Here is a 111,507-nt window from a genome sequence, read left to right as displayed (position 1 = left end):
CTGGCATCCTTGGCCGGCTCGGATGGACGGCCTACCAGGCGCCGAATATGCTGGAGTTTGTCCGCAGGGACATAGAGGAAGGCGTTCGGCTCAATCGCTTCAAGCGCATGCCGATCGCCCTGGGCTTCAATATCGTTGCCGGAGCCGCAATGAGCGCAATGCAGAGCATGCTTGAGACCGAATGTCGCGAAGATTTTTCGGAGCTCGCCGCTGCCGTGGCATTGCGCGCCCTGGGCGTGGAGGAATCAGCGGCCGATGCGATATCCAGGTCGCCGCTGCATGCGAGTGAAGCGCTATTCGATGGCTTGCTCGCGAAAACGATCAGCGATATGCCATAGCGCTGGCTGCTAGTTGGAGGGCTCGGCCTTGGCGGCGAGCTTCTCCTGGGCCTTTTCGAGCAAGGATTCCGGCGGAGCCACCAGCTTTGGCAAAGGCGGGGAGGTCAACCGTACCGCACTCGCTGCAGGCACGCCGAGCGACTGCAACACCGCCCGGACAATCCGTTCCGGATAATCCTTGGCTGTTCTTCCCTTGGCCATGCGGTGAACGGCGATCAACCCGGCGCCGGCCACCATGTCCAACGCCACATCGGCCGCAACCTCGTCAAACGTGCCTCTCTTCAGGCCTTCCTTGATATCCGAGGGCAGGTATTCGTAGACGGCAGCACCCTTGCTGCCGACCAAAAGCAGGCCCGTACCGGAAAGAAACTGCGCCACGACAGGATAGGAGCGCGCAAGGTGCAGGTATAAGCGTATCCCCGTTGCAACCCGCAACGCCGGGTCTTCGATATCGCCGACCACGCTCTCAATCATTTGCACCATGTCGTGACTGAGCGCGTCGCCGACAGCCGCCAGCAGATCCTCGTTAGTACGGAAATAGTTGTAGAAGGAACCTTGCGAGACGCCAGCAGACGCGATGACTTCCGGGATCACGCTGGCCCCCACACCCCTTTGCCCAAAAACGATCATCGCGCTTTCAATGAGACGTTTGCGCATCCGTTCACGACGTTCTGCGGCAACGCGAGGGCGATGGTCTTTGGGATCAGGAGCGGCAGGCATCTTCAGTTAGAGGACCTTATGTGACGAGGCGATTATATCAATACGCCGCTTCAACGCCGCCAGCATGGCGTACGCCATGCTGGCGGCAGCGGGCGCCGGCGCTCTTCTTATAACATACAACATGTCATGATGACATCTAAGTCATTATGTGGAAGAATACGGAACTCATCAAAGATCCCGATGCGCACACGCGCTACTTGCCTCACGCAACGAGGCCCAATCATTTTCCCGAGGACATCAGTGCATCAGAACCACGCGTCGCTGCCAGTGGCCATGCAGGATCCGGACAAGCTGGTGGCATGCGAACATTGCGACGCACTCCATACACGAGCGGCGCTGAAACAGGACGAACGTGCCACGTGCCTGCGCTGCGGCGGCGCGCTGTATCGCGACAGTTCGCGAGCCTATCGCCGCTTGCTGCCGCTCGTGGTGACTGCCTTGATCCTGCTTCTGGTTTCGAACGCGTACCCGATTGTCGCCATGGACCTCAAGGGCTCGCGCATGGAGACCACGCTATGGAGCGCGGTACAGGCACTCTACGCGGACGATATGGCGCCGGTGGCGATGCTCGTGTTCGCCACGACCATCCTGTTTCCGCTCGCCGAACTGCTGATGATGTGCTACCTGCTCGTGTCGATGGCGCAGAACCGCACGCCACCCGGGTTCGAGCGCATCTTGCGCGGCATTTGCCGGACGCGGCCGTGGGGCATGATCGAAGTCTTCATGATCGGCGTGCTGGTTACGCTCGTGAAGCTGTCGACCATAGCGCAAGTGATGCCTGGTGTCGCGCTCTGGTCGTTCGGCGCCCTGGTGGTTGTACTGGCCGTCATCCTGTCGTTCGACCCGCGTGAACTCTGGCACCACCTCGATGTGCACGATGCAGATGACGTACCGGCCCGCTCGCGGGATGCCGCGCCATGACCGAGCCTCTGTCGCCCCTCCCCACCGCCACCTCGCGCGGACTGCTGTCGTGCCACACGTGCGACCGGCTCAGTCCGATGACGCTCGAGGCGGAACCGTGTCCGCGCTGCGGCACCGTACTGCATCATCGCAAGCCGGCCAGCCTGGCGCGCGCCTGGGCCTTCCTGCTGGCTGCCTACCTGCTGTATATCCCGGCCAATCTGTTGCCGATCATGGTGACGCAGTCAATTTTCGGCACGCAGCGCGACACCATCATGTCCGGCGTGATCTATCTGTGGTTGTCCGGCTCATACATGCTGGCAATCGTGGTGCTGATCGCCAGCATCGTCGTCCCGTTGCTGAAGATGATGATCCTCACCTTGTTGCTGCTATCGGTGCGCCGCGGATCGACCTGGCGCCTCCGCGAGCAGAGCAGCCTCTACACCCTGGTCGAAGTCATCGGCCGGTGGTCCATGCTCGACATCTTTGTGGTGGCACTGCTGGCATCGCTGGTGCGTGCCGGGGCGCTGGCCACCATTGCGCCCGGTGCCGGAGCCCTGGCCTTTGCCTCGGTTGTCGTACTGACCATGCTCGCGTCACTGAGCTTTGATCCCCGTCTGCTGTGGGATGCGCTCGAGACCTCTCCTTCCTCCACCGAATTTCAGCACTCCGAAAATGCCCGAACACATTAACCATCCTCCCCCAAACGGTATTCCACCGCCAGGACGCAAGCCCCGCGCGCGCTGGCTACCTTCCCTCGTCTGGGTAGTCCCGATCGTTGCCGCTGTGGTCGGACTCTCGCTGCTCGTCAGCACGCTTGCGTCGCGCGGGCCCGAGATCACCGTCACATTCCGCACCGCGGAGGGCCTGACGCCAGGCAAGACCGCCGTGCGCTACAAGGACGTCGATATCGGACTGGTCAAGACGGCACGTCTGGCAGCGGACCGTTCGCATGTGATCGCGACGATTGCTCTCACCAAGGACGCCAGGAACTTCGCAGTGGCCGACACACGGTTCTGGGTGGTACGGCCCCGCTTTGCCGTGAGCGGCGTGTCGGGACTGGAGACGCTGCTATCGGGCGCATATATCGGCGTGGATGCCGGCAAGTCGGCCGAGACGAAGCACAGCTTCACCGGGCTCGAAAATCCGCCGGTCATCACCACCGACGCTACCGGCAGGCAGTTCGTGCTGCGTGCGCAGGACCTGGGCTCGCTCGACATCGGCTCACCGGTCTACTATCGTCGCGTGCGGGTCGGCCACGTGGTGGCGTACCAGCTCGAACCGAATGGCCGCGATATCTCGCTGCGGGTATTCGTCAACAAGCCCTATGACAAGCTCGTTTCCGCCGACACACGCTTCTGGCACGCCAGCGGTGTCGACCTCAAGCTCGACGCGAACGGACTGAAATTGTCCACGCAGTCGCTGGCCACCGTGATGCTTGGCGGGGTGGCCTTCCAGGCCCCGGACCACTCCACCGCGCAGGCCCCGGCCGCCGAGAACACCGAGTACCTGCTGGCGGCGGACCAGTCCGAAGCCATGAAGGAACCGGACGAGCTCGCCCCCGCGCTGGCAGTACTCAACTTCGATCAGTCCGTGCGCGGCCTGTCGCCCGGTGCGCCGGTCGATTTCCGCGGCGTGACCGTCGGGCAGGTGCGCTCGATCGGTATCGAATACCAGCGTGACAAGAAGGCCTTCCGCATGCCCGTGGTCGTGGAGCTCTATCCGTCTCGCATGGGTCTGCGCGAGAAGGACGTGGCTGACGACGCGCGCAAGCGCGCCATTGTGCATAGCATGGTACAGCGCGGCATGCGTGCGCAGATGCGCACCGGCAACCTGCTGACCGGCCAGATGTATGTGGCACTCGATTTCTTTCCGAAAGCGTCCTCGCCGGTTAACCTGGACCTGAACGCGTCGGTGCCTGAGCTCCCCACCACACCGGGCACCTTCGACGAGTTGCAGGCCAAGCTTGGCGACATCGTCACCAAGATCGGCAAGGTGCCGTTCGACCAGATCGGACAGGACGCGCGCACGGCGATGGTGTCGATGAACAAGATGCTCGTCAAGGCGGACAAGCTCGTGGCACAGGTCAACGGCGATGTGGCTCCGCAGGTGGTCGCTGCCCTGCAGGATATGCGCCGCACGCTCGATACGGCCAATGGCGCGCTGGCGCCCGACGCATCACTGCAACAGGATACGCGCAGGATGATGCAGGAACTCACGCAAACAGCCGTCTCGCTGCGCATGCTCACCGATTATCTCGAGCGGCATCCCGAAGCGCTCCTGCAAGGCAAGAGGGAAGAGAAATGATGAAACGTCTAACGATGCTCCTTACGCTGGCCGCCGCGGCCACGACCCTGATAAACGGCTGCGCGTCGCCCGAGGCGCGCTACTACACGCTGGCGGCCAGTCCCTCCGACGCCGCGCCGGCCGGTACCGCGCGAGCCGGCCGTAGCGGCGACCCGTTATGGATCGAAGTCACGCCGGTGCGCGTGCCGGAGCGCCTGAACCGTATTCAGCTGGTGGTGCGTGACGGCAATGGGGGCCTCAAGCTTTCCGACACCTCTCGCTGGACGTCGCCATTACCCAACGAACTGCGCGATGCGCTGTCGCAGCAGCTGCAGGCGAGCCTCGATGCGGTGGATGTCTACCAGCGCGGCCTGTCGGCGACGCAGCCGGCATTCCGTGTGACGACCGATGTGGTAGCCCTCGACGCCGACGTGGGCAAGCGGGCAGCGGCGACCATCGCCTGGACCGTGCGGCGGCTGCCGGACGGCAAGGTCCTGAGCGGCCGCACCGAAACGGAGGTGCCCGCGCCCGGGCAGGTGGAGGGCGTGGTGAAAGCATATCGGCAGATCCTCGCGACAACCGCGGCCGATATAGCAGTTGGCGTGCAATCGCTAAACCGCTAGACGTGACGTTCGCACCCGGCGCCACCGCGCCACATCTCGACGCAGCCGGTTCCGGCCGACCGACGGTGGACGCCTGCCAGCCAAGGGGCCACTCTTTTCCTGGTGCATACTCCAAGGTTCTGAGTGTCAGGCAACTGGAATGACGGACGATCGAACTACGGGGAATGAGTGGCCGGACCTGTCGGCTGAACGGGGCGTTGCGCAATATCAGCGGCTGGCCTCGTTGCTGAGGCACCGGATCGCAAAGGGCGAGTATCCGCTCGGCATGCTGCTGCCGCCGATAACGCAGCTCGCCGCTGACCTGGGCGTGGCCGTCGTTACCGTCCGGCAGGCGTATGAGCTGCTTTCCAAGGAAGGCCTGATTCGTAGCCAGCGAGGCATCGGGACCCACGTGGCTGCCCTGCCCGCCGCCACCGGCGACCTCGAGCTGGCGATCAACGATCCGTTCGCAGCGCCGGAGGCGCTCGCCTTCGAAGTACTTGAAGTCCGGCGCCGCACCAAGGTGCCGCAGGAACTGCTCGGCCCGGGCGACCGGTCGGACGGCGAGTACGTCTGTGTCCGCAAGCTACACACCTATTCCGGCGAGCCGTTCTGCTACGCGGAGATCTATGTGTTGACCCTGGTTTTCGACGCATTGCCCAAGGACACCGCCAGGAACAAAAAGCTTCTCGCCGCGCTGCTCGATGAACTGGGCTCGCGGGGCAAACGCGTGCGACAACGGTTGACCGTGATGCCGGCGGATTTTCCCCTGTGCGACATGCTGAAAATCCCGTTCGCCACCCCCGTCGCGAAGATGTCGCGACGTCTTCTTGATAACAAAGGCAACGTACTCTACGCCGGCGTTACATGGTATCGGGGTGACCGCTACGTCTCCGAAATTGACATCCCCGCGTCCGCATTGAAGGCGGTGCCTGCCATTACCGAACCTCGCCGCGCCACTGGCGAGCGCAAGCAAGGCTAAAAACCCGGGTCGTTCAGCCCCTAGGGTAAACAAGGGGCAGAAAAATCCTTCCTCAGCCCCTAAACTTCCAACATTAGAACTTTAGAAGTATCAAATTGGCATGCAAGCCCGTTAGCCAGGCTTCGCCGTTGCTCTGGACGCTTCTGTTCCTCCGGCGCGTTGCCGCCATACCGAGTTTCCCGCCGGACCGGCATGCCTCTTCTGTCTCGTCAAAGGACGGCTTCCTTCCACTGATTCACATCCTCAAACAAACGGAGACAACTCATGACTGCAAGAGTACTTACACAGCCCACGACGTCCACCGGCGCCAAGCTGCCGCTGCCCGCCCTGCCGCAGGACAAGCTCCTGACCGTCAATATCGAGCAGATCCCGCTGATCAAGGATGTCTTTCCGGGCATCCACATCAGGCCGCTGCGCATGGACCCGGAGCGCGGTGAGTGGGTCATCATGGCCATCGTGGAACCCGGTTGTTCCCTGCCGATTCACTACCACACCGGAACGGCGCAGGTGTGGACGATCCAGGGCTGCTGGAAGTATCGCGAGTACCCCGACCAGCCGCAGACGGCCGGCTCCTACCTGTACGAACCCGGCGGCTCGGTGCACACCTTCTACACCCCCGAGGACAACACCGAGGACACGATCACCATCGCCTGGATCGAAGGCGCGCAGGTGAGCTTCAACGAGGACGGTACGTTCCACTCGCTCAATGACGCACTCTCGATCCAGTACGCGATCCAGGCTCTCGCGGCTGCGCGCGGCATCGGACCGGTGCCCTACGTCCGCGGTAACGGCACCGACGTTATCGAGGGATAAGAAGCGACTGACACCAAGGCAGGCCGCTCGCCGGCCTGCGCGGTGCCGTTCCTCTGCTCCTTACAGGCCAGCGTGTACGACACCGATCAGATCAATCAGTGACGATCCATCAATCCGCGAGATTGAGAGAGTGCAAGATGAGAATGATCAAAGCCGAGAGGATGTCGATACTGCCGATGCTGTTGCTGCTCGTTTTGCTGGCGACGCCGCTAGCCACAAGAGCGTGGGAACGCGGCAAGGTCGAAACCTTCGCCAAGTTGCCCGCTGGTGAGGCGCATCCCGAGGGGATCACCGTGGACCGCGAGGGCAATGTCTACGTCGTCACGGTAGCGGCGAACAAGCCCAGGACGAGCGAGGGCACGCTACTTGTGTTCGATCCGCGGGGCAAGCACCTGCGCACTGTCACCATCAAGGGCTCGAGCAGATTGTTACTTGACCTCGGCTTCCATCCCCGGACAGGCCAGTTGCTCGTCGTCGACTACAAGGGCGCGAAGGTCCTGAGCGTCGACCCCAGGACGGGTGCCTCGTCCGTGTTCATGACGGTCACCGGCAAGAGCCCCGGCCTCGACGGGTTGACGTTCGACCCCGCCGGAAACGTCTACGTGACCGACGCCCACCAGGGCATCATCTGGAAGGTCGGACCCGATGGCGGCGAAGGGACGGCCTGGGTCACCAGCGCGCTGCTGAAGCCCACGCGGATACCACCGACCATCGGCGCCAATGGCCTGGCGTTCAACAACAAGAAGACGGCATTGTTCGTTGCCAATACGGCGAACGACATCGTTGTCAGGATACCGGTGAGCGGCCCGACGCTCGAGCCCGGCACCCCTGAAGTCTTCGTCAACCGGATCGGCGGCGGACCCGACGGCCTGATCATCGACGAGCACGACAACCTCTGGATCGCGTGCAACCAGTCCAACGAGATTCTCGTGCTCGAGCCGACGCAGGGCCGGGTCATTGCCAAGCTCGGCGATTTCGGCGGCATCGATCGCAACGGGGCGCCGATCGGCTTCCTCTGGTCGAACAGCCTCGTCTTCCATGGCGACGACATTCTGGTCACCAACCTCTCACTCGATGTCGAGACGGCCATTTCGCAGCTCAGTGACGAGCTTGGCCTGGCGCATCTTGTGGGCAGGAATCTGCGCACCATCGATGGGCCGTGGGCGCGCCAGGTGAAGACCCACACCATCTCGAAAATCAAGAAGCCGATACCAGAACGTCTTGCGCTCGACCGCGGTCCACGCTAACCAGATCCTGGTCGCTGACCGCACGACACCGGTCGACGAATACTTGCAGCCGATGATGGTGGACGAACTCAACTGAGTTAATCCAGCCGGAGCCCGACCGATGACCGATGCGTTGTTGCAAGCCCGATGTCGCGGCCGATCGGCACGGAACGGCGGCCTTCCGGCCAGCCGTCATACATTGCCCCAACGGGATGAAAAGGATATGAAGAAAGAGGAGACAACGGGGCCGCTGGCCGGCGTGAAAGTCGTCGACATCACGTCAGTATTCATGGGGCCTTCTGCCACCCAGATGCTGGCTGACCTGGGCGCCGACGTGATCAAGGTCGAGCCTCCGGGCGGAGACAGTACGCGCGGCATCGGTCCCTGCGGCGATGAGAAGATGGGCCCGCTATTCCTGGGCCTGAACCGCAACAAGCGCAGCATCGTGCTTGACCTGAAAGCGCCCGCGGGGCGTGAGGCCCTGCTTTGCCTGGTACGGGATGCCGACGTGCTGGCCTACAACGTGCGCCCGCAGGCAATGCAGCGGCTGGGGCTGGACTATGAAACGCTGTCGGCCATCAATCCGCGCCTGGTCTATGTCGGCATGTTCGGCTTTTCGCAGCGGGGACGCTACGCGCCCCAGGCTGCCTTCGATGACCTGATCCAGGCCGCAACCGGCCTGCCGCTGGCCGTTTCGCTAGGCAGCGGCGACAGTCCCCGGTATCTGCCCATCACCATCGCGGATCGCTCGGTGGGGCTCTATGCTTTCGGTGTGATCTGCGCCGCCCTGTATTCGCGCATGAGCACTGGCAAGGGCCAGCGCGTTGACGTCCCCATGTTCGAGACGATGGTTCCCTATGTGATGGGAGACCACCTGTATGGCGAGACCTTCGTCCCGCCGAAGGGCGGCTTCGGCTATCCGCGACTGCTCTCGCCCGAGCGGCGGCCATACAAGACGAAGGATGGACATGTCTGCTGCCTGATCTATCACGATCATCACTGGCGGGCCTTCCTCCGGGTCATTGGCAAGCCGGAGTTGTACGACACCGATCCGCGCTTCGCCAATATCAACACCCGCACCGTCCACATCACCGACCTGTATGCCATGGTCAGCGACGAAATGGCCAGGCGCAGCACCGAGGAATGGCGCACCCTGCTCAAGGAGGCCGATGTTCCGGTCTTTCCGATGCACACGTTCGAGTCGCTGCTGGACGATCCGCATTTGCAGGACATCGGCTTCTTCAGCGAATCGGACCACCCGGCCGTCGGGCGTATCCGGGAGATGGCGGTGCCCAGCGAATGGCATGGCACCCCACCGGCCAGCCGGCGCCATGCACCCGGCCTGGGTGAGCACAGCCGCGAGGTACTGCGTGAGGCCGGCTACGACGACGCCGCCATCGATGCGCTGCACGCGTCCGGCATCTTGGGGGACTGGCCGAAAGCGCGCCACGCCAAAGGAGAAACCAGCCATGAGTGAAGAATTGCTGAGCGAGGTCCGGGGCGCAGTGCTCTACCTGACCATCAACCGCCCGGAGCGCCGCAATGCCATCACGCCGGGCGTAGTGCAGGGACTTCGCGACGGCATCCTGCGCGCCGATCGTGATGCCGACATCCGCGCTGTGGTCATTACCGGAGCGGGCGAGCAGGCGTTCTGCGCCGGCGCCGATCTGCAGACCGGCAGATCCTTTGCCTTCGATTACGCCGAGCCCTACCTGGGGATGGCGGACCTCTTCCGCTGCGCCAGACAGTCGACGGTACCGCTGATCGCCCGTGTCAACGGCGCCTGCATGGCGGGCGGCATGGGGCTGTTGGCGATGTGCGATCTGGCGATCGCCAGCGAAGGCGCCCGCTTCGGCCTGCCGGAGGTCAAGCTGGGCTTGTTCCCGGCACAGGTCCTGAGCGTGCTGCAGCACCTGGTGCCACGCCGCACGCTCACCGAATTGTGCCTGTGCGGCGAGCCGCTGTCCGCGAGGGAAGCGCTGGCCGCAGGACTCGTCAACGATGTCAGCGACGATCTCGACGCCAGTCTGGACTTGCTGCTGGCCCGCCTGCTGAACAATTCGCCCGCCGCCATTCGTCGGGGGCTGTACACGCTCAAGCATATGGAAAACATGTCGTTCGAGCAGTCCATGGCGTTCACGGAAAGCCAGATCGGGCTGTTCGCACTGACCGAGGACGCGCGCGAAGGCCAGGTCGCATTCCGCGAGAAGCGCGAGCCCTTGTGGACTGGCAGATAGGGAGATGGGAATGGACGTGAAAACGGTACGCATTGGCGGGGCTTCCGGGTTCTGGGGCGACAGCAGCGTTGGCGCGCCACAGCTTGTGCGCCACGGCGATATCGATTACCTGGTGTTCGACTACCTGGCCGAACTGACCATGTCGATTCTCGCCGCCGCCCGATTGCGCAAGCCGGAACTGGGTTACGCCACCGATTTCGTGACGGTGACAATGAAGCACCTGCTCGGAGAGATTGCCGCGCGCGGGATCCGCGTGGTCAGCAATGCCGGTGGCATGAACCCGCACGGGTGTGCGCAGGCCATTGCCGCGCTGGCCGCGGAACAGGGCCTGACGCTGCGCATCGCCGTGGTGGAAGGCGATGACGTGATGCCCCTGCTTCCACAGCTGCGCGAAGCCGGTGTGCAGGACATGCAGAAAGGCCGACCCCTGCCGGAGAAGGTGGTCAGCGCCAACGCGTACCTGGGGGCCTTGCCGATCAAACAGGCGCTGGACCAGGGCGCCCAGATCGTCATCACCGGGCGCTGCGTGGACAGTGCCGTGACGCTCGGCGTGCTGATGCACGAGTTCGGTTGGCAAGCCGACGACTATGACCGCCTGGCGCAAGGCAGTCTGGCCGGCCACATCATCGAGTGCGGGTGCCAGGCCACGGGCGGCTTGCATACCGACTGGGAAAGCGTCCCGGACTGGCACGACATCGGCTATCCGGTGGTCGAGTGCCGTGCCGACGGCACCTTCCTGGTCGGCAAGCCCCCCGCCACGGGGGGACTGGTCAATACCGCCACGGTCGGCGAGCAGGTGTTGTACGAGATCGGCGACCCGGCCACCTATCTGCTGCCAGACGTCACCTGCGATTTCACGCAGGTAACCCTTCGGCAGGCCGCAGCGGACCTGGTGGAAGTCAGCGGCGCGCGCGGGCGGGCCCCGGGCAATGCCTACAAGGTCTGTGCCACCTATGTCGACGGCTATCGCTGCAATGCCCAGCTTTCCATCGTCGGCATCGACGCGGTGGCCAAGGCGGAACGCACGGCGCAGGCGATCCTTGCCCGCACGCGCAAGCTGTTCGGGGAGAACGGGTGGGGAGACTACAGCCGCACCCACGTTGAGGTGCTGGGAGCGGAGTCCTGCTTTGGGCCACATGCTGCCGTCCGTCACACCCGCGAGGCGGTGATGCGGCTGGCGGTTATGCATCCCGAGAAGGCGGCGCTGGAATTGTTCGCGCGGGAAATTGCCGCGGCGGGGACCAGTTGGGCGCCGGGCACGACGGGCTCGGCTGGCGGGCGTTCCAGTCCCTCGCCATCGATCCGCCAGTATGCATTCCTGCTCGACAAGGGCACCTTGATCCCGGCGGTGGTGATAGACGGCGTACGCAGCGGCGTCACTGTTCCTTCGGGCGGTCAGGCGGTACCCGTCGCCCCGGTGGCGTCTTCACTCGCGGAAGCGCCGGCCACGGGCCCGGCAGAAGGCGACACCGTCGAAGTTCCGCTGATCCGGCTTGCCTATGGCCGTAGCGGCGACAAGGGGGATACCTCGAACATCGGACTGATCGCCCGCCGGCCGGCGTACCTGCCCGTGCTGCGGGCGGAAGTGACGGTGGCGCGCGTGGCGGAGTGGCTTGGGTACCTTGTGAAAGGGCCGGTGACCTGCTACGACCTGCCTGGCTTCGACGCCATGAACTTTGTCTGCGAGTCGGCACTGGATGGCGGTGGCATGGCGTCGCTGCGCAATGATCCGCTCGGCAAGGGAATGGCGCAGATTCTGCTTACCATGCCCGTGCACGTGCCGCGGGAGTTGTTGTCATGACCAGTAATGCGACCAGCGCTGCGGCCAACGAGAGCGTCATCCTCGCCGACGACGGCACCGGCGGCGTGACGCGATATCGACAACTGGCCAGCGTCATCCGGCACAAGATCGTGTCAGGCGAGTACCCGGTGGGCATGCAGCTACCAACCGTGGACAGCCTCGCCCAAAGCTACGGGATCGCCAAGGTCACCGTGCGCCAGGCCTTTGCCGCGCTGACGGAAGAGGGGCTAATCAGCAGCCAGCGCGGTCGTGGCACCCACGTCATGAAGCAGCCGCCAGCACCCGGAGAAGGCCTGCGCTCCGCCATCAATGACGAATCGGCCCATGGCAGCGAACTGGAAATCCGCATCCTCGAACTGCGCGAGGGCGTGGCGCTGCGGCCGGGGCTGGCCCGCCGCGGCACGCCGCTGGACAGTTATGTCATGGTCCGCAAACTGCATTTGCATGGCGGCACGCCATTCTGCCTGATCGAGGTGTATGTGGCCTCGTCAGTCTTTGCCCGCTTTCCCCGCGGTGGCGAAAGACACCACAAGCTCGGTCACCTGCTGCGCCAGGTCGAAGGTGACCGCCTTGGCATGATGCAGCAGAGCATGACAGTGGAGCCGGCCGACTACATCCTGGCGCGCGACCTCGCCTATGGCTTCGGGGCGCCTATTGCCAGGATCGTCCGGTCGACGCTGGACGTCGACGGCAATGTACTGCTGGCAGGGGAGTTCTGGTATCGCGGCGACCGGTTCATCCTGGACGTGGAAATGCCCGCCAAGCTGACCGAGCACTACCCCGCGCTCGCCATCCCCGACAGCCGTCGCTGAGCGCGACAGATTTCACCATTCAAGCGAGGAGACATCCGAATGACATCATCCTATGTACGGCGGGCCGCTGACGTGCCCGCGTACGCACCGGCCAACCATACGGGAACGGCGAACCAGCGCATCATCGGCAAGGAGACTGTCGGCGCGCGCCGGCTCGAGGTCCTGCTGGGCACGATTTCGCGGGGCCACGGCGCGTTGCCGCATGCACACCCGAATCTTGAGCAGGCGTCGTTCCTGCTCGCCGGCGAGGGTCTTGGCGAACTACCGGGAAAGCAGCGCATCTTGCGCGCGGGGGACTGGAGCTTCAACGCGGCCGGCGTCTTCCATCGCTTCGAGGTCATCAGCGACGACCCGGTACAGGTGATAGTGGTCTACGCGCCGCCGTACAGCGAAAACCCGAACGCAGCGGTGACCGCGGCCGGCCCGGACGACCCACGCCTTCAGACCGGTGCCGCCGATGTCCGCGACGTTCCTGCCAGCACCGAACCGATCGCGCTGCCGCACTACCGTGGCGCGCTCGTCAGGCCGGTCATCACACGCGAGACCGTCGATTCCCGCTTTCTCGACATCTATATGGTCGAACTTGATCCCGATGGCGGCGCCGAGCCGCACAGGCTTGGCGAGACCGAGCAGGTGCTCTTCGTGCGTGGCGGCACGCTCCGCGGGCACATCGAAGAGGAGCGCTTCGCGGCCGGGACCGGGGAGTGGGTCTACGTTCCCGACGGTGCGGAACTCAGCCTCGAATCGTCGGACGGGACGTGTGAGCTCATTGTCATTCGCGCACACGATCCGCTGTCCTGACGCACGCTCGGCCAAGTCAATCCATCAGATCCCGAGATGCGGGAGGAGACAAGATGATCCAGCGATTTTCCCGGCGGCGCATGCTCGCCCTGCTGTCCGGACTGGCCGCTGCTTCCGCGGCCCCGCAATGGGTGTGGGCTGCGGGCCCGAACGAGTATCCGGACAAACCGGTCCGTGTCGTGGTGCCGTTCCCTGCAGGCAGTGGCACGGACAACATCGCGCGCTACATCGCGCGGATCATCACTGCCCAGACCGGACAGTCCGTCGTCGTGGAAAACCGCCCCGGTGCCAACGGCTTCATCGCGGCCACGGCGGTCGCGACCGCGCCCGGCGATGGCTACACGATGCTCATCACGACAAATACCACCCACGCGGCCAATGCGTCCCTGTTCAAAAAGCTGCCCTATGATCCCATCAAGGACTACGCGCCGGTGTCGTTGATCGCCAGAAGCGGATTGGTCCTGGTGGTGCCATCCGACAGCCCGGTGCAGAAGGTGTCAGAACTGACCACGCTGGCGAAAAGCCGGCAAGGCAAGTTGACCTTCGCCAGCGGCAGTTCCTCCACCCGGGTCGCCAGTGAGCTCTACAAGATGATGAGCGGCGCACCGGCACTGCATGTGCCTTACAAGGGCGTGCCGCAGGGCCTGACCGACTTGATGGGCCATCAGGTCGACTTCATGATTTCCGACATCAATCCGGCCCTGCCCCTGATCCAGAACGGCAAGCTGCGCGCAGTCGCCGTAACCACGTCCAGGCGCCATCCCCTGCTCGCCAATGTTCCGACCATGGCGGAAAGCGGCCTGCCAGGGTACGAGATGACGGCCTGGGTTGCTGCCTTCTTTCCTGCCACCACGCCGAAACCGGTCGTCGCGCGCATGAGCCAGCTGATTCGGCATGGGTTGACGAGCCCGGCGGCTACCGAATACTTCAGCCGGACAGGAGGCCAACCCTCCCCATCGACGCCAGAAGAACTGGCAGCGTTCGTGCACAGCGAGACCGTCAAATGGGCTGAGGTGATCAAAGCCGCCGGCATCCAGCCGGAATGACCTGCGCCGCCGTCGGAGGCCGGGAATACTCGGCCGGCCCCCTGGCGGTAGTCAGAACATCCGGATCAGTCGGATCTGGGTGAAGTTTCCGTGCTTGGCATTGCGCGACGGCGCCACGAAGAGGATTTAACTCGTTGATTTTTAAGGAGTATGACAACGGAAATCGCCTCTCTTCAGCACCAAAAAGAATTCAGGGCATCGCCCACGCAAACCCGGACAGCCCTCACGCTCTCCGGGTTTTTTGTTGCCTGATCTCCGAAGCGCGGCCCAGGCCAGCGCAAGCGGATCTTCTTCCGTCTCGATAAGCTCCCATCCTCGCGGCATCTAGCGCATGGCGTCTGCCCACGGCGCGCATGAGGCCACCGCAGACGCGTCGGCCATGGCGTTCCGGCAAACGGGGAGAGGCAGGCTACCGCCCCAACCGCCGCGCCCACCAATACCGGAACGGATGGTCGAAGTCGGGATAGAGCACCGGCTGGCTGAAGCAGCCAGCGTGCTTCATCAGGAGGTAGGCGACAAGCATGGTCGCCCAAAAAGCAAACAGGTCCACGATGCACGGCCACCCTTGTTTGCCAGGTGGCCGTTTTCATTATAGGGAGCGCTGCCGCTGCGGGGCCGATACCGCACTCCGCACTTACCCTAACGCCAGGTGCGTCAGTACACTTCCGGCACGAACATCTGTTGCGGCACCGGATGCCGCACATAGTCCTCATGCCGCTCGCGCGCCGGCAGCACGATCGTGGGTGCGTCCACGTCCTGGTAAGGCACCAGGCTGAGCAGGTGGTGGATGCAGTTCAGCCGTGCGCGCTTCTTGTCGTCGGCCTGCACCACCCACCACGGCGCCTCGGGGATGTGGGTGCGCTCGAGCATGATCTCCTTGGCCTTGGTGTAGTCCTCCCAGCGCCGCTGCGATTCCAGGTCCATCGGGCTGAGCTTCCATTGCTTGAGTGGATCGTGGATACGGCTGAGGAAGCGCAGGCGCTGTTCGTCGTGCGTGATCGAGAACCAGTACTTGACGACCTGGATGCCGGAGCGCACCAGCATCTTCTCGAACTCTGGCACCGAGCGGAAGAATTCTTCGTACTGCTCGTCGTTGCAGAACCCCATCACGCGCTCGACGCCGGCGCGGTTGTACCAGCTGCGGTCGAACAGCACGATCTCGCCTGCCGCGGGCAGGTGCGCCGCATAGCGCTGGAAGTACCACTGGGTGCGTTCGCGGTCGTTGGGCGCGGGCAGCGCGGCCACGCGGCATACGCGCGGGTTCAGCCGCTGCGTGATGCGCTTGATCACGCCGCCCTTGCCGGCGGCGTCACGCCCTTCGAACAGGATCACCAGCTTGTGGCCGGTAGCCGCGACCCAGCTCTGCAGCCTGACCAGCTCGCCCTGCAGCCGGAACAGCTCGCGGAAATAGTGGCGGCGGCTGTCCTGCTCGGCCCCTTCGGGCAGATGTACCGGGTCGCCGAAGGCTTCGCTGGCTTCGCGGTCGTCCAGCTCCAGTTCGATCTCTTCGTCGTAGTAGTCGGCCACTTCATTGTGGATGCGCCGTACCAGCTCTGCCTCGCCCGGTCTCATCTGCCCCTCCTGTCGGATACATCGCGGTCGCGCCGATGCTGGCACGCCAGTGTTGCAGCCGCGTGAACGCCTGCGCGCGCTATGCCGCCGGGTTGATGTTGTGGTTGTGGCGGAACAGGTTGCCCGGGTCGTAGCGGCGCTTGACCTCGACCAGCCGTGCGAAGTTGGGACCATAGGCGGCGCCGATGCGGTCGGTTTCTTCCTGCGTCAGGAAATTGACGTAGACGCTGCCCAGCGCGAACGGCGCCGCGGCGCGGAATACTTCGCGGGCCCAGCCGATGCAAGCGTCGTCCTCGGCCGGCGTGTCCCAGCGCCCGTGCAGGTTCATGATGAACTGCGCGTCGCGGTTGGCATAGGCGGTGGCGTCCGGCGCCACGCGGTTGGTCTGGCCGCCCATCGCGCCGACGAACACCTCGCATTGCGGCGACGGCAGCTTGCCGATCTGCTCGACCAGCATCGCGATCAGGCCGTCGTCGAGCCCGGCGAAGTTGTGCGATTTCCAGTAGTTGCGCGCTCCCGGCGTCAGCAAGGGATCGAAGGCCTGCTGCCATGCCGTGAACGGCATCGGTCCGACATGCTCGCCATAAGGCGTGCCCAGTTTGCGCAGCGGCTCGACCAGCGCGGCGCCATGCTCCGGCGGGCCGATATAGCAGATCGCCAGCGCCACGATCGGCTTGCCATGCGCCTCCGGTGGCAGGAACGGCAGCGGTGGGGCCTGGCGCAACACCGCCCATACCGTCAATTCATCCGGCATCGACTTGAACTGCTCGCGAAAGGCCGGCAGCACGGTGGGACCCTGCTCGAGGGGGTAGATGATCAGGCCGCCATAGACCTCGGGGCCGACGGGGTGCAGCCGGAACTCGAACATTGTGACCACGCCGAAATTGCCGCCGCCGCCGCGCAGTGCCCAGAACAGGTCGGGGTGCTCGTCGGCGCTGGCGCGCAGCAGCTTGCCGTCGGCAGTGACCACCTGCGCCGAGACCAGGTTGTCGACGGTGGTGCCGAACTTGCGGCTGAGCCAGCCGAAGCCGCCGCCAAGGGTCAGACCCGCGACGCCGGTGGTCGAGTTGATGCCCAGCGGCGTGGCCAGCCCGAAGGCCTGCGCCTCATGGTCGAAGTCGCGCAGCGTGGCGCCGGGCTCTACCCAGGCACGCTGTGCCCGCGGGTCAATGCGCACCGAGCGCATCGCCGTCAGGTCGAGCACCATGCCGCCGTCGCAGATCGCCAGCCCGCCGATATTGTGGCCGCCGCCGCGTATTGCCAGCAGCACACCGTGCTCGCGCGCAAAGTTGACCGCGGCGATCACGTCGGCGACGCCGGCGGCCTGCACGATCAGTTGCGGCCGGCGGTCGATCATTGCGTTCCAGATGCGGCGGGCATCATCGTAAGCGGCGTCGGCGGGCTGCAGCAGCCGTCCGCGCATTTGCGCCTTTAGTGATTCGATATGTTCTTGCGATAACTGGCCCATGATCAGCCTCCCGATGCGGGTTTGGAAACATCGGACGACGCGCGGCTGCCGGGGTGCAGGAAGATGGCCACGAGGACCGATGACTTCACCATTTAAGGCAGGCCCCCGGCGAATGTAAACGCGGCGTGCAGCGCGCCCCGCTCAAGTGCCGCAACGCGATCATGGCGCCGTGCCCGCCTATCATGGAAGCAACGCCGGCACGGTGCAAACGGGCGCCGGCCGGCTGCGCAAATGGACACAACCAGCCACCCTCCCCTGTTCCTGTGCGGCGATGTGATGACCGGGCGCGGCATCGACCAGATCCTGGCGCATCCCAGCCAGCCGCTGCTCCACGAGTCGTATGTGCATTCGGCGCTCGACTATGTGCGCCTGGCCGAGCGCAAGGCGGGCCCGATCGCTCATCCGGTGGCGCCCGCGTATCCGTGGGGCGATGCGCTTGCCGAACTCGACAGTCGCGGCGCATGGCCGCGCATTGCCAACCTGGAGACGGCGATCACCACCAGCGACGACGCATGGCCCGGCAAGGCCGTGCATTACCGCATGCATCCGGACAATGTCGATTGCCTGCAGGCGGCAGGCATCGACTGCGTGTCACTGGCCAACAACCATGTGCTCGACTGGGGACGCGCTGGCCTGGCCGATACGCTGGCGGCGCTTGATGCCGCGCGTATCGCGCATGCCGGTGCCGGCCCCGATGAGGACAGCGCGATGCGGCCGGCGTGGCTGCCGCGGCCGGGCGGCGGGCGCGTCGCGGTATTTGCCTTCGCCATGCATAACTGCGGCACGCCCGCTGCATGGCGCGCCACCGCCGGCCACTCCGGCGTGAACCTGCTGGATGACTGGTCCGCCGCCTCGTGCGACCGCATTGCCGCGTGGATTGGCAGGGACAAGCGTGCCGGCGACCTCGTGGTGGCATCGATCCACTGGGGTGGCAACTGGGGCTACGACATCGACCCGGCGCAACGCGCCTTCGCGCACGGGCTGGTGGAGCGGGCCGGCGTGGATATCGTGCATGGGCATTCCTCGCACCATCCGCTCGGCATCGAGCTGCATGCGGGCAAGCCCATCCTTTATGGCTGCGGCGACTTCATCAACGACTACGAGGGCATCGGCGGCTACGACGACTACCGGCCGGACCTGGCGCTGATGGTATTCGTCCGCTTCGATGCGGCAGGCAACGCAGACCTGCGGCTGGTGCCGCTGCGGCGCAGCCATTTCCGGCTCGAATATGCGGGCGAAGTCGACATCGCCTGGCTGCTGGCGATGTTCGCCTATGAAGGACGCACGCTCGGCACGCGGGTCGAGCGCAGCGGGCTGCACGAACTGCGCCTGTCGGCGGCATGAGATCGCACCATGAGGCCGGCGCCATAAAAAAGCCCGCCGGCACGGCGGGCTCTTGCGGCACGTACCGCCAGGCTGCGGTGCGGCGCTAGTGGCGGTGAATCATATGGTCGAACCATGTGCGTACCGACTGCTCCTGCTGCTGCAGCAGCGTCGGATTCTTTTCGCGCATGATCCAGATGGCAAAGGCGGCACAGGCCACCAGGGCGATCAGCGCCAGTGCCGTGATCAGTGCGGCAGTCATAGCAACCTCCTGTAGAAGACTGGTTGCACCTTCAGTGTAGGTCGGATCGCGCGCGATGCAGGGGACGTGCAAAAGCAGGAAGGCCAGCCGCATTGGCTGGCCTTCCGGTATCTCAAGTGCCACGTGAGTCGGTTCCGTGTAACGCTTCCACAGTTTGCTGGTCCGCTTCTGCATTCACTGCCCGAGACTAGCTCTCTCGCCCATCCTGCGGCACCCCAGGACATACCTGCAGGATAGTACAAATTCGGGCGCGGGGAAGCGCGCGCGCTGATGCGGGCGCAGGTCACGCTCAGGTCACGCTCACGTCACCGCAATACGGTCGTCGACGAGGCGGATCTGGCCACCGGGCTTGTCTTCCACCACCTTGAGCACGCGGCTGCCCACCTGCAGCGTGACGCCGCCATGGATGCGCCGTGCCGCGTCGATGACGGCACCGGCTGCGGGCTGCATCTGCTGGCCCAGTTCGGCCAGGCGGCCTTCCAGCTCGAACAGGTCACGCGAGAGCTTGAACAGCGTGGCACGCGCCTTCTCGCGCAGGTCGCCGACGGCCTTCTCCGGATGCCTGGCAAAGAACGCCACCAGCTGCCTGACCTTGTTCTGCTCGTCCAGCAGCCGCCGGCGGTCTGCCTCGAGCGCGGCGCGTTGCGCGTCGGCATAGGGATTCAGTCCCACCTGCACGCTGGTGGCGCTGCCGGCAGGACTGCCGAGCACCGCGGCGTGCACCGCCAGCATGGCGCGCGTGCGCCCGCCGCTGATGCTGCCCTGCACGCCGGGGCCCCCGACCACGATGCGCGCGCCCGCGGCAACATCGCTCTGGCGGATGCCGCTGTCGACGTTCACCTCGGTGCCGGCCTCGACCACGGCGTTCTCGATGAAGCGGGCCTTGACCGCGCCCTTGCAGCGCACGCTGGCGCGGCTGATGCCGCCGTCGGCATGGCCGGTCTCGGACTTGCCGATGATGCCGCCCTTGACCACGACATTGCCGCCGGCGTCGATGTCGGCGGCTTCGATGGTGCCTTCGACCAGCACGTCGCCGCTGACGCGCACCGACATGCCGGTACGGATATCGCCCGCCACCCGCAGCGTGCCGTCAAATGCGACGTTGCCCGAATGCAGGTCGACCGCCTCCACCTGCACCACCGGGCTGACGGCGATGCCATGCACGCCGGCTACTGGGGCGCCGGCGATCACGGCAACCAGCAGGTCGGGGTCGTCGGGATCGGCGGCGGCGCCGGTCAGGCCCTCGGCAAAGGGCGGATCGTCCATCGGATCGGCGGCAATGGGCTTGCCGAACACGTCCACGCCATCATGGCCGGGCACCGCCGGGATGCGGCGCATCAGCGGCATGCCGGGACTGACCAGCAGCAGGTTGCCGAGGTCGCGCAGGTCGACGCGCGAATCGTCCTCATCGGCCTGCACTGGCTTGCGCGGCTGCAGCAGGTTGACGAAGCGTGCCGGCTCGCCCTGGCGCGGCGCCACGCCGGCGGCGATGGTGCGCAGCTCGCAGCGGCCTTCGGCCAGCGCGGCGTCGAGCGCCAGCGCCTGGATCGGCGCCACCACGCCGCGCTCGGCGACGGCGCGGCGGATCTCGTCCTCCGTGACCGGGCGGCCGCCTTCGGCGGGCATCAGCGTGAGCCGCGCGGCCAGGCCGTCGTCCGTGATATCGAGCTCGAACGCGCCATCGACCAGCACACCGATGGCGGCGTCGATCTCATGCTCGGCGCGCTGGCACTGCTGCAGGAACTGCGCGACCGCGCGTGCATCCAGCCTCGCGCCGGCCCAGCCGTGGCTGTCCAGGCACTGCCTCAGGCTGGCGTGATCCGGCGCCAGCCTGCCTGGCTCCGGTGTGTAGCGTGCATGCACCTGCTCGCCTGGCTCGGTCAGCTCCAGGCGCAATCCCGACTCGTGCATCATGAGTCCCCTGACGTTGGTTGCGGAGCTGCATGGCGCTCGGCCACGGCGGCCTGCCCGCGCTGGCGGACAGCGCGTGCCCGGACGGCTGGCGCTCCACTTGTTATCGATCCAAGACCATCGGCAGCGGGAGTACGAAACTTGAGCGGGCAACGGCCCCCGCCGAGGAGGGGTGGGCCAGGCCATCAGCGGATGGCATCGCCGGACTTTTCGGTAAACTGTCGGCATTTCCGGGACGCGCCGCGTCCCGCAGCCTGTGCAGTCCCCATGTCAAATACCCACGAAATCCGCCCCGGCCAGTCCCTCGAGCTGCTCAAGGAACTCCATATCCTGACGCGCGACGGCAAGATGAACCAGGACAGCCGGCGCAAGCTAAAGCAGGTCTACCACCTGTTCCAGTTCATCGAGCCGCTGCTGCAGCAGGTCAAGGATGAGCGCGGCCGTGTCACGCTGGTCGACCATGGCGCCGGCAAGTCGTACCTCGGCTTCATCCTGTACGACCTGTTCTTCAAGGCCTTGAAGGACGATTCCCATATCTACGGCATCGAGACGCGCGAGGAACTGGTGAAGACCTCGCAGGCGCTGGCAGCGCGGCTGGGCTTTCCCGGGATGTCGTTCCTGAACCTGTCGGTGGCGGACTCGATCACCTCGCCACAGTTGCCGCCGACCGTCGACGTGGTCACCGCGCTGCATGCGTGCAATACCGCCACCGACGACGCCATCCGCTTCGCGCTGGCCAAGCGCGCGCAGCACATCGTGCTGGTGCCCTGTTGCCAGGCCGAAGTGGCCAGCGTGCTGCGCAAGCACAAGGGCAAGCTGCTGGCGGGCAATCCGCTGACCGAGATCTGGCGCCACCCGCTGCATACGCGCGAATTCGGCAGCCAGGTGACCAATGTGCTGCGCTGCCTGCAGCTGGAGGCGCATGGCTACCAGGTCAGCGTGACCGAGCTGGTGGGCTGGGAGCACTCGATGAAGAACGAGCTGATCATCGCCCAGTACAAGGACCTGCCGCGCCGGCGCCCGGCCGAGCGGCTGCAGAACGTGCTGGAAACGCTGGGACTGGAAGAGATGAACGAGCGCTTCTTCACCGCCCCGGTTTCGGACAAGCCGGCCGAGCCAGCGTAAGTCAGTCTTTCGGGGGCGGGTTCTTGCCGGTGGCTTTGTCTTCGGCTTTGTCTTCGGCTTCGTCCTCGCCCGCCATCACGCGGCGCCAGCCCGCATGCCCCAGGCGGCGCATGGTTGCCTGGTTGCGCTCGTAGATATCCGCCGCATCCGGGAAGGCCGCCGCCGCGCGCGCGATGCTGTCCTCGCGCAGCAAGTGCAGGATCGGATACGGTGCGCGGTTGGTGTAGTTCTCGATGTCGTCAGGCTCGCTATCGGCGAACTGGTACTGCGGATGGAAGCTGGCGATCTGCAGCGTGCCTTCCAGGCCCAGGCTGCCGAGCAGGCGGTCGGCGAAGTACAGCAGGTCGTTGTAGTCGAGGAAATCGGCCACCGCGTGGGGCAGGATCAGCAGCGTGGTGTCGATCTCCGCCGGATCCGTCTCATCGAGCAGGCGCAACTCGCGCTCGAGTTCATCCAGCACATCCGGCGCTTCGGTCGCCGTGCTGACCACGTAGCGTACCTGCTCCTTCACATAGACGCTCTTGGCAAAGGGGCACAGGTTGAGCCCGATCACCGCGCGCTCAAGCCAGTGGCGGGTGGCGGCGATGACAGCGTCTGCGGAAGTGGCGGCGGAGGGCATGATGGGGATACCGGGCAAACCGTCATTCTAGCGCTGCCGCAGGCTCTATAATCCGCGGCGGAAACACTGCTGTCCTTGCCGAGCGCCCCATGTCCCCTGCCACGCCTCCCGCTGCCACCGTCAACCCACCAGATGTCGCCATCATCGGCGGAGGACCGGCCGGGCTGATGGCTGCCGAAGTGCTGGTGGCGCAAGGCGCCAGCGTGGCGGTCTATGACGCGATGCCGTCGGTCGGGCGCAAGTTCCTGATGGCCGGCAAGGGCGGCATGAACCTCACGCATGCCGAGCCGGAACCGGCCTTCCTCGGCCGCTATGGCGCCCGTGCCGCGCAGATCGCGCCGATGCTTGCGGACTTCGGCCCGCAGGCGCTGCGCGAGTGGGTGCACGGGCTTGGCATCGACACCTTCGTCGGCAGCTCGGGCCGCGTTTTCCCGACCGACATGAAGGCCGCGCCGATGCTGCGCGCATGGCTGCACCGGTTGCGCGAGGCCGGCGTGCAGTTCCATATGCGGCATCGCTGGCTGGGTTGGGAGGACCGGGATCAGGGAGCGCTGCACATGCTGCGCTTCGCCACGCCGCATGGCGAAGTGCCGGTGCCCGCGCGTGCCGTGGTGCTGGCGCTCGGCGGCGCAAGCTGGGCGCGGCTGGGATCGGATGGTGCGTGGGTGCCGCGGCTGGCTGACCGTGGCGTCGATATCGCGCCGCTGCGGCCGGCTAACTGCGGTTTCGATGTGGCATGGAGCGAATCGTTTGCCGACCGTTTCGCCGGCACGCCGGTCAAGCCGGTGGCGATCGCACTGACCGATCGCGATGGCAACGCGCACTATCGCCAGGGCGAGTTCGTCATCAGCGCTACGGGCATCGAAGGCAGCCTGGTCTATGCGTTATCGGCGCCGATGCGCGACCGGCTCGAAGCCGATGGCAGCGCGGTGATCCACCTCGACCTGCTGCCCTCGCACACCGCGGAACAGGTCGGCAACGAAGTGAACCATCCGCGCGGCTCGCGTTCGCTGTCGAGCCACCTGCAGAGCCGGCTCGGCATCACCGGCGTCAAGGCCGGGCTGCTGCGCGAATGCCTGACGAAAGATGCGATGCAGGATCCCGGCACGCTGGCCGTATCGCTCAAGGCGCTGCCGGTGCGCCTGCTGCGCCCGCGTCCGATTGACGAGGTCATCAGCAGCGCCGGCGGCGTGCGTTTCGAAGCGATGGATGAACGGCTGATGCTGCGCGCCCTGCCGGGCGTCTTCTGCGCGGGCGAAATGCTGGACTGGGAAGCGCCCACCGGCGGCTACCTGCTGACGGCATGCTTCGCCAGCGGACGCACCGCGGCGCTTGGCGCCGCGGCGTATCTGAGGCAAACCTAAGCCTGCTTGCCGCCGACGATGCTGAGCGCCACCGCCTCGGCCACCTCGATGCCATCGATCGCGGCCGAGTAGATGCCGCCGGCATAGCCAGCGCCCTCGCCCGCCGGGTACAGGCCCCTGACGTTGATGCTCTGGTAGTCGTCGTTGTTACGGCGGATGCGCAGCGGCGACGAGGTGCGCGTCTCCACGCCGGTCAGCACCGCGTCATGCAGCGCGAAGCCGGGCAGCTTCTTGTCGATCTCCGGAATGCCTTCGCGGATCGCCTCGATCACGTAGTCGGGCAATGACGTGCTCAGGTCGGTCGGCGTCACGCCCGGCTTGTACGAAGGCTCGACCGAGCCCAGCGACGTCGACGCACGGCCGGCGATAAAGTCGCCCACCAGCTGTCCCGGCGCGTTGTAGTTGCTGCCGCCCAGCTCGAACGCGCGCTCTTCCCACTTGCGCTGGAACTCGATGCCGGCCAGCGGGCCGCCCGGATAGTCTTCCGGCGTGATGCCGACCACGATGCCGGCGTTGGCATTGCGCTCGGCGCGCTTGTACTGGCTCATGCCGTTGGTCACCACGCGCCCCGGCTCCGACGCCGCCGCCACCACCGTGCCGCCCGGGCACATGCAGAAGCTGTACACCGAACGCCCGTTGCTGCAGTGGTGCACCACCTTGTAGTCGGCCGCGCCCAGCAGCTTGTTGCCGGCGAACTTGCCGAAGCGGCTGCGGTTGATCAGGCCCTGCGGATGCTCGATGCGGAAGCCCAGCGAGAACGGCTTGGCCTCCATGAACACGCCGCGGTCGTGCAGCATCTGGAAGGTATCGCGCGCGCTGTGGCCGACCGCCATGATGACGTGGTCGGCTTCCAGGTACTCGCCATTCGACAGCTTCAGGCCGCGCACCTTGCCGCCGTCGATGTCGATATCGTCGACGCGCGTTTCGAAGCGGATCTCGCCGCCCAGCTCGATGATCTCGGCGCGCATCTTCTCGACCATGCTGACCAGGCGGAAAGTGCCGATATGCGGGCGCGCCTTGTACAGGATGTCTTCCGGCGCGCCGGCGCGCACGAACTCGTTCAGCACCTTGCGCCCGTAGTGCTTCGGGTCCTTGATCTGGCTGTACAGCTTGCCATCCGAGAACGTGCCCGCGCCGCCTTCGCCGAACTGCACGTTCGACTCCGGGTTGAGCACGCTCTTGCGCCACAGGCCGAACGTGTCCTTGGTGCGCTCGCGCACTTCCTTGCCGCGCTCCAGCACGATCGGGCGGAAGCCGGATTGCGCCAGGATCAGGCCGGCGAGCAGCCCGCACGGGCCCATGCCGATCACCACCGGCCGCAGCGCGGGCCCGCCCTGCGGGGCGCGCGCGACGAAGTGGTACTCCATATCGGGCGTCACGCTCCAGTTGGGCTTGCCGGCCATGCGCTTGCGCGCCGCGGCTTCGTCGCTGACTTCGAGATCGATGATGTAGGTCAGCTTGATGTCGGAGCGCTTGCGCGCATCGTGGGCGCGGCGGAATACGGTATAGCCGATCAGGCCGTCTCCCTTGACACCGATCTGCGCGGCGCTGGTACGCACGGCGGCGTCCAGGTCGGCTTCGGTATGGTCGAGCGGGAGTTTGACTTCACTTAGACGTAGCATGGGGAACCCGGGAACTGCGGCCGGGGGGTTGGGCACACCAATGTGCCAGGTCCGGCCGGAGCGCAATTTTATAGTTTTTCGGGCGCCGGGTCGGCAATCGATTGCGGCTGGTGCCGCGATGGCCACGGCACGCGGCGCTTGCGGCACTCCAGCAGCGCCGCCAGCCGGGAGAACAGGCCAGGCGGCACCGCGATGGTAAAGACGGCGTCGCAGCCCGCCGCCACCTGCACCCAGCCTCGCGCCGGCATGGTCAGGGACTCGCCCGCACGCAGGCGCCGGCGCGGAATGTGGCAGGTTTCGGCCAGCCATTGCGGCGGCCCGCTGATCTCGACCTGCCCTGCGCCGGCATGCATCACCGTACCCGCGGGCACATGCAGATGCAGGCATTGCCCGGCGGACAGGCGCGTGGCTGACACCTGCGGGACGGCTGCTGAAGTGTCGATCGATACGCTTGGCATGGCTTGGCTCCGGTAACAGGCACAGGACTCCAGCCTATCGACCGCCTCTCGCGCGCGGCAGGCACACCCCCGTGCGACCTCGACCGTAACAGCAAGGCAAAACCGGGGCTGTTACGATACAGAGGCCCCGCATCTGTATCTGTACCCCGATGGCCTTCCGCGCCACCATGCCGCCATGGAATCCACCCCGCTCTACCGCCAGGTTGCCGGCCACTACCGCCGCGCCATCGAAGCCGGCACCCTGACCGCCGGCGACCGCATGCCCTCCGTGCGCGCGCTGATGGGACTGCACGGCGTCAGCCTGTCCACGGCGCTGCAGGCCTGCCGCCAGCTGGAGAGCGACGGCCTGCTCGAAGCCCGCCCGCGCGCCGGCTATTTTGTTTCGGCGCCCCAGCGCGCGCCGCTCGCGCCGCTGACCGAGCCCGACGCAGCGCTGCCCGATCCCGCGCAGTACGTCGGCATCCACCAGCGCATTTCGGGGCTGCTGGCGCGCAGCCAGCACCAGCATGTCCATACCAACCTGGGCGGCGCCTACTGCGCGCCCTCGCTGTATCCCGCCGATGTGCTGCGCAGCGCCGCGGCGCGCGCCCTGCGCCGGCATCCGATGCTGTTCGCCGAGGCGGTCGAGCCGGAGGGCCATGCGCCGCTGCGCGGCGCCATCGCGCGCCAGGCGCTGCACGCGCGGATGCAGCTGGCGCCGGAGGAGATCGTCATCACGCACGGCTGTACCGAGGCGCTCAACCTGGCGCTGCGCGCGGTGGCCGGCCCGGGCGACGTGATCGCGGTGGAATCGCCCACCTACTACGGGCTGCTGCAGATCCTCGAAAGCCTCGGCATGCGCGCGCTGGAAATCCCGTGCAGCCCGCAGACCGGGATGTCGCTCGAAGCGCTCGAACTGGCGGCACAGCACTACGACAATATCCGCGCGGTGGCGGTGGTGCCCAACCTGCAGAACCCGCTCGGCTGCATCATGCCCGACGCGCACAAGGCGCGGCTGGTGCAGTGGTGCGAGGCGCGCGGCATCGCGCTGATCGAGGACGACTGCTTCTCCGCCACCGCCGACGGCGATACGCAGCCGGCGGCGGCCAAGGCCTGGGATAGCAGCGGCAACGTGATCCACTGCGCTTCGCTGCACAAGGTGCTGGCGCCGGGCATGCGGCTCGGCTGGATCGCCGCCGGCAAATGGCAGCCGCGCGTGGAAATGCTCAAGTTCGGGCTGTCGCGGCCCAACGAGATGCTGTCGCAGATGGCGGCGGCGGACTTCCTCGCCAGCGGCGCGCACGAACGGCACCTGCGCCGCCTGCGCACGCGGCTGCAGCTGCAGCGCGAATGGTTCGCCCAGGCGGTGGCGGCCAGCTTCCCGGCCGGCACGCGGCTGGGCTCGCCGCGCGGCGGCATGCACCTGTGGGTGGAGATGCCCGCGCAGGTCTCGTCCGAGGCGGTTTTCGACCAGGCGCTGCAGGCCGGCATCCGCGTCATGCCCGGGGTGATGTTCTCCAACGCCGGGCGCTTCGACCATTGCCTGCGCATCAACTGCGGCACGCCGCGCTCGGCGCAGATCGAGCGCGCGCTGGCCACACTCGCCGGCGTGGTCCAGAAGCTGGCGGGCTGAGCATCCGCTGCCGCTACGCATTTTTGCGGCACCGGCCCGATCCGCCCTTCCCGATCGACCGGCTTTTTTGCGCCGGTTTGTCCCCATTTGCCGCCGCCTCGCCTATCCTAGTGCGCTGGCGCGGCGGCCATGGCCCGGCTGGTCCCCCGTAACTTGCGAGCTCCGCCGCCAGACGGGAACAAGAACAAAGGAGAGTGGCCTTGAGCAGTCCATCCGCGGCATCGCGCAACCGCCCTGCCGGCACCGAGCCGGGCAACGGCTTCGACGATTACCAGACACTGTTCCAGCTCGCCCCGGTGTCACTGTGGCTGGAAGACTTCAGCGACGTGCGGGTGCACTTCGAACAGTTGCGACGCGACGGGGTCACCGACCTGCGCGCCTACCTGCGCGCCAATCCGCACCAGGTGGCGCAATGCTCGTCGCTGATCCGCGTGATCGACGTCAACCAGCGCACGCTCGACCTGTTCCGCGCGGCCGACCTCGATGACCTCGTCGCCAATCTCGAGACGGTCTTCCGCGACGACATGTTCGACCAGCATGTGGAGGAACTCGGCCAGCTCTGGGACGGCGGCAACCGCTTTGCCAGCCAGACCGTCAACTACACGCTGGACGGCGAACGCCTCGACATCCGGCTCGAAGCCACGGTGATGCCCGGCCATGAAGGCAGCTGGGAGCGCGTACTGCTGTCGATCGAGGACATCACCGCGCGCGTGCGCACCGAACGCGAGCTGCGCCGCAGCGAGCAATACGCCGTTGGCCTGTTCGAACACTCGCCGGTATCGCTGTGGGTGGAAGACTTCAGCGCGGTCAAGATGCTGCTCGATGAAGTGCGCGCAGCCGGCATCACCGACTTCCGCACTTTCCTCAACGTGCATCCGGACTTCGTCTCGCGCTGCATGCAGGAGATCCGCGTGCTCGACGTCAACCGGCAGACGCTGCTGATGTTTGGCGCCGAGTCCAAGGAGATCCTGCTGTCGCGCCTCGGCGACGTGTTCCGCGACGACATGCGCATCCACTTTGCCGAGCAGCTGATCGACCTCTGGCACGAGAAGCTGTGGCAGCAGCGCGAAGTCATCAACTACGCGCTCGATGGCCGCCAGGTCGACGTCTTCATGCAGTGGTCGGTCTTCCCCGGCTGCGAGGCCGACTGGGACCAGGTGCTGGTGTCGCTGACCGACATCACCGCGCGCAAGAAGGCCGAGGCCTATGTCGAATTCCTGGGCAAGCACGACGTGCTGACCAAGCTCTACAATCGCGCCTACTATGAAGACGAACTGGCTCGGCTCGGCCGCAAGGGACCATGGCCGGTCAGCGTGGTGGCGGTGGATTTGAACGGACTGAAGGTGGTCAACGACCAGTTCGGCCACGGGGACGGCGACGGCCTGCTGCGCCGCACCGGCGAGGTGCTGAAGAAAGCGGTGGGCGAGCAGGCCTGCGTGGCGCGCATCGGCGGCGACGAATTCATGGTGCTGCTGCCCGGCCGCGACGAGCGCGGCGCCGCCACGGTGGTCGAGCAGATCGAGAAGGTGGTCGAGCTGAACAACACCTTCTATCCCGGCGTGCGCCTGAGCTTCTCTATCGGCCACGCCACCTGCGTGCAGGGCGAGCGCCTGACCGACTCGGTCAAGGTGGCCGACAGCCGCATGTACGAAGCCAAGCGCGCGCACTACGAGGCGCTGGGCAACGAGCGCCGCCGCGAGAACTGAAGCAGCCCAAGCAAAAGAGCCGGCTTGCGCCGGCTCTTTTGCTGATGACATCGCGTACTACAGGAAGATGACCAGGGCCACGCCGCCCACGATCAGGCCGAACTTGGCCACGTAGTACAGCTGGCGGTTCCACGCCTTGAAGCGGCGGCGATATTGCCCGCCCAGCCAGACAAAGCGGAACAGCTTGTTGATCATGCCGGTCTGGTCGTGCTCGTCATTGGGCGAGCTGGCCGCGGTCATGACCTTGCGGCCCATCCAGTGGTTGAACCTGGCGGCCCAGCCATAGCGCATCGGCCGCTCGATATCGCAGAACAGGATCAGCCGGTTGGCGTCGCTGCGGTTCTCGGCCCAGTGCAGGTAGGTTTCGTCGAACACCACGCCCTCGCCGTCGCGCCAGCTGTGGCGCTCGCCGTCGACCTCGATGAAGCAGCGGTCATCGTTGGGCGTGGCCAGGCCCAGGTGGTAGCGCAGCGAGCCCGCGAACGGGTCGCGGTGCGGATTGAGCTTGCCGCCCGGGGGCAGCTCGGCGAACATCGCGGCCTTCACGCTCGGCAGCTCGCGCAGCAGCGCCACGGTCTTGGGGCACAGCACTTCGGCGGACGGGTGCTGGGCCTCGTACCACTTCAGGTAGAAACGCTTCCAGCCGTACTTGAAGAAGGAATTGAAGCCGGCGTCGTCGTTCTTGTCCGCGGCCTTGATCTTGCGCATCGCGGCCAGCGCCAGGCCTTCGTCGCGGATCTCCGGCCACGCGGCGCGCAGCTTCTCCAGGTCGGGGAAATTTTTGACCGGAATATACGGCGTGCGCGGCACGCCCGAGAACGCGTACATAAAGCAGTTGATCGGCGCGACCAGCGCCGAATGGTCCAGCAGCTGGCGCCAGATCTTCAGCCTTACCTTGCCGCGGAAGTGCACATACAGGATGGCACCGAGGTAGCCCGCGACGATTATCCACTTGATCACCCGAAATCCTCCTGGTTGGCCGCCCTGGCACGCACGATGACGGGCGCAGCGGGCAGTTGGGCGAAAACCGGCATTTTACCGAAATGGCCGCCACAGCGCAGCCAGTGGCGGCTGCGGCACATCGCAACGGAGCGGCTGTCAGGACTCGCGATCCGGGCCGCCGCGCGACTGGCGCGCGATCCGATCGATCAGCGCCTGGGCATCTTCGGGCATGCCCTGCAGCGTCAGCAGGCGGGCGTTAAGCACCAGGTTTTCCAGCACCAGCTTGGCGGTCGAGGCCCACATCGTGGCCAGCAGCGCTTCCATCGGCATGCCGGAGGCTTCCAGCTGCTCGGAGCGCTCGGCGATCAGCCGGCATGCCAGCTGGCGCAGGGCGCGGTCATCGAACGGCAGGTCGGCGTAGTCGATCGGGTCTTCCTTCTCGACCTCGGCCATCAATTGCAGCAGGGTGTCTTCTGTCATGGGCAGACTCCTGGCACAGCATGAACGCGATGGGCATCGCCAGTCACGCGGCGACGAACTACGTGCCATCGCGCTCGACCTGATCGGCGTAGCCATTGCCATAGCCTACCATCGCATGGCCTGTCGGGCCACGATGCCTGCCCGCCACCCGCGTGGGATTGTGCCTTCCGCTCGGCGCCACAGACGCGAGCAAATGCAGCGCGCCGGGGCCTGTGGACCGGCCGCGACGGCGAGCGTGGCGCTATGTTCAGAGCGCCGGCGGCTGGCGGCGGAAGCCGACGCCGAAGCGGTTCCACGCATTGATCATCGAGATCAGCAGCGTCAGGTCGGCAATTTCCTTTTCCGAGAACTGCTCGCGCACCGCGTTGTAGTCGGCGTCGGGCGCCTGGCTTTGCGGCAGCAGCGTCAGCGCCTCGGTCCAGGCCAGCGCGGCACGCTCGCGCGCGCTGAACCAGCTCACTTCGCGCCATGCCGGCAGCAGGCTCAGGCGGCGATCGCTCTCGCCGTGCTTGCGCGCGTCGGTCACATGCATATCCAGGCAGAAGGCACAGCCGTTGATCTGCGAGGCACGGATCTTCACCAGTTCCTTCAGGCTGTTTTCCAGCCCGCAGCGGGCAATGTAGATCTCTACGCCGACCATGGCCTTGTAGGCATCAGGGGCCACGTCTTGCCAGTTCATACGTTCTTCCATGTCGATTCTCCAGGGATCCGGTTGAGTGATTGGCGGGCGCTGGCCCGCTGGACTCAAAGATAGCCGCCGCGATTGGCTCCGTACACTGCCAATTTCCGGCAAAATCGGTAGACCAATTCCACGCAACGACCATGGAGCTCCATCTCGCGCTGGACCACGCCGGCGACCTGACCGCGCAGATCGTCCACCAGATCCGCGACGCCATCCAGTCCGGGCGCCTGGAGGCCGGCGCACGCATGCCGCCCACGCGGCTGCTCGGCACGCAGCTGGGCGTCGCGCGCAAGACCGTGACCACGGCCTACGAGCGGCTGGTGGCGGAGGGCTGGCTGCACGCCCGCGTCGGCGATGGCACCTATGTCGCCGAGGGACTGGCGCGCAAGCCGGTGCGCATCGCCGCCGCGCCGGTGCTGCCGCCGGCAGTTCTGCGCTGGATGGCGGCCGAGGCGCCCTTCCTCGGGCCGGCCGGTGGCGCGCGCTACGCCTTCCAGCCAGGCCAGGCCGACACCGCGCGCTTTCCGCACGAAGCCTGGTCGCGCTGCGTGCGCGCGGCACTCGCGGCGGAGCGGCAACGCGCGCCCGGGCCCGCGGATCCCAGTGGCGAGATGCCGTTGCGGCAGGCCATTGCCACTCATATCGCCTTCACCCGCGGCGTGCAAGGCGCTCCCACCGATATCCTGGTCACCGCCGGCGCGCAGCAGGGCATCGACCTGGCCGCGCGGCTGCTGCTTGGGCCGGGCGCCGTGGTAGCCATGGAGAATCCCGGCTACCCGATGGCCCGCGCGTTGTTCCAGGGGCTGGGCGCGCGCGTGGTGCCGGTACCGGTGGACGGCGAAGGTCTGGTGGTGGAGGCGCTGCCCGGCGAGGCGACGCTGGTCTTCGTCACGCCGTCGCACCAGTCGCCGCTGGGCGTGCCGATGAGCCTGGCGCGGCGGCAGGCGCTGCTCGACTGGGCCGCGCGCCGCCACGCGGTGATCCTGGAGGACGACTACGACAGCGAGTTCCGCTATGGCGGGCAGGCGCTGGACGCACTGCAGACGCTGGACCGCCACGGCCGCGTGGTGTACCTGGGGACGTTTTCCAAGACGCTGCTGGCCAACCTGCGCTGCGGCTATCTGGTGGTGCCGCCATGGCTGATGCCGGCGGCACGCAAGGTCAAGCACCTGATGGACTGGTACACCCCGACGCTGATCCAGCAGGCGCTGGCGCGCTTCATGTCGGAGGGACACCTGCTGCGCCATATCCGGCGCTCTCACGCGCGCCATGCGCAGCGGCGCGCGCGGCTGCTGGCGCGGCTGCACGGCGACCTGTCACCGTGGCTCGAGGCCCTGCCGGCAATGGCCGGGTTTCACCTGGCGGCGCGGCTGCGCGTGCCAATGGCTTCCGACGCGCTGGTGGCGATGGCACGGCTCGCGGACCTGGAACTGGCCACCCTCGACCCCTTCTACGCCACGCCGCCACCGACCTGCGCCGGCCTGCTGCTCGGCTTCGGCGCCATCGACCTGCTCGACATCGATCCGGCGCTCGACCGGCTGGCAATGGTACTCTCTGCCTTGGCCCCCGAGCCGGCGCGCGTCGTGTGACGCTGCCGCCATCCAGCAAAAGTGCCGGCGTCAGGGTACGCACCGAATGCGTAGTAGCGCACGCGCAGTCATACTGGCGTTCGCAAGCTTCCGTTGAACAAATCGGACCGGAAGCAGTCTTATTCGCACTTCCAACCACACCAGAGTCGCGTTCATGACCAAGCGTTTGTTGTCCGCCATGCGTCAGTACGCATGGTTTTCAGGGGTGAAGCATCATGTCGTGCAGGGCGTTGAAGCCCTGGCGGAGTTGCTCAAGTCCCCTTCCGCCGCGGCGCGTGCCGTCGCGGCCGTGATCGCCGAAACCGAACACGGCGTGCAGGTCTGGGTCTCGTATCTCGGCAAGCCGCTGGACCCGCACACCAACTACGTGCTGTGGCCGAACCGCGCCCTGCGGCCGGCACGGCGCCGCATCCAGCCCTCCCCCATCGAGCAGTTGCAGATGCGGCGACGGCGCGACGAATAGCCCGAACAGCCGCGCCCTCCGCTACATCGACGCAGCGCCCCGCCGGTATCCCGGCGCCGGGCGCTGGCGGCGCTCAGGCGTCCGCCCAGCGGCGCAGCAGGTTGTGATAGACGCCGGTCAGGCCGATAACGGCTTCATGCGACTGGCCGAGTTCCTGCGCGGTCTGGCGGATGCGCCCGTCCATCTCGAACAGCAGCGCACGCTGGCCGTCGTCGCGCACCATGCTCTGGATCCAGAAGAACGACGACACCCGCGCGCCGCGCGTGACCGGCGTCACGTGGTGGATGCTGGTGGCCGGGTACAGCACCATATGCCCGGCGGGCAGCTTCACGCGCTGCTGGCCGTAGGTGTCCTCGATCACCAGCTCGCCACCGTCGTAATGGTCCGGTTCGGTCAGGAACAGCGTTGCCGACAGGTCGCTGCGGATGCGGAAGCTGGTGCCGCGCAGGTAGCGGATCGCGTTGTCGACATGGTTGGCAAAGGTGTGCCCGCCCTCGTAGCGGTTGAACAGCGGCGGATATACCTTCAGCGGCAGTGCCGCCGAGAAGAACAACGCGTTGTTGCCCAGCGCATCCTGGATCAGGTCGCCAACCCGGCGCGCCGCGGGCGAGCCTTCGGGCAGCTGCAGGTTGCGCTTGGCCAGCGCCGACTGGTAGCCCGAGGTTTCATTGCCATCGGTCCACGGCGCGGCGTCGATGATCTGCCGCACCTGCGCCACCTGGTCCTTGGAAAGTACGTCTGGAATCTGCAGCAACATGGTGGCGACAACCTCTGGGCAAGAATGGGGAAAGCGCGCACGCCGGACGGACGCGTCGTGAACGCGTATTGTATGTGAACCCTGATGTCGCTCGAACAAGAATCATTATTGTTTGAGCTTGCGCAGGCGCCGGTTCCACTACAATGGTTTTTGTGTTCCCGTCATCGCCAAGGAGAAGACATGTCCGAACCGCTACACGACGAAGCGCTGGTCAATCTCTACCTGGAACGCATTTCAGCCCTGTCGGTGAGCGCCTTCGATGGTGCCGATGTCGGCGCTGAGCTCGATGCCGTGATGCGCGAAGCGGTGGCCAAGTGCCAGGCAGCAGGCGGTCCGCAGGCACAAGGCACGCTGGCGGTGCTGGCCAAGCGATTGCGGGAGCGCGCCGATGCAGCCGAGCGCGAAGACCAGTCGCTGGTGCGCAATACCTTCCTGCAGGCGGCGCAACGATTGCCGGCCTGACGACGAGCAAGCACCGAGCGCGATCATCGCGGAGGTTCGCAGTTCAGTTCGGAGCTGGGAATGAATCAGGCCGGACGGCCTTGAGAACAACACCTTGAAGAATTGCGGCGGACACCGCGAAAGGTGTTGGTTGCGGGGGCAGGACTTGAACCTGCGACCTTCGGGTTATGAGCCCGACGAGCTGCCAACTGCTCCACCCCGCGTCTGAAGAAAAAAATTATGCAGCATTCGCGCGGATCTGGCAAGTCTTTTCTTGACCGGCTGTAAAAATCGTCAGCGTGCTCACACGCGATGCCTGGCGGTGTCACCACATCCAGCGTAGGAATGCCGGCCCGGATCAAAAATGATCCAGGTCAACGGCCACAGATCATGCCGTGATATATGCCATTGCGAACCGCGCAACGGCGCGCAAGTGGCGCGCGGGGGCATCACTCGGGCGGCGGCCCGAGCAGGCGGTCCACCAGCGCATAGCCAGCACCGAATGCCGCCACTTCCGCCGCATGGCGCGTAGCAAACTGTTGCGAGCCGCTCACCAGCACTTCGGTATCGCCCGCATCGGCGGGATCGACGCCTTCCTGGGCCACGCGCACTTCATAGCCCCATCGACCGATGCTGCCCTGGCCCTGCGGCGACACCTGGACGTAGACATCCATGTCGCGGTACTGCTCGACGCGCCAGTCGTTTTCCATGCCCATTGCTCCGGTTTGGCTTGTACTGCCCTTGAGTCGAGCCTAGGAGGCGGCAAGGACGCGCGCAAGCCGTGGCGCAGCAAAAACGCTGGCGGCGCGGGGACTACAAGCGATGCGAAAGACAGGGAGAGAGAGGCAGGAAAACAAAAAGGGCTTCCGTTTCCGGAAGCCCTTTTTTTACTGCATAGGTGGCGCGGCTGGCAGGATTCGAACCCACGACCCCTTGGTTCGTAGCCAAGTACTCTATCCAACTGAGCTACAGCCGCACTCGAGAAGAGAAATTATATCTGAGATTTCAGATTTGTGAACCCCCTTCTGCACTTTTTTCTCATCTTTTTGCGAGCGTGGGTCTGTCCGCAGCGTTTTTCTATAATGAGAACCCGAAGATGTGATCCGGACCATGAACAAGGCATTTGTCAAAGAGTCCTCTGGCGACGAGGACGACGACCTCCCCGAAGGCGCAACGCCGCTGCCACCCGGCACCAAGAACTACATCACCGCCGAAGGCTACCACCGCCTGCGCAATGAGCTGATGCAGCTGATCGACGTCGACCGGCCCGATGTGGTGCAGATCGTCTCGTGGGCGGCATCCAATGGCGACCGCTCCGAGAACGGCGACTATCTCTACGGCAAGAAGCGCCTGCGCGAGATCGACCGCCGCATCCGCTTCCTGACGCGCCGCCTGGACAAGGCCGAGGTGGTCGATCCCTCATTGCAGGGCGACAACGACCAGATCTTCTTCGGCGCCACCGTCACCTACGCCAACCGCGCCGGCGAAGAGACCACCATCACTATCGTGGGCATGGATGAAGTGGACCTGGACAGCAACTGCGTGAGCTGGATCTCGCCGATCGCCAAGGCACTGATCAAGGCGCGCGAAGGCGACACCGTGCCACTGCGCACGCCGGCCGGGATCGAGCAGATCGATATCCTGGAAGTGAGCTACCCGTCAAAGAAACAATAAGTGGGCATGTGCCCTGGCGCGGCGTGCGGCCGCAGACTGTACAAGTAGCACGGCAACAAGGCCGCACAACGACGCCAGGGCCGTCCTGAAACGCCCGCCTAGCCGTCGTTGCGGTCGCGGAAGATGCGGATGACGTCGGGGTTGCGGCGCAGCCCGCGCATCACGTTGGCCAGGTGCAGGCGGTTCTGCACCTGGATAATGAACTGCATGTAGGTGGCTTCCTGGTGGCTGCCGTCCTGCTGCTCCATCGCCACGTGCGCGACGTTGGCATCGGCGGCGGTCAGGTCCGCGGCGACGCGGGCGACGATGCCCTTGACGTTGCGCACCATCACTTTGATCGACACGTCGAAGGCACGCGTGGTTTTCTTGGCCCACATCACGTCGATCCAGTGCTCCGGATCCTTGCTGTGCAGGCGCTTGGCGATCTTGCAGTCCTGCACGTGGATCTGCAGCCCTTCGCCCTTGCCCAGGTAGCCCACGATCGAATCGCCGGGGATCGGACGGCAGCACGCCGAGAAGATTATCGACATGCCCTCGTCGCCGGTGATCGGCACCGCGGGCGCCTCTTCGCCGGCAAAGGTCTGCACCGCCGCCAGCAGCGCGCTGTCGACGTCGCCGGACAGCTCCTGCAGCAGGATCTCCATGCGCTTGGCCACCACCGCCGGCACGCGCCGGCCCAGCGCCAGGTCGGCGAAGATGTCTTCGCGCTGCTTGTTGCCGGTCCACTGGATCATGCGGTCCCACACCGACTGCGGCACCGCCTTCAGCTCGATGCCGAGCTGGCGCGCGGATTGTTCCAGCAACCGCTCGCCGAGCTGGATCGCTTCGTCCAGCTTGGTGGTCTTCAGGTAATGGCGAATCGCCGCGCGCGCCTTGCCGGTGCGCACGAACGACAGCCACGCCGGATTCGGCTTGGAGTACGGCGCCGTCACCACCTCGACGATATCGCCGCTCTTGAGTTCGGTGCGCAGCGGCAGCAGCTCGTTGTTGATCTTGACCGCGACGCACTGGTTGCCCAGGTCGCTGTGCACCGCGTAGGCAAAGTCCAGCGCGGTGGCGCCGCGCGGCAGCGCGCGGATATGGCCCTTGGGCGTGAACACGTAGACCGCATCCGGGAACAGGTCGATCTTGACGTGCTCGAGGAATTCCTGCGAATCGCCGGTCTGGCTCTGGATATCGAGCAGCGACTGCAGCCACTGGTGCGCCTGCTGCTGGATATCGTTGGCGTGGTCGGCCTGGTGCTTGTACATCCAGTGCGCGGCCACGCCGGCCTCGGCGATCTGGTGCATGTCGCGCGTGCGGATCTGGAACTCGACCGGCGTGCCGAACGGGCCCACCAGCGTGGTGTGCAGCGACTGGTAGCCGTTGATCTTGGGGATCGCGATGTAGTCCTTGAACTTGCCGGGCATCGGCTTGTACAGACCGTGCAGCGCGCCCATCGCCATGTAGCAGTGCATCTGCGTTTCCACCACCACGCGGAAACCATACACGTCGAGCACCTGCGAGAACGACAGCTGCTTGTCGTGCATCTTGCGGTAGATGCTGTACAGCGTTTTCTCGCGGCCGGACAGTTCGGCCACGATGCCGGCATCGGCCAGCCCCTTCTGCGCCGCCTCGAGAATGCGCTTGACCACCTCGCGCCGGTTGCCGCGCGCGGCCTTGACCGCTTTTTCAAGCGTGGCGTAACGGAACGGCGAGCCGACCTTGAACGACAGTTCCTGCAGTTCGCGGTAGATGGTGTTGAGACCGAGACGGTGCGCGATCGGCGCATAGATCTCCATGGTCTCCAGCGCGATGCGGCGGCGCTTCTCCGGCGGCACGAAGTCGAGCGTGCGCATGTTGTGCGTACGGTCGGCCAGCTTCACCAGGATCACGCGCACGTCGCGCGCCATCGCCAGCAGCATCTTGCGGAAGCTTTCCGCCTGCGCCTGCTCGCGGCTCTGGAATTCGAGCTTGTCCAGCTTGGTCAGGCCATCGACCAGTTCGGCGACCTTGGGGCCGAATTTCTCGGCCAGTTCGCTCTTGGTGATGCCCTGGTCTTCCATCACGTCGTGCAGCAGCGCCGCCATGATGGACTGCACATCCAGCTTCCAGTCCGCGCACAGCTCCGCCACCGCCACCGGATGTGTGATGTAGGGCTCGCCGCTCTGGCGGTACTGGCCCAGGTGGGCCTCGTCGGAAAACTGGAAGGCTTCGCGTACGCGCGCCAGGTCGGGCGCCTTCAGGTACGCGAGCTTTTCCATCAGCCGGGTGATGGAAATGACCTGCTGGCGCGGCGGTACCGCCGGCTGCGAGGTCGGCCCGAAGAAGTGCCGGTATGACTGCGCCAGCACTGCATCGATAAACAGGCTGTCCGCCACCGGAGGCGTCGCTTCCTGCACTGCGGCCAGCTCATCCTGCGGCGCGGGCGCCCTCGCCTTGCCCGGCGCCAGCGCGGGCGCGACGGCACGCTCCCCGACGACATCGTCGCCGAGCGGATCGGGAAGATTGGGAGCGCCGGTGCGCGCGTTCACGGAAGACTGGCCCGGGATGGTGCGCTTACGCGCCGTGGGCGGTGCCGCATCGCCGTGCGCGCCCGCCGCGGGCGTCGACGGAGAGGAAGGCTGGGAGGGCGGTTGCGGCGAAGGCATGGCGGCGGCCCCTGGAATCCGGCTGGAGAGCCTGGAAATATGCTGGCACGTTGCGAGGATGAGCCATGGGCCGGCCGCTCGATCGGGTCGATCAGGTCGGGACCTTCTTCAGCATCTCGATGCCGACCTGGCCCGACGCGATCTCGCGCAGTGCCACCACGGTCGGCTTGTCCTTGGCCTCGACCTTGGGCGTGTGGCCCTGCACCAGCTGGCGCGCACGGTACGTGGCCGCCAGGGCGAGCTCGAAACGATTCGGGATGTGTTTCAGACAATCTTCGACGGTAATACGCGCCATATCAAATCCACCTTGGGACAAAACCTTGTGTTGGGTTGCTATTTTACAGCACGCGGCGGAAAACGCCGGCGGCGCCTGCGCTCGCGTGCCTCGGCTCAGTGGATGCCGAGCTCGATGAACAGCTCCGCGTGCCGTGCCTTTTGCGACGAAAAGCGCAGACGGGTGGCCCGAACCACGTTGCGCAGCTCTTCCAGCGCATCGTCGAAGACCTCGTTGATGATGACGTAGTCCGACTCCGACGCATGCGACATCTCGCTGCCCGCCGCCAGCAGCCGGCGCACGATCACGTTGGGCTCGTCCTGGCCGCGCTTCTTCAGGCGCTCTTCCAGCGCGGTCAGCGACGGCGGCAGGATAAAGATCTCGACCGCGTTGGAGAAGCGCTGGTGCACCTGCTGCGCGCCCTGCCAGTCGATCTCGAGCAGCACGTCGTTGCCTTGCGCCATCTGCTGCTCGATCCACACGCGCGAGGTCGCGTAGTAGTTGCCATGGACCTCGGCCCACTCCAGGAAATCGCCGCGGTCGCGCGCGGCGCGGAAGGCGTCGACGGTGACGAAGTGGTATTCGCGACCGTCCTGCTCGCCCGGGCGCGGCGCGCGCGTGGTGTGCGAGATCGACAGCCGGATGGCCGGGTCCTGCGCCAGCAGCGCGTTGACCAGCGTCGACTTGCCGGCTCCCGACGGCGCCACCACCATGAACAGGTTGCCCGGGTAGACGGTGTCGATGGGAGGATGCGGCGCGGTTTGAGACGTTTGGCTCATGATGATGATTCGGTGACTTCGGGGTGATTCTGGTTTTTTACTGCGTTATTCGAGGTTCTGGACCTGCTCGCGCATCTGCTCGATCAGCAGCTTGAGCTCCATCGAGGCATCGGCCAGTTCCTTGGCGGCGGCCTTGGAACCGAGCGTGTTGGCCTCGCGATTGAGCTCCTGCATCATGAAGTCGAGTCGCTTGCCGACCTGCCCACCCTTCTTCAGGATATGGCGGGTCTCGTTCAGGTGTGCCTGCAGCCGCGACAGCTCTTCCGCGATGTCGATGCGGATGCCGTAGACGGTGGCTTCCTGGCGGATGCGCTCGGCAATCTCGTCGCGGCTCATCGACGGCATGCCGGTGGGCGCGGCCAGGTTGAACGCTTCCTGCAGGCGCTCGGTCAGCTTCTGCTGGTGGTGCGCGATCAGCTGCGGGATCGCCGGCGTCAGGCGCTCGACGATCGCCAGCATGGCATCGACGCGCTCCATCAGCGCCGCCTTGAGCGCCTCGCCCTCGCGGCGGCGCGCTTCCAGCAGCTGGTCCAGTGCCTCGCGCGCGGCGCCGGTCACGGCTTCGCGCAGCGCGTCCTGCGACAGCTCGGGCTCGACCAGCACGCCCGGCCAGCGCAGGATCTCGCCCATGCGCAGCGTGCCGGCGCTGGGGAAGGTGCCGGCCACGGTGGTCTCCAGCGCGCGGATCTGCGACAGCAGGCTGTCGTTGAGCGCCAGCGTGGCGCCGCCCGAATCGGTGCGCTGCAGGTTGATGCGGCATTCCAGCTTGCCGCGCGACAGCTCGGCCATCAGCATCTCGCGCAGCGCCGGCTCAAAGGCGCGGCACTCTTCCGGGGCCCGGAACAACAGGTCGAGGAAACGCGAATTGACAGTGCGGAATTCCACCGAAACGGAGGCGGTGCGACCGCTCGGCTCGCCCTGTGCGTTGGTCAGTGGCGCCTGGCGCGTCGCCAGGCCATAGCCTGTCATGCTGTGGATCATTGGATATTCTCGTGAGTGGAGGCGGCCCCGGGGGCGCTGGCGGCCCGCGGGCACCCTCCCCGAGCCTCCCGCAACCGGACCGGGAGCGCTCTCAACGTTGAAAGGAGGGCAACAATGCCCGTATTTGTGTTCTTTACAAGTGACCGATTAGCCCGGACAATCCGTTGGCAAATCTGCGGAGTCATCCGCGGAGGCAAATCCGGCCCCTATTCCCATGACAGAGTCCAAGGGCACGACACAACCGAAGAGTGCACCGCTGCCCGTCGGCACGCTGTTGTCCAACTATCGTATTGTAAAGAAGTTGGCCAGCGGGGGGTTCAGTTTCGTCTACCTGGCCACCGATGAAACCGGCGCGCCGGTCGCGATCAAGGAGTACCTGCCGTCGTCGCTGGCGCGGCGCAACCCGGGCGAACTGATCCCCGTGGTGCCCGAGGAAAACGCCGCGGCATTCCGCCTCGGCCTCAAGTACTTCTTTGAAGAAGGTCGCTCGCTGGCCCGCATTTCCCATCCGAGCGTGGTGCGCGTGGTGAATTTCTTCCGCGAGAACGCCACGGTCTACATGGTGATGAACTACGAGCTGGGCAAGACGCTGCAGGAGCACGTGCTGGCGGCCCGGCAGCAGGGCCGCGCCAAGGTGCTGCGCGAGCATTTCATGCGCAAGGTCTTCCACGACCTGATGAGCGGCCTGCGTGAAGTGCATATCCACAAGCTGCTGCACCTGGACATCAAGCCCGGCAACATCTACCTGCGCGAGGACGAGTCGCCGATCCTGCTGGATTTCGGCGCCGCGCGGCAGACGCTGACCATGGAAGCGGCGCGCTTCCAGCCGATGTACACGCCCGGCTTCGCCGCGCCCGAACTGTACGGCAAGCATTCCGACCTGGGGCCCTGGACCGATATCTACAGCCTGGGCGCCACGCTCTATGCCTGCATGGCCGGCATGCCGCCGCAGGAAGCCAACCAGCGCGAGAAGGAAGACCGCATGGGCGAGGCGCTGGTGCGGCTGCGCAGCAGCTATACCAACGGCCTGGTCGACCTGGTCGAATGGTGCCTGCGGCTGGTGCCGTCGGAGCGGCCGCAGAGCGTATTCAGGCTGCAGAAGGAACTGCGCGAGCAGACCAACGCGCTGAGCGGGCAGACGCTGCTGGCGCCGCCGCCGGCCCCCGTCGAGCGCCCTGCCCCCGCTTCGCGCTTCCTTACGCTGCTGCGCCGCCGCGACGAGCCGGCCTCCGGCGCGAGCGTAGAATAAATCACAAATCGCGCCCATCGGGGCGCGGTGACCTTACTGAATTTCCGAAGCCAACATGCGATTCTCTGTCTACCAGGAAAGCAGGAAAGGCGGCCGCCGCGTCAACCAGGACCGCATGGGCTATTGCTTCACGCGCGACGCGCTGCTGATGGTGCTGGCCGACGGGCTCGGCGGCCATGCGCACGGTGAAGTCGCAGCGCAGCAGGCGCTGCAGACGCTGGCGCGGCAGTTCCAGGCCCAGGCCCGCCCGGCGATACGAAACCCCGCGGAGTTCCTGCAGGACACTATCATGCTGGCGCATCGCGAGATCCACCGCTACGCGGAAGCCAATCGCATGGCCGACGTGCCGCGCACCACGGTGGTCTGCTGCCTGGTCCAGCACGGCCAGGTCTACTGGGCCCATGCCGGCGATTCGCGCTACTACCTGTTGCGCAAGGGCCGGCTGCTGACGCGCACGCGCGACCATTCCAAGATCGAGAACCTGCTGCAGCAGGAACGCGTGCTGCCGATGCACGTGGCCAACCACCCCGAGCGCAACAAGCTCTACAACTGCCTGGGCTCGCCCAACCTGCCGCTGATCGACCTGGGCGGCCCGGTGCGGCTGGAGCCCGGCGATGTCGCCCTGCTCTGCTCCGACGGCCTGTGGGGGCCGCTGGACGACCAGGCGCTGGTCGACAAGCTGTCGCGGCTGTCGGTGGTGCAGGCGGTGCCGGCGCTGATCGAGCAGGCGCTGCAGAACGCCGGCGAAGGTGCCGACAACACCACCGGCATCGCCATGATGTGGGAGCTGGACAACAACACCACCGGGCCGGATTCGGTGATGACCGATACGCTGCCGCTGAACGCGTTCACCACGTCGATCCTGGACCGCACCGGCACGGACAGCGACCTGCTGTCCGAGGAAGAGATCGAGCGCTCGATCGCCGAGATCCGCGCCGCCATCGACAAGACCAGCAACCTGATGCGCTGACCCGGTTCGCGGGCGGCCTTTGCCCTTCACCGCGCGCCGGTATGCAGCGCGCGCGGGCCGGCGGCGGTAGAATCGCGGTCTCTCCCCCGATTCCGACCCGAACATTCCATGCGACCCAGCGGCCGCGCAGCCGATGCGCTGCGTTCCATCAGCCTTACCCGCCACTACACCCGCCACGCCGAGGGCTCAGTCCTCTGTGCCTTTGGCGATACCAAGGTGCTGTGCACCGCCAGCGTGCTCGCCAAGGTGCCGCCGCACAAGAAAGGCAGCGGCGAAGGCTGGGTGACGGCCGAGTACGGCATGCTGCCCCGCGCCACCCACACGCGCTCGGACCGCGAGGCCGCGCGCGGCAAGCAGACCGGCCGCACGCAGGAAATCCAGCGCCTGATCGGCCGTGCCATGCGCTCGGTGTTCGACCTGGCGGCGCTGGGCGAATACACCATCCACCTCGACTGCGACGTGCTGCAGGCCGACGGCGGCACCCGCACCGCTGCCATCACCGGCGCCTTCGTCGCCGCGCACGACGCGGTCGCCACGATGCTGCGCGATGGCCTGATTGCCGCCAGCCCGATCCGCGACCACGTGGCCGCGGTCTCGGTCGGCATGGTCGACGGCGTGCCGGTGCTCGACCTCGACTACGCCGAGGACAGCAGCTGCGACACCGACATGAACGTGGTCATGACCGGCAGCGGCGGCTTTGTGGAGGTGCAGGGCACTGCCGAAGGCGCGCCATTCAGCCGCGCCGACCTCGACGCCATGACGCGCCTGGCCGAAGCCGGCATCGCCCGCCTGGTGCGGCACCAGCGCGAAGCGCTCGGCCTGGCCTGAAGCGGGATCCGACCATGCAACGACTGGTACTGGCCTCCAACAATCCCGGCAAGCTGCGCGAGTTCGGCACGCTGCTGGCACCGCTCGGCTTCGACGTGGTGCCGCAGGGCGAACTGGGCATCCCGGAGGCCGAGGAGCCCTTCGTCACCTTTGTCGAGAATGCCCTGGCCAAGGCACGCCACGCCAGCCGGCTGTCCGGGCTGCCCGCGCTGGCCGATGACTCCGGCATCAGTGCGCGCGCGCTCGGCGGCGCGCCGGGCGTATATTCGGCGCGCTATGCGCAGATGGCCGGCAAGCCCAGGTCGGATGCGGCCAACAACGCTTACCTGGTATCGCAACTGGCCGGCAAGCTGGACCGCCATGCGCACTACTACTGCGTGCTGGTGTTCGTGCGCCATGCCGAGGATCCCTGCCCGCTGATCGCCGAAGGCGTGTGGCATGGCGAGGTCGTCGACGCGCCCCGCGGCGCGGGCGGCTTTGGCTACGATCCGCATTTCCTGCTGCCGGGGCTGGGCAGGACTGCCGCCGAGCTGTCGGCGGAAGAGAAGAACGCCGTCAGCCACCGCGCGCAAGCTCTGCGCGCACTGGTGGCCAGGCTGCAAGCCGACGCCGCGCAGCGCAACGGCCGATGATCCCGATCGTACCGGCCGGCAGCGCGCCGTCCGCCGCCTCCCCCGTCGACAGCAAGCAGCTGTGGCTCAAGCCCGGGCAAATCAGCCTGCCGGGGTCGCCGCCGCTGTCGCTGTACGTGCATATCCCGTGGTGCGTGCGAAAGTGCCCGTATTGCGATTTCAATTCGCACGCGGCGCCGGGCGCCGACAACCACGAGATCCCGGAAGAGATCTACCTGGACGCATTGCGCGCGGACCTCGAGCAATCGCTGCCGCTGGTGTGGGGCCGCCCTGTCCATACCGTCTTTATCGGCGGCGGCACGCCCAGCCTGCTGTCGGCCGCTGGCATGGACCGGCTGCTGTCCGATATCCGCGCCTTGCTGCCGCTCGATGCCGACGCCGAGATCACGATGGAAGCCAACCCTGGCACCTTCGAGTCCGACAAGTTTGCCAGCTACCGCGCCAGCGGCATCAACCGGCTGTCGATCGGCATCCAGAGCTTCAACGACCGGCACCTGCAGGCGCTCGGGCGCATCCATGGCGGCGCCGAGGCGCGCAAGGCGATCGATATCGCGCAGGCGAGCTTCGACAACATCAACCTCGACGTGATGTACGCCCTGCCCGGGCAGACGCTGGAAGAATGCCGGCAGGACCTGGAGACCGCGCTGTCGTACGGCACCACGCACCTGTCGCTGTATCACCTGACGCTGGAGCCGAACACGCTGTTCGCCAAGTTCCCGCCCGCGCTGCCGGACGACGACAGCGCGTACGAAATGCAGGACCTGATCGAGGCACGCACGGCCGAGGCGGGCTATCGCCACTACGAGACCTCGGCCTATGCCAGGCCGCATCGCGAGGCGCGCCATAACCTCAACTACTGGCGTTTCGGCGATTACCTCGGCATCGGCGCGGGCGCGCACGGCAAGCTGTCGTTCCCGCACCGCATCCTGCGCCAGATGCGGCACAAGCATCCCGCTACCTACATGGAGCAGGCGCTTGCCGGCAATGCCGTGCAGGAGGCGCGCGATGTGAGCGCCGACGAGTTGCCGTTCGAGTTCATGCTCAATGCGTTGCGTCTGACCGATGGCGTGCCGGCATCGAGCTTCCACGACTACACCGGGCTGCCGCTGCACACCATCAGCAAGCAACTCGCCGAAGCCGAGAAGAAGGGACTGCTGGAAGCGGACCTGACCACCATCCGGCCGACGGAGCTGGGGCGGCGCTTCCTGAATGACCTGCAGGAGATGTTCCTGAAGGACTGAGTTGTGGACGCTGCGGCGTCCCGGTAAGTCTCAACGAGAAAGGCCACGCAAGCGCGTGGCCTTCTGCTTTCTGACCGCCGTCAGCGTCAGTACGGCGTCGCCATATCGTTGGCCACGCGTGCGCGCATGCCCACTTGCAGGTTGCCCAGGTTCGACTGGGTCACCGTCGCGACGCGGCCGTCGTCCAGGCGCACGTTGACGCGATACGCGGTCTGCGTATTGCTGCCCGCACGCTTCTCGATCTGGTTGCCCGCTACCGCGCCGACCACGGCACCGCCGATGGTGGCCGCGGTCTGCCCGCGCCCGCCGCCGATCTGATGGCCCAGCAGGCCGCCGGCGGCACCGCCGATGACCGTGCCCAGCAGGCCAGAGCTGCCTTGCGTGGAGGTGATCGGCTCGATCGATTCCACACGGCCGTAGTACACCGAGCCGGCAGGCGCCTGCGTGGTGTTGGGGGTCTGGTAGCCCGGGGGCGGCGCCGTGTTGTAGCCGGTATTGCTGTAACCGCCGTTGTACGGCGCAGCACAACCGGCCAGCACCGCCACCGCGGTAGCTGCCGGCAGGATCAGCCATTTCTTGCTTTGCATTCGCATTTTGAGTTCTCCTCTGTTGCCAGTCGAAGCAGGGATTGCAGCACACACCGGCAGCACACACCGGCGGCACACGCCGCGACCCCGTGCACTCCAATATGAGCAGCAGTCCCATGTGAAGGTTCCGCGGTGTCAGACAGACGCCGACAGCCGAGGCCAGCGGTGTGGCAGGAAGTTTACGCATGCCGCCTCGCCGCGCTGCAAGAGCACCCCGTTGCCCGCGTGGCCTTGTATAATGCGCGGCCTGACCTTCAGGTCGATGGCAACGCGGCGCCGAGGGACCCGCCCTTTCGCGCTACAATGCCCGCACTTTCCGGAAGCGTGGCCGAGTGGTTTAAGGCAGCAGTCTTGAAAACTGCCGATGGGGTGACCCATCCGTGAGTTCGAATCTCACCGCTTCCGCCAGACAGCAAGACGGCCCGCACCAGGCAACCGGTGCGGGCCCTTCTTATTTGGAAGTGGATTCGGGACTCTGCGTCAGCAACCGGTAGGCTTCCGCCTCAGAAATCTTCAGCCGGTACTTCTTAGCCAGCACGCGCGCAAAGGCGTGTGCCGAGTCCGGGTGACAGTACCGCAACTGCTCCCGGTACGCCTCCACTTCATAGCGCAGCCGCCAGCGTCGGCTGGCGAGATACAGCACGCCCATCAGCCCCCAGCTGCGCCAGAACTGGCGCACGTGGACCTTCTCGTGCTCGATCAGCGCGTCGCTGGCGCCGGGCCGCAGCAGGATCAGCGGCCCGGGCGTAAAGCCGTCAAACCCGCGCGGGATCAGCCAGCGGGTTTCGACGACGAGGCATAGCGGCGAGCGGCAGTAGCGGAGCATGTGTCAAGCATAGCCCGGATGCCCGCACTCTGCCGTGCGTTGCGCTCAGGCCGCCGCGCGCAGCGTCGCCGGCGCGGCAACCGCCGGCAGCGCCAGCGCCGACTGGCCGCGCGAGCGGCCGGAACTGAGGTAGCCCGCGATCGATTCCTGCGTCACTTCACCCAGGTAGTCGCCGTCCGCGCCCATCACCGGCAGCCAGCTGGTGTTGTGCTGGTACATGCGCGACAGCACGATGCGCAGGTGCTCGTCGAACGCAGCGGTGACCGCAAACGGGCGCATCACGTCGCTGCACACGCCCTTGCCCGGGCGCGCGTCGCGGCGCGTGACATAGCCCAGCGCGCGCTGCGCATCGTCCACCACCGGCAGGTGGCGCACGTCGGCATCATCCATCACGCCCAGCGCCTCGGCCAGCGGCATGTCGGGGCGGCAGCTCGGCGGCATGGTGGCGGCGTCGCCGGCGCGCACCAGCAGCAGGCGCTTGAGCGTATTGTCGTGGCCGACAAAGGCCTGCACGAACTCATCGGCCGGGTGCGCCAGCAGCGCGTCGGGGTGGTCGAACTGCACCAGCTTGCCGCGGCGGAACACCGCCACCTTGTCGGCCAGCTTGATCGCCTCGTCGATATCGTGCGAGACCATGATCACGGTCTTGCCGAGCTGGCGCTGCATCTGCAGGAATTCGTTCTGGATGCTCTCGCGGTTGATCGGGTCGACCGCTCCGAACGGCTCGTCCATCAGCAACACCGGCGCATCGGCCGCCAGCGCTCGGATCACGCCGATGCGCTGCTGCTGCCCGCCAGACAGCTCGCGCGGGTGGCGGTCGAGCATCAGGTTGGGATCGAGCTGCACCATCGCCATCAGCTCGCACGCGCGCTCGCGGCACTGCTTCTTGTCCCAGCCGAGCAGGCGCGGCACGACCATGATGTTCTCTTCGATGGTCATGTTGGGGAACAGGCCGATCTGCTGGATCACGTAGCCGATCTTGCGGCGCAGGGTCACGCCGTCGATGCCGCGCGTGTCCTCGCCCTCGATGCGCACCGTGCCGGAAGTGGGCTCGATCAGCCGGTTGATCATCTTCAGCGTGGTGGTCTTGCCGCAGCCCGACGGGCCCAGGAAGACGCAGATCTCGCCGCGCGGCACCGTCAGCGACACGGCGTCGACGGCACGCACTTCGGTGCCGTCTTTCTGCTGGAAGGACTTGGTGAGTTGGTCGAGTTCGATCATAGACGGATCCCCTTCGGCGTCAGCGCCCGCTGCAACCACTGCAGGAAAGCGTCCGCCACGATGGCAAGCAGGCTGACCAGGACCGCGCCCACGGCCAGCTTGCTCATGTTGCTCTGGCTGATCGCCTGCAGGATCAGCACCCCAAGGCCACCCGCGCCGATGATGGCGGCAATGGTGGCAACCCCGATATTCATCACCACGGCGGTACGCACGCCGCCGAGGATCACCGGCACCGCCAGCGGCAGGTCGACCAGCCGCATCCGTTGCCAGGTGGTCATGCCGATGCCGCGGCCCGCTTCCTGGATGCCGGGGTCGACATTGGCCAGCGCGGTGTAGGTGTTGCGCATGATGGGCAGCAGCGAGTACAGGAACACCGCCGTCACCGCCGGCACGTAGCCGAGCGCATGGCCGAAGCGCGCGAAGATCGGGATCATCAGTCCGAACAGCGCGATCGACGGCAGCGTCAGCACGATGGTGGCCAGCGCCAGCAGCGGCGTGGCCAGCGCGCGGAAGCGCGTGATCACGATGCCCAGCGGCACCCCGATCAGGATCGCCAGCCCTACCGCCGAGCCGACCAGCGCGAGATGCTCGCCGGTCATTTTCAGCAGCGTGGGCCAGCTGTGCTGCAGGTAACCAAATATGTCCATTCGCAGGTCCATGCGGCCCTCCTCAGATCAGTCCGTGGCTGCGCAGGAAGTCCTCCGCGACCTTGTCCACCGGCTGCTGGCCGATGTCCACCTTGTAGTTCATGTCGGTCATGCTCTGGTTGTCGAGCTTGGCAGCGAGTGCGTTGAGCAGGCCCGCCAGCTGCGGGTGCTTGTCGAGCACGGGCTTGCGCACCACCGGCACCGCGTTGTACGGCGGGAAGAAATGCAGGTCGTCTTCCAGCAGCACGAGGTCGAAGCCCTTGACGCGGCCATCGGTGGCATAGACCAGGCCCAGCTCGACCTGGTTGTTCTTCAGCGCGGTGTAGACCAGGCCGGGGTCGAGCTGGATCACGTCGCGGCGCGAGAACGGCAGCTTGTACAGGTCCTTGAGCGGCTCCAGGCCATCCGGGCGCGCTGCGAATTCCATGTCGACCGCGAACGGATGGGTGGCGTCGGCGCCGGCCTTGCGCATCTGCTCGGCAAACACCGACAGCGTAGTCACGCCTTTGCCGGCGCGTTCCTTCGGCATCGCCAGCGCGTAGGTGTTGTTGATGCCCGAGGCATCCAGCCACACCAGGCCGCGTGCGCCGTCCATCTGCCTGACGCGCTCATAGCTTTCCTTCGCGCCCAGCTTTTCCTGGACCTTGTTGAACACGATCAGCGCGGTGCCGGTGTAGTCCCAGACCACGTCGAGCTGGTTGCTCTCCATGGCCTGGCGCATCAGCGTGCTGCCCAGCCCGGCGGTCAACTCGGTGGTGAGGCCCTTGGCGCGCAGGTACTTAGACGTCATCGACGACAGCAGCAGCTGCTCGGTAAAGTTCTTGCCGCCCACGCGGATCGGTGCTGCGGCAGCATCGGCGGCGTGCGCATCGGGCGCCGCGGCCAGCGCCAGCCCTGCCGCGAACGCGGTAACAGCCGCCACCAGCATCGCGGCGCGCCGCGCGCGGCGGCGGATAAATTGCATTGGGTCTTTCATGTCGGCCCCTTTGTTCAGCGCACCAGCCCGCGGCGGCGCAGGTACACCTGGCCGGCAGCGGCGAACAACGCGTCCAGTGCCAGTGCCAGCAGCGCGGTGGCGGCCGCGCCCAGCAGCAGCAGCGACTGGTTGTTCAGGTAGATGCCCGGGAAGATCAGTTCGCCCAGGCTGTTGGCACCGATCAGGAACGACAGCGGCACCGTGCCGACGTTGATCACCAGCGCAATGCGGATGCCGGCCAGCATCACCGGCAGCGCGTTGGGCAGTTCCACGCGCACCAGCCGCTGCACCGGGGTCATGCCGATGCCGCGCGCCGCTTCCAGCAGCGTGGGCGAAACGTTGCGCAGCCCCTCGTAGGTGTTGCGCACGATCGGCAGCAGCGAAGCCAGCCACAGCGCCAGGATCGCCGGGCGCTCGCCGATGCCGAGCACTGCCAGCGCGAGTGCCAGCACCGCCAGCGACGGCACCGTGTTGCCGACGTTGAAGACCTGCATCAGCCGGTCGGCCCAGCGGCGCATGCACGGGCGGCTCAGCGCGATGCCGGCCGGGATGCCGGTGGCCAGCGCCAGCGTCATCGAGATCGCGACCAGGCGCAGGTGGTCGGCAACGTCGTAAATCAGGCGTTCCTGATATTTCCGAATCACATCGACGCCGATCCACGCGACCAGTGCGGCGATCGCGGCAAGCGTCAGTCCTGCCCAGGCGAAAGACCGGGCCGATTGCTTTGACATACTCTCCCCTCTTCCGGCCGGAAAAGAGCGCAAGACGCCACTTCCAGATCGCGGAAAACAATATGGGCTGGTGGTTGCGGAGATGGAGGCGCCACCCGCCCGGTTCAGATTGCATTGCCGCCATGACCGGCACGATTGCCGGCGGACGGTCTGTGGGCCTTCCGCGTTGGCGGGGAGCCCGATTGACGGGATGCCGGCATGCGGCCGGACATTCCCTGAAGCGGCGCAACCGGCGACGCTTCAAGCGTGGCGACCAGTTGGCCTGTGGCAGCGCAGGTATTGAGGTTTTTCGACGCGCCGCCGATCCATCGGCCGTTGACTGGCAAGGGCTGGCGCGGAATCGGCCACCTTGCAAATCACATCAACGGATGACAATGAGAGCGCTATTATAGCGATCTTCTTTTATTTTGTCATCTTTCCGCCTTCCGGCGCCAATTTTGCGGCAATTTTATGCTTTTGGGAGGCGTTCAGGGCACCGGTTTTCCCGGGCTTGCGGCGCCGGGTGCGCCGTTCCAATTTTGATAGCGACTCCTTCGCGCTATGCCTATGAGTAGAACAATCTGTTCCCTTCCCGCCCTCTACTCTTTCCCAGCCAAACCACTAAATTGACGGGGTAGCTGAAACGACGGGACCGCGCGGCACGATCGCAGCGCTTCCCTCCCACCGGAGAAAGACATGGACATCCGTACCCCCTTCACCACCGCTCCCGCCACCGCCGCGGAAAGCGTGCAACGCTCGCGCACCGTGGACCGCGTCGTGCGGGGCATCGCCACGTCCGACGGCGCCGGCGTCAAGCTGACCCGCGTGCTGACACAGAACCTGCAGCGCCGGCTGGACCCGTTCCTGATGCTCGATGCCTTCGGCACCGACAGCAAGGACGACTACATCGGCGGCTTCCCCGATCACCCGCACCGCGGCTTCGAGACCATCACCTACATGCTGGCCGGCCGCATGCGCCATCGCGACAGCGCCGGCAACGAAGGCCTGCTGCAGAACGGCGGCGCCCAGTGGATGGTGGCCGGCGCCGGCGTGGTGCACTCGGAAATGCCCGAGCAGGAAGACGGCCGCATGGAAGGCTTCCAGCTCTGGCTGAACCTGCCGGCCGCGGACAAGATGACCGCGCCGTGGTACCGCGACATGCCGTCGGCCGAGATTCCGACGGTGGCACTGGACAATGGGGGCACGGTTCGCGTGCTGGCCGGCGCCAGCCATGGCGTGGCCGGCGCGGTGGCGCGCCCGGTGACCGAGCCGCTCTACCTCGACGTGCACCTGCCGGCAGGCCAGGTGTTCACGCAGGCGCTGCCGGCCGGGCATAACGCCTTTGTGTACGTGTACCAGGGCGAGGTGTCGATCGGCGACGAGGGCGACGACGGCGACCGCGCGGTGGTCGAGGCCCAGCGCATGGGCGTACTGGACAACGCCGGCACGGCTGACGGCGTGGTGGTGCGGGCCAACGCCGACGCGCGCTTCCTGCTGATCGCCGGCAAGCCGCTGAACGAGCCGATTGCGCAGTACGGCCCGTTCGTGATGAACACGCAGGAGCAGATCTACCAGACGCTGGCGGATTTCCGGGATGGGCGATTCGCGACCATCGCGGCTGGGAACGGTGCCTGAGGACGGGCTCCAGGCCGTCACCGCGCCGCCGGCTTGCGCCCCTCTCCCGCCCGCGGGAGAGGGGCGCAAGGGGAGAAAACAATCTCAAAGGCCGCCGCCTCCGCCAGGAGGCCGCGGCTTTTTTTCGTGCCGCAACCGGCACGCGACTTGCAACCTGCCTGCAATCGTTGCAGGGACTGGACACTCGCTCGTTTCAAGCCTTCCATCCCCTGCTCACTTATATAATTCGTCACCTATATCGAGCATCACCAGTTCATGATGAATGCTGCAATGCGTCGCGGCGATCCTGCGCCACGCACTGCCGCGCTTTGACTCATCCGACGTTGCTGCCCTCACAACAACCCGAGCCGCCTCAGTGACATCACAAACCCCTCCCAGGCTGGCGCTTTCCCATATCAGCAAGCGCTATCCGGGCGTCGTCGCCAACGACGACGTCAGCCTTACCGTCGCACCCGGCGAGATCCACGCGGTCCTGGGCGAGAACGGCGCCGGCAAATCCACCCTGATGAAGATCATCTTCGGCGCCGTCCGGCCCGATGCCGGCGAGATGCACTTCAACGGGGCGCCGGTCACGATCAACAGCCCGCACGATGCCCGCAACCTGGGCATTGCCATGGTGTTCCAGCATTTCTCGCTGTTCGACACGCTGACCGTGACCGAGAACATTGCGCTCGGCCTGCCGGCCAGCCAGCAAGGCAACATGAAGCAGCTGGCCGAGCGCATCCGCGCCACCGCCGAACGCTACGGCCTGCCGCTGGAACCGAACCGCCACGTGCACACGCTGTCGGTCGGCGAGCGCCAGCGCGTGGAGATCGTGCGCGCGCTGCTGGCCAATCCGCAGCTGCTGATCCTGGACGAGCCCACTTCGGTGCTGACGCCGCAGGCGGTGGAGACGCTCTTCGTCACGCTGCGCCAGCTGGCCGGCGAAGGCACCAGCATCCTCTACATCAGCCACAAGCTCGACGAGATCCGCGCGCTGTGCCATCACGCCACCGTGATGCGCATGGGCAAGGTCACCGGCGTGTGCGATCCGCGGCAGGAAACCGCGGCGTCGCTGTCGCGGCTGATGATCGGCGGCGAACCGCCGCGCGAGGCGCGCGTGACTGCCTTCCGCGGTCCGGTGCAACTGAGCGTGCAGGAGCTGTCGCTGCCGCGCGCGCATGCCTTCGCCACCGAGCTGAGCCGGATTTCGCTCGACCTGCATGCGGGCGAGGTCGTCGGCATCGCCGGCGTCTCCGGCAACGGCCAGCAGGAGTTGTTGGCGGCGCTCTCGGGCGAGGACACGCGCGCGGCCAGCGCATCGGTGCAGATCGGCGGCAGGCCGGTGGGCAAGCTCGACGCGCGCCGGCGCCGCCGCGCCGGCCTCGCCTTCGTGCCGGAGGAACGCCTGGGCCGTGGCGCTGTGCCGGGCATGAGCCTGGCTACCAATGTCCTGTTGTCGCACCAGACGCGACCCTACGTGCGCAAGGGCATGATCTCGCCGAAGGCCGCCACCGGGCTGGCCACGGCGGTGATCGACCGCTTCCGCGTCAAGGCCAGCGGACCGGATGCGCTGGCGCGCAGCCTGTCCGGCGGCAACCTGCAGAAATTCATTGTCGGCCGCGAGATCGAAAGCGGCCCGAGGGTATTGATCGTGGCGCAACCGACCTGGGGCGTGGACGTGGGCGCCGCGGCGCAGATCCATAACGAGATCCTGGCGCTGAAGGCCACCGGCTGCGCCATCCTGGTGGTGTCGGAAGAACTCGACGAGCTGTTCGCGATCTGCGACCGGCTGCATGTTATCGCCAAGGGCCACCTGTCGCCGTCGGTGCCGACCGAAACTGCCACGCGCGAGCAGGTCGGCCTGTGGATGAGCGGCTTGTGGCAAGGCGGCCCCGCCAAGGCACACCCGGCGGAGGTGGCAAACCATGGCTGATGTGCGACGCCTCCTCCCCCGCTCCCCGCTAACGCTGGCACCGCGCGGGCTGCCGTCGCGCACCATGGCCTATGCCTCGCCGGTGGTTGCGCTGGCGCTGACGCTGCTGTTCGGCGCGCTGCTGTTCCTGGTGCTGGGCAAGGACCCGGTGGCCGCGCTCAAGGTCTTCCTGGCGGATCCGCTGCGCGACAAGCGCGCGATCGGCGAGGTGCTGCTGAAGACGGTGCCGCTGGTGCTGTGCGCGCTGGGGCTTTCGGTGTGCTACCGGGCCAATGTGTGGAACATCGGCGCCGACGGCCAGCTGATTGCCGGCGGCATCTGCGCCGGTGCCGTGGTGCTGTATTTCGACGTGCCGGGGCAGGCCCTGAACGGCACCGTGGTTCTGGTACTGGCCTCGCTCGCCGGCATCGCCGGCGGCATGGCGTGGGCTTCGCTCACGGCGCTGCTGAAAGACAGGTTCAACGCCAACGAGATCCTGGTCTCGCTGATGCTCACCTATATCGCGCAGCAGTTGCTGCTGTGGGTGGTCAACGGGCCGCTGAAGGATCCCAATGGCATGAACTTCCCGCAGTCCAAGGTGTTCTCGTCCGAGTTCCTGCTGCCCAACCTGATGTCGGGCTCGCGCCTGCACGCCGGCTTTGCGGTGATGCTGGTGCTGGTGGTGGTGATGACGGTGTTCGTGTTCCGCAGCTTTGCCGGCTATCGCCTGCAGGTCGGCGGTACCGCGCCGGCGGCGGCGCGCTACGCGGGCTTTTCGGCGCGCAGCGCGTTGTGGAGCGCGCTGCTGATCTCGGGCGCGACCGCGGGGCTGGCAGGCGCGTTTGAAGTGGTCGGACCGATCGGCCAGTTGCTGCCGTCGATCTCGCCGGGCTACGGCTTCACCGCGATCATCGTCGCGTTTATCGGCCGGCTGCACCCGGTCGGCACCGTCTTCGGCGGCATCATGATGTCGCTGTTCTATATCGGCGGCGAGATGGCGCAATCGCGCCTGGGCCTGCCGTCGGCCATAGGCTGGGTGTTCCAGGGCATGCTGCTGTTCTTCCTGCTGGCCTGCGACACGCTGATCGAAAGCCGCCTCCGCTGGCGCGCCACCACGGCCTGAGCGGAGCAAGAAAAAACATGGAACAACTCGCTCCCCTCATTGCCACCGCCATCAACGCCGGCACGCCGCTGCTGCTGGCGGCGCTGGGCCTGCTGATCAACGAACGCTCGGGCGTGCTCAACCTGGGCGCCGAAGGCATGATGCTGGTCGCCGCGGTGGCCGGCTTCATGGTCGGCTACCAGACCCAGTCGCCGATGCTCGGCTTTGCCGCCGGCGCGCTGGCCGGCATGCTGATGGCCACGCTGTTCTCGTGGCTGGCGCTGGTGCTGGCCACCAACCAGGTCGCCACCGGCCTGGCGCTGTCGATCTTCGGCACCGGGCTGTCGGCCTTCATGGGCCAGCGCTTCGTCGGCTTCGCCATGCCGGCGCAGGCCAAGGCCGTGCCGGGACTGGCCAACCTGCCTTTCTTCGGTCCGGCGTTCTTCCAGCATCACTGGATGGTCTATTTTAGCCTGCTGCTGTGCCTTGCCATCATGTGGTTCCTGTTCCGCACGCGCGCCGGCCTGACGCTGCGCGCGATCGGCGAGTCGCCGGAATCCGCGCACGCGCTGGGCTATCCCGTGCGCACCATCCGCTTCGGCGCGCTGCTGTTCGGCGGCGCCTGCTGCGGGCTGGCGGGCGCCTACCTGTCGCTGGTCTATACCCCGATGTGGGTCGAGAACCTGGTCGCCGGCCGCGGCTGGATCGCGCTGGCGCTGACCACCTTCGCCACCTGGCGTCCGGGCCGCGTGCTGATCGGCGCGTGGCTGTTCGGCGGCGTGACCATCCTGCAGTTCTACCTGCAGGGCATCGGCGTATCGGTGCCCTCGCAGTTCCTGTCGATGCTGCCGTACGCGGCCACCATCGTGGTGCTGGCGCTGATCTCGCGCAACCCCGCGTGGATACGGCTGAACATGCCGGCATCGCTGGGGAAGCCGTTCCGGCCCGGCAATGCCTGATCGCCAGTATCTGATCGATTTTTTTGACGGAAATCCCCGAGCTACCAAACAATTCACACAAGGAGAAATCATGATCGTCACGCGCAGGAAGACCCTGGCGGCGCTGGCCGCCACCGCAGTGCTGGCCCTGGCCGGCTGTGGCAAGAAGGAAGCCGAGAAGCCTGCCGAGACCGCGGGCCCGGCCTCCGCGCCGGCTGCCGCTGCCGCGGGCGAGCCGCTCAAGGTCGCCTTCGTCTATATCGGACCGGTCGGCGATGCCGGCTGGACCTACGCGCATGACAACGGCCGCAAGGCCGTGGAAGAAAAATTCGGCAGCAAGGTCAACACCACCTTCGTCGAAAACGTGCCCGAATCCGCCGCCGACGCCGAGCGCGTGTTCCGCGACCTGGCCAGCCAGGGCAACAAGCTGATCTTCGGCACTACCTTCGGCTACATGGAGTCGATGCTCAAGGTCGCCAAGGAATTCCCGGACGTGAAGTTCGAGCACGCCACCGGCTTCAAGACCGCCGACAACCTGGCCCAGTACGACGTGCGCACCTATGAAGGCGCGTACCTGGCCGGCGTGGTCGCCGGCAAGATGAGCAAGACCGGCAAGATGGGCGTGGTCGCGTCGGTGCCCATCCCAGAAGTGATCCGCAATATCGACTCGTTCACGCTGGGCGCCCGCAGCGTCAATCCGAACGCCACGGTCAAGGTGGTGTGGGTCAACAAGTGGTTCGACCCGGGCAAGGAGCGCGAAGCCGCCACCACGCTGATCGGCCAGGGCGTCGACATGCTGATGCAGAACACCGACTCCGCCGCGGTGGTGCAGACCGCGCAGGAGAAGGGCGTGCATGCCTTCGGCTGGGACAGCGACATGACCAAGTTCGGCGACAAGGCCCACCTGGCCGCGTCGGTGATCTCGTGGGGCGTCTACTACAACAAGGTGGTGGAAGACGTGCTGAACAACCAGTGGAAGAACGGCACCACGTGGTGGGGCCTGAAGGAAGGCATGATCGACCTGAAGTCGTTCAACGCGGTCGTGCCCGAAGACGTGAAGAAGCTGGTCGAGGAGCGCAAGAAGGGCATTGCCGATGGCAGCGCGCCGATCTGGAAGGGTCCGATCAAGGACAACACCGGGACCGAGCAGCTGGCGAAGGATCAGGTCGCGGATGACAAGTTCCTGCACGGCGTGAAGTTCTATGTCGAGGGTGTGGAAGGGAAGATTCCGGGCTGATCGGTGCACCAAAGCCGCCCGGACTAGCCTAAGCAAGGTGTTCTCCCTCTCCCGCGCGCGGGAGAAGGGAGAAAACCGCAGGCATTGGCAGCCGCACCCCCACCGCCTCTCCCATCACATTGCCCCCGCGGAACTTGAAGCCGCCAACAACGGCCCAAGCTATCTGCGTATGCGCCAGTGTCAGGCGCGCGCCATGTGAAGGAGGCCTCTCATGTTGAAGCGATTTTCGGCCCTGTGGACGCTGGTACGCCGCGACGGGCGGCTGTTCTGGTATGCGCTGCGCCACCCGGATGCCCCGGCATGGCTGAAACCCGCGGCGATCGGGCTGCTGCTGTACGCGATTTCGCCGATCGACCTCGTGCCTGACGTGGTCGCCGGGCTTGGCATCATCGACGACGTGGTGCTGATCCCGCTGGCCGTCCACCTGATCCTGAAGCGCCTGCCGCCGCATATCCTGCGCCAGGCGCAGGCGCGCGCCACAGCCACCACGGTCCGGCCGCACTGAAGCCGCCAAAGAAAAATCCCCGGGGCACTCGCTGCGCCGGGGATTTTTTATGCCTGAGCGGAACCGGATTCAGCGCGGCAGCAGGATGGTCGAGCCCGTGGTCTTGCGCGCTTCCAGGTCGCGGTGCGCCTGCGCCACTTCCGACAACGCATATTGCTGGCGGATATCGACCTTGACCTTGCCGGTCGTGACCGCATCGAACAGGTCGGCCACCATCGGCTCGAGCAGCTCGCGGTGCACCACGTAGGTCATCAGCGTCGGGCGCGTCAGCCGCAGCGAACCCTTGTTGCCGAGCACCGAGAGGTCGAACGGCGGCACCGGGCCCGAAGCATTGCCGAAGCTCACCATGGTGCCGCGCGGCGCCAGGCAGTCGAGCGAGCCCTGGAACGTGTCCTTGCCGATCGAGTCATAGACCGCCGGCACGCCCTTGCCGTTGGTGATTTCCTTGACGCGGTCGACGAACGACTCGCGCGTGTAGACGATGGTATGGGCGCAGCCGTTGGCGCGCGCCAGCTCTGCCTTCTCGTCCGTGCCGACGGTGCCGATCACGGTCACGCCAAGCGCCTTGAGCCACTGGCTGACGATCAGGCCCACACCGCCGGCAGCCGCGTGCAGCAGCACCGTGTCGCCCGGCTGCGCCTGGTAGCTGTCGCGGATCAGGTATTGCGCGGTCAGGCCCTGCAGCATCATGGCCGCGGCGGTGTCGAACGGGATCGCGTCCGGCAGCCGCACCACGATATCGGCCGGCATCACGCGCACCTGCGCATACGCGCCGGTCGGACGGCCGGCATAGGCGACGCGGTCGCCCACGCTCACGTGGCCGACGCCCTCCCCCACGGCCTCGACCACTCCCGCGCCTTCCATGCCCAGGCCGCCCGGCAGCGGCTGCTTGTACAGGCCGGTGCGGAAATAGACGTCGATGTAGTTCAGGCCCACCGCTTCGTGGCGCACGCGCACCTGGCCGGGGCCGGGCTCGCCCACTTCCACATCGACCCACTGCATGACTTCAGGACCGCCGGTCTGCTCGATCCGGATGGCTTTGCTCATCTGCGTCGCTCCTAGTTGTGGTGTTGCATCGATCGGGGGAATTCAGCTTGCCTGCGCGCCGTCGGCCTCGTTGGCCAGGCCCGCGATCAGCAGTTCGGCAGTAGCCACGTTGGTCGCGCACGGCACGTTGTGCACGTCGCACGCGCGCACCAGCGCGTTGATGTCGGGTTCATGCGGCTGCGGCGTCATCGGGTCGCGCAGGAACACCACGGCGCGCACGCGCCCTTCGGCCAGCTGCGCGCCGATCTGCAGGTCGCCGCCCCACGGCCCCGACAGCATGCGCGTCACTTCCAGTCCGACCTCGTCGATCAGGCGGCCGCCGGTCGTGCCGGTGGCCAGCAGCTCGCATTGCGAGAGGAACGCGCGATGGCGCGTGGCGAAGGCGACGATATCGTCCTTCTTGTGGTCGTGGGCGATCAGCGCGATGCGAGGGCGTGTCATCAGTAATTCCTGGTTGGGGTGGCGAGACTGCAGCAGGCTGGTGGAAATCAGAACGTGCCGGGGTAGGCGCCGCCGTCGATCAGCAGGTTCTGCCCGGTGATATAGGCAGCCTGGCGGCTGCACAGGAAGGCGCAGGCAGCGCCGAACTCGGCCGGCTCGCCGAAGCGGCGCGTCGGGTTCTGCGCGGCACGGCGCTGCGCCACTTCCTCGACGCTCAGGCCGGCCTTCTGGGCGCCGCCTTCCATGGTCTTGCGCAGGCGATCGGTATTGAACGGCCCGGGCAGCAGGTTGTTGATGGTCACGCCATGCTGCGCCACTTCGCGCGCCACGCCCGCGACAAAGCCGGTCAGGCCCGAGCGCGCGCCGTTGGACAGCCCCAGCACGTCGATCGGCGCCTTGACCGCGCCGCTGGTGATATTGATGATGCGGCCCCACTTGCGCGCGATCATGCCGTCGACGGTGGCCTTGATCAGCTCGATCGGGGTCAGCATGTTGGCGTCGAGCGCGGCGAGCCAGTCGCTGCGCTCCCAGTCGCGAAAGTTGCCCGGCGGCGGGCCGCCGGCGTTGTTGACCAGGATGTCGAGGTCGCCCAGCCTGGCGGCGGCGTCCAGCGCCGCCTTGCGGCCTTCGGGCGTGGTGATGTCGGTCGCCACCGCGATCACGCGGCGGCCATGGCGCGCGCGCAGGTCGGCGGCGGCCTTCTCCAGCGCCTCGGCGCCGCGCGCCACGATCACCACGTCAACGCCTTCCGCCGCGAGGGCGTCGGCGCAGGCCAGGCCAAGGCCCTTGCTGGCGCCGCACACCAGCGCATGCTTGCCACGCAATCCCATGTCCATGTGTTTCTCCTTTGTCTGTTGTGTTGGTACGGCCGGGAGCGCCCGGCCGATGCATCAATTTCTCTTTGCCGAGAGCAGGTACATGCCGCCCATCACCAGCGCGCCGCCGGCCAGCTGCACGCCGCTGATCGGCTCGCCCAGCAGCCAGTAGCCGAGCAACAGCGTCGATACCGGGCCGATCATGCCGGCCTGCGAGGCCAGCGGCGCACCGATGCGCGCCACCGCGACCATGGTCATCGACACGGGCAGCACCGTGCAGAACACCGCATTGACGAGTGACAGCCACATCACCGGCGCCGGCTGCGCCAGCTCGGCCACGGGCCGGCCCAGCGCCACATACTGGATCACGCAGCAGGCGGTGGACACGCACATCGCATAGGCCACCAGCCGCAGCGAGCCGATGCGCCGCACCAGCTCCCCGCTCAGGATCAGGTAGACAGCGTACGTCATGGCACTGCCCAGGACCAGCGCGCCGCCCAGCCACACCTGGCCGCCGCTGACGTCGAGGTCATGGGCAAAGACCAGTACGATGCCGGCATACGCCAGCAGCAGCGACAGCCACTGGCGCGAACTGATCGGCCGCCGGAACACCAGCGCGGTGGCCAGCAGCACGAACGACGGCGTCAGGAACAGGATCAGCCGCTCCAGCCCGGCGGTGATGTACTGCAGGCCGATGAAATCCAGGAAGCTCGACAGGTAATAGCCGATGAAGCCGAGGAACACCACGCGCCCGCGGTCCGCCCACGACAGCGGCGCCAGGCGGCGCGACTGCCACCAGCCGATCGCCATGAACAGCGGCACGGCGAACAGCATGCGCAGCGTCAGCACCATCACGGCATCGACGTTGTAGCGGTACATCAGCTTGGCGACGATCGCCTTGGCGGAGAACAGCACCGCGCCGACGGCGGCGATGGCAAGCCCCGCGCGCTGCGGCGACGGCAGCGCGGCAGGCGCGGCGAGGGACTTCTGGGAGACGGACACGGGAATACGTGGAAAGCGGGCCGCAGGGCCGGCGCACCGGCCCCGCGCGGCCCCGCGAAGCGACCCGACGATTGTATTCGAAAAGACGCAACCGCATCGGCGGTGCCCCCGGCCCTGCCCTGCCTGCGGCCTATCCCCTACAATGGCCGCGCGCCGCCTGCGTCACGGCCGGCGCCACAATAACAACCCCAGGAGACTTCTCGCCATGCCAATCCACCCCGCACACGCCGGCCGCCGCGCGCTGCTGCTCGCTGCCCTGACCGGGGCCGCGGCGCTCGCCGCCAGCTTCAGCGCCGCCGCCGCACCCGGCGACGGCTATCCGTCCCGTCCGATCCGCTTTGTCGTGCCCTACGCCGCCGGCGGCACCACCGACCTGGTGGCTCGCACGGTCGGCCAGCGCGTGGGCGAGAAGCTCGGCCAGCCGGTGGTGATCGAAAACCGCCCCGGCGCCGGCGGCAACGTAGGCATGGACGCGGTGGCCAAGGCCGCGCCGGACGGCTACACCATCGGCTTCGGCGCGATCTCCACCAACGCGCTCAACCCGCATATCTACAAGCAGGTGCCGTTCGACCCGCGCAAGGACTTCACCGCGATCAGCCTGCTCGGCACGTCGACCATCGTGCTGGAGGTCAGCCCGGCGCTGCCGGTGAAGACCGTCAAGGAACTGGTGGCCTACGCCAAGGCCAACCCGGGGCTGACCTATGCGACGGCGGGCACCGGCACCTCGATGCACCTGGCCGGCGCGATGTTCGCGCAGATGACGCAGACCAGCCTGACGCATGCGCCTTACAAGGGCAGCAGCCCGGCCATCAACGACATGCTGGGCGGCCATATCAGCGTGATGTTCGACAACCTGCCGGCATCGCTGCCGCATATCCAGGCGGGCAAGCTGCGTGCGCTGGCGGTGGCCGGCAAGCAGCGCTCGCCTTCGCTGCCCGACGTGCCGACGCTGGCCGAGGCGGGCTTGCAGGGCTATGCGGTCGAGCCATGGTTCGGGGTCTTTGGTCCGGCCAACGTGCCGGCGCCGGTGGTGCAGGCGCTGAACAGCGCCTTCGTCGAGGCGCTGGCCCGTCCCGATGTGCGCGAGAAGCTGGTGCAGGCGGGCTTCAATCCCAAGGGATCGAGCGCGGCCGAACTGCAGGCGCTGACGCAGTCGGAATACGAGCGCTTCGGCACGGTGGCGAAGACTGCCGGGATCACTGTGGAGTAGTAGCAGTAGCGGACCAGCAGGCAGCGGATATACTCGGGGCACGCTCATCCAACGCATCACCATCGACGTGCCCAACCCCTCCGCATCCTCCGCATCGTCAGCAGACCAGGCCGCCCCCGACTACGATTTCACCGAGCAGGTGGGCCACCTGCTGCGCCGCGCGTACCAGCGCCACGTGGCGATCTTCCAGCAGACCATCCCGGATTCGCAGCTCACCGCGGCGCAGTTCGTGGTGCTGTGCGCGGTCAGGGACCGGCAGCCGTGCTCGCTGAATGAAGTGGTGCGCGCCACGGCGATCGACCAGGCGACGGTGCGCGGCATCATCGAGCGGCTGAAGGCACGCAAGCTGATTGCGGTGTCGCATGACCCGAACGACCGGCGCAAGGTGGTGGTGACGGTGACCCCCGGGGGGCTGGCGTTGATCGACGAGACGGTGCCGTTTGCGAAGCAGATCTCGGAGCAGACGTTTGGCAGCCTGAATCCGGCGGAGCGAGTGGCGGTGACTTACCTGCTGCGGAAGATGAGCGAGATCGATGAGGGGAATGGCGGCGTGTAAGTGAGACCTCCACCATGCCGCCGGTTTGCTCCCTCTCCCGCTTGCGGGAGAGGGAGCAAACCACCAGTTGGTTAAGGGCGCTCGCTCCTTAGCGCCGCCAACACTGTCTCCGGCACGAACGGCGGCCGCCGCAGACGCACGCCGATCGCATCGAACAACGCATTGGCAAGTGCCGGCGCCCCCGGCAGCGATGCCGACTCCCCTGCCCCCATCGGCGGCTCTTCCTGCCGCGGCATCAGCACCACCTCGATCGGCGGGATCTCCGGAAAGGTCAGCAACGGATAGCTGCCCCACTCGCGGCTGGCGACACCGTCGGCGTCGAAGCGCACCTGCTCCTTCAACACCCGGCTCAAGGCCTGCACCACGTTGCCGTGGATCTGGTGGCGCACGCCGTCCGGGTTGACCATCATGCCGGTGTCCTGCCCGACCACCAGTTTCTCCACGGCGATGCGGCCCGTTGCCGCCTCCACCGCCACGTCGACCACCCATGCCGCCCATGCCGCGCCGAAGCCTGGGAAGCGGCTGTGGATATAGCGCGCATAGGCAACACCGCGCCCGCGCAGCATGCCGTCGTTGCCAGCCTTGCCACGCGAACCGTGCGCGCCCCGCTGCCAGCCCGCCGCGTCGGCCACCGCGCGCAGCAGTTCGGCTGCGCGCGTGTCCGGCAAATGACGCAGCCGGAAATCGATCGGATCGGCGCCGGCTTGGGCAGCCAGTTCATCGATCACGCATTCATGCGCGAACGAATTCGGCAGCGCCGATACGCCACGCAACCATGACGCGCGCACGATGGCGGGCGTGTCGTCGCAGCCGATGCGGCGCGCGCGGTAGTCATACGGCGGCACCGCGGTGCGGTCGCCCATTTCCAGCGTGCGCGGCGCGTTGGGCACGATGCCGGCGAGCACCAGCGCCAGCGTCGGCGCATCGTTGGACGGATAGCGGCTGGTGAAGTCATAGCCGAGCAGTTCGCCGTCGGCGCCCAGCGTTGCGCTGACATCCATCAGCTGGGCCGCGCCCTTGGGTTCCCACAGGTGTTCCTGCTCGCGCGATAGCTGCACGCGCACCGGATGGCCGACGGCGCGCGACAGCAGCGCGGCATCGGCGCAGACATCGTCCGCGCAATTGCGGCCGTAGCAGCCCGAGGCTTCCATGCGCACGATCTCGATGCGGTCCTCGCCCAGCCCGCACAGGCGTGCCAGGTCGATGCGCAGAACATGCGGATTCTGCGTGCCCGACCATACCGTCAGGCCATCCTCATGCCAGTCCGCAACCGCGCATGAGGGGCCGATCGAACCGTGCATCTGGTATGGCCAGACGTAATGGCGATCCAGCGTCTTGCCGGTCCCGGCGGGAGGCATCTCGCCGTCATTCAGCAGTTCGCGCCGCGTTGCGGGGTTGGCGCGCAGCGCGGGTTCAGGGTCGGCGAGCGACGGCATCGGCGGCACGGGTTTCCACTGCGCCCGCAGCTTGCGCGCGGCAAGCACCGCGTACTCTTCACGCTCGGCCACCACGCCGACGAAGTCGCCCTGCACCACCACGTCGACCAGTCCCGGCACATCGCGCACCGATTCGCGGTCGACCGCGAGCAGGCTGTTGCCGACGAAGCCGCCGCTGTCGCGCCCGGCGTAAGGTGGCCGCACCACGCGCCCATGCAGCATGCCGGGCACGCGCACGTCATGGACGAAAGTCAGCACGCCGCGTGCCTTGTCGGGGATATCGACGCGTCCGGCCGGGCGGCCGACGATGCGGTAGGCCTCCACCGGCTTGATCGCCACGTCGTCTGCCAGCGGCAGCGCCACGTGCTCGCCTTGCACCAGCGCGCCATAGCCGATGGCGGCGTCGGCCCCGCGCACGCGGAACTCGCCATCCTGCGCTTCCAGCTGGTCGGGCGCCACGCCAAGCTGTTGCGCGGCGCGCGCCAGCAGCCACGCGCGCGCCTGCGCCGCGGCACGGCGCAGCGGGATCGCGGAAATCTGGATCGATGCGCTGGCGATGGTCGGCCCCTGGTTGGGGGTGGCTTCGGTATGGCCCAGCACCATGCGCACCCGCGACAGCGGCACGTCGAGTTCTTCCGCCACGATCTGCGCCAGCGCCGTGCGGATGCCGGTGCCAAGGTCGACATGGCCGTTGAAGGCCAGCACCTCGCCACTGTCGCGCACGGCGATGAAGATATCGGGCAGCGCCGGCACGTAGTCCGACGCCGCGCCGGGCTGGCCGGGCGCGGGACGCGCCGCCGCCTGCGGCGCGCGCGTGACCAGCAGCACGCCGACGGCCTGCAGCAACGCCAGCCGCAGTGCGCGCGGCGTGGCGGGATCGGCCTGTGCCGCGGGTTGCAGCGTTGTTGCGGTCATCGTCTTCCCATCTCCTTCAACGGGGCCCCCGTTATACTGCCAGCCAACGGAGTCAGAGCCACCCAATCATCATGACGAACACCACCGCGGCGAAACCTGCCGCCAAGCAGGCTCCCAAGCGGGCTGCCCCAGGCACGCGGGCCAGGCAGGCGCAGGACAGCCGCGACCGCATCCTGAAAGCGGCGATCAAGGTCTTCGCCCAGCGCGGCTATGACGGCGGCCGCATCGAACGCATTTCGTCGCTGGCCAAGACCTATGACCGGATGATCTACTACTACTTCGGCAGCAAGGAAAAGCTGTTCGTCGAAGTGCTGGAGACCATCTACCTGCAGCTCAACGAAGCCGAGCAGCAGCTCGAGCAGGAACTCGACGCCGCCGACCCGGTGCGCGCGCTGTCGCAGCTGGTCGACTTCATCTGGCAGTACTACCTCGACCACCCCGAATTCGTCGCGATCCTGTCCAGCGAGAACATGAGCCAGGGCAAGCACGCGAAGAAGTCGGTCCGCCTCAAGGAAATCTCCAGCTACGCGCTGTCGGTGCTCGACGGGATCCTCACACGCGGCAAGTCCGCCGGGCTATTCCGTTCCGAGACCAGCGCGCGCGATGTCTACATGGTGATCGCCTCGCTCGGCTACTTCTACAACTCCAACCATCATACGCTCAGCGCCTTCCTGGGCGAGGCCATGATGAGCCCGCCCGCCTTGGCGCACTGGCGCGATGTGATCCAGCAGACAGTGCTGCGCACGGTGACGCTGCCCGGCGCCGTGCCGGAAGCCAGCGTGCCGCCGGCTACGCCGGCGCGCAAGGCCGCACGCAACAGGCGCGCGGCTGCAGGCTGAGACGCGGCGCCGGGTCGCCTCAGGCGGCGGCGCGGACGCCCTCACCCGCAATCCGCGCCAGCGCCTCGTCGCGCGCCAGCACGGTCGCGTACTTCTGCGCCATGTCGAACAGGTTGGCATCGTGCGGCCCGATGGCGCGGTCGCCCACGCAATCGGACACCACCAGCGGGCGGAAGCCCAGCGACATCGCATCGACCACGCTGGCGCGCACGCAGCCGCTGGTGACGCAGCCGGCCACCAGCAGCGTCTGCACGCCGCGCTGCGTCAGCCACGCCGCCAGCGAGGTGCCGAAGAACGCCGACGGCACCGTCTTGCGCACCACCAGCTCGCCCGGCGCGGGCACGAGCTCGGGCACGAGCTGGCTGTTGTGGCCATCTTCCTTTAGCGTCAGCATGCCGGGCACCTTCAGCGTGAAGATGTTGTGGTCACTGTCGTCGTCGGCGAACACGATGCGGCTGTGCGCCACCGGCCAGCCCTGCTCGCGCGCGGCGCGCAGCAGCGGCTGCGTGTTGCGGATGGCCTCGGGGATATTGCCGCCACCGAACACGGCCGGGTCGGCAAAGCCGTTGACGAAGTCGATGATCAGCAGCCCGTACGGCGCTTTCAATTCCATCGACGCGCCGAACCCTTGGCGCTGGTAGGTCTGCACTGCGTCATCCATGGCGCGAATCCTTGTAGAGCGATGCGGCGGGAGCATGGTGCCCGTCCATCACCTTGCCGCGCACCACCACCGGCTCGCCGTCGAGGCTGACCGTGCAGTGGCGCACCGGGATATCGATATGGCAGGCAGTGGTGCGGCTGCCGCCTGCCTCGTTGTTGGGGCCGAACGAGCACAGGAAATTGCCTTCATACGCACGCGCGTCCATGCCGATGGTGGCCTCGCGGTCGTACATCGCCAGCGCCGACCAGCTGGCGCGCGGCTGCAGGCCCCAGCCGATATGCGACATCGCATACGCTTCCGGGTCGTTGAACGAGGCCATGTAGTCGGCCAGCAGCTCGGCATCGACACCGCCTTCGATGCGGCGCACGTAGCCGGCCTCCACCGTGATGCGGATCGGCGCCTGCAGATAGGACTTCATCGGCAGCAGGATGTCGCCGCGGTCCAGCACGATGGTGCCGTTGGTGCCGCCCTCGTCCGGCCAGGTCAGCACGAAGCCGCTCGGCCAGTGGTCCCAGCGGCCGGGCTCGTCGACAAAGCCGTACTCGCTGATTGCCGGGAATTCACCCAGCCTGCAGCGCAGATCCATGCCCGCCTCGGACACGATATGCATCTCTCGCGCGCGGCCCAGCCGCTCAGTGGCAGCCTTGACGCGGGCGCGGTCGGCCTCGGTCGGCACCAACCGGGCCAGCACTTCGGGCGGCTCCACCGCCAGCAGGATCTTGGTGCCGCCGGACAGTATCTCGTGCTGCTCGGGCGAGAACAGCAGCGTCATCAGGTCCAGCACCAAATCGCTTGCTTTCAATGCGGCAATCGCCGCCGGATTGCCGGTCAGCGGCGTGGTGCCGAGATAGGCCAGTGCGTCGCGGCTGAGCGCCTTCTCGCCGTTAACCGGCGGCAGGTCGAGCCGGTTGACGATGGCGCCCATCGACTGCGCCGCCACCATCGCCGTACGCAGCGTCTGCGGATGCGTGGCCGCGCCGGTCAGCACGGTGACGGTCTGCCCCGGCTGCAGCCTCGACAGCGTCAGCACCTGCTTCCACGCCGCGGTCAGGTCGTAATCGCTTACGGGCATGTTCCCTCCTTGATCAGTTCAGCGCCGCGCCGAGGAAGTCGCCGAAGGCACGATAGAAGCCGGGCTCATCGTCCCACGGGATCATGTGGCCGGCATTGGCGACATGCGCGACCAGCAGCGCGGGCAGCAGCCTGCGCATTTCCTGCACGTCTTCCTCGCGGATCACGTCGCCGCGGCCCGCGGTCATCAGCAGGACCGGCACATCGACCTGCGGCAGGTCGGCGTGGATATCGTCTTCATGGAAGCCGTTGAAGCTGGCCAGGATCGCGCGCTCGTCGCAGGTATGCAGCCATTGCGCGCGCAGGCGCAGCTGGTCTTCAGTCCATGTGGGGCAGAAGCGGCGCATGCCTTCCGCGTCGATGCCCTGCTGTGCCAGCCGGATCGAATCGATGTACCACGGCAATTGCGCCGGATAGGCGCGGCGCCCCGGGCCCGACACCGGCGGATCGACCAGCACCAGCCGCGTCAGGCCAGCGGGCTTGCTATGCGCGGCGCGGATGCCGATGCGCGCGCCCATGGAATGGCCGACGATGGCGTAGCGCTGCAGCCCGAGCGCTTCGGCAAACGCGATCACGTCGGCGGCCTGCGCATCGAGGCTGTAGTCCAGCTCCGCGCCGGCCTGCGACAGCCCGCGGCCGCGCACGTCAAGCACATAGGTATCGAACTGCCGCCCGAACTGCTCGCCGACGAAGCCCCACGTGACCGCCGGGCTGGTGATGCCGGGCACGATGATCAAGGCATCGCGCTGCGCGCGCGCGCCATCCTGGCCGCCATAGCGCAGGTAGTGCTGCCGGATGCCGTTGGCATGGACGTTGCCGCCGTAAAGGAAAGTACTGGTCGCCATGGCCGGCTCCTTCAGTAGCCGCCGGACAGCAGCGCGCCCGCGCCCGGCACCACCGGCTCCAGGCCCAGGCGCTTGAGCATTGCATAGGTGGTGGCGATGGCGGCGGTGACCACCGGCTTGCCTGTCATTGCCTCGACCTTGGCCACCGCCGGGAGCGACGGCATCTGTACGCAGGCGGACAGCACGATCACGTCGGCATCGGCGAAATCCATCTGCGCGACGATCTCCGGCAGCCGCGACGGGTCGTGGCGGCCGACGTCGAGGTTGTCGGGGATCTCCAGCGCGCGGTAGTCGACCACCTCGTAGCCCTCATTGCGGATGTAGTCGACCACCAGCTCGGTCAGCGGCTTCATGTACGGCGCCACCACGGCGATGCGCCTGGCGCCCATCACCTTGAGCGCATCGACCAGCGCGCCGGCGCTGGTGATCACCGGCGCGTCGCCGCCGTTCTCGGCGGTGTGCGCCTGCAGCCGCTGCTCGGAGACGCGGTGGTAGCCGTGGCCCATCGCCATGATCGCCACCAGGCAGGCATAGCCAAGCACGTCGACGCGGGCGTCGCTCAGCTCCACCGCGCAGCGGTCGGATTCGGCATCCATGGCCGCCAGTTCCTCCTTGACCACCTTCTTCATCCGCATGCGGCTGGAGTGGAAGGTAAAGCGCTCCGGACGCACCAGCTGGCGCGCGGCCAGCATCGCCGGGATCTCGGTTTCCATCGTGGTGTTGGAGCTCGGCACGATCTGGCCGATTCGGAAAACTTTCTGCACTGTCGACTCCGTTATCTGTTTGTCTGTCTACCCGCCTGCCCTGCCCGGATGGCCTTGCATGCTGCGAATCGATTGTAGTGTACACACTTTATATAGGCAAATAGAATCTGCACCAGGCGCGATTCACTCGTTCAGTGCATACTTAATTAACCAATCCATTGTTTAGCGCACAAATTCACCGTATTAAGGCATCGTTCGCAGACATTCATAAGATCATAAGGGTTTTCCATAGGACCATTATTTTCTTCCTTGCCCTTGATATTTTGAGTGTGTACACTCGTTTCAACGGTCGGCCACATAGGTCGCCCAAGCCCCCATCGACCCATGTGTCATTGCCCCAGGAGAAATAACGTGCAAGGCAAACCGCGAATCGCAGTTGTCGGCGCCGGACTCGGAGGAACGGCCGCGGCCGCCCTGCTGCAGCGAGCCGGCTTCCAAGTCAGGCTGTATGAACAGGCACCGGCGTTCTCGCGCCTGGGAGCGGGCATCCACGTGGGGCCCAACGTGATGAAGATCATGCGGCGCATCGGCATCGAGGACGCGCTCAACAACATGGGCTGCCACCCCGACTTCTGGTACAGCCGCGACGGCCTGACCGGCGAAGTGATCGCGCAGATCCCGCTAGGCGACTACGCGGAGCGGCACTACGGCGCCAGCTACCTGACCGTGCACCGCGGCGACTTCCACAAGCTGCTGACCGACGCCGTGGCGCCGGGCACGCTGTTCTTCAACAAGAAGCTGGAAAGCGTCACCGACCGGGGCGACGTGGTCGAGCTGCGCTTCACCGACGGCACGGTGGACCAGGCGGATATCGTGATCGGCGCCGACGGTGTCAACTCCCGCATCCGCGAGACCCTGCTGGGCGCCGAGCCCCCCAAGTACACCGGCTACGTCGCGCACCGCGCGGTGTTCCCGATCTCGCGCGTCAAGGGCTTCACGCACGAGCGCTGCACCAAGTGGTGGACCGACGACCGCCACATGATGGTGTACTTCGACACCAGCAAGCTGGACGAGATCTACTACGTCACCGGCGTGCCCGAGCCCGAGTGGGACATGAGCAAAAGCTGGGTGCCGAGCAGCATCGAGGAAATGCGCACCGCGTTCGACGGCTGGCACGAAGGCGTGCAGTCGCTGATCGAAGGCACGGTCGAAGTGACCAAGTGGCCCCTGCTGGAGCGTGACCCGCTGCCGCTGTGGAGCCGCGGCCGCCTGGTGCTGCTGGGCGATGCCTGCCACCCGATGAAGCCGCACATGGCGCAAGGCGCCGCGATGGCGATCGAGGATGCCGCCATGCTGACGCGCTGCTTCACCGAGACCGGCCTGGACGACTACGCCGCCGCGTTTGCGCTGTATGAAGCCAACCGCGCCGAGCGCGCCGGCAAGGTCCAGCTGGTCTCGCACAACAACACGTGGCTGCGCAGCAACGAGAACCCGGACTGGTGTTTCGGCTACGATGTGTTCAACGTGCCGCTGGTGTCGGCCGGGCGTACGCCGCTGTCCGCGGCGGCGTAACACCGACCTTAGGCCTGACCCGAACCTGCACGCCGCAGCCCCTCGCACGAAGGGGCGCGGCGTGCCTGCCGCGTGATCTGCAACTTGCCGCCCCCGATGAACACGCCTCGCCCCCTGACGCTACAAGTCAACCACGCGGAGCACACGCTCAGCGTGGCGCCCGACACGCCGCTGCTCTATATCCTGCGCAACGACCTGACCTGCAATGGCCCCAAGTACGGTTGCGGGCTGGGCCAGTGCGGCGCGTGCACGGTGCTGGTCGACGGCCTGGCCGCGCGCTCATGCGTGCTGCCGGTCAGGGCCGCGGTGGGCCACGCGGTCACCACGCTGGAAGGCCTGGGCACGGCGGAGCATCCCGACCCGGTGCAGCAGGCCTTTATCGACGAGCAGGCCGCACAATGCGGCTATTGCCTGAACGGCATGATCATGACCGCGAAGGCGCTGCTCGCGCAGAATCCCGATCCTGACGAAGCGCAGATCCGCGAGGCGCTGCGCTTCAACCTGTGCCGCTGCGGCACGCATGTGGAAATCGTGCGCGCAGTGCAGCGCGCCGCGGTGCTGATGCGGCAGGCTGGCGTGGGAGCGGCATCGTGAAGCAGGAACTCGTGCGACAGGCCGTGCAAACCGGCGCCCTGGCGAAACATGAGCCACCGCCGGCTTCCATGTGCCTCGTCGCCCATGTGCTGACGCCGCCAGGGCTGCGCTGGATCGACGGCAAGCCGTTGGTACCACGGCTGCTCGGCGCGGAGCGCGATGCCGCGCTGGCGTTGCCCGGCGTGCGCGCGGCCGTGGTGCGCAACCAGTTTGCGGGCGTGGCCGCGGAAAGCGATGCCTTGGCGGCCGACGCCGCCAGGGCCCTGCAGGCACGCTGGTCGACGCCGCCTCGCGCGGATGAAGCTCCCGTACCGCGCCACGCCGTTGCGCGGCGCGGTGACGCCACCCGCGCGCTCGCCAGCGCCGCCACGCGCCACGCGCGGCACTACCAGTGGCCGCTGGCCGGCACCCGGACCGAAGCGTTCTGCACCGCGATCGCGGACTGGCGCGACGGCATGCTGTATGTGTGGCTGCCAAGCCTGCGCCACGGCGCACTGCGCGAAGAACTGGCCGCGCTGCTGGGCATTGCGCCGCAACAGGTCGCGCTGGCCGGGTGGCAGGCGGCCGCCGACGCCGGCGATCCGGCCCTGCTCGCCCACCACGCGGCCGCCGACGCCGCACTGCTGGCCCATGCCGCCGGCAAACCCGTGATGCGCCGGCTGTGCGCCGGCGATATCGGCCTGTCCGGTGCGCAGCTCGCCGTATGCATCGACAGCGCGCGCAGCGGCAATGCCATCGACGCCTACGCCGCGACGCTGGCCGGCACGGCTCCGCCGCCGGTGCCGCTGGCACTTTGGCTCACGCATACGGCGTCGCCCGTGACGGACACCGGCGACAGTGGCAGCGCAGTCATGCCGCCCTACCGCATTCCCGATGTCGATGTCGGCACCGCCGGCGCTGTAGCCGCTTTCGATGCCGCACCGCTTGCGGCGGCGCGCGCCCATGTCTTTGCGCGCGAATCCCATCTCGATGAAATCGCCGCCGCATCCGGCACCGACCCGGTCGCGCTGCGGCTTTCGCACCTCGACGACTCACGCGGCTCGGCCCTCGTCAGGCAGGTCAGCGAGCGCTCCGGCTGGACGCCATCCGTTCCGCATGCCGCCACATCGGCAGGCAATGTGCGGCGCGGGCGCGGTTTTGCCTATGCGCACACCGTCGACCACGACGCCGGCCAGAGCTGGTCGGCATGGGTGGCGGAAGTCGAAGTCGATGGCACCACCGGCGAGCTGGCCGTCACGCGCGTGACGGTGGGGCATGACAGCGAATCGCTGGCGCCCGCGCAAGCCACACCTGCTGCGCGCTCGCTGGAACAGGCTGTTGCCGACGCTACCCTGCAATTGACCGCTGCCAGCCCGGCATTCGATACCTGGCCTGCCACGGAGGCTTCTGCCAACCAATCGCTCCCCGCCGTCGCAACCAGCGCAGTATTGCCGGAGGTCCACCTGGCTGGCACGCTCACCGAGCGTGACCAACTGGCCGCAGGCCCGGCCGATACGCTGCCCGCGGCTGCCGCCGTGGCCAACGCCATCTTCGACGCCACCGGCGTGCGCTTGCGCACGCCGCCCTTCAGCGCCGAACGCATCCGCCTGGCGCTGGCCGAGAGTGAGGACAAGCGCGCCGGCAAGCGCAGCAAGCGCGGCTGGATCGCCGCCGCTGCCGCGACCGCGGCCGGCCTGTGCGCAACGCTGATGCCGTGGCGCGCGCCGATCGCGCCGGTCTCACCGCCCGGGCCCGGCTTCTATTCCGCGGCCACGCTGGAACGCGGCCGCCTGGTGGCCGCGGCAGGTGACTGCGCGGTATGCCATACCGTCCCCGGCGGCGTGAAGAATGCGGGCGGCCTGCCGCTGGAAACGCCGTTTGGCACGGTCTATAGCACCAACATCACGCCCGATGTGCAGACCGGCATCGGCAACTGGTCGTTCGCCGCCTTCGAGCGCGCGATGCGCGAGGGCATCCACCGGGACGGACGGCGCCTGTATCCGGCCTTCCCCTACACCGCGTTCGCCAAGGTCAGCGATGCCGACATGCAGGCGCTGTATGCGTACCTGATGTCGGCCGAGCCGGTGAAGTCAGAGGTGCCGCAGACCCGGCTCACGTTCCCGTTCAACCTGCGTCCGCTGCTGGCGGGCTGGAACCTGCTGTTCCATCGCGACGCACCCTTCAAGCCCGACCCTGCGCGCTCCGCGCAGTGGAACCGCGGCGCGTATCTCGCCGAGGGGCTGGGCCATTGCAGCGCCTGCCATTCGCCGCGCAACGCGCTCGGCGGGGAACAAGGCGGGCGCAAGTACCTGACTGGCGGCAGTGCCGAAGGCTGGGAGGCATCGCCGCTGACATCGCTCTCCCACGCACCGGTGCCGTGGACCGAGGCGGCGCTGTTTACCTACTTGCGCGGCGGCTATGCACCGCATCACGGCGCCGCCGCAGGACCGATGGCGCCGGTGGTGGAAGAACTCGCGCAGTTGCCCGAATCGGATGTGCGCGCGATCGCGCATTACGTCGCGTCATTCGGCACGCCGCCGCCAGCGCCTTCCGTGCTCGACGCGCAGGCTGCCAGACTCGAACAACGCAGCGCACAGGCTGCACGCACCCTCGGCGGCCCCGGTGAACGCCTATACCAGAGCGCCTGCGCGGTGTGCCATCAATCAGACCAGGGCATCGCGCAGTTTGGCGTAAAGCCGTCGCTCGCACTCAACACCAACTTGCACAGCAAGCTGCCCGACAACGTGATCCAGGTGCTGCTGCAAGGCATGCCCGCGCCGCCCAACAGCGAGCTGGGCGCGATGCCGGCCTATGCCGACACCTTCGACGACCGGCAGATCGCGCAGCTGGCGCAGTACCTGCGCGCGCGCTTTGCCCCCGACCAACCCGCCTGGCAGGACCTGGAGAACACCGTCGCGCGGCTGCGCGCGGCGCCTGCCCACTGAAGACCAGCGGAGGGCCTTCGCGGCCGGCCCGCCGCGCCTTCGCATCCATCCTGACAGTATCCGTGCCGTGCCTGGCAGGGCGCTTTGCCACCGGGCAGGGAGGCCTGCGCCGACAGATCGGCGCACTGCGCGCCAGGCGCGGGAAAACCCCAAGGAGAGAAACCGCAGTTCGGCCTTGCCCGCCAGTTTCATGTAGCTTACGCTGAACGATCATGTAGTGCGCACTACATGAGTGCCGGCATCGATACCAAAAGCCGCGCCGCGGTGCCTCCCGGCACAAGGACGGCGCAAGAACCGCGCACACAAGCGGCAGACGAGACAACAAGACCACAAGATTGGCCCTTTACATCACCGGAAGCGCTGGCCCGGGGCTTGCGTAGTCCCTCGCCGTGCCGACCGGGAACCCGGGCCCGGACAACCAAGGGTAGACAACAAGGAGTGACTATGTCGTATCAGTACCAGGAAGGTGTTGCGAGAGGACTACCTGGCCAGGTCTGGCCTCGCTAGCTTGGGGTAGCCACAGGTTTCGCCGCATCGCGGTGCTTGGCTTCCGAATTCAAGAATCAGCCTATAAAGACAGGTAGACAAAATGTCGTCATCAATTTCCTCAATGGCAGCAACGACCATCCCCGAAGCGACGATCAGCGTGCCCCCGCAGTCAAGCGCGCGGGCATCGTCGTCCCAGACCATCACGATCGAGCAAGGCATCCGCGCAGCCGGTGTCGGCCGGTTCCAGTATCGGCTGTTCGGCATTTTCGGCCTGGTGTGGCTGGCCGACGCGATGCAGGTCCTGTCGATCGGATTCACCGCGCCTTCCATTGCCGCGACATTCGGCATCCCCGTGCCGAACGCCTTGCAGACCGGGACGATGTTCTTCGTCGGCATGCTGATCGGCGCCTTCGCGTTCGGCCGGCTGGCGGACCGGATCGGCCGCCGGCCGGTGCTGATGATGGCGGTGATCCTTGACGCCATCTGTGGCGTCGCCTCCGCCTTCGCCCCGGATTTCCAGTGGCTCCTGCTGCTGCGCTTCCTGACCGGCATCGGCGTGGGCGGCACGTTGCCCGTCGACTACACCATGATGGCCGAGTTCCTGCCGTCTGACCGGCGCGGCCGCTGGCTGGTGCTGCTGGAGTCGTTCTGGGCCGTCGGCACGATCCTGCTCGCCGTCCTGGCGCTGGTCGCCGTCTCGCAAGGCAACGATGCCTGGCGCATGATCTTCTTTGTCACTGGCCTCCCTGCGCTGGTCGGCGTAGTGGTTCGGTTCTTTGTGCCAGAGTCGCCGCTCTACCTGAATAAATCGGGGCGCTCGGAAGAGGCCCGCGCTGTGCTGCAGCGCGTTGCCAAGGCCAATCGGGTTTCGGCCGAGATCGCCCCGCTGGAGCCGCAGAAGATGGAGCGCAAATCGGTGTTCGCGCTGTTCGCGGCCGGATGCCGGCGCCGCAGCATCTGCCTGCTTGCTGCGTGGATGCTGATCTCGATCGCCTACTACGGTGTTTTTGTCTATCTGCCGGTGAAGCTGGCCGGCCAGGGCTTTGGCTTCATGCGTGGCCAGGTCTTCCTGATCCTGCTCGCGCTGGTCCAGCTCCCCGGCTTCGCGCTCGCCGCGCACGGCGTGGAGCGCTGGGGTCGCAAGCCGACCCTGATCGGCTTCCTGCTGCTCAGCGCCGCGGGCTGCATGCTGTACAGCCTGGGCACGTCCACCGCGCTGATCGTCGGCTCCACCCTGTTGATGAGCTTCGCGCTGCTGGGCACCTGGGGCGCGCTCTACGCCTTCACGCCGGAGGTGTACCCGACGGACCTGCGGGCCAGCGGCATGGGCACCGCCGGTGCGATGGCACGATTCGGTGGCCTGTTCGCCCCTTCGATCATTGCGCCGATCATGGCCACCCAGTTCACGCTCGCGCTTGGGTTGCTTTCGTCGTTCCTGGCGGTGGCGGCGTTTGCCATCTTCATGGTGGATATCGAGTCCAAGGACCGCGCGCTGGACTGACGCGCGCCGGGTAAAGGCAGCTTGCCAGGGACCGGGCCGCAGCCGCGCTGCCGCCCGCTTCCATTACAATCCGGCTACAACGGCGCGGCGGCCGGGTCCACCCGACCCGGCCGCCCGCTCCCGCCGCTTGCCCCTATCCCCGCCGAGCCCTCGCCGCCAGCCATGAAACAAGATCCGCGCTTTCCCAACCTGTTTATCCTCGACCACCCGCTGATCCAGCACAAGCTCTCGCACATGCGCGACAAGGAAACGTCCACGCGCACCTTCCGCGAGCTGCTGCGCGAGATCACGCTGCTGATGGGCTATGAGATCACGCGCAACCTGCCGCTGACCACGCGCCGCATCGACACGCCGCTGGTGGAGCTGGATGCCCCGGTGATCGCCGGCAAGAAGCTGACCATCGTGCCGGTGCTGCGCGCCGGCGTGGGCATGAGCGATGGACTGGTCGAGCTGATCCCGTCGGCGCGCATCGGCCATATCGGCGTGTACCGCGACGAGCAGCACCGCCCGGTCGAATACCTGGTGCGGCTGCCAGACCTGGAAGACCGCAGCTTTATCCTGTGCGATCCGATGGTGGCGACCGGCTACTCGGCCGTGCATGCGGTGGAAGTGCTCAAGCGCCGCGGCGTCAAGGACGAGGCCATCACCTTCGTCGCGCTGGTGGCGGCGCCGGAAGGCGTGGAGGTGTTCCAGAAGGCGCATCCGGGCGTGAAGCTGTTCGTGGCCTCGCTGGACAGCCACCTGGATGCGGATGCGTACATCGTGCCGGGCCTCGGCGACGCGGGCGACCGGCTGTTCGGCACCAAGAACTGACGCGTGCCGGCGCGGCGCGGGCTTGACCAGCCTCAATAGCCCGCGCCGCCTGGCTCCCTAAACTGGCGACACCCGCTGGCGACACCCGCTGGCGGTTCTTCCGCCGGCACATGCCGCCAACCCGAGGGAGCCAACCATGGAAGCCATCAAGATTCTCTTCAGCACCAGCACCGGCCTGATGAGCCTGGGCGTGATCGTTTTCATCATCGGCATGGGCTGGTTCTTCGCCCGGATGTTTGCGCGCAAGATGCGCGAGGATGCGGCGGCCGCGAAGGCGCAGGCCGGACAGCGGCAATAGCGCGTCCTGCGAGCTGATCGTTTGCTCCCCTACCCCGCGAGCGGGAGAGATGAGCAAACCAGCGGCTTTTCAAGGGTTCAACTACTTCTTCTTCCCTAGCAAGCTGCCCAGCACGCCACGAATCAGCTCGCGGCCCACCTGCGAACCCACCGTGCGCGCGGCCGACTTGGCCATCGACTCCAGGATCGAATCGCCGCGCCCGCTCTTGCCGGTGCCCTTGGTCAGCGTGCCGAAGATGTCGCCGGCAGTGCCAAGCCAGCCGCTGTCCTGTTCCGCTTCCGGCTTGGCTTCAGGTTTGGCGTCCGACGGCTTGCCCTTGCCATTGGCCACCGTCGGCACGCCGCCACGCAGCTTTTCGTAAGCCGATTCGCGATCCACGGCCGCTTCATAGGTCCCCGCGACCAGCGAATTCGCGATCAGTTGCCTGCGCTCCTCGTCGGTCGCCGGGCCGATGCGGCTACCCGGCGGCAGCACCCATGCGCGCTCGGTCACGCACGGCGTGCCCTTGGCATCCAGGAACGACACCAGCGCCTCGCCCACGCCCAGTTCGCCGATCGCGGTTTCCAGGTCCAGCTTCGGGTTGGCGCGCATGGTGGTGGCCGCCACCTTGACCGCCTTCTGGTCGCGCGGCGTGAACGCGCGCAGCGCGTGCTGCACGCGGTTGCCCAGCTGGCCGAGCACCGTGTCGGGGATGTCGACCGGATTCTGCGTGACGAAATACACGCCCACGCCCTTGGAGCGGATCAGCCGCACCACCTGCTCGATCTTGTCGAGCAGCGCCTTGGGCGCGTCGTTGAACAGCAGGTGGGCCTCGTCGAAGAAGAACACCAGCTTGGGCTTGTCGAGGTCGCCGGCCTCGGGCAGCTTCTCGAACAGCTCGGACAGCATCCACAGCAGGAAGGTCGCATACAGCCGCGGCGAGTTCATCAGCTTGTCCGCCGCCAGGATATTGACCACGCCCTGGCCCTTCTCGGTCTGGATGAAGTCTTCCAGGTTCAGCATCGGCTCGCCAAAGAAGACATCGCCGCCCTGCGACTCCAGCGCCAGCAGCCCGCGCTGGATCGCCCCGATCGAGGCGGCGGAGATATTGCCGTACTCGGTCGTGAACTGCGAGGCGTTGTCGCCCACGTACTGCAGCATTGCGCGCAGGTCCTTGGCGTCGAGCAGCAGCAGGCCGTTGGCATCGGCGATGCGGAACACCAGGTTGAGCACGCCCTGCTGGGTGTCGTTGAGCTCAAGCATCCGCGACAGCAGCAGCGGGCCCATGTGCGAGACCGTGGCGCGCACCGGGTGGCCCTTCTGGCCGAACACGTCCCACAACGTTGTCGGGCATCCGCCCCAGGCCGGCTCCGGCAGCCCCAGGTCGGCCAGGCGCTGCTTGAGCTTGTCGGACAACTGGCCGGACTGCGAAATGCCGGTCAGGTCACCTTTGACGTCGGCCATGAACACCGGCACGCCCAGGCGCGAAAAGCCCTGCGCCAGTGTCTGCAGCGTGACGGTTTTGCCGGTGCCGGTGGCGCCGGTGATCAGGCCGTGGCGGTTGCCCATCTGCGGCAGCAGCACCAGCTCGTGTTCGGCGTTCTTGCCGATAAGGATGGGGTCGGCCATGGTCTTCCTGGTAGCAAGTGCCGCGGGACTCGCCGCGGCAGCGGCGCGGGCAGGCCCGCGTGATAAAATCCTGGGCTGATTATAGCCAGCCGCCAGGCATACCCGTCACCTGGCGCCCGCGCCTGGCATCCCGCATTCCATCACCGCATAACACCTTTTCCGCCTCGGAGAGCATCATGGCCGGTCACTCGAAATGGGCCAATATCAAACACAAGAAAGCCGCAGCTGACGCCAAGCGCGGCAAGATCTGGACCCGCCTGATCAAGGAAATCACCGTTGCCGCCAAGCTCGGCGGCGGCGATGCCGACACCAACCCGCGCCTGCGCCTGTCGATTGACAAGGCCATGGACGCGAACATGCCCAAGGACAACATCCAGCGCGCGATCCAGCGCGGCGTGGGCGGCCTGGAAGGCGCCAACTACGAAGAGATCCGCTACGAAGGCTACGGCCTGGCCGGCGCGGCCATCATCGTCGACTGCCTGACCGACAACCGCACCCGTACCGTGGCCGAAGTGCGCCACGCGTTCTCCAAGCATGGCGGCAACATGGGCACCGAAGGCTCGGTGGCATTCATGTTCACGCACTGCGGCCAGTTCCTGTTCGCGCCCGGCACGCCGGAAGACAAGCTGATGGACGCCGCGCTGGAAGCCGGCGCCGACGACGTCGTCACCAATGACGACGGTTCGATCGAAGTGACCTGCCCGCCCAACGATTTCCCGGCGGTCAAGGCCGCGCTTGAAGCCGCCGGCTTCAAGGCCGAAGTCGCCGACGTGGTAATGAAGCCGCAGAACGAAATCAGCTTCGCCGGCGACGACGCGGCCAAAATGCAGAAGCTGCTCGACGCCCTGGAAAACCTCGACGACGTGCAGGAAGTCTTCACCAACGCGGTGATCGAAGACTAAGCTGAAGCAACAAGCCCCCCATGGCGGCGGCCCGGACTCAGACCAGGCCGCCGCCTTTTAGTATCTGTTTCTTTTCTGGCAGTGGATCATGAAAGTATTGGTTGTCGGCTCGGGTGGACGTGAACACGCGCTGGCCTGGAAATTGGCCCAATCCCCCAGGGTACAGGTGGTGTACGTGGCGCCGGGCAACGGCGGGACCGCGCTCGACAAGCGCCTGCAGAACGTTCCGCTGACGGATCCGGAGGTCATCGCCGCCTTTGCCGAGCGCGAAGGCGTGGCCTTTACCGTGGTCGGGCCGGAGGCACCGCTGGCGGCCGGCATCGTCGATATCTTCCGTGCCAAGGGCCTGCGCATCTTCGGGCCGAGCAAGGCGGCCGCGCAGCTGGAATCGTCCAAGGACTTCGCCAAGGCGTTCATGCAGCGCCACGGCATCCCGACCGCCGCCTACCAGACCTTCTCCGACGCCGCGCAGGCGCATGCCTATATCGACGCGCAGGGCGCACCGATCGTGATCAAGGCCGATGGCCTGGCCGCGGGCAAGGGCGTGGTGGTGGCGATGTCGCTGGAAGAGGCCCACACCGCGGTCGATATGATGCTGGCCGACAACAAGCTGGGCGACGCCGGCGCGCGCGTGGTGATCGAGGAATTCCTGGAGGGCGAGGAAGCCAGCTTCATCGTGCTGGTCGACGGCAAGAACGTGCTGGCGCTGGCCACCAGCCAGGATCACAAGCGCCTGCTGGACGCCGACGCCGGCCCCAACACCGGCGGCATGGGCGCCTACTCCCCCGCCCCGGTGGTCACGCCCGCGCTGCACGCGCGCGCGCTGCGCGAGATCATCCTGCCGACCGTGCGCGGCATGGAGAAGGACGGCATCCCCTACACCGGCTTCCTGTACGCCGGCCTGATGATCGACAAGGACGGCAACCTGAAGACGCTGGAATTCAACTGCCGCATGGGCGACCCGGAAACCCAGCCGATCCTGGCGCGCCTGAAGACCGACCTGGTCGACGTGATGGAGCACGCCGTCGACGGCAAGCTCGACGCGATCGAGCTGGACTGGGACCGCCGCACCGCGCTGGGCGTGGTGATGGCCGCCTACAACTACCCGGACAGTCCGCGCAAAGGCGATGTCATCACCGGCATCCCGGCCGAAACCGACGACAGCGTGACCTTCCACGCCGGCACCACGCTCAAGGACGGCACCCTGCTGACCTCGGGCGGGCGCGTGCTGTGCGTGGTCGGGCTGGCCGACACCGTCAAGGCCGCGCAGCGCGCCGCCTATGCCGCGGTCGAGCAGATCCGGTTCGACGGCATGCAGTACCGGACCGATATCGGTTATCGCGCCATCAAGCGCTGATTGGCCACCGGCTGGCCGCCGGCGCGGCCTCAGCGGGCTCTGGCGACCACCTGGCCGCCCCAGCCGGTACAATCGTGACAACGCTGTGACGCAGCCGGCAGCCCCAGGGCTGCCGGAATGCCATCAGCCCGGTCCATCCGGTCCATTCGTTTTCCGCCCACCATGATCGATTCCCAGGCAGTCCGTGCCTATCTGCTCGGCCTGCAAGACCGCATCACCGACGCCATCGGCGCCATCGACGGCCAGCCGTTCCTGACCGACGCCTGGGAGAAGCCGCCCACCGAACGCCTGCGCGGCAGTGGCCGCACCCGCATCCTGGAAGGCGGCGCGGTGATGGAGCGCGCCGGCGTGGGCTTCTCGCACGTCAGCGGCGATACCCTGCCGCCGTCTGCCAGCGCCAACCGGCCTGAACTCTCCGGGCGCAGCTTCGAGGCGATGGGCGTATCGCTGGTGTTCCACCCGCGCAACCCCTACGTGCCCACGGTCCACATGAACGTGCGCTGCTTCCTGGCGGTCAAGCCCGGCGCCGAGCCGGTCTGGTGGTTCGGCGGCGGCATGGACCTGACGCCCTACTACGGCAATGCCGGCGACTGCGCGCATTTCCATGGCACCTGCAAGCAGGCGCTTGCGCCATATGGCGACGAGCTGTATCCGCGCTTCAAGCAGTGGTGCGACGAGTATTTCTTCCTGAAGCACCGCAACGAGGCGCGCGGTGTGGGCGGGATCTTCTTCGACGACTTCTCGGCGCTGGGCTTCGAGCGCAGCTTCGCCATGATGCAATCGGTCGGGGACGCCTTCCTCGACGCCTACCTGCCCATCCTGCAGGCCCGCAAGGACACGCCCTACGGCGAACGCGAGCGCGGCTTCCAGGCCTACCGGCGCGGGCGTTATGTCGAATTCAACCTGGTGTTCGACCGCGGCACGCTGTTCGGCCTGCAGTCGGGCGGACGTGCCGAATCCATTCTGATGTCGATGCCGCCGCTGGTGACCTGGCGCTATGACTGGCAACCGGAAGCGGGCAGCCCTGAAGCGGCGCTGTACACCGACTTCCTGCCGGCACGCGACTGGGCCTGACGGCAGACCTATGGCCAATCCCGCGCAAGACCATATGCCCGCCGCCGATGCGGGCGACCTTCCCGCCCGCCCCTACCGACTGGGTATCCTCGGCGGCACCTTCGACCCGCCCCATGTCGGCCACCTGGCGCTGGCGCGGCTGTGCATCGACCACCTGGGCCTGGACGAGCTGGTGTGGATCCCCACCGGCCAGTCGTGGCAGAAGGGCACTGATGTGACGCCTGCTGCGGACCGCCTGGCCATGACTGAACTGGCCGCCGCCGCCCTGGGCGACACCGGCGCCAAAGTCCGCGTCAGCCGCATGGAAGTCGACCGCGCCGGCCCCAGCTACACCATCGACACCGTGCGCCAGCTGCGCGACGACTACGGCCCGCAGGCCTCGCTGTGCTGGCTGATGGGCGCCGACCAGTTGCTGCGCCTGCACACCTGGCACGGCTGGCAGGAACTGTTCGCGCATGTCCACCTGTGCACCGCCACCCGCCCGCGCTTCGAGCTGGCCGCGCTGGAAGGCCCGGTGCTGGAAGCGCTGTCGCAGCGCCAGGCCGACACGACCCTGATACAATGCACGCCCTCCGGCCGGATGTGGATCGACCAGACGCTCGCCGTCGACCTGTCTTCCACCCACCTGCGCCAGCGCCTGGCGGCCGGCCAACCCGCAGATGACCAACTGCCGCCGGGCGTGGCACACTACATCGCCAGCCACGGGCTGTACCGCGACGCCCCGGCCAGGGCCTGACCCCCGGTTGCCCGCAACCGGCGCCCACCACCCAACCGATCTCAGCTGAACAAGAAGACACCATGGATATTCGTAAACTGCAACGCGCCATCGTCGACGGCCTCGAGGATGTCAAAGCGCAGGACATCAAGGTGTACGACACCAGCCACCTGACCGAACTGTTCGACCGGGTGGTGATTGCCAGCGGGACGTCCAACCGCCAGACCAAGGCGCTGGCAGCATCGGTGCGGGATACGGTGAAGGAAGCCGGCGGCCATATCGTGGCGGTCGAAGGCCTGGAGACGGGCGAATGGGTGCTGGTCGACTGCGGCGACGCCGTGGTCCACATCCTGCAGCCGCAGCTGCGCCTGTACTACAACCTGGAAGAAATCTGGGGCGACAAGCCGGTGCGCATGAAGCTGGCCACCGGTGCCCGCAGCCTGGCCAAGGCCAGCGAGCCGATGGACGAGGACGAGGACGAAGTCCCGGCCGCGCGCGGCACGCGCCGTGCCAGCAGCCTGCGCCCGGCGCTGGCCCGCCTGCCCGAAGGCATGAAGGAGCCGTCGCCGCCGATGGGCCACGAGGACACCGACCCGGACGCCATTGCCACGGTGCGCAAGCCGGCGCGCAAGACTGCCGCCAAGACTGGAGCCAAGACGGCAGCCACCAAGACCGCCGGCACCCGCGCCGCCGCGCCGCGCAAGACCGCCGCTGGCACCACGGCACGCAAGACTGCACCCCGGACGGCGACCAAGACCGCTGGCAAGACGGCAGGCAAGACGGCAGGCAAGACCGCCACCAAGACCGCGGCGGCCAAGCCGGCCGCGCGCAAGCGCACCACCCGCTCGGCCTGATGCCGCGGCGCGCGGCCGCCTGACGGCCGCGCCGCCTGCACTGGCCCCCGCACTGCCGCCAATCCGCCCTCATGCAACTGGTAATCGTGGCCGTCGGCCACAAGATGCCCGCCTGGATCGAAACCGGCTTCAACGAGTATGCCAAGCGCATGCCGCCCGAGCTGCGGATCGAGCTGCGCGAGGTCAAGCCGGAGGCCCGCTCGTCCAGCAACAACGCCACCACCGTGATGCAGCGCGAAGCCGCGCGCATCGACGCCGTGCTGGGCTCGCTGTCCAGGCAGTGCCGCATCGTCGCGCTGGACGAACGCGGCCGCGACTTCACCACCGTGCAACTGGCTGCGCAGCTGACCGACTGGCAGCGCGAGGGCGGCGATGTCGCCTTCCTGATCGGCGGCGCCGACGGGCTCGACCCGGCGCTGAAGGCGCGCGCCAGTACGCTGATCCGCCTGTCCAGCCTGACGCTGCCGCACGGCATGGTGAGGGTGCTGCTGGCCGAGCAGTTGTACCGGGCCTGGTCGGTCACGCAGAACCACCCCTACCACCGCGCCTGACCCGGAACCGCGCCGCCGCGGGCGTTACAATTCACGCCACTGCCGGCCCGCCGCCGGCAGGTCCATACTCCCGCCTGCCGCGATGCACGACTACCTCTACCTCGCCTCCCAAAGCCCGCGCCGCCGCGAACTGCTGACCCAGCTGGGCGCGCGCTACGAGTTGCTCCTTGCCGATGACGACGAGGACGCCGAAGCGCTGGAAGCCGTCCTGCCCGGCGAAGCGCCCGACGACTACGTGCAGCGCGTCTGCGCGCTGAAGGCCGAAGCCGCGCTGCGCCGCCGCGAGCGCCGGGCCCTGCCCGACGCGCCGGTGCTGACCTCCGACACCACCGTCTGCCTGGGCGGCCGCATCCTCGGCAAACCCGGTGACGCCGCCGATGCGCACGCCATGCTGGCCGCGCTGGCCGGTAGCACGCACCGCGTGCTCACTGCGGTCACGGTGGTTTCCACCCTGGGCATGCACCACGCGCTGTCGGTCTCCGAAGTGACCTTCCGCCCGATGCGGCCCGACGAGATCGCGCGCTACGTCGCCAGCGGCGAGCCGCTCGGCAAGGCCGGCGCGTACGGGATCCAGGGCCGCGCGGCCGAGTTCGTCGAGCGGATCGCGGGCAGCTATTCAGGTATCATGGGCTTGCCCTTGTTTGAGACGGCGGCGTTACTTCGCCAGGCCCGCCTGCAGTTCTGAGCCGCGGCCACGCCGCCGCCCAGGACAAGACCCGGCCGCGCCGGGCAACCCCAATACCGCCGGGCCACCGGCGACCGCGTTTCACCGCTATGACTGAAGACATCCTCGTCAACATCACGCCCCAGGAGACGCGCGTTGCCATCGTGCAGCAGGCTGCCGTCCAGGAACTGCACGTCGAACGCACGCTCACGCGCGGGCTGGTGGGTAATATTTACCTGGGCAAGGTGGTGCGCGTGCTGCCCGGCATGCAGTCGGCCTTCATCGACATCGGCCTGGAGCGCGCCGCGTTCCTGCACGTGGCCGATATCTGGCACCCGCGCGACAACGACCGCAACGGCGGCACCCCGCAACTGGCGATCGAGAAGACCCTGTTCGAAGGCCAGGCGCTGATGGTGCAGGTGATCAAGGACCCGATCGGCACCAAGGGCGCGCGCCTGTCCACGCAGGTGAGCATCGCCGGGCGCACGCTGGTGTACCTGCCGCAGGATCCGCATATCGGCATCTCGCAGCGCATCGAGGGCGAAGTGGACCGTGAAGCGCTGCGCAGCCGCGTGCAGGGCCTGGTGCCGGCCGACGAGCGTGGCGGCTTTATCGTGCGCACCATCGCCGAAGAAGCGACCGACGAGGAACTCGGCAACGACATCGCCTACCTGCGCAAGATCTGGGGCACGATCCGCCAGAACGCCACCACGCTGCCAGCGCCGGCGCTGCTCTACCAGGACCTGAACCTGGCCCAGCGCGTGCTGCGCGACTTCATCAACGACGCCACCGGCGTGATCCAGATCGATTCGCGCGAGAACTACCAGATGCTGGTGGAGTTCGCCAAGGAGTACACGCCGGCGGTGCTGTCGCGGCTGTCGCACTACACCGGCGAGCGGCCGATCTTCGACCTGTTCAATATCGATGCCGAGATCGAGAAGGCGCTGTCGCGCCGGGTCGACCTGAAGTCGGGCGGCTACCTGATGATCGACCAGACCGAGGCGATGACGACGATCGACGTCAACACCGGCGGTTATGTCGGCGCGCGCAATTTCGACGACACGATCTTCAAGACCAACCTGGAGGCGGCCCACACCATCGCGCGGCAACTGCGGCTGCGCAACCTCGGCGGCATCATCATCATCGATTTCATCGATATGGAGAATGCCGAACACCGCGAAGCGGTGCTGTCCGAACTCAAGCGCGCGCTGTCGCGCGACCGCACCCGCATTACCGTCAACAACTTCTCGCAGCTCGGGCTCGTAGAGATGACGCGCAAGCGCACGCGCGAATCGCTGGCGCACGTGCTGTGCGAGCAATGCCCGGTGTGCCACGGCAAGGGCCAGGTCAAGACGCCGCGCACGGCGTGCTACGACATCCTGCGCGAGATCATGCGCGAGTCGCGCCAGTTCAATCCGCGCGAATTCCGCATCCTGGCCTCGCAGGAAGTCATCGACCTGTTCCTGGAAGAAGAAAGCCAGCACCTGGCGATGCTCGGCGATTTCATCGGCAAGCCGATCTCCCTGCAGGTCGAATCGACCTTCCACCAGGAGCAGTACGACATCATCCTGATGTAGTCATTGCCTGACGCCATGCTGCGGGATGGTCCTACTCCTAATTCGTCTTCGATCCGCTATAACTAAGCGAAGGTCGAGGGTTGCGAGAAGGAGTCCAGCATGAACGCCACGAAACATGGGGCCTGCCTGCTGGCCGTCCTGGTGTGCTCCGCCTGCGTGCCGCTGCCGATCGCGCAGCGCCGGCCGCCCCCACCGCCCCCCGCCGCACCGGTTGCCGAAGCGCCGCCACCGAAGGCACGCGCGGCCCCGATCGCCCCCAAAACCATTACCATCGCCGGCGCATGCAAGCGCACCGAGGAAGACGGCTTCCGCGAGGACGCGCTGATGGACGTCACCGCCAACAAGGTGGAAGCGTTGAAATGGAAACTGTGGGTATCGCGGCGCGGCAGCTGCGAGTTCAACCTGATCCAGTTCCGCCAGGTACGCACGACGCCGCACATCGAACTGCAGGCCATCGACGGCAGCCAGTGCAAGCTGCTGGTGTGGCAGGACCCGCGCCGCGTGACGCTGGCGCATAACCGCTGCGAGAAATACTGCACGCCGGGCATCTACGAGCAGGCCTGGCCAGTGCTGTTCGACCCCAAGAGCGGAAATTGCGCCGAGGTGCGCTGAGCCTCCCCGGCGCGCCGGCTCTCGCTGGCTCTACTTCGCCTTGGGCACGCGGCCCATCAGGTAGAACTCGTCGTTCGGGCGCATGCTGATGGTGTTGGCCATCCGGTTCGACAGCCCGAAGAACGCGGTGATCGCGGCGATGTCCCACGCGTCTTCGTCGGAGAACCCATGCTCGCGCAGCGCGGCAAAATCCGCGTCGCCGACTTCATGCGACGCCTCGCACACCTTCATCGCAAAGTCGAGCATGGCCCGCTGGCGCGGGGGAATATCGGCCTTCAGGTAGTTCACCGCAACCTGGTCCGCTACCAGCGGCTTCTTCTCGTAGATGCGCAGGATCGCGCCATGCGCCACCACGCAATACAGGCACTGGTTGGCGCCGGAAGTCGCCACCACGATCATCTCGCGCTCGCCCTTGGTCAGGCCGCCCTCCTTGAGCATCAACGCGTCGTGGTAGGCGAAGAAGGCACGGAATTCGTCGGGGCGATGCGCCAGCGCCAGGAAGACATTAGGGACAAAGCCGGCCTTGTCCTGGACTTCCAGGATGCGGGTGCGGATGTCGTCGGGGAGGTCCTTGAGCGCGGGGACAGGGTAGCGGCTGATGGGGAAAGCTGTGGCGGGCATGGTTGTCTCCTGTTGGCGATATGTTCTCGTCGACCTTGTCGGCCCTGATGGTTGTTGCCGGGTACTGCTTCAAAGTCTACCGGATCGCCGGGACAAGGCCGTGCACCATGTTGCTCATGCATCGCAAAACCAGATGCCTGCGGGATAAGGCATACTACGTCCCTTCCTGAACAAGGCGAGCGCCCCTGGCCGCATGCGCCAACCCTTCCCGATGAAACGTATTCTCATCGTCAAGCTGACCTCGCTGGGCGACATGGTATTCACGCTGCCGCTGGTCGCCGACCTGCAGCGCGCATTCCCCGGCGTCAAGATCGACTGGATCGCGGACTCCTACTGCGCCGACGTGCCGCGCTGGAACCCAAATATCGAGCGTGTCATCGCCGCGCCGCTGCGCAGCTTCAAGAAGGCACGCAGCTGGGCCGGGCTGCGGGAGATCTTCCGCGCACTGCGCGAATTGCGGCGCGAGAAGTACGATGCGGTGCTGGACGTCCACGGCGTGTACAAGAGCGCGATCGTGACTCGGCTGGCGCGCACGCGGCACCGCTGGGGCTATCCGGTGGCGGAACTGGGCGAAAGCGGTGCGCGCTTCGGCTATAACCATGTGTTCCAGCCCGTGCTCGAAGAGGATTGCGCCAGGCAGCGCATGCGCCGCGCGGTCAGCCGCGCGTTCGGCTATGAACTCACCAAGGAAATGCACTACGGCCTCGAAATGTCCGGGGACACGCCCGCCCCCGCGGCGAAGGGCCCGTATGCGATGCTGTTCCACGCCACATCCAGCGAAGAGAAGAAGTGGCCGATCGCTGACTGGATTGCCGTGGGCAGCGCGATCTCCGCGCGCGGCCTGCGCGTACTGGTGCCTTGGGGCAACGATGCCGAACGCAAGGAAGCCGAGACGATCGCGGCAAGCGTGCCCGGTGCGGAAGTGATGCCGCGCCTGAGCATCACCGGGCTGGCGCAGGTGGTGGGCAAGTCGTCGCTGGTGGTGGGCATGGACACGGGCTTCGTGCATATCGCCGATGCGATGCGCCGCCCGACCGTGCTGCTTTTCACGACGACCTCGCGCGAACTGTATGGCGTCAACACGCCGGGCCGCGCGGTCTCGATGGGCGGGCATGGCGTGGTGCCGACGCGCGAGCAGGTGCTCGCCGCCATCGACGAAGTGATGGCACAGCAGCCGCCGGTGGCTTCGCCCAACTGAGCGGCTTCAACCAGCAAATCCAAAAAAGAGGCCGGCACGATATCCGACGTGCCGGCCCTTTTTTCGTCATGGCCGCGGCAGGAGCGCCCTGCCGCGCCGCCGACCTTTACTGGGTCGCGAACTGGATCCGGTGCAGGCCGGCGTAGAGGCCGTTGGCCGCCAGCAGTTCGGCGTGGGTGCCCTGCTCCGCGACGCGCCCATGGTCGAGCACGGCGATACGATCGGCATTCTCGATGGTCGACAGCCGGTGCGCGATCACCAGCGTGGTCCGGCCCTTCATCAGCTCTTCCAGCGCCGCCTGCACCTGGCGCTCCGATTCCGAATCCAGCGCGGAGGTGGCCTCGTCCAGGATCAGGATCGGCGCGTCCTTGTACAGCGCACGGGCGATTGCCAGGCGCTGGCGCTGGCCACCGGATAGCTTCATGCCGTTGTCGCCGATATTGGTATCCAGCCCCTCAGGCAAGCCCTTGACGGTCTCGGTCAGGTACGCCGCCGCCAGCGCACGCTCCACGCGCGCCATGTCGATCTCGGTCTCGCCATGCGCGCCATACGCCACGTTGGCGGCGACCGTATCGTTGAACAGCACCACGTCCTGGCTGACAAAGGCGATCTGGTTGCGCAGGTCCTTCAAGGCCAGCTCGCCCAGCGGCGCGCCGTCCAGCAGGATGCGCCCTTCGGTCGGGTCGAAGAAGCGCGGCACCAGGTTGACCAGCGTGGTCTTGCCGCTGCCCGACGGCCCCACCAGCGCCACCACCTCGCCCGGGCTCACGCGCAGGTCGATCTGCTGCAGCGCAGGCCGCTGTGCCTCGCCATAGCGGAAGCCGACGCCCTCGAAGTCCAGTTCGCCGCGCGCGCGGCCGATGGCCTTGCCACCGTCCTGCGGCTCGATCGGCTCGTCGATCAGCCGGAAGATCATCTCGGCGGCGGTAATACCGCGCGTCAGCGGCTGGTTGATGTCGGTCAGGTGCTTCAGCGGCGAAATCAGCAGCAGCATTGCCATCACAAAACCGGTGAAGCCGCCGACCGTGGTCTGGTTGGCCTGCGCCTGCACCATCGCGATGGTAATGACCACCGACAATGCCAGCGCGGCCAGGAACGCCGTGACCGGCTGGTTCAGGCCGCCAGCCACCGCCATGCGCATCGAGTAATTCTTCAGCCGCTCCGCGACCATGCGGAAGCGCGACAGCTCGTACTGCTCGCCGCCGTGCAGCTTGACGACCTTGTAGCCCCCAACCGCCTCTTCCACCACGTAGGCGGCGTTGTTGGTGTAGGTCTGGTGGTCGCGGTTGAGCTTGCGCAGCCGGCGGTTGATCTTGGACATCAGGTAGCCGATCACCGGCAGGATCACCGCCACGATCAGCGTCAGGCGCCAGTTGGTGTAGAAGAGGTAGATCAGCAGCGCCACGACCGTCAGCGAATCGCGCACCAGCGTGATGAACACGCTGGTCAGGATCTGCAGCACCTGGTTGACCTCGAAAATCACCGCATTGATCAGCGATGCCGCCGTGTTGCGGTGGAAGAACCCCGCCGGCGCATGCAGCAGGCGCTCGAACATCTGCATGCGCATCTTCAGCAGCACGCGGTTCGAGATCAGGTTCAGCAGATAGCCGGAAGCGAACTGCGCAACACCCCGGATCAGCGCCACGCCGGTCAGGATGGCAGGCACATGCCACAGCGTGCCGGCGTAGTCGCCACCGAAACCCTTGTCGAGCAGGTCGTTGACGACCTTGGGGATCACCCCTTCGCTGGCCGCAACCACCGCCATGGCGATGATGGCGCCGACAAAAACGCGCAACTCGGGGCGCAGGTAAGACCAGAGCCGGCTGGACATGCTGGAGGGCACGGTGGAGCCGGGCGAGATGGGCGGTTTGGATGTGGTCACTGAATGTCTTTCTGTATGGGTGCGGCGGCAGGGCTTGATGGCACCTGGCCCGGCGGCTCCTCTATCCCGCCCGCTTCTGCCGCGCTACGCGCAGGAAGGGCCGGACGAAGACCTGGAACAGGAATCGCTGGTAGACGTAGCGGCGCAGATAATAGCCGATGCTGCGCCGCGCCTTGTCGCTGGCATCGAGATCGGCACGATGGCCTTCCAGCGCGGAATCCTGCGCCAGTTCGGTCAGCCCGATGCAATACGGGACCACGGCACGGACCGTGACCAGGCCCTGTTTCTCGAAGGCGGACCAGTAGTCGGCAGCACACCAGACCGGCTGGAGCCCCGCCAGCATGCGCTCGGCCGCGGCCCGCGTCACCACGTAGCCATGCGCCCGCCACCATTCGCCGTAGCGCCGCACCAGCTTGCGCCCGTGGCCAAGGGGTCGCGTGCCCCAGCGGGTGTACTTGTCGACGTGGGACAGCAGCACCACTTCCGCGCGGTCCGGGTCCAGACGGGCCTCCAGGTCAGCGAGCACCGCCGGCAGGTCATCGCCAAGCAAGGCGTCGTCCTCCAGCACCAGCGCAAACGCCGCGTCGTCTTCCAGCATCTGGCGACAGACGCCGAGGTGGCTCAGCGCGCACCCGACTTCGCCGCGGCTCATGGGCCGGTACCGCACCGCGGCGGCGGCCGCATCATAACGTCTCGCCACGTCGTGTTCGGGAAGCGCGCGCCCGTCCACGGCAGCGAAGACCTGGAACGGGACGCCGAGGCGTTCGAGCTGCGCGGAGATGCGTTGCCGGCGCGAGCCCGCGCTCGCCAGGTTGATGACGTAGGCGCCGATCATGCCGCCACCGCCTGTGCGTCCGGCCGCGCCGGCAGCTCCGGCGCCTTGCGCTGTGCGACCACGATGGCGAAGCACGTCGCGATCATCAGCGTGTAGAAGGCATTGGTCATGGCGATGAAGAACATCGCTTCGGTCAGTCCGAACAGCAGGAAGCCGATGCTGATGGCCAGCCCCATGGTGGCAGCGGTGCGCGTGACCATGTCACGGCTGCGCAGATGGCGCAGGAAAAAGCCTGCCGGCACCAGGTATAGCGCAAGTACCGCAAGCACCCCGGGAATCCCCTGCGTTGCCGCGATGTACAGCACGTCATTGTGCGAGTGCGCGAACTGGGTGGTTGCGGGCGTGATAAATCCGCTTGCCGCCATAGCCTTGAGGTTGGCCGCAAACCCGTCTGGCCCCACGCCTGTCATCGGATGCGTTTCCAGCATGCGCAGCGAGGCCTTCCACAGTTGCAGGCGCCAGCCCTCCGACGTATCCAGCCCTCGCTGCGTTACTACCGCCGCATCGATGCCCGGTGACGAGACCGCGGCATTGAGATTGGCGACCGCTTCGCCCACACGCTTCCTGACGATATCGCTGCAGTATCCGGCCACCGCCATGCCTCCCACCAGGACCGCGAGCAAAGCGGCACGGGCGCGGATCGTCCATTTGCGCATGACGGTGATCGCGATCAGCAGCAGCACCGGGATGGCGAGCCAGCCGCCACGTGTCGCACTGGCATACGACGTATAGACACCGGCCGCGCCGGCCAGCAGTTTGGGCGCCATCGAAAGCCACCGGCCGCGCCGGTCCCATCCAATCGAAATCAGCGCCAGCATTCCCATCAGCAGAGACAGGTTGGAAAAGGGAATGATGTTGTTGACGCCGACATGGTCCGGCCGGCCGCCAGCGGTTGCGGCGTATATCCAGACTGCAGAAACGATCGCACCCACCACCAGTCCCCACTGCACGGCCTGCAGCGCACGCCGGTCGAGCAGTGCGAGGCCCCAGGCCAGCAGCCCGAACAAGGCGAAGCGCAGGTAGAGATACGGCAGGTCCATGCCATCGCCGCTGACAACCTGGCGCAGCAGGAAGGCCGCCGGCAAGGCCGCCATCGCCGCCGCCACCGCCCAATGCTCGCGCAGCATCGTCCCCCAGGCGCACAGGCTGGCGCGGGGCTGCACGGACAGCGCGACTACGCACCACAGCAGCAGGAAGCTGAAACCAGCATTGGCCGCCGAAGGATAGGTGAGCAGCAGGATGGGAAAGGAGATCAGTGCGGCACATGCCACCAGGGAGAAAACTTTTTCCATCCCTGTGAATCGGGACAAATGTGCTCTTATCATCAAACTCGCAATTGGAGAAAACGGCGCCGGGGCATTGCCCGCGGGCTGGCGGCAACCACCAGGCGGCGCCGGGACCACTGAGCCGGTGCGGTAGAATACGCGATCTTCCATCAGCACTCGGCTGTTGGCGGCGCCGGCGGCTTGTCGGTCTGCCCGACAGGCGTGCCGCCCATATTCCATGAAAGTCTCGGCCGTCATCATTACCAGGAATGAAGCTCACAATATCGGGGCTTGCCTCGACAGCGTGTCCTGGTGCGAAGAGGCGATTATAGTGGATTGGGCCAGCTCGGATGACACCGTGGCCATTGCGCGTGCTGCCGGCGCCACTGTGATCCAGACCGAGGACTGGCCGGGCTTCGGCCCGCAAAAGAACCGCGCGGTCAGTGCCGCCAGGGGCGACTGGATTCTCAGCCTGGATGCCGACGAGCGTGTCACGCCTGCGCTGCGCGATGAAATCCTGCAGCAAATCGCCCGGCCTGGTGCCCAGGCCCTGGCACTGCCGCGCCTGTCCGCGTTCTGCGGCACCTTCGTGCGCCATGCCGGCTGGTATCCCGACTATGTCACGCGCGTGTTCCGCAACGGCCGCGGCCGCTTCACCGAAGACCTGGTCCATGAACACCTGAAGGTGGACGATCCTGTGACCCGCCTGCGCGAGCCGCTGATCCACTACAGCTACCGATCGTTATCGGACGTGCTGCGCAAGATCGACAGCTACTCCAGCGCCGGCGCGCAGCAAGCCTACGCGCGCGGCAAGCGCAGCTCGGTGGCGTCGGCCGCCGGCCACGGACTGTGGGCGTTCATCCGCACCTACCTGTTCAAGCGTGGCTTCCTTGACGGCGGCGCGGGCTTTGGCGTCGCGCTGATGAATGCGCAGGCCAGCTACTACAAGTACGCGAAGCTGGCGCAGCTGCACGCCGCGGACAGCGCACGGGTGCGCGGTGACGCCTGACGCCCCATACTCTCCTTGCATCCACCGATGAAAATTGGCATTTCCTGCAACCGCTTCGGCGCCGGCGGCGGCCTGGAGCGCTATGCGCTCGACATCAGCCAGGCCATGGCCGGCCGCGCGGGCACCGAGGTGTCGGTCTACGCGCGCCGCTTCGATGCCGGCGTGGCGGAAGCATCCGGCATCGAGCCGCAGCGGATCGTGGTGTCGTGGCTGCCGGGCAAGTTGCGCGACCGCTATTTCTCCTGGCGCCTGCAGGCGCGCCTGCCTGCCGATGCGGTGCTGATCGGCTGCAACCGCGTGCGGGGGTCCGACATCGCCATCTGCGGCGGCACCCATCGCGGCTACCTGGCCGCGCGCGGCACGCCGCCGCGCCGCTCCGATCGCTGGCAGATCGACCTCGAAGGCGCGCAGTACACCGGCGCGCATTGCGTGGTGGCGCACTCGGCGCTGATGCGGCGCGAAGTGGTCGAGTTGTACGGGATCCCGGAAAACCGGGTGCACTTGCTCTACCCGCCGGTCGACACGCAGCGCTTTGCGCCGGTCGACGACGCCACGCGCGCGTCGCTGCGCCGCGAGTTCGGTTTTGGCGACGATGAGGTCGTGTTCCTGTTTCCGTCGTCGGGACATGCCCGCAAGGGGTTCGACCTGCTGGCCGATTACTTCTCGAAATCCAGCCTGCCGATCACGCTTGCGGTGGCCGGCCGCCCGGTGGGACGCACCATCCCGCGCGTGCGCGAACTCGGCTACAGCAGCCGCATCGACGCGCTCTACCGCGCCGCGGACTTCACCATCCTGGCATCGGGCTATGAACCGTTCGGGCTGGTCGGGGTGGAATCCGTGCTGTGCGGCACGCCGCTGGTGTTTGCCGACAATATCGCCTGCCTGGAAGTGATCCGGCCGCAGGCCGTCCATGCGTTCGCTCGCGAACGCGCCGATACGCTCGACCAGGCCATCCGCGCCGCCGTGCAGGCCGCGCAGTCCGGCCAGGCGAGGCTGGCGCAGCCGATGACCATGCTGGACTACGATCCGCGCATCGGCACCCACGTCGATAGCCTGCTGGCGCTGGCGGCGCAGGCAATGGCCGCGCGGCGCGCCTGAGCACGCCGCCGCTGCGACGTTATTCGTAGACCGTATTCACGCTCTCCGCCGACAGCGCCTGGCGCAGCGCGCCCAGCGCCTCGTCGGACGGCACCACCTGCCACTCCGGCCCCAGCACGGCTTCGCACGACGCGGTCCGGGCCTGGTAGCCGATCCGCACCGGCAGACCCTGGGCACCCGTGGCGCGTGCCAGGTGCGGCATCAGCAGTTCGCGCAGCAACCCGGTCGAAGAATTGCCGTTCATCGCCAGCCGCACCGCCGTCGCAAAGCGGATCCGTGCCGCGGTCAGGTCCATCACCGACTCCGCGGTAAAGCGCACGCCGCCGGTAAAGGTATCGTGCCGCGCATTGCCGGTGGCGATCAGCAGTTCATCCTCGCGGAACATCTGCCGGTTGGCGTCGAAGACCTCGTTGAACACCGTCATCTCGACGAGGCCGGTGCCGTCGTCCAGCATCACGATCAGCATCTTGCCGCGCTGGGTCATCTGGGTGCGGATGCCGGAGATCACGCCGGCGATGGTCTTGCCGCGCACGTCGCGGCCGAAGCCGCCGCCGTTGCCCTGCACTTCCTTTTCCAGCGAGGCCAGCGTGCCCTTGTTGAAGCGGCGCACCTCGTCGCGGTAGGCGTCGAACAGGTGGCCGGAGAAGTAGTAGCCGAGCGCCTGCTTTTCTTCCTGCAGCGTGCGCTTGGGGCTCCAGCGCGGTTCGTCGAGCAGTTCGGGGCGGTGCGCTTCGCCGGCATCGCCCATCAGGTCGAACAGCGACACCTGGTTGGCGGACTCGGCCTTCTGCTCCGCGGCTTCCATGGCGATCGGCACCGAGGCCAGCAGCTGGGCGCGGTTGTCGTTCAGGCTGTCGAAGGCGCCGGCGCGGATCAGCGCTTCCATGGTGCGGCGGTTGACCTGGCGGCGGTCGACGCGCTCGCAGAAGTCGAACAGGTCCTTGAACGCCCCGCCCTCTTCGCGCGCGCGCAGGATGTCTTCGATCGCGCCCTGCCCGCTGCCCTTGATGCCGCCCAGGCCATAGCGGATGGTCTTGGGGTCGGTCGGCGCGAAGCGGTACTCGCTGGCGTTGACGTCAGGCGGCAGCACCGCGATCTTGTTGAGCTTGCAGTCCTCGTAAAGGATCTTGACCTTGTCGGTGTCGTCCATGGCCAGCGACATGTTGGCTGCCATGAATTCGGCCGGATGGTGGGCCTTGAGCCAGGCGGTGTAGTACGCCAGCAGCGCATACGCGGCCGCGTGCGACTTGTTGAAGCCGTAGCCCGCGAACTTCTCCATCAGGTCGAAAATGTCGTCGGCCTGCTGCGCGTTGAGGCCGTTCTTGTCCGCCCCCTCGCGGAACATGACGCGATGCTGCGCCATCTCCTCGGGCTTCTTCTTGCCCATCGCGCGGCGCAGCAGGTCGGCGCCGCCAAGCGAGTAGCCGCCGATGATCTGCGCCATCTGCATCACCTGCTCCTGGTAGACCATGATGCCGTAGGTCTCTTTCAGGACGGGTTCGACGCGCGGATCGGGATACTCCACCTTCTCGCGGCCGTGCTTGCGCGCGCAGAAGCTGGGGATCAGGTCCATCGGGCCCGGGCGGTAGAGCGCCACCAGCGCGATGATGTCCTCGAAGCGGTCAGGCTTGGCGTCCTTCAGCATGCCCTGCATGCCGCGGCTTTCCAGCTGGAACACGGCGACCGTGTTGGCGGTCTTGAGGATGTCGAAGGCGGGGCCGTCGTCGAGCGGGATCTGGCTGCAGTTCCAGTCGGCCTTGCTCGGGTCGAGGCGGCGGATATAGCGCTCGGCCCAGTCCAGGATGGTGAGCGTGGTCAGGCCCAGGAAGTCGAACTTGACCAGGCCGGCGGCCTCGACGTCGTCCTTGTCGTACTGGCTGACGACGCCGCTCATGCCGTCGTTCTGCGCGCCCTGCGTGTACAGCGGGCAGAAATCGGTCAGCCTGCCGGGCGCGATCAGCACGCCGCCGGCGTGCATGCCGACGTTGCGCGTCATGCCTTCGACGCGCTGCGCCAGCTCCAGCAGCTGGCGCACTTCTTCCTCGTTGTTCTCGCGCTCGGTCAGTAGCGGCTCTTCTTTCTTCGCTTCCTCGATGGTGACCAGCTTGCCCGGCTTGAACGGGATCAGCTTGGCGATGCCGTCGACAAAGCCATAGCCCAGGTCGAGCACGCGGCCCACGTCGCGCACCGCGGCCTTGGCGGCCATGGTGCCGAAGGTGGCGATCTGCGACACCGCGTCCTTGCCGTACTTCTCCTTCACGTACGTGATCACGCGATCGCGGCCGTGCTGGCAGAAGTCGATATCGAAGTCGGGCATCGATACCCGTTCCGGGTTCAGGAAACGCTCGAACAGCAGCGCGTACTTGAGCGGATCGAGGTCGGTAATGCCCAGCGCATACGCGACCAGCGAACCGGCACCGGAACCCCGGCCGGGCCCGACCGGCACGCCGTTGTTCTTGGCCCAGTTGATAAAGTCCGCCACGATCAGGAAGTAGCCGGGGAAGCCCATCTTGATGATGGTGCCGGTCTCGAACTCCAGCCGTGCGTAATATTCCGGGCGCTTCGCTTCGCGTACCGCTTCGTCCGGAAACAGCACCGCCATGCGCTTCTCGAGGCCGTCCTTGGCCATGAAGACGAGGTAGTCGTCCAGCGACATGCCGTCCGGCGTCGGGAACAGCGGCAGGCGCGGCTTGCCCAGTTCCAGCGTCAGGTTGCAGCGGCGCGCGATCTCGACCGCGTTCTCCAGCGCCGACGGGATATCCGCGAACAGCGCGCACATCTCGTCCTGGGTCTTGAAGTACTGGTCGGTGGTAAAGCGCCGCGTGCGGCGCGGGTTGGCCAGCAGCTCGCCCTCGGCGATACACACGCGCGCCTCGTGCGCGGTGTAGTCGTCCGGCGTCATGAACTGCACCGGATGCGTGGCGACCACCGGCAACTGCAGTTCGGCCGCCAGTTGCACGGCCTGCTGCACGTAGGCATCGGTGCCGGCATGGCCGGCGCGCTGCAGTTCGATATAGAAGCGCTGCGCGAACACCGATGCCCAGTGCTGCGCGGCACGGCGCGCGCCGTCGGCATTGCCGTTGGCCAGCGCCATGCCGATATCGCCGCCCATTGCGCCGGACAGCGCGATCAGGCCGGTGGCGAGCGGCATGTCGTCTTCGCCCGGCTCCAGGAACCACGACGGATCGATCTCGGCGCGGCCGCGGTGCTGGTTGCCCAGCCACGCGCGCGACAGCAGCATGCACAGGTTCAGATAGCCGCGCCGGTCCTGCACTAGCAGCAGCAGGCGTGCGGGCTTGTCGCGGTCTTCGGCATTGGTCAGCCAGACATCGGCCCCGACCACCGGCTTCACGCCCTTGCCGCGCGCTTCCTTGTAATAGCGGATCAGCCCGAAGGCGTTGGCAAGATCCGTCAGGGCGAGCGCGCCCATGCCATCGGCGGCGGCGGCCTTGACGGCGTCGTCGAGGCGGACGATGCCGTCCACGACGGAGTATTCGGAATGCAGGCGGAGGTGGACGAAGCGGGGTGCGGACATGGGCGACATTGTACCGGCTCGACCCGCCTGCCGGCCTCCAATATTGCGTGCAGGCGACGCGTGCCGGCCGCTGCGCAAAGCTGATCGGGGTGCTTGGGAATGAGCGGCAGAAGCGCCCGCTCGCGTTATAATTTCGCCTTTCCTATCAGGCAGTTATCGCAAGCCGCCAACGCCCTTCCCGCCCTCCCGGGTGCGGCCGTGCAGGCGCCGTCCCTCATGCAGATCGTAAATATTTCCGCTTACAAGTTCGTCTCGCTGGACGACATCGAGACCCTGCGCCCGGCCATGCGCGAGCGCTGCGAAGCGGCCGGCCTGAAAGGCACGATCCTGCTCGCGCCCGAGGGCATCAACATGTTCCTGGCCGGCCCGCGCGAAGCCATCGACGGCTTCATGGTGTGGCTGCATGCCGACGCGCGCTTCGCCGATATCGCGCCCAAGGAAAGCCTGTCGGAGAACCAGCCCTTCAAGCGCATGCTGGTGCGTGCCAAGAAGGAGATCATCACCATGAAGATGCCGCTGATCCGCCCCGAAGACGGCCGCGCGCCGTCGGTGCGGCCGGTGGACCTGAAGCGCTGGTTGGACCAGGGGCATGACGACGAAGGCCGCCCGGTGGTGATGCTCGATACGCGCAATGACTTCGAGGTGGCGGTCGGCACCTTCGCCGATGCGGTCGAGTACGACATCGCCAAGTTCAGCGAATTCCCCGAGGCTGTCGCGGCGCACAAGGCAGCGCTGGAAGGCAAGACCGTGGTGTCGTTCTGCACCGGCGGCATCCGCTGCGAGAAGGCGGCGATCCACATGCAGGAAGTCGGCGTCGAGCGCGTATACCAGCTCGAGGGTGGCATCCTGAAGTATTTCGAGGAAGTCGGCGGCAGCCACTATCGCGGCGACTGCTTCGTCTTCGACTACCGCACCGCGCTAAACCCGAACCTGGAGCCCGCCGGACCCAAGCAGTGCTTCGCCTGCCGTGCCGTGGTCACGCCGGAAGAACAGCAGAGCCCGCACTACGTGATCGGCAAGAGCTGCCCGCACTGCATCGGCACGAAACAGGCCGCAGCCTGACAGAACGCCGGCGGCGGCCGCTCAGGCCGCCAGCAGGTGGTAGAGATTGCGCAGCATGCCCGCGGTGGCGCCCCAGATAAAGCGGTGGCCGCCGCTCTCGCGCGGATAGGGCATGGCGTAGAACAGGCGTTCGCCGTCGACCCAGCGGAACAGGCGCCGCTCATGGTGTAACGGGTTCATCAGGAAGGCGAGCGGCACTTCGAAGACATCGGCCACTTCCGAGGCATCCGGGCGCAGCGTGAATCCATCGCGCACCAGGCCGACCACCGGACTGACGTGGAATCCCGTTCCAGTGATGTAGTCAGGCAGTGCGCCCAGCACTTCCACGTAGTCGCGCGCCAGACCCACCTCTTCTTCCGTTTCACGCAGCGCCGTGTCGATACGGTTCTTGTCCCACTGCTCCTGCCTGCCGCCCGGGAAGCTGATCTGCCCCGCATGCGCACTCAGGTTGGCATTGCGCTGGGTCAGCAGCACGGTCAGGCCATCGCGGCGTTCCACCAGCGGCACCAGCACGGCGGCATCGCGCAGGCCGCGGCTGCGGTCGTAGACGCGCGATTCGTCGGTCAGCTCCGGCGCCCAGGCCGGCGGCACCTCGAAGCGGTGGCGGATGAAGTCGACCTGCAGGCGCGGCTCGCTCAATGGCGCATTGCGCAGGTCGGTGTCGACGACGGGAAGGGATTCGGGATCGAAGGCGGGACGCATAGCAACCGCAAGTATGACAGAAGCGCGCGATTCGGCGCCGCAGCAAAATCGGATGTTGCCCGAACGCCAATGCAGCATGCAAAAAGGGCACCCATGGGGTGCCCTTCCTGGGGAAACGCTGGCCGGGTCGCCCCGGCCGGCATGTCCGGCTTACTCCGCAGCCTTGGCAGCGGCGGCAGCCTTCGACACCAGCTTTTCCTTGATACGTGCGGACTTGCCCGAACGCTGGCGCAGGTAGTACAGCTTCGCGCGACGCACGTCGCCGCGACGCTTCACTTCGATGGCAGCGATCAGCGGCGAGTACAGCTGGAACGTACGTTCCACGCCTTCACCCGACGAGATCTTGCGCACGATGAAGGACGAGTTCAGGCCGCGGTTACGCTTGGCGATCACCACGCCTTCGTAGGCCTGCACGCGCTTGCGGTTACCTTCCACCACGTTCACGCTGACGATCACGGTGTCGCCGGGTGCGAATGCGGGGATGGTCTTGTTCGCGGTCAGACGCGCGATCTCTTCCTTCTCGATCTGCTCGATGAGGTTCATCGTTTTTTCTCCGTAACCATCGTGCCGGCGTTGTATGCCCCAGGCATGTCCCGGGCCCCGGCAGAGGATGGGGTTTTACCTGGCGGGAGTTGCCTCCCGCCCTTCCTTCGCCGCCCATTCCGACAAGAATTTCTCGTCGGCGCGGGACAGCAAACCTTGTTCGCGAGCCGCCTCGATCAGGTCGGGGCGCTTTCTCGCGGTATTGGCCAGCGCCTGCTGGCGCCGCCATTTCTCGATCTCGGCGTGATGGCCCCCGAGCAATATCTCGGGCACCCGCACGCCTTCATATTCTTCCGGCCGCGTGTAGTGCGGACAATCCAGCAGGCCGTTGACGAAGCTGTCCTGCACCGCGGACTGCGCGTCGCCCAGCACGCCGGGCAGGTGGCGCACCACCGCGTCGATCAGCGCCATCGCCGGCAGTTCACCGCCTGACAGCACGAAGTCGCCGAGGCTGATTTCCTCGTCCACGCGGCGGTCGATCAGCCGCTGGTCGATGGCCTCATAGCGGCCGCACAGCAGGACCAGGCCCGGCCGTTCGGCCAGCTCCATCACCTTGGCGTGCGACAGCGTCTTGCCTTGCGGCGACATCAGCACCACGTGCGGCTGCGGCACGCCGGCCTGCGCCTGCGCTGCCACTGCGGCATCGATCGCATCGTCCAGCGGCTTGGCCAGCATCACCATGCCGGGGCCGCCGCCATAGGGGCGATCGTCGATGGTGCGGTAATTGTCGACCGTGAAATCGCGTGGATTCCAGCTGCGCAACGCATACCGCTGTTGCTTGGCTGCCCGGCTGGTAATGCCCCAGTCGGTCAGCGCGCGGAACATCTCGGGAAACAGCGTGATCACATCGAACTGCATCCGCTCTCCCCCTCCTGGGCACAATGCCGGGCCTGGCGCCGGGCTCAGTAATCGAGTCCCCAGTCCACCACGATGCGCTTGCCGGCGGTATCGACCGTGCGCAGGAACGCATCGACAAACGGGATCAGCCGTTCGCCGGCCTTGCCGTCCGGCAGCGCGTACGCGACCTGCAGGATCTGGTGGGCACCGTTATCGATCAGGCCGGATACTTCGCCCAGCAACTCGCCTTGCTCGTTGCTGACGCTGCAGCCGATCAGGTCGACCCAGTAAAACTCATCTTCTTCCGGCGCCGGAAAATCCGCACGCCGGATCCACACGCGACGGCCCCGGAGCGCTTCCGCAAGATTGCGGTCGGCAACGCCGGCGGCATTCGCCACCACCGTACCGCTGTGCTCGCGCGACTGCGCGATCTTCACGCAGACCGGCTGGGCCTGCTGCGCCCCGGCGGCAACCAGCCCCGCCTGCGGCGGCGCCAGCAACCACCAGCGACGCGCATGCAGCAGGGCGGATGCGTCATTGGCATGCGGCTGGACCTTGATCCAGCCACGGATGCCGTAGGCCGCGCCGACATAGCCGACTTCCACCAGGTCTTCCGGCAGGGCGTCGGCATACAGCAGCGCCGTGGGCATCTTGGGGGCCTTGGGGGCCTCACCCTGCGGGCCCTGCGGCCGGTTCAGCGGCCGCTGCTTGCGTTCAGTCACGTGCGCAACGAAGAACGTGCCCTTGCGGGCACGCTATAGTTCGCTCAGTCCGATGGACCGGCGGCAATCAGGCAGCAGCCTTGGTGCCTTGCTTGACCAGGCGGGCAACGGTCGGCGACAGCTGGGCGCCAACGCCTTGCCAGTAGGCCAGGCGGTCTTGCGCCAGGCGCAGGCCTTCTTCGCCTTCCGAAGCCAGCGGGTTGTAGAAGCCAACGCGCTCGATGAAACGGCCATCGCGACGGTTGCGCGAATCGGTAGCGACGATGTTGAAGAACGGGCGCTTCTTGCTGCCGCCGCGAGCCAGACGGATAACGACCATGGGATGATTCCTCAGAAAACGGGTGTCCGGGTGTTCAAACGAACACGAAACACAAGAGTATAGCCCAGTTTCCGAGGCCAAACAAACACTTAGGTGATTGACGTGCCGGTGCCGTGCAGGCATCGTGGCAAAAACCGCGACGGGAGGCCTGCCATGCGTCCGCATCTGCACTTCTTGCTTCGTACTGCAAGGCAGTCCGCCCTGCTCGCCGTGGTTCTGCTGGCAGGCAGCGCGGCGGCGGCGCTGCCGCTCGAGCAGATCAAGCTGCCGGCCGGCTTCCGCATCGACGTGTTAACGCAGGAGGTGCCGGGCGCGCGCGCCATGGCGCTGTCGCCGTCGGGCACGCTCTTCGTGGGTTCGTTGCGCGAGGGCAAGGTCTACGCGGTCACCGACGCGCTCGGCGGCCGACCGCGCGTGCGCACTGTTGCCAGCGGGCTGCGCATGCCGGCCGGGGTGGCGCTGCGCGATGGCAGCCTGTACGCCTCGTCGGTGTCCAGGATCGTGCGCATCGACAATATCGAAGCGCGGCTGGACAACCCGCCGGCACCGGTGGTGGTAAGCGACCGCTTTCCGTCAGACGATCACCACGGCTGGAAATTCATCGCCTTCGGGCCGGACGGCTACCTGTACGTCCCGGTCGGCGCGCCCTGCAATATCTGCGCGCCCGACGAGAACCGCTACGCCAACATCATGAAGATGAAGCCCGATGGTAGCGACCTGCAGGTGGCGGCCCGCGGGGTGCGCAATACCGTCGGCTTCGACTGGCACCCGGCCACGCGCGAGCTGTGGTTCACCGACAACGGCCGCGACCGCATGGGCGACGATGTTCCCGACGACGAGCTGAACCGCGCGACGGCGAACAACCAGCATTTCGGCTATCCGTATTGCCACGCCGGCAACGTCGCCGACCCGGAATACGGCGGCAAGCGCCCCTGCTCGGAATTTGTCCCGCCGGTGGCGCGGCTGGGCGCGCACGTGGCCGCGCTCGGCATGCGCTTCTATACCGGCAGCCAGTTTCCGGCGGCATACCGTAACAATGTCTTCATTGCCGAGCATGGCAGCTGGGACCGCAGCCAGCCATCCGGCTACCGCGTGGTGCGCGTGGTGCTGGACGAGTCCGGCAAGGCCGTCCGGCAGGAGGTGTTTGCCCAGGGCTGGCTGCGCGGCAGGCCGTGGGGCCGCCCGGTCGACGTGCTCGTCGCCCCTGACGGCTCGCTGCTGGTCAGCGACGACCTGGCTGGCGCGATCTACCGGATCCGCTACGCACCGTAGCTGGAGACGGCACAAGCGCAGCCCGCAAGAGCCGCCAAAACACCAGGAATGGCAAGGCCATGTGTCCGAAACAATCCGTTACACCGGTAACTCGCTTGGCATAGCGCGACCTGATGGCCGATGCGTACCATGAACCCATCTTCCAACAGCAACTTAGCGCGACAGGAACCTGGGAATCCGCATGATCACCCGCTCTCTCCTGCGCGACCTGGTGGCTGGCATCCTGGTGGCCTCGGGCCTGGTCGGCGCGGTAGCCGCCAGTCATGCCCAGGTCGCGTTCTGGCAACAAAGCCGTGCTGATGCCCGGCCGGTGCGGCTGCAGGCTGGCGATGGCTGGCAGGTCGCCAGCGTGCGCGCCGAAAGCCGCGACCACGTACAGGCGCAGATCGACCGCATGGAAGCCCGCGCCCGCGCAGACGACCGCCTGAGCGGCCGCCGCGCCGCCGCCATGCAGGGCGTTCGCGACGACAACCGTGTGCGCGCCCAGGATCAGCGCAGCAACCCTTCCGACGCCCGCAACGACTCGCGCCCCACCAGCGTGGGTCCCGGCTGGCAGGCACACGGCCGCGACAACGGCGGACGCTGAATCCCCATGCGGCTGGCGCTCGCGTGGCGCCGGCGCCCTGGGAAGCGCCCTGGGAAGCGCGCTGCGGAACTCGCCCCGCGCCCCCATTGTCTTTATCTGAGTGTGTGCCCCACTTTCCGGGTGCCACACACAGGCTGCCGCCCGGCGCTGCCCGGGGCTCACAGCGTGCCGTCCAGTGCAGACGGCAATCGAACTGACCTGCCTCTGCCCGACACCTCCTGTCGGACCCGATCACGACAGCTCGGGCGCAGCCTCCAGAATGACAATAATTCCGTGAGGTTTGTCATGTCACCCCTTCTAAGCGACCTGGTCGAACACGCCGGCCAGTTATCGCTGTCCGTCCTGTTCATGGGTATCCTTACCCTGGTCCTTTACGGCGAAACGCATATCAGCGAACACGCCGCCACCTTTATCAAGAGCCTGCTTACGGGCGGCTGGCATTAGCGTCGCCCTGCGCGTCTGCTGATGCACTTCCACTCCCTGGCCGTGACCGCCGGCGTACAATGACTGCCGGCTGGCACGCGTGTGCCGCCGTTTTTCCCGAACCGCCACGCACGCCCCTACGCCATGCCTGCCGCCACGCCAGCCAGTCCCGCAACCACTCGCGCCACCACCACCCCGGCACGCGGCAAGTCCAAGCTGCTGACGGTCGCGCTGGCGTTCCTGTTCGGCAGCCTCGGGGCGCACCGCTTCTACCTGGGCGGGCTGCGCGACGTGTACGGCTGGGTTCACCTGCTGGGGCTGCTGGCCGGCGTCGTCGGCATTGCCTCGATGGCGACCGATGCCGGGACGCCCGCGCTCAACTGGACGTTCGCCGTTGCCGGCGGAGTCTCGGTCATCAGCGCCTTCCTTGGCGCCATCGTCTATGGCCTGCGCCCGGACGACAAGTGGGACGCGCGCTTCAATCCCCATGGCAAGCCCACGCGCTCCGGGTGGCCGGTCGTGATCCTGGTGATCCTGTCGTTGCTGGTCGGCACCGGCCTGCTGATGGCGGGGCTGGCCATCAGCTTCCAGACCTTCTTCGAATCGCAGGTCGAGGCGGCGCGCGAGCTGTCGCAATAGCCACGCCGGCGGCATTCACTGCGACCTGATCGACCACGTACGCGGCAACTTGCGAGCGGATGATGGCAGGTGATCCGCGATGCCCACCCTGCCGGCATTCGCTTGAGCACCGCGGCGGGCGCCAAAGCTGCCTGCATTTGCGCGTGGTCAATGCGGCCGCAATCGGCAATTCCCCTTTCGCGCAAATCGCCCATACTGGAAAGACCGTCCGATCCTGGCGGCGACATGCGCGGCAGAGCGTGGCTCTGGCGGCGCAAAGGAGCACCAATCGACATGCCAACGTATGACGAAGGACGCCTGGCAGCCATCGCCGTCAGGCTGGCGCTGTCCTCCGGACTGCCGCCATCGAGCGCGAAGGCCGCGCTGGACCTGGCCAGCCGCATGATCGGCGACCAGCAGGCCACTGAAGCAGCTCAGAACAAGGAGCCTTGCGGATCGTCCTTGCCGCGTGGTCCCGCGGGCGGCCGGAATCGCGAAGTATCCAGTTCGAACCGGTTATAGCGGAAGCCGAGCCGGTCGGCGGCCTTGTAGAAGCGCTGACGTAGCAAGTCCGCCCACACGCCCGTGCCCCGCATGCGCGTGGCAAAGCTGGCATCGTAGGCTTTGCCTTCGCGCATGTCGCGAACGCGGTTCATGACCCGCTCGGCGCGATCGGGGAAATGCGCCAGCAGCCATTCCTCGAACAGCGGCCGCACCTCCCAGGGCAGCCGCAGCACGATGTAGTTCGCATAGACGGCGCCCGCCTCTCGCGCCGCTTCCAGCACACGCTCAAGGTCAGGCTCGGTGATGAACGGGATCACCGGGGCAATGCTCACGCCTACCGGAATGCCGGCGTCGGTCAGCGTGCGGATGGTACGCAGTCGGCGTGACGGCGTCGCCGCGCGTGGCTCGAGCGTGCGCGCGATGTCCGCATCCAGCGTGGTGATGGTGACCGCCGCCACCGCGAGCCGCTTGGCGGCCATCGGCGCCAGCAGGTCAATATCACGCTCGATCAGTGAAGACTTGGTGATCAGTGCGACCGGATGGTCGTGTTCGCTCAGCACCTCGAGGATGCCGCGGGTAATGCGCTGCTCGCGCTCGATCGGCTGGTAAGCGTCGGTGTTGACGCCCAGCGCGATGGTCTCGCAGCGGTACGAGGGCCGCGCCAGCGCCTCGCGCAGCTTCTCGGCAGCGTTGGACTTGGCGAACAGCCGGGTCTCGAAGTCGAGCCCCGGCGACAGGTCAAGGTAGGCGTGCGTGGGCCGCGCAAAGCAGTAGATGCAGCCGTGCTCGCAGCCGCGGTACGGGTTCAGCGACACGTCGAACGGGATATCCGGCGACGCGTTGCGGGTCAGGATCGTGCGCGCGCGTTCGCTGCGTACCTGCGTACGCAGCGGCGGCAATGGCGCTTGCGGTGACGGAGTGGTGTTGGAGGCAGCCTCCGGATGCGCCTGCCCGACGGCAGTCGCCGGCTCTTCCATTGCCGGACTACCCCAGCCGTCGTCGAAGGTCTCGCGCTGGTTTCGCTCGAAACGTCCCTGCAGGTTGCTGACCGCGCCGCGTCCCTTGCGCGCGACGGGCGCCCGCGGGCCCGCCTGCGTATCGGCGGCGGCGGTGGACGTGTCTTTGAAGGGATTGGTGGGGCGCTTCATGATTGCCCGGCTTCGTTGGCCTGGCGTGGGTGGTCAGGTCGGCTGGCTCTTGTCCTCGACCGAGATTGCCAGCGTTTCCTTGATTTCTTCCATGACGACATAGCTTTTCGACTGCGCGGCACCGGGCAGTTGCAACAGGATGTCGCCCAGCAGCCGCCGGTATTCGCCGATCTCGCGGATGCGCGCTTTGATCAGGTAGTCGAAATCGCCCGACACGAGGTGACACTCCAGCACTTCCGGGATGCGCAGCACCTCGCGCCGGAACTGCTCGAACATATTGCCCGATTTATTGCCGAGCGAGATCTCCACGAACACTAGCAGTGCACTGCCCAGCAGGGTCGGATTCAACCGCGCGTAGTAGCCCATGATGACACCATCGCGCTCCAGGCGCTTGACCCGCTCGATGCACGGCGTGATGGTCAGGCCGACCGCCTCCGCCAGGTCTTTCATCGAGATCCTGCCGTCTGCCTGCAGCAGCGTCAGGATCCTGCGGTCAAGCCGGTCGAGTGTGCGTACGGGCTGGCGGCTGGTTCTCATTAGTTTTTCCTGTTTTACTGAGAAATTCGGTAACTATGACTGGATTGTATTCAATAGTATAGAGACAAATCCTTCTTCAACCTGAGATCGTAGTTGGGAGCCCCCGAAATGCGTGTTCTCGTACTTGGCAGTGGCGTCATCGGCGTCACCAGTGCGTGGTATCTGGCCAAGGCCGGTCATGAAGTGACCGTCGTCGATCGCGAAGCCGGACCCGCGCTGGGCACAAGCTTTGCCAACGCGGGGCAGATCTCCCCGGGCTACGCGTCGCCGTGGGCGGCGCCCGGCGTGCCGTTGAAGGCGATCAAGTGGATGTTCCAGGACCACGCTCCGCTGTCCATCCGTCCGGACGGCACGCTGTTCCAGCTGCAATGGATGTGGCAGATGCTGCTGAACTGCAGTGCCGAGCGCTATGCCGTGAACAAGGAGCGCATGGTGCGGCTGGCCGAATACAGCCGCGACTGCATCCGCGCATTGCGCGCGGAAACCGGCATCGCTTATGAAGGCCGCCAGCAAGGCACGCTGCAGGTGTTCCGCACCGACGAGCAGCTGCAAGGCGCGGCCAAGGACATCGCCGTGCTGGAAGAAGCCGGCGTGCCCTACCAGTTGCTTTCGCGCGAAGAACTCGCCGCGAGCGAACCGGCGCTGGCCGCTGTCAGCCACAAGCTGAGCGGCGGCCTGCGCCTTCCCAACGATGAAACCGGCGACTGCCAGTTGTTCACGACGCGGCTTTCGCAGATGGCCGAGCTGCTGGGCGTCAGGTTCCTGTACAACCGTTCGATCGACAGCCTGCTGACGCGGGGCGATGCCGTCACCGGCGCCATCGTCAACGGCGAGCCGATCTCCGCCGACCTGGTGGTCGTGGCGCTGGGCAGCTGGTCGACGCAGCTGGTGAAGCCGTTCCTGTCGGGCATGTCCAACCTGCCGGTGTACCCGCTCAAGGGCTTCTCGATCACGGTGCCGCTCAGCGACGCCTCGCGCAGCCCGGTGTCGACGGTGCTGGATGAAACCTACAAGGTCGCCATCACCCGCTTCGACGACCGCATCCGCGTCGGCGGCATGGCGCAGATCGTCGGCTATGACCGCAGCCTCGACCCGGCCAAGCGCCGCACGCTCGAACACGTGGTCACCGACCTGTTCCCCGGTGCCGGCGATGTCAGCCAGGCCACCTTCTGGACCGGCCTGCGCCCGATGACGCCGGACGGCACGCCGATCGTCGGCCCGACGCAGGTACGCGGCCTGTGGCTGAACACCGGACACGGCACGCTCGGCTGGACCATGGCCTGCGGCTCCGGCAAGCTGCTGTCGGACCTGGTCTCCGGGACTTCGCCGGCGATCCGTGCCGATGACCTGTCGGTGGGACGCTATCTCAAGCCCACGCGCCATCACCTGGCGCCGCGGCCGGCGCATGCCTGACAACGGCGACACACAGGCAATACAAGGGCGGCCCTACAGGCCGCCCTTTTTGTTTGCTGATATCGCCTACCCCCGTAGCTATCAATAGACGCAAAAAAGCCGTTCGCGGGAGATCCCGGGAACGGCTCCTTTTGCGAACATGGCCGGCCGTATCATCCACCTCACGGCCGGCAAGCTGACGGCATCAGCCCAGCGCGGCCACCAGTTCCGGCACCACGGTATTCAGATCGCCCACCAGGCCGTAGTCGGCCACGGAGAAGATCGGGGCCTCGGCATCCTTGTTGATCGCGACGATCACCTTGGAGTCCTTCATGCCGGCCAGGTGCTGGATCGCGCCGGAGATACCGACGGCGATGTACAGCTGCGGCGCGACGATCTTGCCGGTCTGGCCGACCTGGTAGTCGTTCGGCACGAAGCCGGCGTCAACGGCGGCGCGCGAGGCACCCAGCGCGGCGCCCAGCTTGTCGGCCAGCGGCGTCAGCACCTTGGTGTAGTTCTCGCCCGAACCCACGCCACGGCCACCCGAGACGATGATCTTGGCGGCGGTCAGTTCCGGACGGTCGCTCTTGGCCACTTCGCGCGAAACGAACTGCGAAACGCCCGCGTCGGCCACAGCCGGCAGGGTCTCGACGGCGGCCGAGCCACCTTCGGCAGCGGCGGCGTCAAACGCGGTGCCGCGCACGGTGATCACCTTGATCTTGTCTTCCGACTTGACCGTGGCGATGGCGTTGCCGGCGTAGATCGGACGCTCGAAGGTGTCCGGGGCGTCGACCTTGGAGATTTCCGAGATCTGGGCCACGTCCAGCTTGGCGGCCACGCGCGGCAGGATGTTCTTGCCGTACGGGGTGGCCGGAGCCAGGATGTGCGAGTAGTCGTTGGCGATGGCCAGCGCCTGCTCGGCCACGTTTTCGGCCAGGCCATCGCCAAAGTAGGCGGCGTCGGCCAGCAGGACCTTGGTCACGCCGGCGATCCTGGCGGCGGCGTCGGCCGCGGCCTTGGCGTTGGAACCGGCCACCAGCACGTGCACGTCGCCGCCGCATTGGGCTGCGGCGGTCACGGTGTTCAGCGTGGCGCCCTTGATCGATTGATTGTCGTGTTCAGCAATGACGAGTGCAGTCATGTTCTATCTCCCCGGCGCTCAGATAACCTTGGCTTCGTTCTTCAGCTTCTGCACCAGCGTCGCGACGTCCGGCACCATCACACCAGCGCTGCGCTTGGCAGGCTCGACCACCTTC

At 66.7% G+C, this 111,507-nt stretch carries 108 protein-coding genes and 3 tRNA genes (2 of these 111 only partly in view); 62 read left to right on the top strand and 49 right to left on the bottom strand.

From position 1 onward, the window contains the following. A protein-coding gene (locus tag E1J61_RS11295; RefSeq protein WP_133094114.1) for a TetR/AcrR family transcriptional regulator crosses the window boundary here: on the top strand, positions 1–338 show its 3' end. 376 nt of this gene lie to the left of the window's left edge; the window shows 338 of its 714 coding nt (coding positions 377–714); its start codon lies off the left edge, out of view; its stop codon occupies positions 336–338. Between the two features lie 9 nt (positions 339–347). On the opposite strand, the gene E1J61_RS11290 is transcribed toward E1J61_RS11295, so the two are convergent. Next, complete coding sequence (locus E1J61_RS11290; protein WP_133094113.1) at positions 348–995, bottom strand: TetR/AcrR family transcriptional regulator; 648 nt, start codon at positions 993–995, stop codon at positions 348–350. Between the two features lie 336 nt (positions 996–1,331). Here E1J61_RS11290 and E1J61_RS11285 point away from each other — a divergent pair, with 336 nt between their 5' ends. From E1J61_RS11285 to E1J61_RS11225, 13 genes are all read left to right on the top strand, one after another. Next, positions 1,332–1,979: a paraquat-inducible protein A gene (locus tag E1J61_RS11285; protein WP_133094244.1), complete on the top strand. Its 648-nt coding sequence runs from the start codon at positions 1,332–1,334 to the stop codon at positions 1,977–1,979. Beyond that, positions 1,976–2,650 carry a paraquat-inducible protein A gene (locus tag E1J61_RS11280; protein ID WP_133094112.1) on the top strand — a complete coding sequence of 225 codons (675 nt, stop codon included), beginning with the start codon at positions 1,976–1,978 and terminating at the stop codon, positions 2,648–2,650. The genes E1J61_RS11285 and E1J61_RS11280 overlap by 4 nt, the downstream gene beginning before the upstream one ends. Then, positions 2,634–4,265: an intermembrane transport protein PqiB gene (locus E1J61_RS11275; protein ID WP_133094111.1), complete on the top strand. Its 1,632-nt coding sequence runs from the start codon at positions 2,634–2,636 to the stop codon at positions 4,263–4,265. Before E1J61_RS11280 ends, E1J61_RS11275 begins: the two co-directional genes overlap by 17 nt. Further along, positions 4,262–4,867: a membrane integrity-associated transporter subunit PqiC gene (locus tag E1J61_RS11270; protein ID WP_133094110.1), complete on the top strand. Its 606-nt coding sequence runs from the start codon at positions 4,262–4,264 to the stop codon at positions 4,865–4,867. The genes E1J61_RS11275 and E1J61_RS11270 overlap by 4 nt, the downstream gene beginning before the upstream one ends. A 139-nt stretch (positions 4,868–5,006) precedes the next feature. Then, the gene (locus tag E1J61_RS11265) at positions 5,007–5,828 is read left to right on the top strand and encodes a GntR family transcriptional regulator (RefSeq protein ID WP_133094109.1); all 822 of its coding nucleotides are present in this window, start codon (positions 5,007–5,009) and stop codon (positions 5,826–5,828) included. Positions 5,829–6,092: 264 nt separating this feature from the next. Continuing rightward, positions 6,093–6,641 carry a 2,4'-dihydroxyacetophenone dioxygenase family protein gene (locus tag E1J61_RS11260; RefSeq protein ID WP_133094108.1) on the top strand — a complete coding sequence of 183 codons (549 nt, stop codon included), beginning with the start codon at positions 6,093–6,095 and terminating at the stop codon, positions 6,639–6,641. A 143-nt stretch (positions 6,642–6,784) separates the two neighbouring features. Beyond that, entirely contained in the window at positions 6,785–7,888 is a 1,104-nt protein-coding gene (locus E1J61_RS11255; RefSeq protein WP_243736832.1) for an SMP-30/gluconolactonase/LRE family protein, read from the top strand. A 202-nt stretch (positions 7,889–8,090) separates the two neighbouring features. Next, positions 8,091–9,344: a CaiB/BaiF CoA-transferase family protein gene (locus E1J61_RS11250; protein ID WP_133094242.1), complete on the top strand. Its 1,254-nt coding sequence runs from the start codon at positions 8,091–8,093 to the stop codon at positions 9,342–9,344. Beyond that, a complete protein-coding gene (locus tag E1J61_RS11245; RefSeq protein ID WP_133094107.1) occupies positions 9,337–10,104 on the top strand; it encodes an enoyl-CoA hydratase/isomerase family protein in 768 nt (255 codons plus the stop codon). The genes E1J61_RS11250 and E1J61_RS11245 overlap by 8 nt, the downstream gene beginning before the upstream one ends. Positions 10,105–10,114: 10 nt before the next feature. Next, on the top strand, positions 10,115–11,905 hold the full coding sequence (locus E1J61_RS11240) for an acyclic terpene utilization AtuA family protein (protein WP_133094106.1): 1,791 nt from the start codon (positions 10,115–10,117) through the stop codon (positions 11,903–11,905). Then, positions 11,902–12,717 (top strand): GntR family transcriptional regulator, encoded by an 816-nt coding sequence (locus tag E1J61_RS11235; RefSeq protein WP_133094105.1) that lies wholly within the window; start codon positions 11,902–11,904, stop codon positions 12,715–12,717. The genes E1J61_RS11240 and E1J61_RS11235 overlap by 4 nt, the downstream gene beginning before the upstream one ends. A gap of 39 nt (positions 12,718–12,756) precedes the next feature. Then, entirely contained in the window at positions 12,757–13,518 is a 762-nt protein-coding gene (locus E1J61_RS11230; RefSeq protein WP_133094104.1) for a cupin domain-containing protein, read from the top strand. A 53-nt stretch (positions 13,519–13,571) separates the two neighbouring features. Then, positions 13,572–14,564: a tripartite tricarboxylate transporter substrate binding protein gene (locus E1J61_RS11225; RefSeq protein WP_133094103.1), complete on the top strand. Its 993-nt coding sequence runs from the start codon at positions 13,572–13,574 to the stop codon at positions 14,562–14,564. 654 nt (positions 14,565–15,218) lie between these two features. Here the strand turns inward: E1J61_RS11225 and ppk2 are convergent. Further along, positions 15,219–16,136, bottom strand: a complete 918-nt coding sequence (ppk2, locus tag E1J61_RS11220) for a polyphosphate kinase 2 (protein ID WP_133094102.1) — start codon at positions 16,134–16,136, stop codon at positions 15,219–15,221. Between the two features lie 79 nt (positions 16,137–16,215). Beyond that, the gene (locus tag E1J61_RS11215) at positions 16,216–17,604 is read right to left on the bottom strand and encodes an FAD-binding oxidoreductase (RefSeq protein WP_133094101.1); all 1,389 of its coding nucleotides are present in this window, start codon (positions 17,602–17,604) and stop codon (positions 16,216–16,218) included. Positions 17,605–17,835: 231 nt separating this feature from the next. On the opposite strand from E1J61_RS11215, the gene E1J61_RS11210 reads away from it, so the two are divergent. Next, a complete protein-coding gene (locus E1J61_RS11210; protein WP_133094100.1) occupies positions 17,836–18,948 on the top strand; it encodes a CapA family protein in 1,113 nt (370 codons plus the stop codon). An 85-nt stretch (positions 18,949–19,033) separates the two neighbouring features. Here the strand turns inward: E1J61_RS11210 and E1J61_RS11205 are convergent, their stop codons facing one another. Together E1J61_RS11205 and E1J61_RS11200 are read right to left on the bottom strand one after the other, a co-directional pair. After that, positions 19,034–19,363: a hypothetical protein gene (locus E1J61_RS11205; RefSeq protein WP_133094099.1), complete on the bottom strand. Its 330-nt coding sequence runs from the start codon at positions 19,361–19,363 to the stop codon at positions 19,034–19,036. Between the two features lie 126 nt (positions 19,364–19,489). Further along, complete coding sequence (locus E1J61_RS11200; protein WP_133094098.1) at positions 19,490–21,103, bottom strand: DUF342 domain-containing protein; 1,614 nt, start codon at positions 21,101–21,103, stop codon at positions 19,490–19,492. Between the two features lie 264 nt (positions 21,104–21,367). On the opposite strand from E1J61_RS11200, the gene E1J61_RS11195 reads away from it, so the two are divergent. Then, entirely contained in the window at positions 21,368–22,225 is an 858-nt protein-coding gene (locus E1J61_RS11195) for an SAM-dependent methyltransferase (protein WP_133094097.1), read from the top strand. A 1-nt stretch (position 22,226) separates the two neighbouring features. On the opposite strand, the gene E1J61_RS11190 is transcribed toward E1J61_RS11195, so the two are convergent. Then, entirely contained in the window at positions 22,227–22,844 is a 618-nt protein-coding gene (locus tag E1J61_RS11190; RefSeq protein ID WP_133094096.1) for a DUF1415 domain-containing protein, read from the bottom strand. A gap of 89 nt (positions 22,845–22,933) precedes the next feature. On the opposite strand from E1J61_RS11190, the gene E1J61_RS11185 reads away from it, so the two are divergent. Further along, complete coding sequence (locus tag E1J61_RS11185) at positions 22,934–24,208, top strand: TIGR03862 family flavoprotein (protein WP_133094095.1); 1,275 nt, start codon at positions 22,934–22,936, stop codon at positions 24,206–24,208. Here E1J61_RS11185 and E1J61_RS11180 read toward each other — a convergent pair. Together E1J61_RS11180 and E1J61_RS11175 are read right to left on the bottom strand one after the other, a co-directional pair. Next, complete coding sequence (locus tag E1J61_RS11180; RefSeq protein ID WP_133094094.1) at positions 24,205–25,830, bottom strand: NAD(P)/FAD-dependent oxidoreductase; 1,626 nt, start codon at positions 25,828–25,830, stop codon at positions 24,205–24,207. The two genes, E1J61_RS11185 and E1J61_RS11180, sit on opposite strands and share 4 nt — an antisense overlap. A gap of 68 nt (positions 25,831–25,898) precedes the next feature. Then, positions 25,899–26,288 carry a hypothetical protein gene (locus E1J61_RS11175; protein ID WP_133094093.1) on the bottom strand — a complete coding sequence of 130 codons (390 nt, stop codon included), beginning with the start codon at positions 26,286–26,288 and terminating at the stop codon, positions 25,899–25,901. 175 nt (positions 26,289–26,463) lie between these two features. Between E1J61_RS11175 and E1J61_RS11170 the strand changes: the two genes are divergently transcribed. Further along, positions 26,464–27,900, top strand: coding sequence for a PLP-dependent aminotransferase family protein (locus tag E1J61_RS11170; RefSeq protein ID WP_133094092.1), 1,437 nt, complete (start codon positions 26,464–26,466; stop codon positions 27,898–27,900). A 200-nt stretch (positions 27,901–28,100) separates the two neighbouring features. After that, on the top strand, positions 28,101–29,606 hold the full coding sequence (locus E1J61_RS11165; RefSeq protein WP_207951197.1) for a sensor domain-containing diguanylate cyclase: 1,506 nt from the start codon (positions 28,101–28,103) through the stop codon (positions 29,604–29,606). A gap of 57 nt (positions 29,607–29,663) precedes the next feature. Here the strand turns inward: E1J61_RS11165 and lpxO are convergent, their stop codons facing one another. From lpxO to E1J61_RS11150, 3 genes are all read right to left on the bottom strand, one after another. After that, complete coding sequence (gene lpxO, locus E1J61_RS11160) at positions 29,664–30,566, bottom strand: lipid A hydroxylase LpxO (protein WP_133094091.1); 903 nt, start codon at positions 30,564–30,566, stop codon at positions 29,664–29,666. A 138-nt stretch (positions 30,567–30,704) separates the two neighbouring features. Beyond that, positions 30,705–31,028 carry a hypothetical protein gene (locus E1J61_RS11155; protein ID WP_133094090.1) on the bottom strand — a complete coding sequence of 108 codons (324 nt, stop codon included), beginning with the start codon at positions 31,026–31,028 and terminating at the stop codon, positions 30,705–30,707. Positions 31,029–31,275: 247 nt separating this feature from the next. Next, positions 31,276–31,719 carry a carboxymuconolactone decarboxylase family protein gene (locus tag E1J61_RS11150; protein WP_133094089.1) on the bottom strand — a complete coding sequence of 148 codons (444 nt, stop codon included), beginning with the start codon at positions 31,717–31,719 and terminating at the stop codon, positions 31,276–31,278. A 131-nt stretch (positions 31,720–31,850) separates the two neighbouring features. On the opposite strand from E1J61_RS11150, the gene E1J61_RS11145 reads away from it, so the two are divergent. Then, entirely contained in the window at positions 31,851–33,299 is a 1,449-nt protein-coding gene (locus E1J61_RS11145; RefSeq protein ID WP_133094088.1) for a PLP-dependent aminotransferase family protein, read from the top strand. A gap of 154 nt (positions 33,300–33,453) precedes the next feature. Beyond that, positions 33,454–33,762, top strand: coding sequence for a hypothetical protein (locus tag E1J61_RS11140; RefSeq protein WP_116317469.1), 309 nt, complete (start codon positions 33,454–33,456; stop codon positions 33,760–33,762). A gap of 73 nt (positions 33,763–33,835) precedes the next feature. Here E1J61_RS11140 and E1J61_RS11135 read toward each other — a convergent pair whose 3' ends face one another. Then, a complete protein-coding gene (locus E1J61_RS11135) occupies positions 33,836–34,519 on the bottom strand; it encodes a Fe2+-dependent dioxygenase (protein WP_133094087.1) in 684 nt (227 codons plus the stop codon). Positions 34,520–34,699: 180 nt separating this feature from the next. Between E1J61_RS11135 and E1J61_RS11130 the strand changes: the two genes are divergently transcribed. Beyond that, positions 34,700–34,981, top strand: coding sequence for a hypothetical protein (locus tag E1J61_RS11130; protein ID WP_133094086.1), 282 nt, complete (start codon positions 34,700–34,702; stop codon positions 34,979–34,981). Between the two features lie 127 nt (positions 34,982–35,108). Here E1J61_RS11130 and E1J61_RS11125 read toward each other — a convergent pair. The 3 genes from E1J61_RS11125 to E1J61_RS11115 form a co-directional block, all read right to left on the bottom strand. Next, positions 35,109–35,184, bottom strand: a tRNA-Met gene (locus tag E1J61_RS11125). Between the two features lie 225 nt (positions 35,185–35,409). Continuing rightward, positions 35,410–35,670: a hypothetical protein gene (locus E1J61_RS11120; protein ID WP_063237150.1), complete on the bottom strand. Its 261-nt coding sequence runs from the start codon at positions 35,668–35,670 to the stop codon at positions 35,410–35,412. Positions 35,671–35,859: 189 nt separating this feature from the next. After that, positions 35,860–35,936, bottom strand: a tRNA-Arg gene (locus E1J61_RS11115). A gap of 134 nt (positions 35,937–36,070) precedes the next feature. On the opposite strand from E1J61_RS11115, the gene greB reads away from it, so the two are divergent. Beyond that, on the top strand, positions 36,071–36,634 hold the full coding sequence (greB, locus tag E1J61_RS11110; RefSeq protein WP_133094085.1) for a transcription elongation factor GreB: 564 nt from the start codon (positions 36,071–36,073) through the stop codon (positions 36,632–36,634). 98 nt (positions 36,635–36,732) lie between these two features. Here greB and E1J61_RS11105 read toward each other — a convergent pair whose 3' ends face one another. From E1J61_RS11105 to E1J61_RS11090, 4 genes are all read right to left on the bottom strand, one after another. Then, a complete protein-coding gene (locus E1J61_RS11105) occupies positions 36,733–39,264 on the bottom strand; it encodes a bifunctional (p)ppGpp synthetase/guanosine-3',5'-bis(diphosphate) 3'-pyrophosphohydrolase (RefSeq protein ID WP_243736831.1) in 2,532 nt (843 codons plus the stop codon). A 91-nt stretch (positions 39,265–39,355) separates the two neighbouring features. Next, entirely contained in the window at positions 39,356–39,559 is a 204-nt protein-coding gene (gene rpoZ, locus E1J61_RS11100) for a DNA-directed RNA polymerase subunit omega (protein WP_006578656.1), read from the bottom strand. 95 nt (positions 39,560–39,654) lie between these two features. After that, positions 39,655–40,317: a guanylate kinase gene (gmk, locus tag E1J61_RS11095; protein WP_133094084.1), complete on the bottom strand. Its 663-nt coding sequence runs from the start codon at positions 40,315–40,317 to the stop codon at positions 39,655–39,657. Positions 40,318–40,362: 45 nt separating this feature from the next. Continuing rightward, a complete protein-coding gene (locus E1J61_RS11090; protein ID WP_133094083.1) occupies positions 40,363–41,298 on the bottom strand; it encodes a YicC/YloC family endoribonuclease in 936 nt (311 codons plus the stop codon). A gap of 214 nt (positions 41,299–41,512) precedes the next feature. Here E1J61_RS11090 and E1J61_RS11085 point away from each other — a divergent pair, with 214 nt between their 5' ends. The 5 genes from E1J61_RS11085 (at position 41,513) to hemW (ending at position 46,218) form a co-directional block, all read left to right on the top strand. Continuing rightward, a complete protein-coding gene (locus E1J61_RS11085) occupies positions 41,513–42,547 on the top strand; it encodes a serine/threonine-protein kinase (protein WP_133094082.1) in 1,035 nt (344 codons plus the stop codon). Between the two features lie 55 nt (positions 42,548–42,602). Beyond that, the gene (locus E1J61_RS11080) at positions 42,603–43,517 is read left to right on the top strand and encodes a PP2C family serine/threonine-protein phosphatase (protein WP_133094081.1); all 915 of its coding nucleotides are present in this window, start codon (positions 42,603–42,605) and stop codon (positions 43,515–43,517) included. A 108-nt stretch (positions 43,518–43,625) separates the two neighbouring features. Then, positions 43,626–44,345: a ribonuclease PH gene (gene rph / locus E1J61_RS11075; protein WP_133094080.1), complete on the top strand. Its 720-nt coding sequence runs from the start codon at positions 43,626–43,628 to the stop codon at positions 44,343–44,345. Positions 44,346–44,359: 14 nt separating this feature from the next. Next, entirely contained in the window at positions 44,360–44,977 is a 618-nt protein-coding gene (gene rdgB, locus E1J61_RS11070) for an RdgB/HAM1 family non-canonical purine NTP pyrophosphatase (protein WP_133094079.1), read from the top strand. After that, a complete protein-coding gene (gene hemW / locus E1J61_RS11065) occupies positions 44,974–46,218 on the top strand; it encodes a radical SAM family heme chaperone HemW (RefSeq protein ID WP_133094078.1) in 1,245 nt (414 codons plus the stop codon). Before rdgB ends, hemW begins: the two co-directional genes overlap by 4 nt. An 86-nt stretch (positions 46,219–46,304) precedes the next feature. Here the strand turns inward: hemW and E1J61_RS11060 are convergent, their stop codons facing one another. Then, complete coding sequence (locus E1J61_RS11060; protein WP_133094077.1) at positions 46,305–46,811, bottom strand: glycine zipper 2TM domain-containing protein; 507 nt, start codon at positions 46,809–46,811, stop codon at positions 46,305–46,307. Between the two features lie 312 nt (positions 46,812–47,123). On the opposite strand from E1J61_RS11060, the gene E1J61_RS11055 reads away from it, so the two are divergent. Further along, a tRNA-Ser gene (locus tag E1J61_RS11055) sits at positions 47,124–47,213 on the top strand. A 43-nt stretch (positions 47,214–47,256) separates the two neighbouring features. Here E1J61_RS11055 and E1J61_RS11050 read toward each other — a convergent pair. From E1J61_RS11050 to E1J61_RS11030, 5 genes are read right to left on the bottom strand one after another with little or no spacing between them, the layout of a single operon-like run. Continuing rightward, on the bottom strand, positions 47,257–47,631 hold the full coding sequence (locus tag E1J61_RS11050; protein WP_133094076.1) for a hypothetical protein: 375 nt from the start codon (positions 47,629–47,631) through the stop codon (positions 47,257–47,259). A 45-nt stretch (positions 47,632–47,676) separates the two neighbouring features. Beyond that, on the bottom strand, positions 47,677–48,852 hold the full coding sequence (locus tag E1J61_RS11045) for an ATP-binding cassette domain-containing protein (protein ID WP_133094075.1): 1,176 nt from the start codon (positions 48,850–48,852) through the stop codon (positions 47,677–47,679). Continuing rightward, complete coding sequence (locus E1J61_RS11040; protein ID WP_133094239.1) at positions 48,849–49,499, bottom strand: ABC transporter permease; 651 nt, start codon at positions 49,497–49,499, stop codon at positions 48,849–48,851. Before E1J61_RS11040 ends, E1J61_RS11045 begins: the two co-directional genes overlap by 4 nt. Before the next feature lie 22 nt (positions 49,500–49,521). Next, complete coding sequence (locus E1J61_RS11035) at positions 49,522–50,463, bottom strand: glycine betaine ABC transporter substrate-binding protein (RefSeq protein WP_133094074.1); 942 nt, start codon at positions 50,461–50,463, stop codon at positions 49,522–49,524. A gap of 26 nt (positions 50,464–50,489) precedes the next feature. Further along, positions 50,490–51,206, bottom strand: a complete 717-nt coding sequence (locus tag E1J61_RS11030) for an ABC transporter permease (RefSeq protein WP_133094073.1) — start codon at positions 51,204–51,206, stop codon at positions 50,490–50,492. A 675-nt stretch (positions 51,207–51,881) separates the two neighbouring features. Here E1J61_RS11030 and E1J61_RS11025 point away from each other — a divergent pair. The 6 genes from E1J61_RS11025 to E1J61_RS11000 all read left to right on the top strand — a co-directional run bounded on the left by E1J61_RS11025 (position 51,882) and on the right by E1J61_RS11000 (position 58,496). Then, on the top strand, positions 51,882–52,820 hold the full coding sequence (locus E1J61_RS11025; protein ID WP_133094072.1) for a pirin family protein: 939 nt from the start codon (positions 51,882–51,884) through the stop codon (positions 52,818–52,820). A 355-nt stretch (positions 52,821–53,175) separates the two neighbouring features. Continuing rightward, a complete protein-coding gene (locus tag E1J61_RS11020) occupies positions 53,176–54,735 on the top strand; it encodes an ABC transporter ATP-binding protein (RefSeq protein ID WP_133094071.1) in 1,560 nt (519 codons plus the stop codon). Continuing rightward, positions 54,728–55,837, top strand: a complete 1,110-nt coding sequence (locus tag E1J61_RS11015) for an ABC transporter permease (RefSeq protein WP_133094070.1) — start codon at positions 54,728–54,730, stop codon at positions 55,835–55,837. The genes E1J61_RS11020 and E1J61_RS11015 overlap by 8 nt, the downstream gene beginning before the upstream one ends. A 17-nt stretch (positions 55,838–55,854) precedes the next feature. Further along, positions 55,855–56,775 carry an ABC transporter permease gene (locus E1J61_RS11010; RefSeq protein ID WP_133094069.1) on the top strand — a complete coding sequence of 307 codons (921 nt, stop codon included), beginning with the start codon at positions 55,855–55,857 and terminating at the stop codon, positions 56,773–56,775. A 70-nt stretch (positions 56,776–56,845) separates the two neighbouring features. After that, entirely contained in the window at positions 56,846–57,991 is a 1,146-nt protein-coding gene (locus E1J61_RS11005; RefSeq protein WP_133094068.1) for a BMP family ABC transporter substrate-binding protein, read from the top strand. Positions 57,992–58,202: 211 nt separating this feature from the next. Then, positions 58,203–58,496 carry a YkvA family protein gene (locus E1J61_RS11000; protein WP_062797448.1) on the top strand — a complete coding sequence of 98 codons (294 nt, stop codon included), beginning with the start codon at positions 58,203–58,205 and terminating at the stop codon, positions 58,494–58,496. Between the two features lie 69 nt (positions 58,497–58,565). On the opposite strand, the gene E1J61_RS10995 is transcribed toward E1J61_RS11000, so the two are convergent. The 4 genes from E1J61_RS10995 to E1J61_RS10980 are packed head-to-tail and all read right to left on the bottom strand — an operon-like array spanning position 58,566 to position 61,762. Continuing rightward, positions 58,566–59,543: a quinone oxidoreductase gene (locus tag E1J61_RS10995; RefSeq protein ID WP_133094067.1), complete on the bottom strand. Its 978-nt coding sequence runs from the start codon at positions 59,541–59,543 to the stop codon at positions 58,566–58,568. Positions 59,544–59,585: 42 nt separating this feature from the next. Then, positions 59,586–59,987, bottom strand: coding sequence for a methylglyoxal synthase (locus E1J61_RS10990; RefSeq protein ID WP_195428350.1), 402 nt, complete (start codon positions 59,985–59,987; stop codon positions 59,586–59,588). A gap of 44 nt (positions 59,988–60,031) precedes the next feature. Continuing rightward, positions 60,032–60,820, bottom strand: a complete 789-nt coding sequence (locus E1J61_RS10985; RefSeq protein WP_133094065.1) for an SDR family oxidoreductase — start codon at positions 60,818–60,820, stop codon at positions 60,032–60,034. 54 nt (positions 60,821–60,874) lie between these two features. Next, complete coding sequence (locus E1J61_RS10980; protein WP_133094238.1) at positions 60,875–61,762, bottom strand: DMT family transporter; 888 nt, start codon at positions 61,760–61,762, stop codon at positions 60,875–60,877. Positions 61,763–62,006: 244 nt separating this feature from the next. Here E1J61_RS10980 and E1J61_RS10975 point away from each other — a divergent pair, with 244 nt between their 5' ends. Together E1J61_RS10975 and E1J61_RS10970 are read left to right on the top strand one after the other, a co-directional pair. Next, on the top strand, positions 62,007–63,011 hold the full coding sequence (locus E1J61_RS10975) for a tripartite tricarboxylate transporter substrate binding protein (RefSeq protein ID WP_133094064.1): 1,005 nt from the start codon (positions 62,007–62,009) through the stop codon (positions 63,009–63,011). 67 nt (positions 63,012–63,078) lie between these two features. Beyond that, positions 63,079–63,567 carry a MarR family winged helix-turn-helix transcriptional regulator gene (locus E1J61_RS10970; RefSeq protein WP_133094063.1) on the top strand — a complete coding sequence of 163 codons (489 nt, stop codon included), beginning with the start codon at positions 63,079–63,081 and terminating at the stop codon, positions 63,565–63,567. A gap of 71 nt (positions 63,568–63,638) precedes the next feature. On the opposite strand, the gene E1J61_RS10965 is transcribed toward E1J61_RS10970, so the two are convergent. Next, positions 63,639–65,918: a molybdopterin cofactor-binding domain-containing protein gene (locus tag E1J61_RS10965; RefSeq protein ID WP_133094062.1), complete on the bottom strand. Its 2,280-nt coding sequence runs from the start codon at positions 65,916–65,918 to the stop codon at positions 63,639–63,641. A 71-nt stretch (positions 65,919–65,989) separates the two neighbouring features. Here E1J61_RS10965 and E1J61_RS10960 point away from each other — a divergent pair, with 71 nt between their 5' ends. Continuing rightward, positions 65,990–66,757: a TetR/AcrR family transcriptional regulator gene (locus E1J61_RS10960; RefSeq protein WP_133094061.1), complete on the top strand. Its 768-nt coding sequence runs from the start codon at positions 65,990–65,992 to the stop codon at positions 66,755–66,757. 19 nt (positions 66,758–66,776) lie between these two features. Here the strand turns inward: E1J61_RS10960 and E1J61_RS10955 are convergent, their stop codons facing one another. Genes E1J61_RS10955 through E1J61_RS10940 form a run of 4 tightly spaced genes read right to left on the bottom strand, consistent with a single transcriptional unit; the run spans position 66,777 to position 70,098 of the window. Further along, on the bottom strand, positions 66,777–67,418 hold the full coding sequence (locus E1J61_RS10955) for an N-carbamoylsarcosine amidohydrolase (RefSeq protein WP_133094060.1): 642 nt from the start codon (positions 67,416–67,418) through the stop codon (positions 66,777–66,779). Then, the gene (locus E1J61_RS10950) at positions 67,411–68,490 is read right to left on the bottom strand and encodes a 2,5-dihydroxypyridine 5,6-dioxygenase (protein ID WP_133094059.1); all 1,080 of its coding nucleotides are present in this window, start codon (positions 68,488–68,490) and stop codon (positions 67,411–67,413) included. Before E1J61_RS10950 ends, E1J61_RS10955 begins: the two co-directional genes overlap by 8 nt. A gap of 13 nt (positions 68,491–68,503) precedes the next feature. Next, positions 68,504–69,334 carry an alpha/beta fold hydrolase gene (locus E1J61_RS10945; RefSeq protein ID WP_133094058.1) on the bottom strand — a complete coding sequence of 277 codons (831 nt, stop codon included), beginning with the start codon at positions 69,332–69,334 and terminating at the stop codon, positions 68,504–68,506. 11 nt (positions 69,335–69,345) lie between these two features. Then, the gene (locus E1J61_RS10940) at positions 69,346–70,098 is read right to left on the bottom strand and encodes an Asp/Glu racemase (RefSeq protein ID WP_133094057.1); all 753 of its coding nucleotides are present in this window, start codon (positions 70,096–70,098) and stop codon (positions 69,346–69,348) included. 351 nt (positions 70,099–70,449) lie between these two features. On the opposite strand from E1J61_RS10940, the gene E1J61_RS10935 reads away from it, so the two are divergent. The 6 genes from E1J61_RS10935 (at position 70,450) to E1J61_RS10910 (ending at position 78,229) form a co-directional block, all read left to right on the top strand. Continuing rightward, positions 70,450–71,610: an FAD-dependent monooxygenase gene (locus E1J61_RS10935; RefSeq protein ID WP_133094056.1), complete on the top strand. Its 1,161-nt coding sequence runs from the start codon at positions 70,450–70,452 to the stop codon at positions 71,608–71,610. A gap of 96 nt (positions 71,611–71,706) precedes the next feature. Continuing rightward, on the top strand, positions 71,707–72,204 hold the full coding sequence (locus E1J61_RS10930) for a (2Fe-2S)-binding protein (protein ID WP_133094055.1): 498 nt from the start codon (positions 71,707–71,709) through the stop codon (positions 72,202–72,204). Positions 72,205–72,272: 68 nt separating this feature from the next. Next, complete coding sequence (locus E1J61_RS10925) at positions 72,273–75,128, top strand: c-type cytochrome (protein ID WP_133094237.1); 2,856 nt, start codon at positions 72,273–72,275, stop codon at positions 75,126–75,128. Between the two features lie 589 nt (positions 75,129–75,717). Further along, positions 75,718–77,118, top strand: a complete 1,401-nt coding sequence (locus E1J61_RS10920) for an MFS transporter (RefSeq protein WP_243736830.1) — start codon at positions 75,718–75,720, stop codon at positions 77,116–77,118. Positions 77,119–77,280: 162 nt separating this feature from the next. Further along, the gene (upp, locus tag E1J61_RS10915; protein WP_116317432.1) at positions 77,281–77,931 is read left to right on the top strand and encodes a uracil phosphoribosyltransferase; all 651 of its coding nucleotides are present in this window, start codon (positions 77,281–77,283) and stop codon (positions 77,929–77,931) included. A gap of 136 nt (positions 77,932–78,067) precedes the next feature. Then, positions 78,068–78,229: a DUF3149 domain-containing protein gene (locus E1J61_RS10910; RefSeq protein ID WP_133094054.1), complete on the top strand. Its 162-nt coding sequence runs from the start codon at positions 78,068–78,070 to the stop codon at positions 78,227–78,229. An 81-nt stretch (positions 78,230–78,310) separates the two neighbouring features. Here the strand turns inward: E1J61_RS10910 and E1J61_RS10905 are convergent, their stop codons facing one another. Further along, complete coding sequence (locus tag E1J61_RS10905; protein WP_133094053.1) at positions 78,311–79,837, bottom strand: helicase HerA-like C-terminal domain-containing protein; 1,527 nt, start codon at positions 79,835–79,837, stop codon at positions 78,311–78,313. Between the two features lie 176 nt (positions 79,838–80,013). On the opposite strand from E1J61_RS10905, the gene E1J61_RS10900 reads away from it, so the two are divergent. The 9 genes from E1J61_RS10900 to E1J61_RS10860 all read left to right on the top strand — a co-directional run bounded on the left by E1J61_RS10900 (position 80,014) and on the right by E1J61_RS10860 (position 88,143). Next, the gene (locus E1J61_RS10900) at positions 80,014–80,739 is read left to right on the top strand and encodes a YebC/PmpR family DNA-binding transcriptional regulator (RefSeq protein WP_133094052.1); all 726 of its coding nucleotides are present in this window, start codon (positions 80,014–80,016) and stop codon (positions 80,737–80,739) included. 88 nt (positions 80,740–80,827) lie between these two features. After that, positions 80,828–82,096 carry a phosphoribosylamine--glycine ligase gene (purD, locus tag E1J61_RS10895; protein WP_133094051.1) on the top strand — a complete coding sequence of 423 codons (1,269 nt, stop codon included), beginning with the start codon at positions 80,828–80,830 and terminating at the stop codon, positions 82,094–82,096. 162 nt (positions 82,097–82,258) lie between these two features. Continuing rightward, a complete protein-coding gene (gene hemF / locus E1J61_RS10890) occupies positions 82,259–83,170 on the top strand; it encodes an oxygen-dependent coproporphyrinogen oxidase (RefSeq protein ID WP_133094050.1) in 912 nt (303 codons plus the stop codon). 10 nt (positions 83,171–83,180) lie between these two features. Next, positions 83,181–83,906, top strand: coding sequence for a nicotinate-nucleotide adenylyltransferase (locus tag E1J61_RS10885; protein ID WP_133094049.1), 726 nt, complete (start codon positions 83,181–83,183; stop codon positions 83,904–83,906). Between the two features lie 62 nt (positions 83,907–83,968). Further along, complete coding sequence (gene rsfS / locus E1J61_RS10880) at positions 83,969–84,739, top strand: ribosome silencing factor (RefSeq protein WP_207951195.1); 771 nt, start codon at positions 83,969–83,971, stop codon at positions 84,737–84,739. Between the two features lie 71 nt (positions 84,740–84,810). Continuing rightward, complete coding sequence (gene rlmH, locus E1J61_RS10875) at positions 84,811–85,290, top strand: 23S rRNA (pseudouridine(1915)-N(3))-methyltransferase RlmH (protein ID WP_133094047.1); 480 nt, start codon at positions 84,811–84,813, stop codon at positions 85,288–85,290. An 82-nt stretch (positions 85,291–85,372) separates the two neighbouring features. Beyond that, entirely contained in the window at positions 85,373–85,975 is a 603-nt protein-coding gene (locus tag E1J61_RS10870; protein ID WP_133094046.1) for a nucleoside triphosphate pyrophosphatase, read from the top strand. A gap of 89 nt (positions 85,976–86,064) precedes the next feature. Then, positions 86,065–87,531 (top strand): ribonuclease G, encoded by a 1,467-nt coding sequence (rng, locus tag E1J61_RS10865; protein ID WP_133094045.1) that lies wholly within the window; start codon positions 86,065–86,067, stop codon positions 87,529–87,531. A 99-nt stretch (positions 87,532–87,630) separates the two neighbouring features. Then, positions 87,631–88,143 (top strand): hypothetical protein, encoded by a 513-nt coding sequence (locus E1J61_RS10860; protein WP_133094044.1) that lies wholly within the window; start codon positions 87,631–87,633, stop codon positions 88,141–88,143. Positions 88,144–88,173: 30 nt separating this feature from the next. On the opposite strand, the gene E1J61_RS10855 is transcribed toward E1J61_RS10860, so the two are convergent. After that, positions 88,174–88,764, bottom strand: a complete 591-nt coding sequence (locus tag E1J61_RS10855) for a peroxidase-related enzyme (protein WP_133094043.1) — start codon at positions 88,762–88,764, stop codon at positions 88,174–88,176. 211 nt (positions 88,765–88,975) lie between these two features. Between E1J61_RS10855 and waaC the strand changes: the two genes are divergently transcribed. Next, a complete protein-coding gene (waaC, locus tag E1J61_RS10850) occupies positions 88,976–89,962 on the top strand; it encodes a lipopolysaccharide heptosyltransferase I (RefSeq protein WP_133094042.1) in 987 nt (328 codons plus the stop codon). Between the two features lie 106 nt (positions 89,963–90,068). On the opposite strand, the gene msbA is transcribed toward waaC, so the two are convergent. The 3 genes from msbA to E1J61_RS10835 all read right to left on the bottom strand — a co-directional run bounded on the left by msbA (position 90,069) and on the right by E1J61_RS10835 (position 93,971). Beyond that, positions 90,069–91,793, bottom strand: coding sequence for a lipid A export permease/ATP-binding protein MsbA (msbA, locus tag E1J61_RS10845; protein ID WP_205751659.1), 1,725 nt, complete (start codon positions 91,791–91,793; stop codon positions 90,069–90,071). Positions 91,794–91,905: 112 nt separating this feature from the next. Further along, positions 91,906–92,679 carry a glycosyltransferase family 25 protein gene (locus E1J61_RS10840; RefSeq protein WP_133094040.1) on the bottom strand — a complete coding sequence of 258 codons (774 nt, stop codon included), beginning with the start codon at positions 92,677–92,679 and terminating at the stop codon, positions 91,906–91,908. Then, a complete protein-coding gene (locus E1J61_RS10835; protein WP_240745933.1) occupies positions 92,676–93,971 on the bottom strand; it encodes an O-antigen ligase in 1,296 nt (431 codons plus the stop codon). The genes E1J61_RS10840 and E1J61_RS10835 overlap by 4 nt, the downstream gene beginning before the upstream one ends. A 211-nt stretch (positions 93,972–94,182) precedes the next feature. Here E1J61_RS10835 and E1J61_RS10830 point away from each other — a divergent pair, with 211 nt between their 5' ends. Both E1J61_RS10830 and E1J61_RS10825 read left to right on the top strand, forming a co-directional pair. Further along, positions 94,183–94,953 (top strand): glycosyltransferase family 2 protein, encoded by a 771-nt coding sequence (locus E1J61_RS10830; protein ID WP_133094038.1) that lies wholly within the window; start codon positions 94,183–94,185, stop codon positions 94,951–94,953. Between the two features lie 27 nt (positions 94,954–94,980). Further along, entirely contained in the window at positions 94,981–96,051 is a 1,071-nt protein-coding gene (locus E1J61_RS10825) for a glycosyltransferase family 4 protein (protein ID WP_133094037.1), read from the top strand. A gap of 19 nt (positions 96,052–96,070) precedes the next feature. Here the strand turns inward: E1J61_RS10825 and dnaE are convergent, their stop codons facing one another. Further along, positions 96,071–99,586 carry a DNA polymerase III subunit alpha gene (gene dnaE, locus E1J61_RS10820; protein WP_133094036.1) on the bottom strand — a complete coding sequence of 1,172 codons (3,516 nt, stop codon included), beginning with the start codon at positions 99,584–99,586 and terminating at the stop codon, positions 96,071–96,073. Positions 99,587–99,802: 216 nt separating this feature from the next. Between dnaE and E1J61_RS10815 the strand changes: the two genes are divergently transcribed. Then, positions 99,803–100,648, top strand: a complete 846-nt coding sequence (locus E1J61_RS10815; RefSeq protein WP_133094035.1) for a sulfurtransferase — start codon at positions 99,803–99,805, stop codon at positions 100,646–100,648. A 21-nt stretch (positions 100,649–100,669) separates the two neighbouring features. On the opposite strand, the gene E1J61_RS10810 is transcribed toward E1J61_RS10815, so the two are convergent. From E1J61_RS10810 to rpsP, 5 genes are all read right to left on the bottom strand, one after another. Then, entirely contained in the window at positions 100,670–101,350 is a 681-nt protein-coding gene (locus E1J61_RS10810; RefSeq protein ID WP_133094034.1) for a CoA pyrophosphatase, read from the bottom strand. Positions 101,351–101,500: 150 nt separating this feature from the next. Beyond that, entirely contained in the window at positions 101,501–101,893 is a 393-nt protein-coding gene (rplS, locus tag E1J61_RS10805; protein ID WP_133094033.1) for a 50S ribosomal protein L19, read from the bottom strand. A gap of 75 nt (positions 101,894–101,968) precedes the next feature. Beyond that, the gene (gene trmD, locus E1J61_RS10800; RefSeq protein ID WP_133094032.1) at positions 101,969–102,751 is read right to left on the bottom strand and encodes a tRNA (guanosine(37)-N1)-methyltransferase TrmD; all 783 of its coding nucleotides are present in this window, start codon (positions 102,749–102,751) and stop codon (positions 101,969–101,971) included. A gap of 44 nt (positions 102,752–102,795) precedes the next feature. Continuing rightward, a complete protein-coding gene (gene rimM, locus E1J61_RS10795; protein WP_133094235.1) occupies positions 102,796–103,380 on the bottom strand; it encodes a ribosome maturation factor RimM in 585 nt (194 codons plus the stop codon). 139 nt (positions 103,381–103,519) lie between these two features. After that, complete coding sequence (gene rpsP / locus E1J61_RS10790) at positions 103,520–103,771, bottom strand: 30S ribosomal protein S16 (protein ID WP_133094031.1); 252 nt, start codon at positions 103,769–103,771, stop codon at positions 103,520–103,522. Positions 103,772–103,924: 153 nt separating this feature from the next. On the opposite strand from rpsP, the gene E1J61_RS10785 reads away from it, so the two are divergent. The 4 genes from E1J61_RS10785 (at position 103,925) to E1J61_RS10775 (ending at position 106,691) form a co-directional block, all read left to right on the top strand. Further along, a complete protein-coding gene (locus E1J61_RS10785) occupies positions 103,925–105,043 on the top strand; it encodes a sorbosone dehydrogenase family protein (RefSeq protein WP_133094030.1) in 1,119 nt (372 codons plus the stop codon). 181 nt (positions 105,044–105,224) lie between these two features. Then, positions 105,225–105,629, top strand: a complete 405-nt coding sequence (locus E1J61_RS10780) for a hypothetical protein (protein ID WP_133094029.1) — start codon at positions 105,225–105,227, stop codon at positions 105,627–105,629. A gap of 285 nt (positions 105,630–105,914) precedes the next feature. After that, positions 105,915–106,073 carry a hypothetical protein gene (locus E1J61_RS37370; RefSeq protein WP_165971452.1) on the top strand — a complete coding sequence of 53 codons (159 nt, stop codon included), beginning with the start codon at positions 105,915–105,917 and terminating at the stop codon, positions 106,071–106,073. A gap of 123 nt (positions 106,074–106,196) precedes the next feature. Further along, on the top strand, positions 106,197–106,691 hold the full coding sequence (locus E1J61_RS10775) for a TM2 domain-containing protein (RefSeq protein ID WP_133094234.1): 495 nt from the start codon (positions 106,197–106,199) through the stop codon (positions 106,689–106,691). A 413-nt stretch (positions 106,692–107,104) separates the two neighbouring features. Here the strand turns inward: E1J61_RS10775 and E1J61_RS10770 are convergent, their stop codons facing one another. Both E1J61_RS10770 and E1J61_RS10765 read right to left on the bottom strand, forming a co-directional pair. Then, a complete protein-coding gene (locus E1J61_RS10770; protein WP_243736829.1) occupies positions 107,105–108,322 on the bottom strand; it encodes a PA0069 family radical SAM protein in 1,218 nt (405 codons plus the stop codon). Positions 108,323–108,355: 33 nt separating this feature from the next. Next, a complete protein-coding gene (locus E1J61_RS10765; RefSeq protein WP_133094028.1) occupies positions 108,356–108,859 on the bottom strand; it encodes an Lrp/AsnC ligand binding domain-containing protein in 504 nt (167 codons plus the stop codon). A gap of 108 nt (positions 108,860–108,967) precedes the next feature. Between E1J61_RS10765 and E1J61_RS10760 the strand changes: the two genes are divergently transcribed. Then, a complete protein-coding gene (locus E1J61_RS10760; protein ID WP_133094027.1) occupies positions 108,968–110,272 on the top strand; it encodes a D-amino acid dehydrogenase in 1,305 nt (434 codons plus the stop codon). A gap of 184 nt (positions 110,273–110,456) precedes the next feature. Here the strand turns inward: E1J61_RS10760 and E1J61_RS10755 are convergent, their stop codons facing one another. Together E1J61_RS10755 and E1J61_RS10750 are read right to left on the bottom strand one after the other, a co-directional pair. Continuing rightward, entirely contained in the window at positions 110,457–111,392 is a 936-nt protein-coding gene (locus tag E1J61_RS10755) for an electron transfer flavoprotein subunit alpha/FixB family protein (RefSeq protein WP_133094026.1), read from the bottom strand. 18 nt (positions 111,393–111,410) lie between these two features. Further along, positions 111,411–111,507 carry the end of an electron transfer flavoprotein subunit beta/FixA family protein gene (locus E1J61_RS10750; protein WP_029045694.1) on the bottom strand. Its footprint extends 653 nt past the window's final position, so the window shows 97 of its 750 coding nt (coding positions 654–750); the start codon falls outside the window, past its right edge; its stop codon occupies positions 111,411–111,413.

Source organism: Cupriavidus sp. L7L, from assembly GCF_004353535.1.
In the GTDB taxonomy this organism is placed as follows: domain Bacteria; phylum Pseudomonadota; class Gammaproteobacteria; order Burkholderiales; family Burkholderiaceae; genus Cupriavidus; species Cupriavidus oxalaticus_A.
Note: the sequence above shows the minus strand (reverse complement) of the source record. Positions and strands in the feature narration are given on the sequence as shown.

What these genes read in the sequence shown, in the direction of transcription:
- E1J61_RS11105 (WP_243736831.1), bottom strand. Translation starts at nt 39,264, where the DNA reads ATGCCTTCGCCGCAACCGCCCTCCCAGCCTTCCTCTCCGTCGACGCCC.
- upp (WP_116317432.1), top strand. Translation starts at nt 77,281, where the DNA reads ATGAAACAAGATCCGCGCTTTCCCAACCTGTTTATCCTCGACCACCCG.
- E1J61_RS11085 (WP_133094082.1), top strand. Translation starts at nt 41,513, where the DNA reads ATGACAGAGTCCAAGGGCACGACACAACCGAAGAGTGCACCGCTGCCC.
- E1J61_RS11285 (WP_133094244.1), top strand. Translation starts at nt 1,332, where the DNA reads ATGCAGGATCCGGACAAGCTGGTGGCATGCGAACATTGCGACGCACTC.
- E1J61_RS10965 (WP_133094062.1), bottom strand. Translation starts at nt 65,918, where the DNA reads ATGACCGCAACAACGCTGCAACCCGCGGCACAGGCCGATCCCGCCACG.
- E1J61_RS11235 (WP_133094105.1), top strand. Translation starts at nt 11,902, where the DNA reads ATGACCAGTAATGCGACCAGCGCTGCGGCCAACGAGAGCGTCATCCTC.
- E1J61_RS11195 (WP_133094097.1), top strand. Translation starts at nt 21,368, where the DNA reads ATGTCAAATACCCACGAAATCCGCCCCGGCCAGTCCCTCGAGCTGCTC.
- E1J61_RS10960 (WP_133094061.1), top strand. Translation starts at nt 65,990, where the DNA reads ATGACGAACACCACCGCGGCGAAACCTGCCGCCAAGCAGGCTCCCAAG.
- E1J61_RS11245 (WP_133094107.1), top strand. Translation starts at nt 9,337, where the DNA reads ATGAGTGAAGAATTGCTGAGCGAGGTCCGGGGCGCAGTGCTCTACCTG.
- E1J61_RS11260 (WP_133094108.1), top strand. Translation starts at nt 6,093, where the DNA reads ATGACTGCAAGAGTACTTACACAGCCCACGACGTCCACCGGCGCCAAG.
- E1J61_RS10910 (WP_133094054.1), top strand. Translation starts at nt 78,068, where the DNA reads ATGGAAGCCATCAAGATTCTCTTCAGCACCAGCACCGGCCTGATGAGC.
- E1J61_RS11265 (WP_133094109.1), top strand. Translation starts at nt 5,007, where the DNA reads ATGACGGACGATCGAACTACGGGGAATGAGTGGCCGGACCTGTCGGCT.
- E1J61_RS10760 (WP_133094027.1), top strand. Translation starts at nt 108,968, where the DNA reads ATGCGTGTTCTCGTACTTGGCAGTGGCGTCATCGGCGTCACCAGTGCG.
- E1J61_RS10810 (WP_133094034.1), bottom strand. Translation starts at nt 101,350, where the DNA reads ATGCGTCCCGCCTTCGATCCCGAATCCCTTCCCGTCGTCGACACCGAC.
- E1J61_RS10870 (WP_133094046.1), top strand. Translation starts at nt 85,373, where the DNA reads ATGCACGACTACCTCTACCTCGCCTCCCAAAGCCCGCGCCGCCGCGAA.
- E1J61_RS11230 (WP_133094104.1), top strand. Translation starts at nt 12,757, where the DNA reads ATGACATCATCCTATGTACGGCGGGCCGCTGACGTGCCCGCGTACGCA.
- E1J61_RS11240 (WP_133094106.1), top strand. Translation starts at nt 10,115, where the DNA reads ATGGACGTGAAAACGGTACGCATTGGCGGGGCTTCCGGGTTCTGGGGC.
- E1J61_RS11080 (WP_133094081.1), top strand. Translation starts at nt 42,603, where the DNA reads ATGCGATTCTCTGTCTACCAGGAAAGCAGGAAAGGCGGCCGCCGCGTC.
- E1J61_RS10975 (WP_133094064.1), top strand. Translation starts at nt 62,007, where the DNA reads ATGCCAATCCACCCCGCACACGCCGGCCGCCGCGCGCTGCTGCTCGCT.
- E1J61_RS10775 (WP_133094234.1), top strand. Translation starts at nt 106,197, where the DNA reads ATGCCTGCCGCCACGCCAGCCAGTCCCGCAACCACTCGCGCCACCACC.
- E1J61_RS11155 (WP_133094090.1), bottom strand. Translation starts at nt 31,028, where the DNA reads ATGACAGAAGACACCCTGCTGCAATTGATGGCCGAGGTCGAGAAGGAA.
- E1J61_RS11290 (WP_133094113.1), bottom strand. Translation starts at nt 995, where the DNA reads ATGCGCAAACGTCTCATTGAAAGCGCGATGATCGTTTTTGGGCAAAGG.
- E1J61_RS11250 (WP_133094242.1), top strand. Translation starts at nt 8,091, where the DNA reads ATGAAGAAAGAGGAGACAACGGGGCCGCTGGCCGGCGTGAAAGTCGTC.
- E1J61_RS11275 (WP_133094111.1), top strand. Translation starts at nt 2,634, where the DNA reads ATGCCCGAACACATTAACCATCCTCCCCCAAACGGTATTCCACCGCCA.
- rplS (WP_133094033.1), bottom strand. Translation starts at nt 101,893, where the DNA reads ATGAACCTCATCGAGCAGATCGAGAAGGAAGAGATCGCGCGTCTGACC.
- msbA (WP_205751659.1), bottom strand. Translation starts at nt 91,793, where the DNA reads ATGTCCAGCCGGCTCTGGTCTTACCTGCGCCCCGAGTTGCGCGTTTTT.
- E1J61_RS11205 (WP_133094099.1), bottom strand. Translation starts at nt 19,363, where the DNA reads ATGCAGAAGCGGACCAGCAAACTGTGGAAGCGTTACACGGAACCGACT.
- E1J61_RS10815 (WP_133094035.1), top strand. Translation starts at nt 99,803, where the DNA reads ATGCAGATCGTAAATATTTCCGCTTACAAGTTCGTCTCGCTGGACGAC.
- greB (WP_133094085.1), top strand. Translation starts at nt 36,071, where the DNA reads ATGAACAAGGCATTTGTCAAAGAGTCCTCTGGCGACGAGGACGACGAC.
- E1J61_RS10885 (WP_133094049.1), top strand. Translation starts at nt 83,181, where the DNA reads ATGGCCAATCCCGCGCAAGACCATATGCCCGCCGCCGATGCGGGCGAC.
- E1J61_RS11170 (WP_133094092.1), top strand. Translation starts at nt 26,464, where the DNA reads ATGGAATCCACCCCGCTCTACCGCCAGGTTGCCGGCCACTACCGCCGC.
- rpsP (WP_133094031.1), bottom strand. Translation starts at nt 103,771, where the DNA reads ATGGTCGTTATCCGTCTGGCTCGCGGCGGCAGCAAGAAGCGCCCGTTC.
- E1J61_RS10755 (WP_133094026.1), bottom strand. Translation starts at nt 111,392, where the DNA reads ATGACTGCACTCGTCATTGCTGAACACGACAATCAATCGATCAAGGGC.
- E1J61_RS10900 (WP_133094052.1), top strand. Translation starts at nt 80,014, where the DNA reads ATGGCCGGTCACTCGAAATGGGCCAATATCAAACACAAGAAAGCCGCA.
- E1J61_RS11280 (WP_133094112.1), top strand. Translation starts at nt 1,976, where the DNA reads ATGACCGAGCCTCTGTCGCCCCTCCCCACCGCCACCTCGCGCGGACTG.
- E1J61_RS11175 (WP_133094093.1), bottom strand. Translation starts at nt 26,288, where the DNA reads ATGCCAAGCGTATCGATCGACACTTCAGCAGCCGTCCCGCAGGTGTCA.
- E1J61_RS11145 (WP_133094088.1), top strand. Translation starts at nt 31,851, where the DNA reads ATGGAGCTCCATCTCGCGCTGGACCACGCCGGCGACCTGACCGCGCAG.
- E1J61_RS11045 (WP_133094075.1), bottom strand. Translation starts at nt 48,852, where the DNA reads ATGATCGAACTCGACCAACTCACCAAGTCCTTCCAGCAGAAAGACGGC.
- E1J61_RS11210 (WP_133094100.1), top strand. Translation starts at nt 17,836, where the DNA reads ATGGACACAACCAGCCACCCTCCCCTGTTCCTGTGCGGCGATGTGATG.
- hemF (WP_133094050.1), top strand. Translation starts at nt 82,259, where the DNA reads ATGATCGATTCCCAGGCAGTCCGTGCCTATCTGCTCGGCCTGCAAGAC.
- E1J61_RS10840 (WP_133094040.1), bottom strand. Translation starts at nt 92,679, where the DNA reads ATGATCGGCGCCTACGTCATCAACCTGGCGAGCGCGGGCTCGCGCCGG.
- hemW (WP_133094078.1), top strand. Translation starts at nt 44,974, where the DNA reads ATGATCCCGATCGTACCGGCCGGCAGCGCGCCGTCCGCCGCCTCCCCC.
- rsfS (WP_207951195.1), top strand. Translation starts at nt 83,969, where the DNA reads ATGGATATTCGTAAACTGCAACGCGCCATCGTCGACGGCCTCGAGGAT.
- E1J61_RS11200 (WP_133094098.1), bottom strand. Translation starts at nt 21,103, where the DNA reads ATGATGCACGAGTCGGGATTGCGCCTGGAGCTGACCGAGCCAGGCGAG.
- E1J61_RS10920 (WP_243736830.1), top strand. Translation starts at nt 75,718, where the DNA reads ATGTCGTCATCAATTTCCTCAATGGCAGCAACGACCATCCCCGAAGCG.
- E1J61_RS10825 (WP_133094037.1), top strand. Translation starts at nt 94,981, where the DNA reads ATGAAAATTGGCATTTCCTGCAACCGCTTCGGCGCCGGCGGCGGCCTG.
- purD (WP_133094051.1), top strand. Translation starts at nt 80,828, where the DNA reads ATGAAAGTATTGGTTGTCGGCTCGGGTGGACGTGAACACGCGCTGGCC.
- E1J61_RS10930 (WP_133094055.1), top strand. Translation starts at nt 71,707, where the DNA reads ATGAACACGCCTCGCCCCCTGACGCTACAAGTCAACCACGCGGAGCAC.
- rpoZ (WP_006578656.1), bottom strand. Translation starts at nt 39,559, where the DNA reads ATGGCGCGTATTACCGTCGAAGATTGTCTGAAACACATCCCGAATCGT.
- E1J61_RS10925 (WP_133094237.1), top strand. Translation starts at nt 72,273, where the DNA reads ATGTGCCTCGTCGCCCATGTGCTGACGCCGCCAGGGCTGCGCTGGATC.
- E1J61_RS10855 (WP_133094043.1), bottom strand. Translation starts at nt 88,764, where the DNA reads ATGCCCGCCACAGCTTTCCCCATCAGCCGCTACCCTGTCCCCGCGCTC.
- E1J61_RS11185 (WP_133094095.1), top strand. Translation starts at nt 22,934, where the DNA reads ATGTCCCCTGCCACGCCTCCCGCTGCCACCGTCAACCCACCAGATGTC.
- E1J61_RS10995 (WP_133094067.1), bottom strand. Translation starts at nt 59,543, where the DNA reads ATGAGCAAAGCCATCCGGATCGAGCAGACCGGCGGTCCTGAAGTCATG.
- E1J61_RS11025 (WP_133094072.1), top strand. Translation starts at nt 51,882, where the DNA reads ATGGACATCCGTACCCCCTTCACCACCGCTCCCGCCACCGCCGCGGAA.
- E1J61_RS11215 (WP_133094101.1), bottom strand. Translation starts at nt 17,604, where the DNA reads ATGGGCCAGTTATCGCAAGAACATATCGAATCACTAAAGGCGCAAATG.
- E1J61_RS10770 (WP_243736829.1), bottom strand. Translation starts at nt 108,322, where the DNA reads ATGAAGCGCCCCACCAATCCCTTCAAAGACACGTCCACCGCCGCCGCC.
- rng (WP_133094045.1), top strand. Translation starts at nt 86,065, where the DNA reads ATGACTGAAGACATCCTCGTCAACATCACGCCCCAGGAGACGCGCGTT.
- E1J61_RS11140 (WP_116317469.1), top strand. Translation starts at nt 33,454, where the DNA reads ATGACCAAGCGTTTGTTGTCCGCCATGCGTCAGTACGCATGGTTTTCA.
- E1J61_RS10765 (WP_133094028.1), bottom strand. Translation starts at nt 108,859, where the DNA reads ATGAGAACCAGCCGCCAGCCCGTACGCACACTCGACCGGCTTGACCGC.
- E1J61_RS10830 (WP_133094038.1), top strand. Translation starts at nt 94,183, where the DNA reads ATGAAAGTCTCGGCCGTCATCATTACCAGGAATGAAGCTCACAATATC.
- E1J61_RS11000 (WP_062797448.1), top strand. Translation starts at nt 58,203, where the DNA reads ATGTTGAAGCGATTTTCGGCCCTGTGGACGCTGGTACGCCGCGACGGG.
- E1J61_RS10950 (WP_133094059.1), bottom strand. Translation starts at nt 68,490, where the DNA reads ATGCCCGTAAGCGATTACGACCTGACCGCGGCGTGGAAGCAGGTGCTG.
- E1J61_RS11090 (WP_133094083.1), bottom strand. Translation starts at nt 41,298, where the DNA reads ATGATCCACAGCATGACAGGCTATGGCCTGGCGACGCGCCAGGCGCCA.
- E1J61_RS10785 (WP_133094030.1), top strand. Translation starts at nt 103,925, where the DNA reads ATGCGTCCGCATCTGCACTTCTTGCTTCGTACTGCAAGGCAGTCCGCC.
- E1J61_RS11120 (WP_063237150.1), bottom strand. Translation starts at nt 35,670, where the DNA reads ATGGAAAACGACTGGCGCGTCGAGCAGTACCGCGACATGGATGTCTAC.
- E1J61_RS10860 (WP_133094044.1), top strand. Translation starts at nt 87,631, where the DNA reads ATGAACGCCACGAAACATGGGGCCTGCCTGCTGGCCGTCCTGGTGTGC.
- E1J61_RS11010 (WP_133094069.1), top strand. Translation starts at nt 55,855, where the DNA reads ATGGAACAACTCGCTCCCCTCATTGCCACCGCCATCAACGCCGGCACG.
- E1J61_RS11225 (WP_133094103.1), top strand. Translation starts at nt 13,572, where the DNA reads ATGATCCAGCGATTTTCCCGGCGGCGCATGCTCGCCCTGCTGTCCGGA.
- rph (WP_133094080.1), top strand. Translation starts at nt 43,626, where the DNA reads ATGCGACCCAGCGGCCGCGCAGCCGATGCGCTGCGTTCCATCAGCCTT.
- E1J61_RS11150 (WP_133094089.1), bottom strand. Translation starts at nt 31,719, where the DNA reads ATGGAAGAACGTATGAACTGGCAAGACGTGGCCCCTGATGCCTACAAG.
- E1J61_RS10905 (WP_133094053.1), bottom strand. Translation starts at nt 79,837, where the DNA reads ATGGCCGACCCCATCCTTATCGGCAAGAACGCCGAACACGAGCTGGTG.
- E1J61_RS11270 (WP_133094110.1), top strand. Translation starts at nt 4,262, where the DNA reads ATGATGAAACGTCTAACGATGCTCCTTACGCTGGCCGCCGCGGCCACG.
- E1J61_RS11255 (WP_243736832.1), top strand. Translation starts at nt 6,785, where the DNA reads ATGATCAAAGCCGAGAGGATGTCGATACTGCCGATGCTGTTGCTGCTC.
- dnaE (WP_133094036.1), bottom strand. Translation starts at nt 99,586, where the DNA reads ATGTCCGCACCCCGCTTCGTCCACCTCCGCCTGCATTCCGAATACTCC.
- E1J61_RS11015 (WP_133094070.1), top strand. Translation starts at nt 54,728, where the DNA reads ATGGCTGATGTGCGACGCCTCCTCCCCCGCTCCCCGCTAACGCTGGCA.
- E1J61_RS10945 (WP_133094058.1), bottom strand. Translation starts at nt 69,334, where the DNA reads ATGGCGACCAGTACTTTCCTTTACGGCGGCAACGTCCATGCCAACGGC.
- E1J61_RS11180 (WP_133094094.1), bottom strand. Translation starts at nt 25,830, where the DNA reads ATGCTACGTCTAAGTGAAGTCAAACTCCCGCTCGACCATACCGAAGCC.
- waaC (WP_133094042.1), top strand. Translation starts at nt 88,976, where the DNA reads ATGAAACGTATTCTCATCGTCAAGCTGACCTCGCTGGGCGACATGGTA.
- E1J61_RS10955 (WP_133094060.1), bottom strand. Translation starts at nt 67,418, where the DNA reads ATGGATGACGCAGTGCAGACCTACCAGCGCCAAGGGTTCGGCGCGTCG.
- E1J61_RS11040 (WP_133094239.1), bottom strand. Translation starts at nt 49,499, where the DNA reads ATGGACATATTTGGTTACCTGCAGCACAGCTGGCCCACGCTGCTGAAA.
- E1J61_RS11005 (WP_133094068.1), top strand. Translation starts at nt 56,846, where the DNA reads ATGATCGTCACGCGCAGGAAGACCCTGGCGGCGCTGGCCGCCACCGCA.
- E1J61_RS11060 (WP_133094077.1), bottom strand. Translation starts at nt 46,811, where the DNA reads ATGCGAATGCAAAGCAAGAAATGGCTGATCCTGCCGGCAGCTACCGCG.
- ppk2 (WP_133094102.1), bottom strand. Translation starts at nt 16,136, where the DNA reads ATGAGACCGGGCGAGGCAGAGCTGGTACGGCGCATCCACAATGAAGTG.
- E1J61_RS11130 (WP_133094086.1), top strand. Translation starts at nt 34,700, where the DNA reads ATGTCCGAACCGCTACACGACGAAGCGCTGGTCAATCTCTACCTGGAA.
- E1J61_RS11035 (WP_133094074.1), bottom strand. Translation starts at nt 50,463, where the DNA reads ATGCAATTTATCCGCCGCCGCGCGCGGCGCGCCGCGATGCTGGTGGCG.
- E1J61_RS11050 (WP_133094076.1), bottom strand. Translation starts at nt 47,631, where the DNA reads ATGCTCCGCTACTGCCGCTCGCCGCTATGCCTCGTCGTCGAAACCCGC.
- E1J61_RS37370 (WP_165971452.1), top strand. Translation starts at nt 105,915, where the DNA reads ATGTCACCCCTTCTAAGCGACCTGGTCGAACACGCCGGCCAGTTATCG.
- E1J61_RS11190 (WP_133094096.1), bottom strand. Translation starts at nt 22,844, where the DNA reads ATGCCCTCCGCCGCCACTTCCGCAGACGCTGTCATCGCCGCCACCCGC.
- rimM (WP_133094235.1), bottom strand. Translation starts at nt 103,380, where the DNA reads ATGCCCACGGCGCTGCTGTATGCCGACGCCCTGCCGGAAGACCTGGTG.
- E1J61_RS11135 (WP_133094087.1), bottom strand. Translation starts at nt 34,519, where the DNA reads ATGTTGCTGCAGATTCCAGACGTACTTTCCAAGGACCAGGTGGCGCAG.
- rlmH (WP_133094047.1), top strand. Translation starts at nt 84,811, where the DNA reads ATGCAACTGGTAATCGTGGCCGTCGGCCACAAGATGCCCGCCTGGATC.
- gmk (WP_133094084.1), bottom strand. Translation starts at nt 40,317, where the DNA reads ATGAGCCAAACGTCTCAAACCGCGCCGCATCCTCCCATCGACACCGTC.
- trmD (WP_133094032.1), bottom strand. Translation starts at nt 102,751, where the DNA reads ATGCAGTTCGATGTGATCACGCTGTTTCCCGAGATGTTCCGCGCGCTG.
- E1J61_RS10835 (WP_240745933.1), bottom strand. Translation starts at nt 93,971, where the DNA reads ATGGAAAAAGTTTTCTCCCTGGTGGCATGTGCCGCACTGATCTCCTTT.
- rdgB (WP_133094079.1), top strand. Translation starts at nt 44,360, where the DNA reads ATGCAACGACTGGTACTGGCCTCCAACAATCCCGGCAAGCTGCGCGAG.
- E1J61_RS10780 (WP_133094029.1), top strand. Translation starts at nt 105,225, where the DNA reads ATGATCACCCGCTCTCTCCTGCGCGACCTGGTGGCTGGCATCCTGGTG.
- E1J61_RS11030 (WP_133094073.1), bottom strand. Translation starts at nt 51,206, where the DNA reads ATGTCAAAGCAATCGGCCCGGTCTTTCGCCTGGGCAGGACTGACGCTT.
- E1J61_RS10985 (WP_133094065.1), bottom strand. Translation starts at nt 60,820, where the DNA reads ATGGACATGGGATTGCGTGGCAAGCATGCGCTGGTGTGCGGCGCCAGC.